Annotated in this window: 96 protein-coding genes, 2 tRNA genes and 1 pseudogene (1 of these 99 only partly in view); 38 read left to right on the top strand and 61 right to left on the bottom strand. The window is 74.5% G+C overall.

Annotated features, from left to right (window positions below; translation table 11 throughout):
• The 5 genes from ACYVGT_RS08710 to ACYVGT_RS08690 all read left to right on the top strand — a co-directional run.
• A protein-coding gene (locus ACYVGT_RS08710) for an O-acetyl-ADP-ribose deacetylase (RefSeq protein WP_460855944.1) crosses the window boundary here: on the top strand, positions 1-29 show its 3' end. It extends 571 nt beyond the left edge of the window; the window shows 29 of its 600 coding nt (coding positions 572-600); the start codon falls outside the window, past its left edge; it ends in the stop codon at positions 27-29.
• A 123-nt stretch (positions 30-152) separates the two neighbouring features.
• Positions 153-1139 carry an alpha/beta hydrolase gene (locus tag ACYVGT_RS08705; RefSeq protein ID WP_460856005.1) on the top strand — a complete coding sequence of 329 codons (987 nt, stop codon included), beginning with the start codon at positions 153-155 and terminating at the stop codon, positions 1137-1139.
• Positions 1140-1306: 167 nt separating this feature from the next.
• On the top strand, positions 1307-2599 hold the full coding sequence (mshA, locus tag ACYVGT_RS08700) for a D-inositol-3-phosphate glycosyltransferase (protein WP_460855943.1): 1293 nt from the start codon (positions 1307-1309) through the stop codon (positions 2597-2599).
• The gene (locus ACYVGT_RS08695) at positions 2596-3093 is read left to right on the top strand and encodes a YbjN domain-containing protein (RefSeq protein ID WP_460855942.1); all 498 of its coding nucleotides are present in this window, start codon (positions 2596-2598) and stop codon (positions 3091-3093) included. Before mshA ends, ACYVGT_RS08695 begins: the two co-directional genes overlap by 4 nt.
• Positions 3094-3153: 60 nt before the next feature.
• Positions 3154-3903 (top strand): phosphoglyceromutase, encoded by a 750-nt coding sequence (locus ACYVGT_RS08690; protein ID WP_460855941.1) that lies wholly within the window; start codon positions 3154-3156, stop codon positions 3901-3903.
• A gap of 82 nt (positions 3904-3985) precedes the next feature.
• Here the strand turns inward: ACYVGT_RS08690 and ACYVGT_RS08685 are convergent, their stop codons facing one another.
• Together ACYVGT_RS08685 and ACYVGT_RS08680 are read right to left on the bottom strand one after the other, a co-directional pair.
• Positions 3986-4348: a DsrE family protein gene (locus ACYVGT_RS08685; RefSeq protein WP_460855940.1), complete on the bottom strand. Its 363-nt coding sequence runs from the start codon at positions 4346-4348 to the stop codon at positions 3986-3988.
• A gap of 76 nt (positions 4349-4424) precedes the next feature.
• Positions 4425-5192, bottom strand: coding sequence for a GIDE domain-containing protein (locus tag ACYVGT_RS08680; RefSeq protein WP_460855939.1), 768 nt, complete (start codon positions 5190-5192; stop codon positions 4425-4427).
• A 277-nt stretch (positions 5193-5469) separates the two neighbouring features.
• Here ACYVGT_RS08680 and ACYVGT_RS08675 point away from each other — a divergent pair, with 277 nt between their 5' ends.
• The 3 genes from ACYVGT_RS08675 to ygfZ all read left to right on the top strand — a co-directional run bounded on the left by ACYVGT_RS08675 (position 5470) and on the right by ygfZ (position 8002).
• On the top strand, positions 5470-6024 hold the full coding sequence (locus ACYVGT_RS08675; protein WP_460855938.1) for a nitrobindin family protein: 555 nt from the start codon (positions 5470-5472) through the stop codon (positions 6022-6024).
• A gap of 370 nt (positions 6025-6394) precedes the next feature.
• Complete coding sequence (locus tag ACYVGT_RS08670) at positions 6395-6823, top strand: Fur family transcriptional regulator (protein WP_460855937.1); 429 nt, start codon at positions 6395-6397, stop codon at positions 6821-6823.
• Between the two features lie 87 nt (positions 6824-6910).
• Positions 6911-8002 (top strand): CAF17-like 4Fe-4S cluster assembly/insertion protein YgfZ, encoded by a 1092-nt coding sequence (gene ygfZ, locus ACYVGT_RS08665; protein WP_460855936.1) that lies wholly within the window; start codon positions 6911-6913, stop codon positions 8000-8002.
• Positions 8003-8161: 159 nt separating this feature from the next.
• Here ygfZ and ACYVGT_RS08660 read toward each other — a convergent pair whose 3' ends face one another.
• The 9 genes from ACYVGT_RS08660 to ACYVGT_RS08620 all read right to left on the bottom strand — a co-directional run bounded on the left by ACYVGT_RS08660 (position 8162) and on the right by ACYVGT_RS08620 (position 17597).
• The gene (locus ACYVGT_RS08660) at positions 8162-8878 is read right to left on the bottom strand and encodes a type 1 glutamine amidotransferase (RefSeq protein WP_460855935.1); all 717 of its coding nucleotides are present in this window, start codon (positions 8876-8878) and stop codon (positions 8162-8164) included.
• Positions 8879-9011: 133 nt separating this feature from the next.
• Positions 9012-10268, bottom strand: a complete 1257-nt coding sequence (locus tag ACYVGT_RS08655; RefSeq protein ID WP_460855934.1) for a MurT ligase domain-containing protein — start codon at positions 10266-10268, stop codon at positions 9012-9014.
• Between the two features lie 130 nt (positions 10269-10398).
• Entirely contained in the window at positions 10399-12345 is a 1947-nt protein-coding gene (locus ACYVGT_RS08650) for a hypothetical protein (RefSeq protein ID WP_460855933.1), read from the bottom strand.
• Positions 12346-12457: 112 nt separating this feature from the next.
• Entirely contained in the window at positions 12458-13297 is an 840-nt protein-coding gene (locus ACYVGT_RS08645) for a DMT family transporter (protein ID WP_460855932.1), read from the bottom strand.
• Positions 13298-13735: 438 nt separating this feature from the next.
• Positions 13736-14041, bottom strand: a complete 306-nt coding sequence (locus ACYVGT_RS08640; protein WP_460855931.1) for a DUF1416 domain-containing protein — start codon at positions 14039-14041, stop codon at positions 13736-13738.
• Positions 14038-14877: a sulfurtransferase gene (locus tag ACYVGT_RS08635; protein ID WP_460855930.1), complete on the bottom strand. Its 840-nt coding sequence runs from the start codon at positions 14875-14877 to the stop codon at positions 14038-14040. Before ACYVGT_RS08635 ends, ACYVGT_RS08640 begins: the two co-directional genes overlap by 4 nt.
• Positions 14878-15240: 363 nt before the next feature.
• On the bottom strand, positions 15241-15546 hold the full coding sequence (locus ACYVGT_RS08630) for a thioredoxin family protein (RefSeq protein WP_460856004.1): 306 nt from the start codon (positions 15544-15546) through the stop codon (positions 15241-15243).
• Positions 15547-15644: 98 nt separating this feature from the next.
• A complete protein-coding gene (locus ACYVGT_RS08625; RefSeq protein WP_460855929.1) occupies positions 15645-16343 on the bottom strand; it encodes an LmeA family phospholipid-binding protein in 699 nt (232 codons plus the stop codon).
• A 51-nt stretch (positions 16344-16394) separates the two neighbouring features.
• Positions 16395-17597, bottom strand: a complete 1203-nt coding sequence (locus ACYVGT_RS08620) for a putative quinol monooxygenase (protein ID WP_460855928.1) — start codon at positions 17595-17597, stop codon at positions 16395-16397.
• A gap of 196 nt (positions 17598-17793) precedes the next feature.
• Between ACYVGT_RS08620 and ACYVGT_RS08615 the strand changes: the two genes are divergently transcribed.
• Positions 17794-18576 carry an HAD family hydrolase gene (locus ACYVGT_RS08615; RefSeq protein WP_460855927.1) on the top strand — a complete coding sequence of 261 codons (783 nt, stop codon included), beginning with the start codon at positions 17794-17796 and terminating at the stop codon, positions 18574-18576.
• A 44-nt stretch (positions 18577-18620) separates the two neighbouring features.
• Here the strand turns inward: ACYVGT_RS08615 and ACYVGT_RS08610 are convergent, their stop codons facing one another.
• From ACYVGT_RS08610 to hemL, 5 genes are all read right to left on the bottom strand, one after another.
• Positions 18621-19595 (bottom strand): NAD-dependent epimerase/dehydratase family protein, encoded by a 975-nt coding sequence (locus ACYVGT_RS08610; RefSeq protein WP_460855926.1) that lies wholly within the window; start codon positions 19593-19595, stop codon positions 18621-18623.
• A 136-nt stretch (positions 19596-19731) separates the two neighbouring features.
• On the bottom strand, positions 19732-19830 hold the full coding sequence (locus ACYVGT_RS08605; RefSeq protein ID WP_013155353.1) for a 30S ribosomal protein bS22: 99 nt from the start codon (positions 19828-19830) through the stop codon (positions 19732-19734).
• Between the two features lie 256 nt (positions 19831-20086).
• Positions 20087-20821: a DNA alkylation repair protein gene (locus ACYVGT_RS08600; RefSeq protein ID WP_460855925.1), complete on the bottom strand. Its 735-nt coding sequence runs from the start codon at positions 20819-20821 to the stop codon at positions 20087-20089.
• Positions 20822-20918: 97 nt separating this feature from the next.
• Entirely contained in the window at positions 20919-21557 is a 639-nt protein-coding gene (locus ACYVGT_RS08595) for a histidine phosphatase family protein (protein WP_460855924.1), read from the bottom strand.
• Between the two features lie 326 nt (positions 21558-21883).
• Positions 21884-23176 (bottom strand): glutamate-1-semialdehyde 2,1-aminomutase, encoded by a 1293-nt coding sequence (gene hemL / locus ACYVGT_RS08590; protein WP_460855923.1) that lies wholly within the window; start codon positions 23174-23176, stop codon positions 21884-21886.
• Between the two features lie 105 nt (positions 23177-23281).
• Between hemL and rraA the strand changes: the two genes are divergently transcribed.
• Positions 23282-23779 (top strand): ribonuclease E activity regulator RraA, encoded by a 498-nt coding sequence (gene rraA / locus ACYVGT_RS08585; RefSeq protein ID WP_460855922.1) that lies wholly within the window; start codon positions 23282-23284, stop codon positions 23777-23779.
• Positions 23780-24284: 505 nt separating this feature from the next.
• Here rraA and ACYVGT_RS08580 read toward each other — a convergent pair.
• From ACYVGT_RS08580 to ACYVGT_RS08545, 8 genes are all read right to left on the bottom strand, one after another.
• The gene (locus ACYVGT_RS08580) at positions 24285-24956 is read right to left on the bottom strand and encodes a bifunctional DNA primase/polymerase (RefSeq protein ID WP_460855921.1); all 672 of its coding nucleotides are present in this window, start codon (positions 24954-24956) and stop codon (positions 24285-24287) included.
• A gap of 93 nt (positions 24957-25049) precedes the next feature.
• Positions 25050-26051, bottom strand: a complete 1002-nt coding sequence (gene hemB, locus ACYVGT_RS08575) for a porphobilinogen synthase (protein ID WP_460855920.1) — start codon at positions 26049-26051, stop codon at positions 25050-25052.
• Positions 26052-26160: 109 nt separating this feature from the next.
• Positions 26161-27888 (bottom strand): bifunctional uroporphyrinogen-III C-methyltransferase/uroporphyrinogen-III synthase, encoded by a 1728-nt coding sequence (locus ACYVGT_RS08570; protein WP_460855919.1) that lies wholly within the window; start codon positions 27886-27888, stop codon positions 26161-26163.
• A 45-nt stretch (positions 27889-27933) separates the two neighbouring features.
• Complete coding sequence (hemC, locus tag ACYVGT_RS08565; protein ID WP_460856003.1) at positions 27934-28860, bottom strand: hydroxymethylbilane synthase; 927 nt, start codon at positions 28858-28860, stop codon at positions 27934-27936.
• Positions 28861-28913: 53 nt separating this feature from the next.
• Complete coding sequence (locus tag ACYVGT_RS08560) at positions 28914-30362, bottom strand: glutamyl-tRNA reductase (protein ID WP_460855918.1); 1449 nt, start codon at positions 30360-30362, stop codon at positions 28914-28916.
• Positions 30363-30468: 106 nt separating this feature from the next.
• A complete protein-coding gene (locus tag ACYVGT_RS08555) occupies positions 30469-31170 on the bottom strand; it encodes a redox-sensing transcriptional repressor Rex (protein ID WP_460855917.1) in 702 nt (233 codons plus the stop codon).
• A 175-nt stretch (positions 31171-31345) separates the two neighbouring features.
• Complete coding sequence (locus ACYVGT_RS08550; RefSeq protein WP_460855916.1) at positions 31346-31606, bottom strand: glutaredoxin family protein; 261 nt, start codon at positions 31604-31606, stop codon at positions 31346-31348.
• A gap of 103 nt (positions 31607-31709) precedes the next feature.
• Entirely contained in the window at positions 31710-31970 is a 261-nt protein-coding gene (locus tag ACYVGT_RS08545; RefSeq protein ID WP_460855915.1) for a MoaD/ThiS family protein, read from the bottom strand.
• A 110-nt stretch (positions 31971-32080) separates the two neighbouring features.
• Between ACYVGT_RS08545 and ACYVGT_RS08540 the strand changes: the two genes are divergently transcribed.
• Both ACYVGT_RS08540 and ACYVGT_RS08535 read left to right on the top strand, forming a co-directional pair.
• Positions 32081-32839 carry a winged helix-turn-helix transcriptional regulator gene (locus ACYVGT_RS08540; protein ID WP_460855914.1) on the top strand — a complete coding sequence of 253 codons (759 nt, stop codon included), beginning with the start codon at positions 32081-32083 and terminating at the stop codon, positions 32837-32839.
• A gap of 450 nt (positions 32840-33289) precedes the next feature.
• Positions 33290-34321 carry a hypothetical protein gene (locus tag ACYVGT_RS08535; RefSeq protein WP_460855913.1) on the top strand — a complete coding sequence of 344 codons (1032 nt, stop codon included), beginning with the start codon at positions 33290-33292 and terminating at the stop codon, positions 34319-34321.
• 109 nt (positions 34322-34430) lie between these two features.
• Here ACYVGT_RS08535 and ACYVGT_RS08530 read toward each other — a convergent pair whose 3' ends face one another.
• From ACYVGT_RS08530 to topA, 6 genes are all read right to left on the bottom strand, one after another.
• Positions 34431-34790: a hypothetical protein gene (locus tag ACYVGT_RS08530; RefSeq protein ID WP_460855912.1), complete on the bottom strand. Its 360-nt coding sequence runs from the start codon at positions 34788-34790 to the stop codon at positions 34431-34433.
• Positions 34791-35338: 548 nt separating this feature from the next.
• Positions 35339-35414 (bottom strand) — tRNA-Thr (locus ACYVGT_RS08525).
• A gap of 807 nt (positions 35415-36221) precedes the next feature.
• Complete coding sequence (locus ACYVGT_RS08520) at positions 36222-37742, bottom strand: alpha/beta hydrolase (RefSeq protein ID WP_460856002.1); 1521 nt, start codon at positions 37740-37742, stop codon at positions 36222-36224.
• 357 nt (positions 37743-38099) lie between these two features.
• Positions 38100-39272, bottom strand: coding sequence for a DNA polymerase III subunit delta' (locus ACYVGT_RS08515; protein ID WP_460855911.1), 1173 nt, complete (start codon positions 39270-39272; stop codon positions 38100-38102).
• 618 nt (positions 39273-39890) lie between these two features.
• A complete protein-coding gene (gene tmk, locus ACYVGT_RS08510; RefSeq protein ID WP_460855910.1) occupies positions 39891-42290 on the bottom strand; it encodes a dTMP kinase in 2400 nt (799 codons plus the stop codon).
• An 830-nt stretch (positions 42291-43120) separates the two neighbouring features.
• Complete coding sequence (gene topA, locus ACYVGT_RS08505; protein WP_460855909.1) at positions 43121-45973, bottom strand: type I DNA topoisomerase; 2853 nt, start codon at positions 45971-45973, stop codon at positions 43121-43123.
• A 259-nt stretch (positions 45974-46232) separates the two neighbouring features.
• On the opposite strand from topA, the gene ACYVGT_RS08500 reads away from it, so the two are divergent.
• Positions 46233-46418, top strand: coding sequence for a DUF5703 family protein (locus ACYVGT_RS08500; protein ID WP_460855908.1), 186 nt, complete (start codon positions 46233-46235; stop codon positions 46416-46418).
• Positions 46419-46917: 499 nt separating this feature from the next.
• Here the strand turns inward: ACYVGT_RS08500 and ACYVGT_RS08495 are convergent, their stop codons facing one another.
• The 4 genes from ACYVGT_RS08495 to ACYVGT_RS08480 form a co-directional block, all read right to left on the bottom strand.
• Positions 46918-48195, bottom strand: a complete 1278-nt coding sequence (locus ACYVGT_RS08495; protein ID WP_460855907.1) for a hypothetical protein — start codon at positions 48193-48195, stop codon at positions 46918-46920.
• A gap of 222 nt (positions 48196-48417) precedes the next feature.
• Positions 48418-49224 (bottom strand): LPXTG cell wall anchor domain-containing protein, encoded by an 807-nt coding sequence (locus ACYVGT_RS08490; RefSeq protein WP_460855906.1) that lies wholly within the window; start codon positions 49222-49224, stop codon positions 48418-48420.
• A gap of 145 nt (positions 49225-49369) precedes the next feature.
• On the bottom strand, positions 49370-50491 hold the full coding sequence (locus tag ACYVGT_RS08485) for a hypothetical protein (RefSeq protein ID WP_460855905.1): 1122 nt from the start codon (positions 50489-50491) through the stop codon (positions 49370-49372).
• A gap of 322 nt (positions 50492-50813) precedes the next feature.
• Positions 50814-52121 (bottom strand): M20/M25/M40 family metallo-hydrolase, encoded by a 1308-nt coding sequence (locus ACYVGT_RS08480; protein WP_460855904.1) that lies wholly within the window; start codon positions 52119-52121, stop codon positions 50814-50816.
• Positions 52122-52246: 125 nt separating this feature from the next.
• On the opposite strand from ACYVGT_RS08480, the gene ACYVGT_RS08475 reads away from it, so the two are divergent.
• Positions 52247-52332 (top strand) — tRNA-Leu (locus ACYVGT_RS08475).
• Positions 52333-52543: 211 nt separating this feature from the next.
• On the opposite strand, the gene ACYVGT_RS08470 is transcribed toward ACYVGT_RS08475, so the two are convergent.
• Positions 52544-53131 (bottom strand): TetR/AcrR family transcriptional regulator C-terminal domain-containing protein, encoded by a 588-nt coding sequence (locus ACYVGT_RS08470; RefSeq protein ID WP_460855903.1) that lies wholly within the window; start codon positions 53129-53131, stop codon positions 52544-52546.
• Positions 53132-53191: 60 nt separating this feature from the next.
• Here ACYVGT_RS08470 and ACYVGT_RS08465 point away from each other — a divergent pair, with 60 nt between their 5' ends.
• The 5 genes from ACYVGT_RS08465 (at position 53192) to ACYVGT_RS08445 (ending at position 58909) form a co-directional block, all read left to right on the top strand.
• Positions 53192-54520, top strand: coding sequence for an FAD-dependent monooxygenase (locus ACYVGT_RS08465; RefSeq protein ID WP_460855902.1), 1329 nt, complete (start codon positions 53192-53194; stop codon positions 54518-54520).
• A 471-nt stretch (positions 54521-54991) separates the two neighbouring features.
• Positions 54992-55603: a M15 family metallopeptidase gene (locus tag ACYVGT_RS08460; protein WP_460855901.1), complete on the top strand. Its 612-nt coding sequence runs from the start codon at positions 54992-54994 to the stop codon at positions 55601-55603.
• Positions 55604-55611: 8 nt separating this feature from the next.
• Positions 55612-56742, top strand: coding sequence for an alanine racemase (gene alr / locus ACYVGT_RS08455; protein WP_460855900.1), 1131 nt, complete (start codon positions 55612-55614; stop codon positions 56740-56742).
• Positions 56739-57770 (top strand): D-alanine--D-alanine ligase family protein, encoded by a 1032-nt coding sequence (locus ACYVGT_RS08450; RefSeq protein ID WP_460855899.1) that lies wholly within the window; start codon positions 56739-56741, stop codon positions 57768-57770. The genes alr and ACYVGT_RS08450 overlap by 4 nt, the downstream gene beginning before the upstream one ends.
• Positions 57771-58096: 326 nt before the next feature.
• Positions 58097-58909 (top strand): sulfite exporter TauE/SafE family protein, encoded by an 813-nt coding sequence (locus ACYVGT_RS08445; protein WP_460855898.1) that lies wholly within the window; start codon positions 58097-58099, stop codon positions 58907-58909.
• 13 nt (positions 58910-58922) lie between these two features.
• Here the strand turns inward: ACYVGT_RS08445 and ACYVGT_RS08440 are convergent, their stop codons facing one another.
• The 3 genes and pseudogenes from ACYVGT_RS08440 to ACYVGT_RS08430 all read right to left on the bottom strand — a co-directional run.
• Positions 58923-60080 (bottom strand): acyltransferase family protein, encoded by a 1158-nt coding sequence (locus ACYVGT_RS08440; RefSeq protein WP_460855897.1) that lies wholly within the window; start codon positions 60078-60080, stop codon positions 58923-58925.
• Between the two features lie 224 nt (positions 60081-60304).
• Positions 60305-60940 carry a TetR/AcrR family transcriptional regulator gene (locus ACYVGT_RS08435; RefSeq protein WP_460855896.1) on the bottom strand — a complete coding sequence of 212 codons (636 nt, stop codon included), beginning with the start codon at positions 60938-60940 and terminating at the stop codon, positions 60305-60307.
• Positions 60941-61038: 98 nt separating this feature from the next.
• Positions 61039-61146: pseudogene (locus ACYVGT_RS08430) on the bottom strand (LuxR C-terminal-related transcriptional regulator); the annotation flags it as partial.
• A gap of 58 nt (positions 61147-61204) precedes the next feature.
• Between ACYVGT_RS08430 and ACYVGT_RS08425 the strand changes: the two are divergent.
• Positions 61205-61777 carry a GNAT family N-acetyltransferase gene (locus tag ACYVGT_RS08425; RefSeq protein ID WP_460855895.1) on the top strand — a complete coding sequence of 191 codons (573 nt, stop codon included), beginning with the start codon at positions 61205-61207 and terminating at the stop codon, positions 61775-61777.
• A 318-nt stretch (positions 61778-62095) separates the two neighbouring features.
• Here ACYVGT_RS08425 and ACYVGT_RS08420 read toward each other — a convergent pair whose 3' ends face one another.
• Positions 62096-62737 (bottom strand): HNH endonuclease family protein, encoded by a 642-nt coding sequence (locus ACYVGT_RS08420; protein ID WP_460855894.1) that lies wholly within the window; start codon positions 62735-62737, stop codon positions 62096-62098.
• A 349-nt stretch (positions 62738-63086) separates the two neighbouring features.
• Here ACYVGT_RS08420 and ACYVGT_RS08415 point away from each other — a divergent pair, with 349 nt between their 5' ends.
• Positions 63087-63650 (top strand): TetR/AcrR family transcriptional regulator, encoded by a 564-nt coding sequence (locus ACYVGT_RS08415; protein WP_460855893.1) that lies wholly within the window; start codon positions 63087-63089, stop codon positions 63648-63650.
• Between the two features lie 88 nt (positions 63651-63738).
• Positions 63739-64599: an NmrA family NAD(P)-binding protein gene (locus ACYVGT_RS08410; protein WP_460855892.1), complete on the top strand. Its 861-nt coding sequence runs from the start codon at positions 63739-63741 to the stop codon at positions 64597-64599.
• A 16-nt stretch (positions 64600-64615) separates the two neighbouring features.
• Here the strand turns inward: ACYVGT_RS08410 and ACYVGT_RS08405 are convergent, their stop codons facing one another.
• On the bottom strand, positions 64616-66352 hold the full coding sequence (locus ACYVGT_RS08405) for a serine/threonine protein kinase (protein ID WP_460855891.1): 1737 nt from the start codon (positions 66350-66352) through the stop codon (positions 64616-64618).
• A gap of 408 nt (positions 66353-66760) precedes the next feature.
• Between ACYVGT_RS08405 and ACYVGT_RS08400 the strand changes: the two genes are divergently transcribed.
• Positions 66761-67147: an ankyrin repeat domain-containing protein gene (locus tag ACYVGT_RS08400; protein ID WP_460855890.1), complete on the top strand. Its 387-nt coding sequence runs from the start codon at positions 66761-66763 to the stop codon at positions 67145-67147.
• Between the two features lie 172 nt (positions 67148-67319).
• Here ACYVGT_RS08400 and ACYVGT_RS08395 read toward each other — a convergent pair whose 3' ends face one another.
• The 3 genes from ACYVGT_RS08395 to ACYVGT_RS08385 form a co-directional block, all read right to left on the bottom strand.
• The gene (locus tag ACYVGT_RS08395) at positions 67320-68789 is read right to left on the bottom strand and encodes a catalase (RefSeq protein WP_460855889.1); all 1470 of its coding nucleotides are present in this window, start codon (positions 68787-68789) and stop codon (positions 67320-67322) included.
• A gap of 53 nt (positions 68790-68842) precedes the next feature.
• Entirely contained in the window at positions 68843-69262 is a 420-nt protein-coding gene (locus ACYVGT_RS08390; RefSeq protein WP_460855888.1) for a Fur family transcriptional regulator, read from the bottom strand.
• A 176-nt stretch (positions 69263-69438) separates the two neighbouring features.
• On the bottom strand, positions 69439-71310 hold the full coding sequence (locus ACYVGT_RS08385) for a calcineurin-like phosphoesterase C-terminal domain-containing protein (protein WP_460855887.1): 1872 nt from the start codon (positions 71308-71310) through the stop codon (positions 69439-69441).
• Positions 71311-71945: 635 nt separating this feature from the next.
• Here ACYVGT_RS08385 and ACYVGT_RS08380 point away from each other — a divergent pair.
• The 4 genes from ACYVGT_RS08380 to ACYVGT_RS08365 all read left to right on the top strand — a co-directional run bounded on the left by ACYVGT_RS08380 (position 71946) and on the right by ACYVGT_RS08365 (position 77137).
• Positions 71946-73937 (top strand): serine hydrolase domain-containing protein, encoded by a 1992-nt coding sequence (locus ACYVGT_RS08380; RefSeq protein ID WP_460855886.1) that lies wholly within the window; start codon positions 71946-71948, stop codon positions 73935-73937.
• A 98-nt stretch (positions 73938-74035) separates the two neighbouring features.
• On the top strand, positions 74036-75466 hold the full coding sequence (locus tag ACYVGT_RS08375; protein ID WP_460855885.1) for a sensor histidine kinase: 1431 nt from the start codon (positions 74036-74038) through the stop codon (positions 75464-75466).
• Entirely contained in the window at positions 75441-76094 is a 654-nt protein-coding gene (locus ACYVGT_RS08370) for a response regulator (protein WP_460855884.1), read from the top strand. The genes ACYVGT_RS08375 and ACYVGT_RS08370 overlap by 26 nt, the downstream gene beginning before the upstream one ends.
• Positions 76095-76504: 410 nt before the next feature.
• Entirely contained in the window at positions 76505-77137 is a 633-nt protein-coding gene (locus tag ACYVGT_RS08365) for a YHS domain protein (RefSeq protein WP_460855883.1), read from the top strand.
• Positions 77138-77255: 118 nt separating this feature from the next.
• On the opposite strand, the gene ACYVGT_RS08360 is transcribed toward ACYVGT_RS08365, so the two are convergent.
• Complete coding sequence (locus tag ACYVGT_RS08360) at positions 77256-80234, bottom strand: BTAD domain-containing putative transcriptional regulator (RefSeq protein ID WP_460855882.1); 2979 nt, start codon at positions 80232-80234, stop codon at positions 77256-77258.
• Positions 80235-80354: 120 nt separating this feature from the next.
• A complete protein-coding gene (locus tag ACYVGT_RS08355) occupies positions 80355-80900 on the bottom strand; it encodes a hypothetical protein (protein WP_460855881.1) in 546 nt (181 codons plus the stop codon).
• A gap of 286 nt (positions 80901-81186) precedes the next feature.
• On the opposite strand from ACYVGT_RS08355, the gene ACYVGT_RS08350 reads away from it, so the two are divergent.
• Complete coding sequence (locus ACYVGT_RS08350; protein WP_460855880.1) at positions 81187-82740, top strand: toll/interleukin-1 receptor domain-containing protein; 1554 nt, start codon at positions 81187-81189, stop codon at positions 82738-82740.
• A 56-nt stretch (positions 82741-82796) separates the two neighbouring features.
• The gene (locus tag ACYVGT_RS08345) at positions 82797-83297 is read left to right on the top strand and encodes a hypothetical protein (RefSeq protein ID WP_460855879.1); all 501 of its coding nucleotides are present in this window, start codon (positions 82797-82799) and stop codon (positions 83295-83297) included.
• A 288-nt stretch (positions 83298-83585) separates the two neighbouring features.
• On the opposite strand, the gene ACYVGT_RS08340 is transcribed toward ACYVGT_RS08345, so the two are convergent.
• Complete coding sequence (locus ACYVGT_RS08340; RefSeq protein WP_460855878.1) at positions 83586-83930, bottom strand: hypothetical protein; 345 nt, start codon at positions 83928-83930, stop codon at positions 83586-83588.
• Positions 83931-84795: 865 nt separating this feature from the next.
• Here ACYVGT_RS08340 and ACYVGT_RS08335 point away from each other — a divergent pair.
• Together ACYVGT_RS08335 and ACYVGT_RS08330 are read left to right on the top strand one after the other, a co-directional pair.
• Positions 84796-84999, top strand: a complete 204-nt coding sequence (locus ACYVGT_RS08335; RefSeq protein WP_460855877.1) for a cold-shock protein — start codon at positions 84796-84798, stop codon at positions 84997-84999.
• A 283-nt stretch (positions 85000-85282) separates the two neighbouring features.
• Positions 85283-86809 (top strand): DEAD/DEAH box helicase, encoded by a 1527-nt coding sequence (locus ACYVGT_RS08330; RefSeq protein WP_460855876.1) that lies wholly within the window; start codon positions 85283-85285, stop codon positions 86807-86809.
• Between the two features lie 144 nt (positions 86810-86953).
• On the opposite strand, the gene ACYVGT_RS08325 is transcribed toward ACYVGT_RS08330, so the two are convergent.
• Both ACYVGT_RS08325 and ACYVGT_RS08320 read right to left on the bottom strand, forming a co-directional pair.
• Positions 86954-87277 (bottom strand): MerR family transcriptional regulator, encoded by a 324-nt coding sequence (locus ACYVGT_RS08325; RefSeq protein ID WP_460855875.1) that lies wholly within the window; start codon positions 87275-87277, stop codon positions 86954-86956.
• Positions 87278-87540: 263 nt separating this feature from the next.
• On the bottom strand, positions 87541-88158 hold the full coding sequence (locus ACYVGT_RS08320) for a cysteine hydrolase family protein (RefSeq protein WP_460855874.1): 618 nt from the start codon (positions 88156-88158) through the stop codon (positions 87541-87543).
• 183 nt (positions 88159-88341) lie between these two features.
• On the opposite strand from ACYVGT_RS08320, the gene ACYVGT_RS08315 reads away from it, so the two are divergent.
• Together ACYVGT_RS08315 and ACYVGT_RS08310 are read left to right on the top strand one after the other, a co-directional pair.
• Entirely contained in the window at positions 88342-88734 is a 393-nt protein-coding gene (locus ACYVGT_RS08315; protein ID WP_460855872.1) for a hypothetical protein, read from the top strand.
• A 77-nt stretch (positions 88735-88811) separates the two neighbouring features.
• On the top strand, positions 88812-92051 hold the full coding sequence (locus ACYVGT_RS08310; RefSeq protein ID WP_460855871.1) for a DUF4132 domain-containing protein: 3240 nt from the start codon (positions 88812-88814) through the stop codon (positions 92049-92051).
• Positions 92052-92101: 50 nt separating this feature from the next.
• Here the strand turns inward: ACYVGT_RS08310 and ACYVGT_RS08305 are convergent, their stop codons facing one another.
• From ACYVGT_RS08305 to ACYVGT_RS08270, 8 genes are all read right to left on the bottom strand, one after another.
• Positions 92102-92875, bottom strand: a complete 774-nt coding sequence (locus ACYVGT_RS08305) for a lysoplasmalogenase (protein ID WP_460855869.1) — start codon at positions 92873-92875, stop codon at positions 92102-92104.
• Between the two features lie 54 nt (positions 92876-92929).
• Positions 92930-93766 (bottom strand): ABC transporter ATP-binding protein, encoded by an 837-nt coding sequence (locus tag ACYVGT_RS08300; protein ID WP_460855868.1) that lies wholly within the window; start codon positions 93764-93766, stop codon positions 92930-92932.
• Positions 93763-94797, bottom strand: a complete 1035-nt coding sequence (locus ACYVGT_RS08295) for a FecCD family ABC transporter permease (RefSeq protein ID WP_460855867.1) — start codon at positions 94795-94797, stop codon at positions 93763-93765. The genes ACYVGT_RS08300 and ACYVGT_RS08295 overlap by 4 nt, the downstream gene beginning before the upstream one ends.
• Entirely contained in the window at positions 94794-95840 is a 1047-nt protein-coding gene (locus tag ACYVGT_RS08290) for a FecCD family ABC transporter permease (protein ID WP_460855866.1), read from the bottom strand. Before ACYVGT_RS08290 ends, ACYVGT_RS08295 begins: the two co-directional genes overlap by 4 nt.
• A 323-nt stretch (positions 95841-96163) precedes the next feature.
• The gene (locus ACYVGT_RS08285) at positions 96164-97186 is read right to left on the bottom strand and encodes an iron-siderophore ABC transporter substrate-binding protein (protein ID WP_460855865.1); all 1023 of its coding nucleotides are present in this window, start codon (positions 97184-97186) and stop codon (positions 96164-96166) included.
• 285 nt (positions 97187-97471) lie between these two features.
• Positions 97472-98275: an AraC family transcriptional regulator gene (locus ACYVGT_RS08280; protein WP_460856001.1), complete on the bottom strand. Its 804-nt coding sequence runs from the start codon at positions 98273-98275 to the stop codon at positions 97472-97474.
• A 157-nt stretch (positions 98276-98432) separates the two neighbouring features.
• Positions 98433-100007: a Na+/H+ antiporter NhaC family protein gene (locus ACYVGT_RS08275; RefSeq protein WP_460855864.1), complete on the bottom strand. Its 1575-nt coding sequence runs from the start codon at positions 100005-100007 to the stop codon at positions 98433-98435.
• 453 nt (positions 100008-100460) lie between these two features.
• The gene (locus ACYVGT_RS08270) at positions 100461-101474 is read right to left on the bottom strand and encodes an NBR1-Ig-like domain-containing protein (protein WP_460855863.1); all 1014 of its coding nucleotides are present in this window, start codon (positions 101472-101474) and stop codon (positions 100461-100463) included.
• Between the two features lie 251 nt (positions 101475-101725).
• Between ACYVGT_RS08270 and ACYVGT_RS08265 the strand changes: the two genes are divergently transcribed.
• The 3 genes from ACYVGT_RS08265 (at position 101726) to ACYVGT_RS08255 (ending at position 106191) form a co-directional block, all read left to right on the top strand.
• On the top strand, positions 101726-102634 hold the full coding sequence (locus ACYVGT_RS08265) for an alpha/beta hydrolase (protein ID WP_460855862.1): 909 nt from the start codon (positions 101726-101728) through the stop codon (positions 102632-102634).
• Between the two features lie 514 nt (positions 102635-103148).
• Positions 103149-103787 (top strand): hypothetical protein, encoded by a 639-nt coding sequence (locus tag ACYVGT_RS08260; protein WP_460855861.1) that lies wholly within the window; start codon positions 103149-103151, stop codon positions 103785-103787.
• Positions 103788-104520: 733 nt separating this feature from the next.
• Entirely contained in the window at positions 104521-106191 is a 1671-nt protein-coding gene (locus tag ACYVGT_RS08255; RefSeq protein WP_460855860.1) for an ABC-F family ATP-binding cassette domain-containing protein, read from the top strand.
• 96 nt (positions 106192-106287) lie between these two features.
• On the opposite strand, the gene ACYVGT_RS08250 is transcribed toward ACYVGT_RS08255, so the two are convergent.
• The 3 genes from ACYVGT_RS08250 to ACYVGT_RS08240 all read right to left on the bottom strand — a co-directional run bounded on the left by ACYVGT_RS08250 (position 106288) and on the right by ACYVGT_RS08240 (position 109620).
• The gene (locus tag ACYVGT_RS08250) at positions 106288-107094 is read right to left on the bottom strand and encodes an SAM-dependent methyltransferase (protein WP_460855859.1); all 807 of its coding nucleotides are present in this window, start codon (positions 107092-107094) and stop codon (positions 106288-106290) included.
• Positions 107095-107646: 552 nt separating this feature from the next.
• Complete coding sequence (locus ACYVGT_RS08245; RefSeq protein WP_460855858.1) at positions 107647-108666, bottom strand: YbgA family protein; 1020 nt, start codon at positions 108664-108666, stop codon at positions 107647-107649.
• Positions 108667-108732: 66 nt separating this feature from the next.
• The gene (locus tag ACYVGT_RS08240; RefSeq protein ID WP_460855857.1) at positions 108733-109620 is read right to left on the bottom strand and encodes a GTP-binding protein LepA; all 888 of its coding nucleotides are present in this window, start codon (positions 109618-109620) and stop codon (positions 108733-108735) included.
• Between the two features lie 378 nt (positions 109621-109998).
• Here ACYVGT_RS08240 and ACYVGT_RS08235 point away from each other — a divergent pair, with 378 nt between their 5' ends.
• Entirely contained in the window at positions 109999-110823 is an 825-nt protein-coding gene (locus tag ACYVGT_RS08235; protein ID WP_460855856.1) for a helix-turn-helix domain-containing protein, read from the top strand.
• Here ACYVGT_RS08235 and ACYVGT_RS08230 read toward each other — a convergent pair.
• Complete coding sequence (locus ACYVGT_RS08230; protein ID WP_460855855.1) at positions 110798-111247, bottom strand: DUF2000 family protein; 450 nt, start codon at positions 111245-111247, stop codon at positions 110798-110800. The two genes, ACYVGT_RS08235 and ACYVGT_RS08230, sit on opposite strands and share 26 nt — an antisense overlap.
• An 87-nt stretch (positions 111248-111334) precedes the next feature.
• Between ACYVGT_RS08230 and ACYVGT_RS08225 the strand changes: the two genes are divergently transcribed.
• Entirely contained in the window at positions 111335-111712 is a 378-nt protein-coding gene (locus ACYVGT_RS08225; RefSeq protein ID WP_460855854.1) for a hypothetical protein, read from the top strand.
• A gap of 351 nt (positions 111713-112063) precedes the next feature.
• Here the strand turns inward: ACYVGT_RS08225 and ACYVGT_RS08220 are convergent.
• A partial coding sequence (locus ACYVGT_RS08220; RefSeq protein ID WP_460855853.1) for a hypothetical protein occupies positions 112064-112308 on the bottom strand: 245 nt, incomplete at its 5' end.

The raw sequence follows: 112308 nt of genomic DNA, 5'->3' as shown, positions 1-112308 counted from the left end.
TCGCCGCCGCCCTCGGGCGCGACCGCTGAGCCCCTTCCGCCCGACCAACCATCAATTACACTGTGTGAGATTCCATTCGTCCGTTACGGGAGACACGCGCGCCGTGACCCACCCGTCGGACGTGCACCACCATCGGGACCTTGAGGGATGCGGTGTTCAGCTCTCTTTCGCGCAGGGCGACCGTGCTGGTCTCCTCTTCACTCGTCGTAGCGACCGCGGCCACACTGGCCGTGGTCCGCAGTGAGGGCGAGGGCGGCGGGCCCGCCACCCAGACGGCCGCGGCGGCACCCGCCGCACCGGCGGCGCCGGCCAACTCGGCCGCACCGGGCGTGCACCCGCGGCCGGGCGCCGTGGGCGTGTGCGACAAGCCCGGCGAGAGCGAGGTGCTGCGCGTCGACGACCCGGCGGCGCCCGAGGACGGCCGCCCCATCTGGGTGCACCGGCCGCCCGGCCCGGACAGCGCCGACCTGCCGGTCCTCTACCTGCTGCACGGCTCCACCGGCACGCACATGGACATCGTCGACTCCGGTGTCGCCAAGGCGATGGACGAGGAGATGTGCCGCACCGGCATCGAGTTCACCATCGCCGCCCCGTTCGGCCAGGAGGCCGGCGGCGCCGACACCGAATGGGGCGACGCCGTCGACGACGACTACCGCATCGAGACGTTCGTGACGGAGAAGGCGATCGACGCGGTCGAGGGCAACAACCGCCGCCCGCGCGAGCTGCGGGCCATGGGCGGGTTCTCCATGGGCGGCTACGGTGCCGCCGCACTGCCGCTCCGCCACCCGGACCTGTACGCGCAGGCGGTCAGCTGGGCCGGCTACTTCAAGGTGGACGACCCCAGCGGCACCTTCGGCGACGACACCGGCCCGCACGCTCCCGACCAGCTCATCGACGAGACCGGCAGCCCCGGGCCGAAGGACATCCGGTTCCTGCTCGTCGAAGGCGACGAGGACCACACCCCGCTGCAGGAGGGCTCGATCCACGGCGAGGCGAAGCGGTTCGCGAAGCTGCTGCGCGAGCGCGACATCGAGGTGGACACGCTGACGCCGTCCGGCGGCCACACCTTCGACACGTGGAAGAAGACCTACCCCGAGGCGGTGGACTTCCTCGCCGAGGGCTGGTCCACCGGACGCTAGCGCCGGCCGCGGAGCGGCCCTCCGCGGCCCCCGGCTGCCGGGGCGCGGCGCCGGACCGTCCATCATGGGAACACCGTGTGACCGCGCCCTGTTGTGCGGTGAGGGTTCCGCGCCGGGCGGAACGCCGGCGGACGGGAAGGGACGAGACGCAAGTGGAGCCGGACGGCATGCGCATCGCCATGCTGAGCATGCACACCTCCCCCCTCGACCAGCCGGGTACCGGCGACGCGGGCGGAATGAACGTCTACATCGTCGAAGTGGCGCGCCGCCTCGCCGAGCGGGGCGCGGCGGTCGACGTCTTCACCCGCGCCACCTCCGCCGACCATCCGCCGGCGGTGGACATCGCCGACGGCGCCACCGTGCGGCACATCCCCGCCGGGCCCTACGGGCCGCTCGACAAGCTGGCGCTCGCCCGCCACCTCTGCCCCTTCACCTTCGGCGTGCTGCGCAGCGAGGCCGACCACGATCCGGGGCACTACGCGCTCGTGCACGGCCACTACTGGCTGTCCGGCCGGGCCGGCATGGCGGTCGCCCAGCGGTGGGGGGTACCGCTCGTCCAGTCGATGCACACCCTCGCCAGGGTGAAGAACGCAGCGCTGGCGGCGGGCGACGCCCCAGAGCCGGACCTGCGCGTCCGCGGTGAGGACCACCTGGTGCGCTCCTCCGACCTGCTGGTCGCCAACACCGCCGACGAGGCGGCCGAGCTGGAGCGGCACTACGGCGCCGACCCGGCGCGGATGGCGGTCGTCCCGCCCGGGGTCGACCTGGAGGCGTTCACGCCCGACGGCGCACCCGGCAGCCGGGCCGCGGCACTGCACCGCATCGGCCTGGCCCCCGACACCGAGCTGCTGCTGTTCGTCGGCCGGGTGCAGCGGCTCAAGGCGCCCGACGTGCTGCTGCGCGCCGCCGCGCGGATGGTGGAGGACGATCCCGCGCTGCGCGAGCGGCTGGTGGTGGCGGTCGTCGGCGGGCGCTCCGGCAGCGGCGCCGGTGAACCGCGCCGACTGGCCGAGCTCGCCCGCAGCCTGGGCATCGCCGACCTGGTGCGGCTGGAGCCGCCGGTGCCGCGCGACCGGCTCGCCGACTACTACCGGGCGGCCGCCGCGACCGTGGTGCCGTCGCACTCGGAGTCCTTCGGCCTGGTCGCGGTGGAGTCCCAGGCCTGCGGCACACCCGTCGTCGCGGCCCGGGTGGGCGGGTTGCCCACCGCGGTCGCCGACGGCTCCTCGGGCACTCTCATCGCCGGGCACGACCCGGCCGACTACGCGGACGCCCTGCGCACCCTGATCGACCGGCCGCGGCTGCGCGCCGCCCAGGGCGCGGCCGGCGTCGCGCACGCCGCCGGGCTCAGCTGGTCGGCCACGGCCGACGGCCTCCTCACCGCCTACCGCGCCGCGGCGGAGCCCGCCTCCGCGGCGGCGCCGGGCGCGCGCGGCACCGAAACGGCAATGGGAGCGTGAGCGTGGACCTGCAGGAGAGGGCCGCGGCGGCGATCAGCGGCGCCGTCGCAGAGGCGGAGCTGGAGTGCGAGCGGCCGCGGCCGGGCGTGTTCCTGGTCACGCTGCCCGGCCAGCGCAAGCTGAAGACCCTGGTCTGGCTCGACGTGGGCGAGCACAGCCTGCTGGTGAAGTCGTTCTTCTGCCGGCGGCCGGACGAGAACGCCGACGGCTTCTACCGCTGGCTGCTGCAGAAGAACGCCGGAACCTACGGGATGGCGTTCTCCGCCGACGAGGCGGGCGACGTCTACCTCACCGGCCGGGTGCCGCTGTCCGCGATCACGCCCGAGGAGGTCGACCGGCTGCTGGGCTGCGTGCTCACCTACTCCGACGACAACTTCAACACCGCACTCGAACTGGGCTTCGCCTCGGCGATCCGCCGCGAGTGGGCCTGGCGCGAGCAGAACGCGATGAGCCTGCGCAACCTGAAGGCGTTCGAGCACCTGGTCCGCGAGTAACCGCCCGCTGGCGGTGCCGCGGTGGGCGCCCGGCCGCCCGGTCTCGCTAGGCTGAGCGGCATGGGCAAGCTTGTACTGCTACGACACGGCGAAAGTGTCTGGAACGCCGAGGGGCTCTTCACCGGCTGGGTGGACGTCGACCTCTCCACCGCCGGCGAGGGCGAGGCGCGCAAGGGCGGTGAGCTGCTGCGCGAGGCGGGCATCCGGCCGGACTCGGTGCACACCTCGCTGCTGAAGCGGGCGATCCGCACCGCCAACATCGCGCTGGACGCCGCCGACCTGCACTGGCTTCCGGTGCGGCGCACCTGGCGCCTGAACGAGCGGCACTACGGCGCGCTCCAGGGGAAGGACAAGGCGCAGACGCGCGAGGAGTACGGCGAGGACCAGTTCATGGTCTGGCGCCGCTCCTACGACACCCCGCCGCCGCCGATCGAGGACGGCGACCGCTATTCGCAGGCCGGCGACGCGCGCTACGCCGAACTCCCCCCGGAGCTGATGCCGCGCACGGAGTGCCTCTCCGACGTGGTCGACCGGATGCTGCCCTACTACTACGACGCGATCGTGCCCGAGCTGGCCGACGGCGGCACGGTGCTGGTGGCGGCGCACGGCAACTCGCTGCGGGCGCTGGTCAAGCACCTCGACGGGATCTCCGACGAGGCGATCTCCGGGCTGAACATCCCGACCGGCATCCCGCTCGTCTACGACCTGGACAGCGCGTTCCGCCCGTTCACCGCCGGCGGGACCTACCTCGACCCGGCCGCGGCCTCCGCCGCCATCGAGGCCGTCAAAAACCAGGGCGCCAAGAAGTAGCCGCAGCACCGACCCCGCGCCCCGGCGGCCGCCCCCGCGGCCGCCGGGGCGCACTGCTGTCCGGGCGCCGCGCGGCGCGGACTCAGTAGACGAGCGCCTGGGCGCCCTCGGCGAGCGCCTCCTCGACGAAGGTGGGGGCGCCCGCGATGCGCACGCCCTGCAGGAGGTCGGCCTGCTCCAGGTCGCGGCGGGCCGCGCACTGCGTGCAGACGGTGACGCGGCCGGCCGTCAGCACCGCGGTCAGCAGATCGGCCAGCGGCGCGGCATGCGGCAGCGCGAACTCCTCGGCCCGCCCGGGCACCGCGAACCAGGCGGACTCCCCGGTCAGCCAGAGCGAGACGTCCGCCCCGGCGGCGACGGCCGCCGCCGCGACGGTGAACGCCTGGTTGCACCGCTCCGGAGCGTCGTCTCCGGCCGTGACCTTGACCACCAGCGTGCGCGTCATGCCGGCCAGCGTAGCGGCGTCCGCACGCGCCCGGAAACCGTCCCGCAGAACCCCGGCGGCGCGGCTGGCGGACCGCTCAGACCGCGCTGAGGAAGAGGGCCAGGCCGGCCGTTGCCGAGGCGAGTGTCGTGCCGCCGAGGAGGAGGGCGCGGCGGCCGCTGCGGGCGGCGGCGGGTTCGGGGGCGGTCTCGGTGGCGGTGATGCGGAGGCGGCCGCCGGGCGCGGCGGCGATGACCGGGCGGCCGGAGCGGAGTTCGACGCGGCCCTCGACGGTCACCGGGGTGCCCGGGCGGATCAGCCACTCGCGGTACTCGAACTCGATGGTCTCGCCCCGGAAGAGGCCGGAGATGCGGCCCTTGACCCGCGGCAGGAGATCGTCGGCGGGGGCACGGACGCCCTTCTGCGGACGGCCCACCACGCGCTGCAGCGCCAGGTCGACGCCGTCGACAGCGGCGTCGGACGGATCCACGAGCACCGGGTGGCCGCCGGCCCTCGCGGAGGCTCCGACCAGCGAGAACACCTCTGCGGAGGCGTAGTCGGCGATCGAGTCGGCGCGGCGCTCGCGCACGGCCTCCGCTCCGGACGGTTCGGGCGACCAGTAGTGCCGGAGCACCTCGTGGCCATGCCAGACGCAGTCGGCGCGGGCCAGTCGCGACTCGGAGCCGCCCTGCGGGCCGGGCACCGCGGTGCCGCGCACCCGGACGTCCTCGCCGACCCGGGCGGCCAGGGCCCGCGGCCGGACGCCCTCGATCCCGCGGTGCGCCGAATAGCGGCGCACCGCGCGCAGTGCCGCGACGGCGAGCACCGCCGCGAGTACGATGAGAGCCGCACCGACCACCAGCATTGAGGCCCCCCGCCTATCTGCACTGCGTTGCACCACCGGTGGCGCTGTCCCCGCTGCGCGCGCTCCGGGCGCCGTGCCGGCCGCGGCCAGGGGCCGCCGCCGTGCACTGCGCTCCGCCGCTGCACTGTGCCCGCCGCGCGTGGTGCGCGGGCAACGGCCGGACCACCGGTGTATGGCGTCTTCTCTACCAGTTCCGCGCCGCGGCCGCCCGCCGGACCGGGGGCCCGAGGGCGCGGACGGACGCGCCACCGGCCGGTGGCCGCTAGTCTCGGACACCATGCAGGCTGAAATCCACCCCGATCTCGAGAAGCTGTCGTTCCTGGTAGGCCGCTGGGAAGGCGTCGGCGTCGCCGGATACGAGGGCACCGAGGAGTTCCAGTTCGGCCAGGTGGTCGAGTTCACCGCCGAGGGAGGGCCGTTCCTGTCCTACCGGGCGCGCGCCTGGCGCATGCAGCCGGACGGCTCACTGGGCGAATACGTCACCTCGGAGAGCGGCTACTGGCGGGCCCGCCCGGCGGGCACCGAGCGCCCGGAGGGGACGCCCGAGGACGCACCGTCCATCCACGTCGAGGCGCTCTTCGCGCACCCGGAGGGCTTCACCGAGGTCTACCTCGGCTCCGTCTTCGCCCACCGCGTGGAGCTGTCCACCGACGCCGTGCTGCACACCGAGACGGGCCTCGAGGTGACCGCCGGCCACCGCCTCTACGGGCTCTTCGGCGACGACCGCGAAACCCTCGGCTACGCCTGGGACATGGCCGCCCAGGGCAGCGGGCTCCGCTCCTACATGTCCGCCCAGCTCAAGCGCGCCGACAAGCAGGGCTCACGGGCCTGACGGGCCTGACAGGACTGACGGGCCCGGGCTGCGGCGCCCCGAAGCGGTGCCGGGCGCCGCGGCGCCGAAGGGGTCCCGGACAGGACGAACCCCCGGGGATGCTCCGCCGTGCGGCGGGGCCGGGTGGACTGGGTCCGGCCTCCCGGGGGTTCGGGTGTCCGCTGGGGATTCGCCGAGGCGAACCGTGGTGCGCCCTAGCGGGCGGACACCTCGCTAGTCCTAAAAGCCTTCACTTCTCGGACCACCTCCTTTCCTGCGTGGTCACGACGCTATGCGCTCCCTCCGGGCCCGGGCAAGCGGTTTTTCCGTGCGCGAACTCCGGCCTCCCCCGGGGCCCGGCGGGCACCGGGGCGGCGCATAGACTCGGGCCATGGCCGGACCGAGCGGGCACCGCTGGCAGCAGGAGCTGCGCGACCGCGGGTACCGCGTGACCCCGCAGCGGCGCGCGGTGCTGGACGCCGTGGGCGCCCTGGAGCACGCCACTCCGGAGGCGATCCACGCGCGCGTGGGCGAGGGCCTCAACTTGTCGACCGTGTACCGCACGCTCGACCTGCTGGAGCGCCTCGGCCTGGTCACGCACACGCACCTGGGCGCCGGCGCGCCCTCCTACCACCTGGCCGAGGAGGCCGACCACCTGCACGTGGTCTGCCGCTCCTGCGGCGGGGTGGCCGACGCACCGCTGGACCTGGCCGCCGACATGGTGCGCCGGCTCGCCGCCGAGTCCGGGTTCAGCGCCGATGCCCGGCACCTCACAGTGTTCGGCGAGTGCGGAGACTGCGCGGCGGCCGCGGCCTCCTGACGCCCCGGCGGGAGCACGGCTCCGACCCGCCGCCGCCCCGGCGGCCGCGCCTGTCGCCACCCGCCGGGGCCGCATAGGCTGAGGGGTATGACTTCGCCGCTGCTGAGCCGTCCCGGGGCGGTCACCGCCGAATCCCCGGATGCCGATGTCGCCGCGCACTACGGCGACCCCGCTCAGGAGGGCCGTGCGCTCGAACGCTCCGCCGCCTGGATCGACCGCTCCAACCGGGGCGTCGTGCGGATGTCGGGCGCGGACCGGCTCACCCTGCTGCACAGCCTCACCAGCCAGGCGCTGGAGGGCGCGGCCCCGCAGACCTCCACCGAGTCGCTGCTGATGGACGCCAACGGGCGGGTGCAGCACCACCTGTCGATCGTCGACGACGGCGCGGCCACCTGGATCCACACCGAGCCGGAGCACGGCGCCGACCTCGCGGGCTTCCTGGACCGGATGCGGTTCATGATGCGCGTGGAGGTCGCCGACCTGACCGCCGAGCGCGCGGTGCTCACCCTGGCCGGGTCGGAGCGCGGCGCCGTGCTGGCGGCGGCCCGCGCGGCGGCCCCGGAGGTGTTCGACGGGGTTCCGGTGCGCCGGGACGACGCCGGCGAGGCGGCCGCCGCGGACGCGGACGCGCTCGCCGACACCACCGGTGCGCTCGACCTGTTCGTCCCGCGCACCGCGCTCGCCGCCGCGGCGGACGCGCTGGCCGCGGCGGGTGCCCGCGCGGCCGGGCTGTGGGCCTGGGAGGCGGACCGGATCGCCGCGCACCAGCCCCGCCAGGGCCTGGACACCGACGAGCGCACCATCCCGCACGAAGCGGGCTGGATCGGCACGGCGGTCCACCTGGACAAGGGCTGCTACCCGGGCCAGGAGACGGTGGCGCGGGTGGAGAACCTGGGCCGGCCGCCGCGCCGGCTGGTCATGCTGCACCTGGACGGCACCGAGGAGCGCCTGCCGGAGCGCGGTGCCGCGGTCGAGCTCGACGGCCGTCCAGTGGGCGCAGTGGGCACCTCAGCCCGCCACCACGAGCTCGGACCGATCGCGCTGGCCCTGGTGAAGCGGAACGTCCCGGTCGACGCCGAGCTCACTGTGGACGGCGTCGCCGCCGCCCAGGAGGTCGTCGTCGCCCCCGACACCGGCGCCAAGGCCAAGGACCGCCTGCGCGCGGCCCGCGGCCGCTGACACGGCCCGGCCGCCCCCTCGCCCCGCGCGGGCTCAGGCCCGGCCCGGGGAAGCCCGGGCGGCGCTGCCCAGCGGGCCCGGGAGGGCCTGCGCACGCCGCAGAGCCCCGCCCGGAGACGTGGGCGGGGCTCTGCGGCGTGCGGTGCGGGTGCGCCTTCCTCAGGGCGACAGGACCGCGGCGAGGCGCTCCTCGTGCAGGCGCTCGCCCCAGGACGGCTCCAGCGCGCCGATCTCCCCGACGCGCCAGCGCAGCAGCATGTCGGCCAGCGCGGGGTTGCGGGGCAGCGCCGGACCGTGCAGGTAGGTGCCGACCACCTGGCCCTGGTAGGCGCCCTCGGTCTGGCCGTCGTTGCCGATGCCGGCGATGGTCTGCGACAGCGGCCGCGCCATCGGGCCCAGCGCCGTGCGCCCCTGGTGGTTCTCGAAGCCGGTGATGCGCCCCGCGCCGAGCGCCGGGTCGACGTCGGCGACGATCTCGCCGACGGCCCGCGACTCGCCCCGGCCGCTGCGCACGTCGAGGATGCCGACTCCGGGCAGCGGCTGGTCCTCGTCGTCGCCGAAGCTCTCGCCGACGATCTGGTAGCCCGCGCAGACCGCGAGCACGGCCGCGCCCTGCTCCGCGGCGCGCTTCAGGCCGCCGTCGGCGCGCAGCCGCCGCGCCGCGAGGATCTGCGGCCGGTCCTCGCCGCCGCCGAGCAGGTAGATGTCGCCCTCGACGGGCACCGGGTCGCTGGAGAGCACCTGGACGATCTCGGTGCGGATCCCGCGCAGCTCGGCGCGGCGCTGGAGCACCAGCGCGTTCCCCTGGTCCCCGTAGGTGCTCAGCAGGTCGGGGTAGATCCAGACGATGCGCAGGACGCTGCTGGTGTCGGTCATGGCAACCGCCTCTTCTCCTGGGCCGGACGGGCTACTGCGGCCGGTGCGCCGGTACCGGGGGCTCCCCGCACGGCCGCGGCCGGCGCCCCCGCTGCCCGTGCTGTTGGTGCTGGCGCCGCTTCCACTGCGGCGCCTACTGGATGCGCCCGTAGGCGGTGCGGATCTGCTGGAACGCGGTGTAGTTGGCGATCACGTCGACCTTGGCGAGGTCGGGCCGCTCCGCGCGCAGGTGCGCCACCACGTCGTCGACCCGGTCGGCGACCTCGAACGCGACGCCGTCGGTCTCCAGCCGCAGCGCCAGGTCCGTGCGGCGCTCGCCGAGCACGAACACGCGGCGGCCGCGCAGCACCGTGTAGTCGACATCCCACAGCCAGGAGGTGTCCTTGCCGTCCGGGATCTGGGCGTTGACCGAGAGCAGCACCGGCACGTCCGGCGGGCCCAGGACGGCGAACGACTCCAGCCAGCCGGCCGGGTTCTTCGCGAGCAGCAGCCGCACCTCGGCGCCGTGCGTGTGCACCGACGTGTACCGCCCGGCGACCGAGCGGATCTCCTGCAGCCGCGGCAGCGACTGCTTGGGGTGGATGCCGTAGGCGGCGGCGGTGGCCATGGCCATCGCGGCGTTGGAGCGGTTGGCGTCACCGGGCAGGTGCAGGCCGAGCTTGAGCGCGGTGCCGTTGGGGTCGATCACCGTGTCGGCCTCGCTGTCGACCGCCCAGCTGGCCTCCGGCCGGCGCAGGCCGCACTCGGGGCACTCCCAGTGCGGGTCGGGATCGCGCTTGAGGTGGCCGCCGCACTCCGGGCAGCACCAGGAGTCCTCCTTCCAGCGCTGCCCGCCGGCCACCCAGGTGGCGTGCCGGGCGCCGAGCCCGGCCCAGGCGACGAGCGGGTCGTCGGCGTTGGCGACGACGTGGGTCTCGCTGGTACCCAGCACGTCCCGCCACTTCTTGGCGAGCAGGTTGATCTCGGAGGCGCGGTCCATCTGGTCGCGGCTGAGGTTCATCAGCACGGTGACCGCGGGGCGCGTCTCCCGGATGACCTGGGGCAGGTACTTCTCGTCGACCTCGAGCACGCCCACCCGGGCGTCCGGCTTGCTCGCCAGCGCGGTGATGTGGCCGGTGGGCATGTTCGCGCCGTGCTCGTTGGTGGCGATCTCGCCCAGCTCGCGCAGCGCGGCGGAGATGAGCCGCGTCGTCGTGGTCTTGCCGTTGGTCGCGCTGACCAGGGCCAGCTGCCGACCGCGGGCGAGCTGCGCCAGCAGGTTGGGCTGGACCTTCAGCGCCACGCGGCCGCCGATGACGGAGCCGTCGCCGCGCCCGGTCGCGCGGGACAGCGACGCCGCGCCCTTGCCCAGCGCAGAGGCCAGCTGGGCGCGCAAGGGAAGTTCGCTCATGATCCCCACTCGTGTCTGCATCAGTTGTCGCCGCGGTGCCCCGGTGCGGCGGGACCGCGGTGCGGAAGCGGTGCTCCGCCGCGGCTGCCGGGAGGTCCGCGCGGGACCCCCTCAGCCTATGCGGCGGGCGCTATGAGGTGGCCCACCGCCAGTCCAGCCGCTCCGGCGGCGGCCCCAGGTTGGGCGGCGGTGCGCCGTCGCCGCCGGCCGGCTCGGCCGGCGCGGCGGGCGGGCCGTCCTCGACGCTGGACAGGGTCGCCGTCGGGAGCGTGAGGATACCGGGATTCGCGTCGGCCAGCACTGCGCCGTGCGCGCCGGGGACGACGGCCGCCGTCGGCGGCAGGTGGCGCAGGCCGTGCGCGTCCGGGTGCAGGGTCCGGGCCCCGTCGGCGCCCTCGGCCTGGCTGGTGGCGCGGCCCCAGGTGGTGGCGGCGCGCAGGTCCCGGGCGAGGTCGAGCGGGGCGATGGCGGAGGCCGCGCCGCGGACCGAGACCGGAGCCGTCGCCGCCTGGCCGGGCTCGGCGTCTTCGGCGTAGCTGTCGGCCACGGTGCCGCTGAGCGCTTCGCCGATGACCTCGGTGAGCCGGTGCAGGCGCAGTTCCGGCTGGTCGCCGAGCCAGTCGGCGAGCCGGGCGGCCGACGCGCCGTCGGGCTGGCGCATCAGCACCGGGTGGACGCGGCCGGAGTCGAAGCGCGCGACGGTGTCCGCGTCCGCCTCGGGCACCAGCAGCACCAGTCCGGTCGCGGCGGCCTCGGCGGCGTCGATCAGCCGGTCGACGGCCTCCGCGGGCAGCGCGTCGGCGCCGCAGACGAGGATGGCGCGCCCCCACCGGTCGGTCCGCTCGCCCGACCCGGCGGCCTGCGCGCGCATCTCCAGCAGCCGGCACAGCGCCGCCGCGGTGTAGGCACCGTAGGCGCGGGCCGCGACCTCGCCGCCGGCCCGGTCGGTGGCGATCACTTTGACCTGGGCGTAGGGCTCGGTCTGGGCGCGGGTGCCGACCCCCTCGAACGGGGCGAGGTGGCCGGCCAGCTCCCAGGCCCGCTCGACGACGGCGCGGTCGGTGCCGCACCTCTTGCGGACATCGGCGCGCTGCTCGTCGGTGAGCGCGGCGACGGCCGGGTCGCCGCCGGCATCCGGGGCGTCCTCGGGCACCGCGAGCGTGCGGAGGCCGCCGACGACGGCGTCCACTCCGGCTTCGGCTCCGACCGCCTCCAGGATGCCTTCCAGCAGCGCGGTGTCGGCGCCGCTGTCGGCCTCGGGCTGGGCGGCCGACGCCACCGCGGCGAGCACCGCGGCACGGCCGCCGGCGCCGAGTCCGGCGCCGAGGTTCATCCGCGGCAGGTCGGCGGGGAGCACCCAGATCCGCGGCACGACGCCGCTCCGCCGCACCAGCGCCACCAGGTCGCCGGCGACCGCGCGGCCGGACAGGTCGACCACGGTGAGGTCGGCCCCCGCACCCAGCCGGGACGCGCCGACGCAGGTGAGCACCGCCGACCAGCCGGCGTCGGTGCCGCCGGCGACGAGGACGGCGCCGGCGTCCTCGGGCACGTGCACCGTGTACCACTGCGGCTGCGCCTCGAACGCGTGCCGCCACGCCTGCCAGGCGGCGTGCCGGGCGGCGTGCTCCTCCTGGAGCCGGCGGAGCTCGCCTTCCGCTGCGCGGCGCTCGGCCTCCAGGCGGGCGCGCTCCTCGGCGACCCGGTCGGCGATCACGCGCCGGCTCTGCAGCAGCGCGACGCCGACGGGCACCGCGACCACGGCGCAGGCGCACACCGCGCCGAAGGCGAGGACGCCCGGCAGGATGCGCAGCGGCCACAGCGCCAGGGCGAGCAGTGCGAGGCCGGCGAGCACGCGCAGCGCGGTGGTGAGCGGCCGGTTGGTGGTCTGCTCGTCCCCGCGCTGGGCCTCGACCCATTCCGGGCTGACCTCGACGCGCTCGGGCGGCGCGGGGCGCCGCGGCGGCGGCCCGGGGTCGTCGACGAGCACCTCGTGCCGCCAGCCGATCTGCGTGGCCGCGTGGGCGATGGTGCGCTCGTTCCGGGGGTTGCGGGGGGAGCCAGTCCTTGGTTCGGGCACGTCCGAGCACCTCCTGGTGCACCGCATGCTGTCAGGACACGGGTGAGTTGTCACCACTTCGCCGGGAACCGGGCGCTGCACGGGGGCGGCGCACCCGCTGCCGGGCCGGGCGTCAGAGGTTGAGCAGGGCGATCCCGGCGGCCACCACCGCGGCGGAGGCGATCTTCACCCGGCCGAAGCCCTCCTTGAAGACCACGGCGGCGATGATCGCCCCGAAGATGATGCTGGTTTCGCGGAGTGCGGCGACGGCGGCCAGGTCGCCGATGGTCTGCGCCCAGAGCACGAGGCCGTAGGCGAGCATGGACAGCAGTCCGCCGAGCGCCCCCACCCGCCACACCGGGCGGAGGTCGGCGGCCAGCCGGCCGCGGCGCAGGACCAGTGCGGCGATCCCGAACCAGGGGCCCTGCAGGATCATGAGGAAGGCGAGGTAGGCGACGGGTTCGCCGGAGGCGCGCACCCCGATGCCGTCGACGACCGTGTACCCGGCGATCATGATGCCGGTGACGAAGGCGGCGCCCAGCGCGGGCAGCGCGTCCCGCCGGGGCGGGCCGGCGGAGAACACGAGCAGGGTGAGCCCCGCGGAGACGACGAGCACACCGGCCAGGTGCGGCGGGGTGAGCGTCTCGCCGAGCAGCACCGCCGCGCCGATCGCGACCAGCCACGGGGCCGTGCCGCGGGCCAGCGGGTAGACCTGGCCGAAGTCCCCGATCCGGTAGGACAGCATGAGGAAGCCCATGTAGCCGATGTGCAGCAGCACCGACAGCAGCAGCGCCGGCCACGCCTCGGCCGCGGGCGGACCGGTGAAGCAGGCGACGGCGATACCGCCGGCGGTCCCGGCGGCGCCGATGAGGGCGAACCCGATCAGCCGGTCGGTGATGGCGTGCGCGATAGCGTTCCAGACCGCGTGCAGCACCGCGGCGGCGAGCACCGCGCCGACGGCGGCCGGCGTCACGTCCGCCTCCCGGCGGCGCGGCCGCGCGGGCGGGGGCGCCCGCTGCTGCGGGCGCGGTGCGGTGCCGGGGCGGTCAGCCCGCCTGGGGCGGGTCGGTCAGGGCGGGGTGCGGCCGCAGGCAGGGGGACCTCCGAAGCGAAGCGCGGGGGATTGCGGAGAGGGCGGGCGCAGCCGCCGCAGTCTGCGCGCCCGGCGGCGCCCGGCCGGCACCACCCTACGCCGGCCCTCCCGCAGCAGCCGGGGCGGGAGGGCCGCTGGGCGGGCGCACGGCAGCGGGGCCCGGGGGATGGATCCCCCGGGCCCCGCGCGCATCACTACCGCTGCGCCCCCGCTGGGCTGCGCGACTGCCGCAGGCCAGCGGCCGGCGGGTCCGGTCCTGCGTCCCAGGGTCCGGGCCCGCTGCCGCGCTCTTCCGTTCTTTACCGCTCTGCCGGGCGGTTACGCCTCGACGGAGATGTCGGCGATCCTGCCGGTCTCCGCGCGGACGTCGTAGGCGGCCGAGAAGCCCTGCGAGGCGAGCACCTTGACGGTCCAGTCGCCGTCGGCGGCGAAGAACCGGAAGGTGCCCTCCGGACCGGTCGCGACCTCGCCGACGAAGTCGCCGGAGCCGTTCAGCAGGCGCGCGTAGGCGCCGGCCAGCGGAGTGCCGCCGCGCCGCACCGTGCCCTGGATGACCGCCTGGTCGCCGGCCGCGCCGTCGGCGAGGGCGACGCCCCCGACGGGCGCTCCGCAGCCGTCGCTCACTTGGCCTCCCCCAGCTCGACCGGAACGCCCACCAGGGAGCCGTACTCGGTCCAGGAGCCGTCGTAGTTCTTGACGTTGTCCAGACCGAGCAGCTCGTGCAGGGCGAACCAGGTGTGCGAGGACCGCTCGCCGATGCGGCAGTAGGCGATCACGTCGGAGTCGAGGTCGACGCCGGCCGCGGAGTAGATCTCCCGCAGCTCCTCGTCGGACTTGAAGGTGCCGTCCTCGTTGGCCGCCTTCGCCCACGGGATGTTGCGCGCGGTCGGGATGTGGCCGGCCCGCTGGGACGCCTCCTGCGGCAGGTGCGCCGGGGCCAGCAGCTTGCCGGTGAACTCGTCCGGCGAGCGCACGTCGACCAGCGCCTTGGTGCCGATGGCGTTGACGACCTCGTCCCGGAAGGCGCGGATCGAGGCGTCCTGCTCCTGCGCGGTGTAGCTGGTGGCGTCGCGCTCGGGCACCTCCTCGACGAGGGCGCGCGAGTCGAGCTCCCACTTCTTGCGGCCGCCGTCGAGCAGCTTCACCGCGTCGTGGCCGTAGAGCTTGAAGTACCAGTAGGCGTAGGCCGCGAACCAGTTGTTGTTGCCGCCGTAGAGGACGACCGTGTCGTCGTTGGCGATGCCCCGCTCGGACAGGAGGCTCTCGAAGCCCGCGCGGTCGACGAAGTCGCGGCGGACCGGGTCCTGGAGGTCGGTCTTCCAGTCGAGCTTGATGGCGCCCGGGATGTGCCCCTTGTCGTAGGCCGAGGTGTCCTCGTCCACCTCGACGAGGACCACCTTCGGGTCGTCCAGGTGAGCCTCCACCCAGTCGGCGTCCACGAGGACGTCGGAGCGGCTCATAGGGAACCTCCTTGATTCGATGTGTGTGCGGCGTTCGGTGCCGGGCGGCAGGGCCGTACGGCGGGAGAGAAGGGGGTGCGCACACGGACCCGGCCGGACGGAGGTTCGCGTCGGCGGGAGCGTGGATTCCGGTGTCCCTGCTGCGTGAGCGGTGGCCGGCGGGGGTGCGCGCGGCATGGGCGGCGCATCACTGGTGCGCCCGGAAAAGGCGCGGTGGCGGCCGCTCTACGGGCGGGGCAGACAGAGCGCGGTAGCGACGTGGCAGTAGTCCACTGCCCGCCGCTTCGTCAGAAACGCGCCCGTCACGGTGTTCACGTCCACGATCGTACGGGCTGGGCCCATCGCTGTCACCCGTGGGACAGCTCACATCTGCTGTTCCGGGCCGCCGATCGCGGTCGCCAGGGCCGCGAGGACCGCGTGCCGCGCGGGGACCCCGCGCGCCCGGACCCGCTCGGTGCCGCCGGAGTCGAGCACCAGCACGGTCGGGGTCTCCTCGATGCCGAGCCGGCGCACCAGCTCCAGGTGCGACTCGGCGTCGACGTCGGCGGCCGCCACACCGGGCACCAGGTCCGCGGCCTCGGCCAGCCGCCGCCGGGTGGCGACGCAGGGCCGGCAGAAGGCGGACGAGAACTGCACGAGCGTGGCCCGCTCGCCGAGCGGCGCCCCCAGGTCGGCGGCGGTGAGGCGGACGGCCTCGGGGAGTGCGCCGTCCGGAGCCGCCCCGTCCCGCCCCTGCTCGCCGGACGCGCCGGTTTCGCCCTGCACGCTCAGCCCTGCTGCTCCGCGCCGATCAGCGGGACGTCCTCCGCCTCGGCCGAGACCTGAACGCCGTTGGGGCGGGCGTCGATCCCGGTCACCTGCAGGTTGAACGGCAGGCTGGGGATCGGGAAGGAGACCGCGAGGCGGTCGTTGACCTGCGCGGTGAGGTCCACGCCGGTACCGGTGCCGCCGATGGCGACGTCGGTGGGCGTGACGACGATCGCGTCGCCCTCCACCGCCACCTCCAGCCCCGCCGAGACCGGCTGGCTGAAGCCGTGCAGCGCCAGGTCGCCGGCCATCCGGGGCTGGCCGTCCTCGTTCTCGATGACGATGCCCTCGGGGAGCCGCTTCTGCAGCTCGCTGTAGGGCAGCATCACCGTGGCCTCGGCCGTGCGGGCCGTCGCCGTCGGCTCGGTGAGCAGCGCCTGCAGCGGGGCGTCGACGTCGTAGGCGGTGACGTCGACCCGCTCCAGCTGGACGTCGTTGACGTTCATGGCGCCGGTGACGATGTTGATCTCGCTGTAGGTGCCCTGGAACGCCTGGGTCAGGAACGGGAATCCGCCGACGGTGACCTCGGGCTCGGACGCCATCTCGTACTGCTGGCCCACCCTCTTGGCGATCTCGGTCTGCGCGGCGTAGTGCAGGCCGCGGTCGGCGACCACCACAAGGATCACCAGCAGCACAAGGAAGACGACGAGTTTGCGCATCGGGGTTCCAGCACGCTCCGTTAGATTCCGGCGGGTCACGCTGCCGCCGCGTCAGCGGGGCATCAGCATATCCGGCAGCGAATCGGCAACCGACGCCCCCGCCAGCGACAGCTCGATCACGTTGGTGGCGACCACGGCGGGCGCGCTGCGGCGGGCGAACTCGCGCACGTGCGGCTGCTGCTCGTGCTCCTCCTGGGCCAGCTCGTCGCGGTAGATCGCGTAGACGATCCGCTGCTGCGGAGCGCTCGGCACCGTGTGGCAGGCGAACAGGAGCGTGTCCGGCTCGCGGCGGTCCACCTCGTCGACGACGGCGTCGGCGCAGTCGTCGAAGGTGTCCGCGCCGCCGTTGGCGAGCGTGTAGATCGTGATGATGCCGCGCATCCGGGGCCGCCGCGGCGCACCGCGGCCGGACCGGCCGCCCCGGCCGGCGGGGGCGGAGCGGACCTCGTCGCGCTCGTCGGCGAAGCCGTCGTCGTCATAGTCGTCGTAGTCGTCGTCCCGGGCCCTGCGGCGCCTGCCCCACACTTCGTCGTCTCCCTCGCCGTCGTCGGGATCGCCGCCCCCGGACGGGGACCGGCGCCCCCGGCGCCGCCGCTGCGGCTCCTCCGGGGGGTTCAGGGCGCGGACGAACGCGCCCCACAGCGCCGCGAGCGCGCCGACCATGACCACCTGGCCCAGCGCGCCCAGCCCCATGCGGGCCACCAGGATCTCCAGCAGCACCGCGAGGCCGATCAGTCCGACCACGCTGGCGCGGTGGGTGCCGGCCCGGCCCCCGGCGCGCAGCGCGGCTGCAGCGCACACGGCGATCGCGGCGGCAGCGAAGATGTGGACCGCGCTGACGGCGATGCCGGGGATGAAATCGTAGTGGTCGTTCAGCGGAGGGTAGTCGTTGGAGAAGTTTCCGCTGACGGGGTCCAGCGCGAGGACGGCTGTGGGCACGATGCCCAGCACCGCCACCAGCAGCCGGACGCCGAAGCGCGCCCGCTCGGAGCGGATCGCGTACTCCACGGCCCCCCACGCCGCCAGCAGCGGCCCGAGCAGCCCCACGCCGACCTGCAGCAGGCGGAAGGTGATCCCGGAGAAGCCGAGCAGTGCGCCCGGGAACGCCGCGCTCAGGCCGATGGCGACGGCCGCAGCCGACGCAGCCAGGATGCGCGGGTAGGTTCCGGGGACCCGCTGCCCGCGTGCGATCAGCGCCGCGGTGGCACTCCAAGCCACCAGGGCGCAGGCGAATGCCAGTGCTACCTCGACCATCCCGATCATCATGCTGCATACCGGGGAGTGGACGGGAACGCGCCCGGCCCGCGGCCACCGGGCCGCGGGAACCGAACGCGCAGCACGTCCCCAGCGCGCGCACGCCTCCTACCTGCACATGTGAGTTGCGTCACGGACACTCGGGCACCGGCCCCACTGCGCCGGGCCCCTGCTCCAGGGCCCTAGGCTCGGTGGCATGCCGGGCCCAGTCTCCCGACGCCACCGCGCTGCCTTCTTCGATGTCGACAACACGCTGATGCGCGGCGCGTCCATCTACCATTTCGCCCGCGGGCTCGCTGCCCGCGACCTGTTCACCACCCGCGACCTCGTCCGCTTCGGCTGGGGCCAGCTGGTGTTCCGGGCGGGCGGCCGCGAGCGCAGCGAGCACATCGATGCCGCGCGCGAGGCGGCGCTGGCCTTCGTCGCCGGCTACCGGGTCGACGACCTCGTCGAGCTCTGCGAAGAGATCTACGACGAGACCATGTCGGACCGGATCTGGGAGGGTTCGGCGGAGCTGGCGCGGCAGCACGCCGCGGCCGGCGACCGGGTCTGGCTGGTCACCGCGACCCCGGTGGAACTGGCCGACATCATCCAGCGCAAGCTCGGGCTGGACGGCGCGATCGGCACCGTCGCGGAGAAGTCCGACGGGGTCTACACCGGTCGGCTGATCGGCGACATGATGCACGGCCCGGCCAAGGCCGAGGCGGTGCGCGAGCTGGCTGATCGGGAGGGCTTCGACCTGGCGGAGAGCACCGCCTACAGCGACTCCTCCAACGACCTTCCGCTGCTGGGCGCGGTGGGCCGGCCCAACGCCGTCAACCCCGACGATGCGCTGCGCCGGCACGCGCTGGAGCACGGCTGGCCGGTGCACGAGTTCCGCCGCTACCGGGCCGCGCTGCGCGTCGGGGTGCCGGCCGCAGCGGCCGGCGCCCTGGTCGGCGGGCTGGCCGTGGGGGCGCTGCGCCGCGGCCGCGTCTGAGCGGCCGCTCCGGATGGCGGGCGGCCCGGGCGGAACCGCGCCCGTCACGATGCCGTCAGGTAGCTCTCGAGGGCTTCGGCGGAGGTGTAGGCGGGCCGCCAGCCGACGCTGCGCTCCAGCTTGCCGGCGTCCAGCACCCGGCCGCTGCACAGCAGCCGCAGCTGGTCCGGGGAGTAGTCGACGCGGCTGCGGCGGGTGATTCCGCCGAGCACCCGCAGCCCGCGCTCGGGCACGGCGAAGCGGCGCCCGGCGACGCGTTGCAGTACCCGGGAGAGCGGCACCGACCCGGGGGCGGCGACGTTGAAGATCCCGTCTGCGGAGCCGCCGTCGGGCGCGGCCAGCGCGGTGCGGCAGGTGGCGTCGGCCGCATCGTCGGGGTGCAGGAACTGCATCCGCGGGTCTTCGCCGCGCACGGTGGGCACCAGCCGCAGGCCGAGATAGCGGGTGAGCGGGGTCTCGACGGACGGGCCGATCACGCTGGCGAACCGCAGCACCGCCACGGACAGGTCGGGGCGGCGGCGGGCCAGGGTGAGGGTGTGCCGCTCGATGTCGGCGGCGTCCCGGGCGTGCGGCGCGGCGGTGTCGCCGGCGACCGCGGCCGCGCCGGTGGCGAGGGCGGTGCCGGGCTCGGTGAATGGCTCTGCTGCGGGCCCGCGGTAGACGGCCGCGCTGGAGCGCACCACGAGGCGGGCCGCGTCGTCGGAGCGCTGGCAGGCGTCGAGGAGCTGCAGGGTGCCGAGTACCGCCGCGGGCGACCGGCGCCGGCCGCGCCCCTTCAGCGGGGCGGAGTCGGCGAAGCCGAGGTGCACCACCGTGTCGGCGCCGGTGTCCTGCACCAGGGCGCCGATGCCGCCGTCATGCAGCCGGACCGGGGCGAACTCGGCCCCGCCCAGTGCGCGCCGGGGTGCGGCGGTGTCGGTGGCGACCACCCGGCTGACGTCCGGGTCGCGGCTGAGCAGTTCGGCGACGCGGGCACCGAGGTACCGCGAGGCGCCGGTGACGAGAACGGCGCGTCCCATGCGCTACGCCTCCACACATCGAGGGGGGTCTGTGTTCGAGGGGGATGGCGAGAGGGGGAGTAAGGGGGATGGTGTCTCCGCAGCGGCCCGGTGCGGGGCGTCTGCGGAGAAGCCGATCCTGCGTACTCCGGTTCCGCTACTTCTTGTTGCGGCGGGCGACGCGGGTGCGCTTGAGGAGCTTGCGGTGCTTCTTCTTGGCCATGCGCTTGCGGCGCTTCTTGATCACGGAACCCATGCGATCACCTTCTCGCAGAAGACATCGAGGACATAACGGCCCCGTCGCGGTCGCCTGCGGCGCCGGGGGCAGTCGGGAGAGTGCGGTCTGCGCGGACGGGATCCGCCGGCGCCGGTACCGCACCCGAGGGCCTAGCCTACCCTCTCGTCCACCGCGACACGCACGCCGACCTCGGCGGCGGCAGCCCGGGCCAGGCGCGCGCAGCGCACCGGATCCGCCGCCCCGGCCCGCTGCGCCCGTGCAGTACACAGTCCTTTCAGCTGGCAGTACGGCCGCTGTCGGAGGCGGTGCGCCGGCGCACCGCCTCCGCGATCCAGACCGGCGCATAGGGCGAGGTGCACCCGCTCGGCACCGGGTAGTCCGCCAGCACGCCCAGCCGCTCCCCGATGGCGGTGGCGCGCTCCCGGTGGGCGGGGTGCTCGATGCCGATCTGGGCGAGGCAGGTGTTCATGGCCCACTGCAGGCGCTCGGGCGCCTCCGCCATCTGCGCCTCGATCACGTCCAGCAGCGCGGGCAGGTCCAGCCCGTCGGGCTTCTTCGCGACGCGCCGCGCGGTCAGCGCCCACCCCGCAGCGGCGACACCGGGGGCGGGGTCAGCGAGCCAGGCGGTGCGCAGCGCCTCGGTGTGCGGGCTCTTCTGCACCGCGTAGCTGACGAGCCAGTCGCCCACCTTGGGCGTGCGGACCGCACGCAGCATGGCGTCCAGCTCGTTCTGCTCGAACGCTCTGGGGCGGCAGACCAGCAGCGCGAGCAGCCGCGCGGCGGAGTCGTCCGTCGCCCAGAGCGCGCGGGCGAGGTCCTGCCGCGTCCCGATGCGCTTGGCGAAGGCGCGCAGTGCGGTGAGGTTCACCGCGTGCCCGTCCCCGTGCCGCTGGTTCACCCTGAGGACGGCCGGGTCCGCCATGGCGGCGAGCTCGGCCATGACCGCATCCAGGTCCGGACCCGGCTCCCGGGCGCCCTCGGCGGCTCCGCCCGCCGTCCGCTCCGCCATCCCGCTCCCCCGCTCTGGTCTGCGCCTTCTCTCCGCTGCCAGGAGACGGCCGGGCCGGGTCCGCCCGACAGCGGCGGGCCGGCCGGGGCCGCAGCGATCAGGCGCCGGGGATGGCGGGGCCGCTGCCGTACAGGGCGGCGGCGGGCTCCGTGTAGCCGACGCTGACCAGCTCCTGGTCTTCGAACGTCAGCGAGGTGACGCTGGCCAGGTTGCACTGGCGGCGGTCCGGGCGGTGCCAGAGCCGCTTGCGCTCGGCGGCCATCCGGGTCATCCAGATCGGCAGCTGGTGGCTGACGCAGACCGCTTCGCGGCCCCACGCCTCCTTGCGGACGTGCTTCACCGCGGCGACCATCCGGTCCACGATGAGCTGGTACGGCTCGCCCCAGGAGGGCCGGAACGGGTTGTACAGGTGGCGCAGCATCGACGGGTCGGTGCGCAGCGAGCGCCCCGACACCTGCCGGCCCTGCAGGCGGTTGCCGGCCTCGATCAGCCGGTCGTCGGTACGCACCGAAAGCCCGGTTGCGGCGGCCAGCGGCTCCGCCGTCTCCAGGGCGCGCTCCAGCGGCGAGGAGTAGAGGACGGACACGTCGCGCCCCTCGAACCAGGCCGCGGCGAGATCGGCCATCCCGCGGCCGTTGCCGCTGAGATGGAAGTCCGGGAGCCGCCCGTAGAGGATCCTCCCGGGGTTGTGCACCTCGCCGTGGCGCAGCAGGTGGACGACGGTCGTCGTGGTCATGGGCCGCTGGTGTCCCTTCGCTCGGACCGGCGGGCGGCGCCGGACGGTGGTGGTGCGGGCACGGCCGCGGCCGCCGGTCCGGGCGGCGGCCGACCGGTCGGCCTGCGGTGCAGGGCAGCCCGCCGGTCCGCTGGACCGCCGGGATCGCACGCCGGCGCGGGACGGACGGGCCGGTCACCGCGGTTGGCGCACCCTCCCACGCTACCGGGCCGCCGGCCGGCGGAGCCGGACGCCCCCACGGCAGCGGGCCCGTCCGGAATCCGCCGACGGCAGCTCCGGTGCAGGTCGGGGATTGCCCGCGCCGCTCCGCGGGCGGCGGAGCGCGGTCAGGCGGTGCGCGCGGCCGCCTCGGCGGCCTTCGGCAGGGCGGCGAGCACCCGGCCGATCGCCTCCTCGTCGTGGGCCGCGGAGAAGAACCACGCCTCGAACGCCGCCGGCGGCAGGTACACGCCCTGCTCCAGCATCGCGTGGAAGAACGCGGCGAACCGGCCGGTGTGCTGGGCGCGCGCGGCGTCGAAGCCGGTCACGTCGGCGTCGGTGAAGAACACCGTGAACAGGCTGCCGCCGCGCTGCACCCGGTGCGGCACGCCGGCCTCGGTGAGCGCCGCGCCGGCGGCGTCGGCGACCTGGGCGGAGACCCGGTCGATGTGGGCGTAGACCTCGTCGGTGGCGTTCCGCAGGGTGGCCAGGCCGGCCGCGGTGGCCAGCGGGTTCCCGGACAGGGTGCCCGCCTGGTAGACCGGGCCGGCCGGCGCGAGCCTCGCCATCAGGTCGGCGCGGCCGCCGAACGCGGCGGCGGGCAGGCCGCCGCCCATCACCTTGCCGAAGGTGGTGAGGTCGGCGCGGACGCCCTCCAGGCCGTACCAGCCGGACGCGGAGACGCGGAAGCCGGTGAGCACCTCGTCGAGGATGAGCAGCGCGCCGTACCGCTCGGTGATCGCGCGCAGGCGCGCGTTGAATCCGTCGCGCGGCGGGACGACGCCCATGTTGGCCGGGCACGCCTCCGCGATGACGCAGGCGATCTCGTCGCCGGACTCGGCGAAGACCCGCTCGACGGCCTCGGGGTCGTTGTAGGGCAGCACGATGGTGTCGGCGGCGCTCGCGCCGGTCACGCCGGGGCTGTCCGGCAGACCGAAGGTGGCGAGGCCGGAGCCGGCGGAGGCGAGCAGCGCGTCGACGTGGCCGTGGTAGTTGCCGGCGAACTTGACGACCTTGCTGCGGCCGGTGGCCCCGCGGGCCAGCCGGATCGCCGACATGGTCGCCTCGGTACCGGAGTTGACCAGCCGCACCTGCTCGACGGGGGCGCGGGCGGCGATCTCCTCGGCGAGCTCCACCTCGCCCGGGCTGGGCGCGCCGAAGGAGGTGCCGTGCGCGGCGGCCTCCTGCAGGGCGTCGACCACGGCCGGGTGGGTGTGCCCGAGCAGCAGCGGGCCCCACGAGCAGACCAGGTCGACGTAGGTGTTGCCCTCGACGTCGGTGAGGTAGGGGCCGTGCCCGGACGCCATGAACGGCGGGGTGCCGCCCACCGCGCCGAAGGCGCGGACCGGCGAGTTCACCGCCCCCGGCACGACGGCGCTGGCGCGTTCGAACAGCTCGGCGGAAGTCTGATGAGTAGCCACCCGTCCAGTCTGGCACCCGTGCGCAGCCTCCCTGACGCGGCACCGCGCCTCGCCGGATAGCGTTCCTGACGCCCGGACGCACCAGACGACCCTCAAGGAGCAAGCATGAGCGAGGTCTTCGCCACGGCCGACCTGATCGACGCCTACGGCGACGCGCTGCAGAGCTGCGAGCTGCAGTTCCGGTCCTACGGCGGCCGGACGTCGTTCCACGGGCCGATCGCGACGATCAAGTGCCACGAGGACAACGCCCTGGTCAAGGAGCAGCTGAACCAGCCGGGCGAGGGCTGGGTGCTGGTGGTGGACGGCGGCGGTTCGCTGCGCAGCGCACTGGTGGGCGACCAGATCGCCGCGGCCGCGGCCGCCAACGGCTGGGCCGGCGTGGTCGTCAACGGCGCGGTCCGCGACACCGAGGCCCTGGCCGGCATCGGTGTGGGCGTGAAGGCCCTGGGTTCGAACCCGCGCAAGTCCGCCAAGGAGGGCGCCGGCGTCCTGGACGGCCCGGTCGCCTTCGGCGCCGTGGTCTTCAACCCCGAGGCGTGGCTCTATAGCGACGCCGACGGCATCGTCGTCGCCGACGAGCGCCTCGACCCGGGGCTGCTCTGACCGCGGGGCGTGAGCGCGGCACGGGCGCGGCACGGGCGCGGCGCGCTTCCCGAGGCGCCGGGCGGGGCGTCCCGCAAGCAGGGCCTCCGCGGGACGTGCGGGCTCCGCGGGAACGGCCGGCAGGAGCGCAGGCGGGGCGTTCCCGGCGGAGCAGCAGGCCGCGGAGCGGCGGTACGGGGCAGATCCCGTCCGGCGGACACCGGCGCGGCCCGGGCGCCGGACCCGGCTGCACGGCGCTGGCGCGCAGCGCGCTGCGCAGGACCGGCGGTCCCGGCGGCCCGCACGGACCGGTCGGGCAGCGGGGCCGCCCCGCGGCGCCCCGGCCCGGCGCGGAAGCCGGGCGCAGCGCCGATGCGGTGCCGCATGCGGTGCGGTTCCCCAGCGGCACCCCCGCCGGTGCCGGCGCCGGCGGTGCCGCCCGCACCGCCGGCTGACGGGCGCGGGGCGGGTGCGCGGCGGCGGTCCTCCGCCCTGCCGGCCGCGGCTGCCCGGGGCTCCGCGGCGGTCAGCCCGCGAACTCCTCGCAGGAGTCGGCGAGGATGTCGAGCACGGCGATTGGGTCGGGGAGTTCAGCGGCCTCGGGGTGCGGCGGGCGGATCCAGCCGGCGCGGCCGCCCGAGGGGAGCAGGGACGGCGCGGCGAGGACGTAGCTGTTGCGGCAGTGCCAGCGCAGGCCCGGGGTCTCCTCGACGGTCTCGGGGACGCAGTCGAGGTGGCAGGACCACCACTCGTCCTCGTCGGACGGGGAGCGGGTGGCGACGTAGAAGAGGTAGCGGTCGGTGTCGACCGCGGCGACCGGGCCGGTGCGCACACCCGAGCGCCCCATCCGCGCGAGGGCCATGACGCCCGCCTCCGCGGGGACGTCGAACACGTCGAAGACGCGGCCGGTCGGCAGGATCACGTTGGCGCCCGGGGCCGCGCCCCACCAGCGGCGGATGACGTCGGCGTCGATGGTGGCCTCCACGCCCCACGCCGCTGTCACGGGATGCTGCGCCGGCGCCGGACAGCCCATCCGGTCGCAGTTGCAGGCCCGGGCGCCCTCGGCGGCCGGCGCTGCGCCGCGGCACACCGGCCAGCCGAGCGCCGCATACGACAGCGCCGCCTCCAGCATGTCCTCCGGACGCTCCGCCGTGCTCCGCGCGTGCCTGCGCCGCCGCCGGTTGAGTACCTCGGCCATGGACCGCCTCCCCGCTTCGTCGTGTCCCGCGGGGTGCCGGTCCGCCGCCCCGCCCTATCGCCCCGTCCCGGCTCTGCCGGGTCCCCGGATGCTTCAGCGCAGCATGCGTGCCGCTTCACTCGCCCAGTATGTGAGGATCTGGGCCGCTCCCGCCCTGCGATGGCTGAGCAGGGTCTCCATGATGACGCGCTCGCGGTCCAGCCAGCCGCGCTCGGCGGCCGCCTCGACCATCGCGTACTCGCCGCTCACCTGGTAGGCCGAGACCGGAACCGGGGAGGCGTCGGCCACCCGGGCGACGATGTCGAGGTAGGCGAGGCCGGGTTTGACCATCACCATGTCGGCGCCCTCGGCCACGTCCAGCGCCACCTCGCGCAGGGCCTCGGACGCGTTCGCCGGGTCCTGCTGGTAGCCGGTGCGGTCGCCGAACTGCGGCGCCCCCTCGGCGGCCTCGCGGAACGGGCCGTAGAAGGCGGACGCGTATTTGGCCGCGTAGGCGAGGATCGCCACGTCGGGGTGGCCGGCGCCGTCGAGCGCGGCGCGGATCGCGGCGACCTGGCCGTCCATCATTCCGCTCGGGCCCACCACTTGGACGCCCGCCTCGGCCTGGGCGAGGGCGATGGAGGCGTACCGCTCCAGGGTGGCGTCGTTGTCGACGCTGCCGTCTTCGGTGAGCAGGCCGCAGTGGCCGTGCGAGGTGTACTCGTCCAGGCACAGGTCGGCCATCACCACGATGGAGTCGCCGACCTCGGCGGACAGGTCGCGCAGCGCACGCTGCACCACGCCGTCCGGGTCGTCGGCGGCCGAGCCGCGGGCGTCCTTCGCCGCGGGGATGCCGAAGAGCATCAGCGCGCCCACGCCGAGCTCCGCGGCCTCCGCGGCGGCGGCGCGCAGGCTGTCCGGGGTGTGCTGGACGACGCCCGGCATCGACGACACCGGGTTGGGTGCGCTGATGCCCTCCTTGACGAACATCGGCAGGATCAGGTCGGACGGCGCCAGGCGGGTCTCGGCGACCAGCCGCCGCAGCGCCGGGGTGCGGCGGAGCCGCCGCGGCCGGGCGGCGGGGAACTGCGCTCCGGACGGCAACCGGTGGTCCATCGGGGGCTCCTCCCTCATGCGCGCCGCGCCGGGCGGCGGGTCAATCTGTCCGGGGCGTCCAGTGCCCGGTCGGGCTGCGGGGCCGGTGCGGCCGCGCGGAACGCGCCGGTCACAGCGCCTTCCGCCGGCGGCCGCGCCGCTTCTGGCTGGGCTTGAGGACCGGGCGGCCCGCCTCCTGCGCCTCCGCCCGCTGCCGAGCACCGTACTGCGAGAGGGCCTCCGCGAGGGCCGAAACCGACGCGGTCGGCGCAACCACGTCGACGCGCAGCCCGAACTCCAGGGCGGTCTTCTCGGTCTCCGGGCCGATCACCGCGATGACGGTGGTGTTGTGCGGCTTGCCGGCGATGCCGACGAGGTTGCGCACCGTGGAGGAGGACGTGAAGAGCACCGCGTCGAACGCGCCGCCCTTGATCGCCTCGCGCACCGGGGCGGGCGGCGGTGCCGCGCGCACGGTCCGGTAGGCGGTGACGTCGTCGACCTCCCAGCCGAGCTTGGCGACGCCGGCCGACAGGGTCTCGGTGGCGATGTCGGCGCGCGGCAGCAGGACCCGCTCGATCGGGTCGAGTTCGGCGTCGTAGGGCGGCCAGACTCCGACCAGGCCGGCGCCGGACTGCTGCTCGGCCGGCGGCACCAGGTCGGGCTCGATGCCGAAGGAGCGCAGCCGGGCGGCGGTCTGCTCGCCGACGGCGGCGACCTTCACACCGGCGAAGGCGCGCGCGTCCAGCCCGTAGGCCTCCAGCTTCTCGCGGACGGCGCGGACGGCGTTGACCGAGGTGAACGCCACCCACTGGTACCGGCCGGTGACGATGCCGCGGACGGCGCGCTCCATCTGCTGCGGCGTGCGGGGCGGCTCCACCGAGATGGTGGGCACCTCTTCGGGCACGGCGCCGTAGGAGCGCAGCTGCTCGGAGAGGTCGGCGGCCTGCTCGCGGGTGCGCGGCACGAGCACGCGCCAGCCGAACAGGGACCGCGTCTCGTACCAGGAGCGCTCGCGCTGCTGGGCGGCGCCGGGGCCGAGCAGCGCCAGCGCGGGCTCGGTGAGGTGGTGGCCCTTGGCGTCCATCGCCTTGAGGTCGGCCGCGATCCGGGAGAGCGTGGAGGACACGGTGGTCTGCTCGGTGGTGCCGCCGGCGCGGGTGACGGTGACCGGGGTGGCGGCCGGGTTGCCACCAGAGGTGAGCGCCTTCACCAGCCAGTCGACGCCGGTGCCGCTGCGGCCGCCGTCATCGGTCCGGCGCGGGCGGATCACGGCGAGCGTGAGGTCGTCGCGGGCCGCGAAGTCGGCGGCGATGCGCGCCCAGTCGACGGAGCGGTCCCCGCCGTCGACGACGCGGAGCTCGGTAGCCCCCTCCGGCATCAGCGGCACCCCCGCGTAGGCGGCGACACCGGTCACCGCGGAGACGCCGGGCACCACCTCGTAGCCGATGCCGGCGGCGCGGCAGGCGTCGGCGAGCTGGTCGCCGCGGCAGAAGAGCAGCGGGTCGCCGGCGTAGAGCCGGACCACGGCCGCGCCCTCCGAGGCGCGCAGGACGGCGGTGGCGTCGGCGTCGGCCAGGTCGGCCGGGTCGAGCACCTCGGCACCGTCGCGGCAGTGCGCCAGGGCGGCCGCGCGGTGCGCGGCGAGCTCGGGGGCCGGCTCGTGCAGGCCGATCACCACGTCGGCCTCGGCGAGCACCTCCGTGGCGCGCACGGTGAGCGCTCCGGCGTCGCCCGGCCCGGCGCCCACCAGGGCGACCGTGCCGGGGCCGGCGGTGCGGGCGCGGCCGGCCCCCGCGCGCTCGTCAGTGCTGGCGCTGGCGGTGCCGGCGGTGGCCGCGTCGTCGCTCTGGGGGTTCATGCTGCCCTTCCTCGATGCTGCTTCGGACGTTCGGGAACGCGTCCCTCAGCCGTCCGCCTCTCCCGCCGCGGCCTGCGCCGCGTCGGCAACGATCCGGTCGGCGCCGTCGGCGATCATCGACCGGGCCAGTTCTCGGCCCAGGTCGGCGGCGGCCTTCAGCGACGCCGGCTCGGCGTCCAGGTCGGCGGTGCGCTCGCCGCGCACCGCCGTGCGGCCGTCGGTCGACACCACCGCCGCGCTCAGTCGCAGGACGCCGCCGTCCAGTTCGGCGAAGGCGCCCACCGGCGCCGCGCAGCCGGCTTCGAGCTCGGCGAGCACGGTGCGCTCCGCGGTCACCGCGAGGCGGGTCGGCGTGTGGTCGACGGCGGAGAGGTAGGCCAGGTCACCGGCGGCCCGTGCCCCGGTGCACTCGACGGCCAGCGCCCCCTGGCCGGGGGCCGGCAGCATGCGGTCGGCGCCGAAGACGTCGGTGACGTCGGCGGTGCGGCCGATCCGGACCAGGCCGGCGTAGGCGAGCACGACCGCGTCGACCTCGCCGGAGGCGATCTTGCCCAGCCGCGTCTCGGCGTTGCCGCGGATCGGCACGTACTCCAGCTCCGGGCGGAGCGCGGCGAGCTGGGCGACGCGGCGCGGGGATCCGGTGCCGATCCGCGCGCCGGCCGGCAGGTCGGCGAAGCCGAGGCCGTCGCGGGCGCAGAGCGCGTCGCGCGGGTCGTCCCGCTCGGTGACCGCGGCCAGCACCAGGCCGTCGGCGGGCGCGGTCGGCAGGTCCTTGAGCGAGTGCACGGCGAAGTCGATGCCGCCGTCCAGCAGGTGGTCCCGGAGCGCGTTGACGAAAACGCCGGTGCCGCCGAGCTGGGTCAGGTGGGCCTTGGTGACGTCGCCGAAGCTGGTGATCTGCACGAGCTCGACCGGCATCCCGGTGCGCTCGGTGACGGCGTCGGCCACGAGGCCGGACTGCGTGGTCGCCATGTTCGAGCGCCGGGTGCCCAGCCGGGCGGCGGCGCTCGTCGGCGCGTCGGTACTCACACGTCCTCCCCGGGAACGGAACGGGGCCGGGCGACCGCATCGGGGGCCGCCGGATCGAGGTCGAACAGTTCGCGCAGCGCGTCGCCGTAGGAGTCGCCCCCGGGGCGGGCGGCGAGCTCCTTCACCCGCACCGTCGGGCGGTGCAGGATCTTGTCGACGGTGCGCTGCAGGGCGCGGGCCACCTCCTCGCGCTCCCGGTCGTCGAGTCCGGGCACGCGGTTCTCCAGGCGGGCCAGCTCGGCGGCGACGACCTCGCGGGCGTGCGCGCGGAGCGCCACCACGGTCGGCGCGACCAGGTCGGCGCGGCGGACCGCGGTGAAGGAGGCGACCTCCTCGTCGACGATGCCGCGCACGGTGGAGAGCACGCCGGTGCGCGACTCGCCGCCGCCGGCGCCCTCGGCCGCTGCGGCACGGAGGTCCTCGATGTCGACCAGGTCCACACCGGGCAGGTCGCGGACGCGCTCGTCGATGTCGCGCGGCAGGGCCAGGTCGAGGAAGACGAGCGGGCGGGCGGCGCCGGCGCCCTCGCCAGCGCGCGGCGCACCGGCGAGCGCGCCGGCCACCTCGTCGGCGCCGAGCACGAGGCCCTGCGCGCCGGTGCAGGAGATCACCAGGTCGGCGCCTGGCAGCGCAGCGGCGGCACGGTCGAAGTCCACCGCCGACGCCGAGATCGGGTCGTAGGCCTCGGTGAGGCAGGTGGCCAGGCGCACGGCGCGCTCGGCGGTGCGGTTGGCCACCGCCACCGAGGAGGCGCCGAGCCGGGCGACGGTGTTGGCGGCCAGCGCGCTCATCGAGCCGGCGCCCAGGACCAGCACCCGCAGGCCGGTGAGCGGGCTCGGCTCGGGCAGCGCGGCCTCGACGTCGACCGAGGTGAGCGGGGCGCCCGCGACCGCGCCCGGTGCGCGCTGCGGGCCGAACCGGCCGAGGGCGACCTCCAGGCCGAGGGTGACCATGTCGGCGCCGGCCTGGTCGAGGTGGGTCTCGGTGTGCGCCCGCTTGCCGACCCGGAGGGCGCGCTGGCCGAGGTCGTTGAGGACCCGGCCGAGGGTGCCGCTGGCCTGCGCGTCCTTGAGGGCGCTGCGGACCTGGCCGAGGATCTGGCCTTCGCCGACCACCATCGAGTCCAGGCCGCAGGCCACCGAGAACAGGTGCTGCACGGCGCGGTCCTCGTAGTGCACGTAGGCGTGCTCGGTGAGCTCGGCCTGGGAGACGCCGGTGCGCTCGGAGAGCAGCTCGGTGATCGCGGTGAGCGCGGGGTGGAACTTCTCGACTTCGGCGTAGACCTCGGTACGGTTGCAGGTGGAGACCATCATCACCTCGCCGACGGCCTCCGAGGCGGCCATCTCCGCCATCGCCTTGAGGCGCTCGGCGCCGTCCATCGCGGCGCGCTCCAGCAGCGCAACGGGCGAGCTGCGGTGGCTCAGCCCCACGGCGAGGACACTCATCTGCACTCCAATGCGTTCGCCTGGTCCCATCGGCTGCGCCGATCCGTCCGGCCGCGCGGTGGCCGGGCAGACAGGGGCCGCACCCGCGGGCGCGGAGCAGTGCGGTTCACGCCTTCTCCTCCGCGTCGATCAGCCCGTGGCCCGCGGGCGGCCCGCCCTCGGCCTTCCGCTGGGCGTGGAAAGCCAGGATCTGCAGTTCGATGGATAGATCGACCTTACGCACATCCACCGCCGACGGCACATCAAGGACCATCGGAGCGAAATTGAGCACGCTCGTGACGCCGGCTTCGACGAAGCGGTCGCAGACGCTCTGCGCCGCCACCGCGGGGACCGCGATGACGCCGATGGAGACGTTCTCCGCCGTCACCACGTCTTCGAGCAGGTCGATAGAGCCGACCCGCAGCCCGGCCACTTCGCCGCCGACCAGGCGCTCGTCGGCGTCGAGGAGGGCGGCGATGCGGAAGCCGCGGGTCCCGAACCCACCGTAGTTGGCGAGTGCGCGGCCCAGGTTGCCGGCTCCCACGATCGCTACCGCCCAGTCCTGAGTGAGACCGAGCTCACGGGCGATCTGGTAGACGAGGTACTCGACCTCGTAGCCGACGCCGCGGGTGCCGTAGGAACCGAGGTGCGAGAGGTCCTTGCGGAGCTTGGCCGAGTTGACTCCGGCGATCCGGGCGAGGTCCTCGGAGGAGACGGTGAGCAGGCCGCGCTCTGACAGGCCCTGGAGTGCGCGCAGGTAGATCGGCAGCCGGGCGACGGTCGCCTCGGGGATGCCCCGCTCCCGGGGCCGGTCTGATCGGGGGGTCACGGGAGGGCACTCCTGGGCGGCGTCGGTCGGGTGGCTCAGCGGCGCGCTCGGGGTCCGCCCGGTCGCGCCGCGGGCGCTGCCCTGCGTGCGCTCCGCGAACCCCCCGGCGGCTTCGCGCCGGCGGCCGCCTCCCGTCAGGCTACGCCCTTGTGAAAGCATGCACAAAGTAGCCCTGCTACTGCGGAGAGGCGCCCAGTGCAGCGCGCAGGCGCGCCTCGCTGACCCGCCAGAAGTCGTGCGGGGCGCCGTCGACGAAGGTCACCGGGATGCGCTCCCAGTACTCGTCGCGGACCTCCTGCGGCTCGTCCTCCAAGTGGCGGACCTCATAGCCGGCGCCGGTGTCGTCTGCCACGGCGCGGATGACCTCGAGTGCGTCGTCGCACAGATGGCATCCGCGCTTGCCGAGCATCGAGATCCTGGGCACAGTCGCCTCCATCACACCGCCTTTCGTCCTGCGGACCTTCGCTGCGCGCGCCGCCCGCGCGGCCGCTGCGTTCCCGCCCCTCCTGCACTGCAGGGGGAGAACGGGCCCTGCGCCATCATCCCCCGGCGAACGGAGGCAGGACCTCCACCACGCCGCCCTCTGTGAGCAACACCTCGCTGTGGGCGCGCCGGCCGACCGGCTGCTCGTCCACGATGAACGAGGAGCGCTGCACGACCGCGGCGAGCCGCCCGTCGCCGGAGCGCCGCTGCAGCGCGGCTTCCAGCGCTTCCGCGAGCGTCCGCGCGGCGTAGGGCTCCTCCGCGGTTCCCGCGGCTTCCTTCGCCGCCGCCCAGTACCTGATGGTTCCGCTCACCATGGATTGATTATCCTTGTGCTTCTCGGAGGCATGAACTCGATTAATTCTCCACCGGGGGCAACGGCGCCTTCGACGACCGCTGACATCGGCGGGGTGACGGGAAGAGACGCATGAGCCACCTGCTCCTATTGACGAACTCCAACGAACCGTCCGACCACGTACTGCCGGCCCTCGGACTCCTCCTGCACACCGTGCGGGTAGCGCCCGCGGAACCGGGGGCCCTGCTGGCCGCCGGAGGCGACCGGGCCGCATCAGCCGCCGACGCCGTCCTGGTGGATGCCCGCAGCGACCTGGCCTCCGCCCGCAACTTCTGCCGCCTGCTGGATACCACCGGCCTGGACTGCCCGCTGATCGCGGTGCTCACCGAGGGCGGTGTGGCCGCCCTCACCTCGGACTGGCAGGTGGACGACTTCGTGCTGGTCGGCGCGGGCCCCGCCGAGGTGGAGGCGCGCCTGCGGCTGGCGGTCGGCGCCGCGGACGCCGCCACCGCCGATCCGGACGAGATCCGCCGCGGCGACCTCGTCATCGATGAAGCGACCTACATCGCGCGGCTGCGCGGCCGCATCCTGGACCTGACCTTCAAGGAGTTCGAGCTCCTGAAGTTCCTCGCCCAGCACCCGGGGCGGGTGTTCACCCGCGCGCAGCTGCTGCAGGAGGTGTGGGGCTACGACTACTTCGGCGGTACCCGCACCATCGACGTGCACGTCCGCCGGCTCCGGGCCAAGCTCGGCAGCGAGCACGAGTCGCTGATCGGCACCGTCCGCAACGTCGGCTACCGCTTCGTGCCGGACTTCTCCGACAAGAAGCCCGCCGCGGCCGAGGCGCCTGAGGCGGCCGACCGGGCTCCGGCCGCGCCGGCCCAGCGCTGACCCTTCCGGGGCCGGCGGACGCCGCCGGCCCCGGCGGTGTCCCCCCTGCTCCTCCGCGCGGAGAATTCCTCGCCCGCTCCTCCCTGCGCCGCCGGTCTCCGCGGCGGCTGCTCCCCCGCTCCGCACCCCCGTGCGTCCCCGGACCCGCCTGGAGCGCGGACCGCTTGTGCCGGACGCGGCGCGCCTCTCCCCGCCCGCTCTCCCGCCCGCGCGGTGCCGTGTGCCCCGCTGATCCCCGGGCAACACGGGTGCTGCACCCCGTTTACACAGGTGCATCCCAGTGCGCGCGGACAGCCGGTGGGTCTCGTGCGGTGCGAGCGGATTGCCTAGGATGCGTTCGACGCCGCGTTCAGTGACCCCGAGCGGCGCCCCGAGGAGGCCACCCCGATGCCGACCGGCCCACGTCCGCCGGACACCCCGAACGGGCCGGGCCGACGCCTGCATCTCCCGATGCGCTCGTGCGTCCGGATCCCGCTGACCACCGCCTTCATCGGCTGCACTCTGGTGGCGATGGCCCCGCCCGCGCTCGCCGCCCCCGCGGCGCCGCTGCTCTTCCTGCTGGCGAAGGACACCGTCATCGACGCCGGCGACACCGCCACGCTGACCGTCCGCGCCGAGAACGCCTCCCCGGACTCCCCCGCCTGCGTGGTCGGCATCTCCGCCGACCACGGGTTCACCGTGGGCGAGGTCGGCGAGGAGCTCCCGGTCGAGGCCGAGGTGACCGGCGCACCCGAGGAGAACGTGTCCGTCTCCGCAACCCTGAGCTATGTGCCGGTCCGCGAGGACGGCACCTGCGCACCCGCCGAAGAGGCCCAGACGGTCTCCACGGTGCCGGTCCCCGTCATCGTCTCCGACGGCGGGGACGACGAGGACGACGGCGAAGATGACGGCGGGGACGGCGGGGACGGCGGGGAAGACGGCGGTGGCGAGGAGGAGCCGAGCGAGCCGCCGACCGGGGAGCCCACCGAACCGCCCTCCGAGGAGCCCGAGGATCCCGGGGAGTCGTCGCCCCCGCCGAGCCGCACGCCCGGCTCTCCGCCCGCTTCGGAGTCTCCCGAGGGCGGCGACCGCGAGGACGGCGGCGGCAAGGACGAGGAGAAGGACCGGGAAGAGGACGCCGGAACCGGCAGCGGAGGCGGCAGCCCCGGCGGGGGCGGTCCGGAACCCCGCGAGGCGCCCGCTCCGCCGACGGCGCCGGGCGCGCCCGGCGAGCGGCCGGACCTGCCGACCGGCCTTCCCGAGCTTCCGGAACTCTCCCCCGGCGAGGACGAGCTGGCCGAGCTGCCGACGATCGGCCCGAAGGACGGCGCAGACGAGGACACCACGGAGAACGCCTCGGCGGAGCAGGACGCCGCCGCAGCCGTCTCCCCGGCGGTCCTGCTGCTGGTCCTGATGCTGGCCCTGCTCTTCGCCTCGCCGATGGCTCCCGGCCGCCGCGTGCGCGTCGGCGGCGGCTACCGCGGCCGGCGCCGCAAGGTCTGACCGGCCGCCGCGCGGCCGGCACCGCGAAGGCCCTCCGCCCACCGGATCCCCCCGGACCGGCGGAGGGCCTCTGCTGCAGCGGGCGCTGGGCGCCCGGCAGCGCACGGGGTCAGCCGACGCGGCCGGCCCGCACGTCGTCCACGGCCTCCTGGGCCTGGCGCAGGTCCATGCCGGTGCCGTCGCGCATGATCCGGACGGCCTCCACCCCGCGGCCGAGTGCGAGCAGCTCGCGCACGCGGGCGAGCACGGGGCCGGGGATGGGCGGCCGCGGCCGGTCGCGCCGCTCGCCGCCGAGCACGGTGTACCCGCCCGCGCCCCGTCCCGGGCCGTCCGCAACCGCGGGCGCATCCGGCGGCGGCTCCGCGGCGGGCGCCGCGCCCCGCCGCACCACCCGGTCGAGCACATAGCCCCCGCCGGCGAGCACAGCAACTGCCCCCAGCAGCGCCATCAGCATCATCAGCAGGCTCATGCCGGACTTCTACCCCCGCCGCCCGCACCGGAAAAGCAGCAGGAAAAGTGGAGGAAACACCCAAGTCCGCCAGAGAGAACACCGGCACCACTCGGGGAGACCGACATCCGGTGGGGTTCGCGGACGGCCGGCCCGCCTCACCGAAGCTGCGCCCACTGCCCGGGAACAGGGCCGGCACCGGAGCGGCTCTTCCCGGGCGGGGCGTGTCCGACGGCGCTGGGGTGCGCCCCTGGCGCGCCCGCCGGAGCAGTCAGGAGCGGGCCCTTCCACTGAGGAGAACGGGCGAAGGCCCCGCCGGCGACGCGCAGCAGGATGGTGATCCGCCGAACGCGCCCGAGGGCCGTCGTCCGCCGACGCGGCCGTCCGGGAAGAGCGCCGGGACGCCCCCGGCCGGACCGCGGCACCCGCAGGGCGGCGCCGGACCGCGGCACCGCCGAGGCGCCGGCATCGCGGGCGCGCTCTTCGCCGGGAGCGGGGCTTCGGCCCCCGAAAGGCCCCCAAGCACGAACGCCACCTCCGGATGGAGGTGGCGTTCGTCCTGCTCGCAGTGGAGCCGCCTATCGGAATCGAACCGATGACCTATTCATTACGAGTGAATCGCTCTGCCGACTGAGCTAAGGCGGCACGCTCCGCGGCGCAGCGCGGAACGCCCTCATTCTAGCGTGCCCGCGGTACTGCCCGAACCCGGTTTCCTGCCGGGGCCGCTCCGCCGGCGGGCCCCAGCGCACGCGCCGCGGCGGAGCGGCGCCCGCCGCCCGGAGGCCGCTGCCCAGCGGCGCTGAACCGGACCTCTCTGCCCACCCGGCATCCGGCTTCCGGATCGAGGGCGCGGTCGCGCACGTGGCCGGCGCAGTCGAGGACTGGGCCGCCGCTGCGGGCAACGCGGCGCTCCTGGGGGGACCACGCGGGGAGCACCCGATTCGCCGGCCTCGGCAGCGGTGGCCCGGCAGCCGTACGCGCGGAGACGGAGACCGGCGTCCGGGCGCGCCGGCCGCCGTGCGGGCGTTCGCTCCGGTGCGCGCGGCCGGCGGGGGGCGGGGTGATCCGCAACGCAGGGTCCGCGCAGTCCCGGCGCCCCGCCCCGGGCGACAGCGGCCACCAGGCCGGCAAGGCTGCCCGATGGGCGTTGGCCGGCGGCGTGCGGACGGAGCCCGCCGAGCAGCGCACGCTCATGACCGGGCTGCACTGGGGAGCTGTCGGCACCGGTTTCAGCGCCTCCTGCGACGGGCCCCCGGCCGTCACCGCCCGCGCCGCCGTAGACGGGATCGGGGCGGGAGCGGCCGAGGCACTCGCCGGCGAGTGGAGCGCGCACGCCCGGAGAGCCCTGGCCGAGGCCCCCGTCCGACTGTCAGCACGAGATCCGCGCCGGGGCCGGCTGAGCCGCGCGGAGAACGCCGCACGGCGGCTGCAGCTGCAGCCGGGGCCGACCGGTCAGGTGCAGGCGTCGCTCTCGGGGGCGGTGCCGTCGAGAAGGTAGGACTCGACGGCATCGTCGATGCAGGTGTCGCCCATGCGGTAGCCCGTGTGGCCGTCGCCGTCCCGGGTGAGCAGGACGCCCGAGTCGAGGCGGTCGGCGAGCCGCTCGGACCATTCATAGGGGGTGGCGGAGTCGCGGGTGGTGCCCACGACCAGGATCGGGGCGGCTCCCTCGGCCGTGAGGTCGGGCTGGTCGGCCACCGCCTCCTCCGGCCAGTAGGCGCAGGTCATCGCCGACCAGGCGAAGGAGGCGCCGAACAGCGGCAGGTCGCGCTCAGCCTCGGCCGCGGCGTCCCGGTAGGCGCCGGCGTCGCGCGGTGAGGGGGCGTCGGAGCAGTTGACCGCCACCAGGGCCGACGTGGAGTTGAGGTAGGCGTCTTCGTCGCCGCGCTCGTAGAGGCGGTCGCCGAGCTGCAGCAGCGGCGTGCCGTCGCCGTCCTGCGCGGCCGCCAGCGCCGACCTCAGCTCCGGCCAGGACGACTCGCTGTACAGGGCCGAGAGCACGCCGAGCTCGGCGCGGGCGCGGCCGAGCTCGCGGCCGTCCGCGTCGTCGGTGGCCAGCGGGGCGCGGCCGGCGTCGGCGAACAGCTCCTCCAGCTGCTCGGCCCCTGCGGCCTCGTCCGACGCGCCCGCCGAACCGCCGCTGGACAGCGGGCAGTCGGACTGGCCGGCGCAGTCGGCGAGGAACGCGTCGAGCGCGGTCTCGAACCCGCGCGCCTGCTCGACCGAGGCCTCCAGCTGGGTGAGGTCGGGCGCCAGGGCGCCGTCGAGCACCATCGGCCCGACGCGCTCGGGGAACAGGTCGGCGTAGGTGGCGCCGATGAGGGTGCCGTAGGACGCGCCGAGATAGCTGAGCTGCTCGTCGCCGACGGCGGCGCGCAGCACGTCGAGATCGCGGGCGACGGACTCGGTGCCCATGTTCATCGCGAGGTCCCCGCCGCGCTCCTCGCAGCCCTCGGCGAAGGAGCGGTGCGACTCCTCGATGTCGGCCAGGCCGGCGTCGGTGACCTCGGCGGGGTCGGCGTCACCGCCCTCGCTCTGGAGGTCCTCGCCGAGGTAGTCGTCCATCGCTGCGGTGTCGAGGCATTCGATCGGGTCGCTGCGGCCCACTCCGCGCGGGTCGAAGCCGACCACGGAGTAGTGCTCGCGCACGGCGTCGCCGACGGCGGAGTGCGCCGCCTCCGCATAGTCGTAGCCGGATCCGCCCGGCCCGCCCGGGTTGACGAACAGCGCACCGCGCTCCTCCCCCTCAGCGGGGAGCCGCTTCAGCGCGATCGCGACCGTCTCGCCCTCGGGATCGGCGTAGTCGAGCGGCACCTCCGCGGTACCGCACTCGAAGCCCTGGGTGCCGCCCTCGTCGCAGGCACCCCAGTCGATCTGCTGGGCGTAGAAGGGCTCCAGGGCGGGTTCGGGGGCCTGCGTGGCGGGCGCACCGCTCCCGCTGCCGCCGCCCGGGGCGCATCCCGCCGCCGCCATCGCCAGCAGCGCCGCCACCAGTCCACCACCGCGGATCACGCCGTTCACCTGTGCTGCTTCTCCGTCCTTGCCTCGCCGTGCCTGCGCCCGGCCCCCGGGAAAGCCGGAACTCCGCATCCCGGGCCGGCCGCTGCCACTGCCGCTTCTGCCGCGGAACCACACTAGGGCGTGTCGGGCGGGTGGCGTCGGTCGCGAGCGGTGTCCTGGTGCACCCGTCGCACGGCCGACGAGGGTGTCAGGGTGGGTTCTCCTGCCGAGTCAGCGTCCGGTTCCGGCCCGGTGGCAGCGGGCGGGCCCCGGCGCCGGGGCGGGACTGCACCGGGCGCGCCCGAACCGGCCGCACCCTGCGCGGCCCGGTCAGCCCTGGTAGAGCGAGGCGGTCATGGCCTCGAGGGCGATCTGGGGGTGGACGTTGGCGTCGATCCGCGACCTGCACTGCATGATGGCGCCGATGCGGCGCAGAGTGGACTCCGGAGTGCCGCTGCGGGCGACCCGGTCGAGGTCGGCGCGGTTCGCCCCGGTGGGCAGCTCCACGTCGGCGCCGAACTGCAGGGCCAGGACGTCGCGGTAGAACAGCAGCAGGTCGGTGAGCGCGTCGTCGTAGCTGTCCCGCTTGAGCCGGGTGGCCCGGCGCTTCTGCCGCTCCTCCAGGTCCTTGAGCGCACCCGCCGCGCCGCGCACGGCCTTGGCCACGCCCTTGCCGGTGGCCCCCTCGCCGAACGCGGCCTTGAGGTCGGACTTCTCCGTCTCGTCCAGCGCGCCGGTGACGGCTTTGGCGTCGTTCTCGGCGATCTCGTACAGGCGCGCCGCCGCCGACACGCAGGCGCCGAGACCGTCCAGCCGGGCCGGCACCGCGAGGACCTCAGCGCGCCGCTCGCGGGCTTCGGGGTCGGAGGCGAGGCGGCGGGCCCGGTCCAGCCTCCCCGCGGCGGAGCGCGCCGCCTCAGCCGCGGTGGAGGGGTCCACGCCGTCCTGCTGCACGAGCGCCTCGGCGACCGCGGCGGTGCCCGGCGTGCGCAGCACCACCTGGCGGCAGCGGGAGCGGATGGTGACGAGCATGTCCTCGGCGGTGGGCGTGCACAGCAGCCACACGGTGCGCGGCGCCGGCTCCTCGACCGCCTTCAGCAGCGCATTGGAGGCCGCTTCGGTGGCGCGGTCGGCGTCGGCGAACAGCACGATCCGGTACCGGCCGGCCGCCGGGCGGGACGCGGAGCGCAGCACCAGGTCGCGGGTGCGGTCGACGCCGAAGCTGAGCCCGCTGGGGCGGACGTAGAGGACGTCGGTGTGGGTGCCGGCGAGGACCTGGTGGCAGGCGTCGCAGTGGCCGCAGCCGCCGTCCCGGCACTGGAGTGCGGCGGCGAACGCGCGCGCCGCCTCCTCCCGGCCGGAGCCGGGCGGTCCGGTGAACAGCCAGGCGTGCGTCATGCCGGCGGCGCCGTCCGCGGGCCCGCCGCCGGCGGCCGCTCGCGCGGCCGACTCCAGCGTGCGGACCACCGCATCCTGGCCCACCAGGTCATCGAAGACGCTCATCGCAGCCCAGCATAGGCGCTCCCGGCGACGCCGCCGCGCGAACTCCGAGTCCGCTCCGCCCGACCGCCGGCAGCCGGCAGCAGCGCTGCCCAGCCGGCCGGCCCCCGCTGCCGGGCACACCTGCCGCCGCCCCGCCGAGCACACCGCGCACCGGCAGGCGGAGCGCCGCCGTCGGACAGCGCCTCGCGGCAGCCGACAGCGCGCCGCCGTGCTGCAGCCCCGAACACAGCCCCCGCGGGCGGCCGCCGATACCGCCGGCCCCGCGGCGGCAGCCACCGCCGCGGTGGCCGTGCAAGCACACCCGCCCCCAGCACGCCGCGGACCGGCAGCGGCCGGCCACCCGCGCCGCCACCGCGCTGCGGCCTCCGTACCGGCAACCGGCACGCGGCCGTCCGCCAGATCGGCGCGGCAGCCGGCCGTGCGCCGTCGCGGCCCCTGCCCGCCTCACCGCGCCGGCTCCGGACTGCGGCACGTGCCACCGCTGCACCGCCCTGGCGGCCTCCCGGAGCCGACCGCCGGACAGCGCGAAGCCGCCCGGGAGCGTGCTCCCGGGCGGCTTCGGTGGGTTGGCGCGATGGGGCGGGACCACTCTCCTGCTGCGCACCGCCCCGGCCCGCCCTAGTGGCTGCCGTCGTCCTTGATGATCGGCATCATGCCGGTGATGGCCTCGGAGTCGTCCGGGACCGGGTCCGGCAGCAGCGGGCGGATGCGGCGCTGGATCTCGCGGGTGATCTGCTCCTGGGAGCCGTTGGCGTCCACGACGAGGTAGCGGGCCGGGTCCCGGTCGGCGAGGTCGCGGAAGCCGCGGCGGACCCGGTCGTGGAAGTCGCGCGACTCCGACTCGATCCGGTCGGTCGTGCCGCCGAGCCGGCCCAGGCCGTCCTCGGCGGACAGGTCGAGCAGCACGGTCAGCGCCGGCACCAGGCCGTCGGTGGCCCACTCGTTGATCCGCGCGATCTCGCCGACCGGCAGGTCGCGGCCGGCGCCCTGGTAGGCCAGCGTCGAGTCGACGTAGCGGTCGCTGAGGACGATGGCGCCGCGGCGCAGCGCCGGCAGGATGACCTCGTTGACGTGGTCGGCCCGGTCGGCCGCGTAGAGCAGCGTCTCGGCGCGGTGCGACATGCCGGTGTGCTCGCGGTCGAGCAGCAGCGCGCGCAGCCGCATGCCGAGCCGGGTCGAGCCCGGCTCGCGGGTGGTGACGACCTCGAAGCCCTCGTCGCGCAGCCACACCGACAACTGGCCGACCTGCGTCGACTTGCCGGCGCCCTCGCCGCCCTCCAAGACGATGAAGGTGCCGGGCATGGCGGCGGTGCCGCCGTCGGTGTCGGAGGTGACCGGCACACCGCGCAGCGCCGCGGACAGCTCGGTGAGCAGCGGCACGTCGCCGGAGGCGCCGTTCATCTGCCGGTAGCAGACCGCGGAGACGGCCAGCACGATGACGGCGGCGGCCATCAGGACCGCGCCGGTGCCGAGGAAGTCGTAGGTGAGGGTGCCCGCGGTGAGCCGGTGGTCGCCGATGGCGGCGGCGAGCAGCGGGGCGACGGCTGCCGAGCCCATCAGGGCGGCCCAGCCGGACGCGTTCAGGAACGCGAAGGTGCGGCCGCGCTGCTCGTCGCCGACCTCCTGGCCGAGCAGCGTGATGCCGATGGCCCAGGCGAGGCCCGCGCCGGTGCCGGCGATCAGCGTGAGCACGGCGGCCAGCACCATGTTCGGGATGAGGCCGGCGAACAGCAGTGCCGCCCCGGAGACGCCGAGCGCCAGGCCGAACAGGCGGCGCCGGCTGAAGTCGCGGAGCGTGCGCGGGCCGAACAGCATGCCCAGTGCCAGGCCGGCGAAGAGCGCGCCGAACAGCACACCGAAGCCGGCGTTGCCGGCGCCGAGGCGCTCGACGAAGATGCGGCCGGCGCCGATCACGGCACCGCCGGCGGCGAACGCGCCGAGCATGCCGAGCAGCAGCCCGCGGACAAGCGGTGTGCTGGCGCCACCGCCGGTGACGCCGCCGATGATGGTGCGCAGCGGGTTGGTCTCGGTGTCCGGACTGCGCTGGGCGCGGCGCTGCTGCGTCTCGTCGTGCCGCTCGGCCTTCCGGCGCTGCCGCGCCTCGGCCTTCTTGCGGGCCTCTTCGGCCTTCCGCTCGGCCTTCTCCCGCTCGGCGCGGGCCTGCTCCTCGGCCGGGTCCGGCAGGGCCGGCACCTCGAGGGTGGCGGCGGGCGCGAACGGCGAGGTGAGCTCGTTGGGGTCGACCTCGGGCACCGCCGGCACCTCAGTGGTGGCCTCCTGGTCCGCCGCAGCCGGCGCGGGCGGGGCCGGCGGGGCCGGCGGGGCCGCGGGCGGCACGGGGGCCGGCGGCGGGGCGGTGCGCGGAGCGCGGGAGACCGGCAGGGTCCACGCGACACCGGCGGCGACGAAGAACGACAGCGCGTTGGCGTAGAGCGCGATGTCGGTCCCGGGGGAGGACATCGCCGGGATCAGGGCGCCGAGCAGGCTGCTGACCGACGCCAGCGCGGCGAAGAGCAGCGCCGCGGCCGGCGCGGTGCCGTAGGCGGTGAGCAGGGTCAGCTGGGTGGCCTGCTCCAGCTTCTTCTTCGGCACCAGGACGGGGACGGACGCCTCCTTCGCCGGCGTCCACAGGATGGCGATGCACGCGGCCAGGAAGTTCGCGATGAGCAGCCAGTCGAGCCGCCCCACCAGGGGGACGGAGATGTACAGCAGGCCGCGCAGCACATCGGCGCCGACCATCGTCAGCCGGCGGTCGAAGCGGTCGGCGAGCATGCCCGCCAGCGGGCTGAGGAGGAGCCAGGGCGCCAGCCGCAGGATGACGACGCCGCTCACCGCGGAGTACTGGACCAGCGCGGAGCTGTCCTGGGTGAGGAGGGCCGCCAGCGACATGAGGGCGAGCAGGCTCAGCCAGTCGCCGAGGCTGGACAGCGACAGGGCGATCCAGAGCCGCCGGAACGGCTTGACCGCCAGAACGCTGCGCGCCTCACCGGGCGCTCCAAGGGATGCAGATCTGCTCATAGTTGTGAAGGGTAGCGACGCTTCCGGAAGGGGCGGGCGCGCTCCCGGGCAGGGAACGGGGAACCGCGGCCGCTGATCGGTGTCGTGCCCTTCACCGGCGCCGCGGGATGCCTTGGTGATCCCTGACACTGCCGGTGGGGGTCGGCGCGGTGCAGGGCATTCCGTGCGCGGAACACTACTGCCGCCTCCGTTCCCGCGCCACCCGCCCCGGTGGGACGGCCGCACCGGCCCAGCGGCCGGCAGCAGCGCGCCGGCCGCGGCGGCCTCCGCGCGGACGCGGGCGCCCCGGAGCGCCGCGCACCGGCGCCGCCGCGCAGGTCAGTTCCAGGGCGTGTCGGGTCGACGACTGTCCTGCTGCGCGACAAACGCCACCCGCCCCACACGCCCTGGCGGCAGAGCCTCCCCCGGCACGAGTGGCGCGGAACCCGGATCCGCCCGCCCCCCGGCTGTGGACGGTGCACGCCGGGCCGCACCCGGGGTTCTGCGGGCCGGCATCGCCGGCATCGGCCGGAGGCCCGGACCCTCCGGCGGTGCACGCGCAACGCCTTCGGCGGGGTGGGGCCCCGCGGCGTTCCGCGCGGCCGACGGCAGCGCGGCCGCTGCCGGGACCGGCCCGCTCACCCAGGGCACGGCCTTCCGGCCGCCGGCGCGGCCGCCTGTCCGCAGACGGCTTCGGGCGCCCTCACGCTGGACGGCCCGTGAGCGGTGCAGTACCCGCGGCGGCCGCCGGGCCGGAGCGGAGGCGGCCGGTCCGCCACCTCACCCGGTCCGGCGCCGCACCCGGGCCGAACACCCCGGTGCCGCGCGGCACCGGCCCCGGGAAACCGGCATCAGGAACCGGACGCGGTGCCCTTCTTCGGGGTGCCCGTCTTGGCGGACGACGCCGCCTTCTTCGTGCCCGACGCCTTCTTGGTGGTCGTGGCGGAGGCGGCCGTCTTCTTTGCGGCCGGCTTCTTCGCGGTCGACGCGCTCTTCTTGGCCGTCTTCTTCGCCGGCGCCTTGGCACGGCGCTCGGCGAGCAGCTCGGCGGCGCGCTCGTCGGTGACCGACTCGACCTCGTCGCCCTTGCGCAGGGAGGCGTTGGTCTCCCCGTCGGTGACGTAGGGCCCGAACCGGCCGTCCTTGACGACCATCTTCGCGCCGGACGCCGGGTCCTCGCCGAGCTCGCGCAGCGGTGCCGCCGCGGCGCGCCGACCGCGCTGCTTCGGCTTGGCGAAGAGCTCCTGCGCCTCCTCGACGGTGACCGTGAACATCTGCTCCTCGGTCTCCAGCGACCGGCTGTCCGTGCCCTTCTTCAGGTACGGGCCGAACCGGCCGTTCTGCGCGGTGACCTGCTCGCCGTCGAGCTCGCCGACCACCCGCGGCAGGGACAGCAGCCGGAGGCCGTCCTCCAGCGTGACCGTCTCCGGCGACATCGACTTCAGCAGCGACGCGGTGCGCGGCTTCACCGCGGCCTTCTTGCCGCGCGCAGCAGGCTTCTTCTTCCCGTCCGCCGCCTTCTCGCCCTTCTCCGCAGCGGCGTCCTCGGCCGGCTCCGGGAGCACCTCGGTGACGTAGGGCCCGAACCGGCCGCTCTTGACCACCACGGTGTGCCCGGTCTCCGGGTCGGTGCCCAGCTCCCGGTCGCCGGACGGCGCCGCGAACAGCTCCTCGGCCTTCTCCGGGGTGAGCTCGTCCGGCGCGAGGTCCTCGGGCACGTTGACCCGCTGGCCCTCGCGCTCCATGTAGGGGCCGTAGCGGCCGACGCGCATCATGATGTCGGTGCCGCGGATCGGGAACGAGCTGACCTCGCGCGGGTCGATCTCGGAGAGGTGGTCGCCGACCAGCTCCTTGAGCCCGGCCGCGTCGTCGTCGCCGAAGTAGAACCGGCGCAGCCACGGCACCCGCTCGGCGTCGCCGCGGGCGATGCCGTCGAGCATGTCCTCCATCCGGGCGGTGAAGTCGTAGTCGACGAGCTCGCCGAAGTGCCGCTCGAGCAGCTGCACCACCGCGAACGCCAGGAACGACGGGACGAGCGCCGAGCCCTTCTTGAAGACGTAGCCCCGGTCCAGGATGGTGCCGATGATCGACGCGTAGGTCGACGGGCGGCCGATCTCCCGGTCTTCCATCTCCTTGACCAGCGTGGCCTCGGTGTAGCGGGCCGGCGGGCGGGTGCTGTGCCCCTCCGGCTCGACCGCCTCGGCCTTGAGCGGCTGGCCCTCGTCGACCTGCGGCAGCCGCCGCTCGCGGTCGTCCAGCTCGGCCTCGGGGTCGTCGGAGCCCTCGACGTAGGCCTTGAGGAAGCCGTGGAAGGTGATGATCTTTCCGGTGGCGGTGAACTCGACCGCCTCCCCGGACGACGAGGTGCCGGTGACCTTCACCGTCACCGACTCGCCGACGGCGTCCTTCATCTGCGAGGCGACGGTGCGCTTCCAGATCAGTTCGTACAGCCGGAACTCGGCGCCGCTCAGCCCGGTCTCGGCCGGTGTGCGGAAGGTGTCGCCGGCCGGGCGGACCGCCTCGTGCGCCTCCTGGGCGTTCTTCACCTTGCTGGAGTAGATGCGCGGCTTCGGCGGGATGTAGTCGGCGCCGTACAGGCGGGACGCCTGGCCGCGCGCCGCGCCGAGCGCGCTGTCCGACAGCGTGGTGCTGTCGGTACGCATGTAGGTGATGAACCCGTTCTCGTACAGCCGCTGCGCGACCTGCATGGTCTGCTTCGCCGACAGGCCGAGCTTGCGGGACGCCTCCTGCTGGAGGGTCGTCGTGCGGAACGGGGCGTAGGGCGAGCGGCGGTAGGGCTTGCGCTCGACCGAGCGGACCGCGAAGTCGCAGCCGGAGAGCCGCTCGGCCAGCCCGCGGGCGGACTCCTCGTCGAGGTGGACGACGCCGTCGGGCGTCTTGAGCTCGCCCTGGGCGGTGAAGTCGCGGCCCACCGCGACCCGCGCGCCGTCGACGGTGGCGAGCGCCGCGGTGAACGTGCCGGGGCCGTCGGCGGCGGCGCCGAGCGTGTCGAACACGCCCTTGAGGCCCCAGTAGTCGGCCGAGGTGAACGCGATCCGCTCCCGCTCGCGCTCCACGACGAGCCGGGTCGCCACCGACTGCACGCGGCCCGCCGACAGCTTCGGCATGACCTTCTTCCACAGCACCGGGGAGACCTCGTAGCCGTAGAGCCGGTCGAGGATGCGGCGGGTCTCCTGGGCGTCGACCAGGCGCAGGTTCAGGTCGCGCGTGTTGGCGGCGGCGTGCTGGATGGCGTCCCGGGTGATCTCGTTGAAGACCATGCGGCGCACCGGGATCTTCGGGTTGAGCTCCTCGCGCAGGTGCCAGGCGATGGCCTCGCCCTCGCGGTCCTCATCCGTGGCGAGGTAGAGCTCGTCGGCCTGGGCGAGCAGGTCCTTCAACTTCTTGACGTGGGACTTCTTGTCGGTGTTGACGACATAGACCGGCTCGAACCCGTGGTCGACGTCCACGCCGAGCCGGGCCCAGGGCTCACCCTTGATGCGCGCCGGGATCTCGGCGGCCTTGGTGGGCAGGTCGCGGATATGGCCGATCGAGGACTCCACGGTGAACCCGGGGCCGAGGTAGCCGGCGATGGTCTTGGCCTTGGCCGGCGACTCGACGATGACGAGCGCATTGCGCCCGGAGCCGTCCGAGTCCTGTGCGCCGCTCGCTCCGGCGCTCCCCTTGCCCTTCGTGGGTGGCACGCTGATCCCCTACGTCTCGCATTGCGCTGTCTGTACTGCGCTGTCTCCGCCGGCGCCCCGGCTCCTGGTAGCGATCGGACCGGTTCCCCGGCAACCGACCGTAACCGACGGCCTGGCGGATCGCTTCCCGATCCCGGTGCCCGGCGGCTGGTCTCCCGCGTGCTTCCCCCTCGCACAGCGGACCGCCCCCGCCTTCCGGGGGCGCCACGGCTGAGAACGCTATGGCACGACAGCCCCGGCCAGTCGCAGAATAGGCGTAATGCTCGATTACGAATACCGCGAACTGCGATTCCCCCGCGGCACCGCGCGCAGCGCTGCCCGCCAGGCGCTGGCCGACCACGCCGAGTACGGCCGCTGGGAGCTTGCGCGGGTCCGCGTCTATACGGACGGGAGCCGGACGGTGGTGATCCGGCGCCGGATCATCCGACAAGTGAGTACCATGTGAGATCAGTCACCTAGGGCGCGCTGGCCGCATCCGGTCGCCCCCGTACCGCAGCGGCGCACGGCAGCCGGCGGACGAATCGAGCACCGCGGCGGCCGCGGTGCCCTTCCGCGCGCAACGGGTCCCGGACGCGGTATGCGCCGGGCACAGGGGCCGGCGGCGGCCCTGGGCAGGGCAGGCCGCGCCGTGAGGGATCGGCCACCCCGGGCCGCGTCCGCAATCACTGCGAGATCTTCGGCACTGCCGCATGCCGCACGGCCCTCTGCCACACGGCCCGGGACAGCCCGGTCGCTCCGGCCGCAGGCCCCGGCCGGGCGGCGCCAGGCGGCTGCCGGCCGGGGCCCGCGGCATGCGCGAGTCCCCGGAGTGCGCGCGCACTCCGGGGACTCACCGCAGGGAACCGCTCAGCTCCGGCGTGGCGGCCCCGCCCGCCGACCCGCGCTAGTCCACCGCGAGTTGTCGTCGGTACGCGGGCCGGGAGGGGGCCGTCACGCCGCGGGCGTCACAGTCCCAGGTCGACGCCCTCGGCGGCCCCGTCCAGGGCCCCGGCGGGCTCGCCGGGCAGGCCGGACAGCTCGGCGGGCGCCTGGTCGGCGGGCTGCTCGTCGGCCAGCGGCAGGGCCTCGGTTCCGGGCAGCTCGCTGGTCAGGGGCAGGGTGGAGTCGACGGGCTCGGGCAGCTCCGCGCTCTGGTGCTCGATGGAGGCCGCACCGGTCTCCTCGCTGGCCGCGCCGGCCTCGCCCAGCACCGCGCCGACGGCGTTGCCCGTCGCGTTCACCGGAACGTCAGCCTCGACGTCGGCCTGGTTGCCGCCGAGCACGGAGCCGTTGCCCGAGGTCTCGGTCTCGTCGGCGCCGCTGTCGTGGGTGAGCGCGCCCGCCTCGTCGGCGCTCGCGCCCGCCTCTCCGGCCACCGCGCCGACGGCGTTGCCGGCCGCGTTGACGGGAACGTCCGCGTCGACGACGGCCTGGTTGCCGCCGAGCACGGAGCCGTTGCCGGACGACTCGACCTCGTCGCCCTCCCACTCGCCGTCCGGGGCGGCCTGGTGCAGGACCGGGCCGGCCTCGACGCCGTTGGAGTTGAGGTGCAGCGGGCGCGCGGCCTTGCTCAGGCCGTCGACCAGCGAGCCGGTCGCGGGGTCGACGGGCGCCGACTGGTGCGAGCGGTCCGCGTCCGCCCAGTCCCCGGCGCCGTGCTCGATGGACGCCGCGCCGGTGTCCTCGGCCGCCGCCCCGGCGAGCCCGGCGACCGCGCCGACCGCGTTGCCGGACACGTTGACCGGCACGTCGCCGTCGAGGACCGCCTGGTTGCCGCCGACCAGCGAGCCGTTCCCGGAGGACTCGACCTCGTCGGACTGGTGCTCGCGGTCGTGCTCGACCGACGCGGCGCCGGTCTCCTCGGCGGCCGCGCCCGCGGTGCCCAGGACCGCGCCGACCGCGTTGCCGGAGAGGTTCACCGGCACGTCGCCGTCGAGGACCGCCTGGTTGCCGCCGAGCACGGAGCCGTTGCCGGAGGACTCGACCTCGTCGGCGCCGCTCTCGTGGACCAGCGCGCCGCTCTCCTCGGAGGCTGCGCCGGCCTGGCCGCCGGCCGCCGCGATCGCGTTGCCGGTCGCGTTCACCGGAACGCTCAGGTCGCCGACGATCTGGTTGCCGCCGACCAGCGAGCCGTTGCCGGAGGTCTCCGCATCGGTACCCGCGAAGGAGACGCCTGCGCCGAGCGCAACAAAGCCGGCGGTGAGCAGGGCGGCCTTCGCCGAAGTACGGACCCACTTGCGCATGGGTGGTCCTTTCCGTGGAGCTGTTTCAGGTGAGATGGATGCGATGTACGTGTGTCGGCCCGGGGGGCCGGCGCCCGTGGAGGGGGCGCCCGGCCTCGAAGGGGCGCTCGTTCTCAGCCCCGCTCTGGAGGAGCGGCGGCTGACGTGAACCCCGCGGACGTGGCCGCGGCCGCGAGGCTCGCGTCAGCCCCCGGTCGGTGCGGACCGGGAGGCCGTTCGGTGTCAGCCGTTCGCGGCCGCGCGGCGGCGGCCCAGCAGCCGCGCGCCCACGCCGGCCAGGACGGCTGCGGCGCCTGCGGCGGCGAGCGCGAGCACGCCGGAGCCGGTCAGCGGGAGCTCGGACGCCGCGGGGTCGGCACCGGCTGCGGTGCGGGCGGATTCGGCGGGCGGGGCCTCCGCGGCCGCGGCAGCGGTGGATTCACGCTGGTCCTCCTGGGGAGCGTCGGAGCTCGGGGTCGGCTCGGGGGCGGGGCTGCGGCCGATCCCGGAGGCGTCGTCCGCCGGCGCGGAGGGCTCGGCGGCGGGAGCCTCGGGCGCCGCCGGCCGGTCCCCGCCGGGCTGCTCGGCGGAGGCGGATCCGGAGTCCTCGCAGTCGGCGCCGGCCTGGCCGGCCACGCCGACCGCGTTGCCGCAGGCGTTCACCGGCACGTCGGCGTCCGCGTCGACCTGGTTGCCGCCGAGCACGGAGCCGTCGCCGGAGGTGCTGGACTCGTCGCCGCCGGTGCTGCTGGAGCCGGCCGAGCTGCCGCCGCCGGAGGTGCTGCTGGAGGCGGAGCTGCCGGAGCAGTGCGCGCCGGCGTTGCCGAGGATCGCGATGGCGTTGCCGCAGGCGTTCACCGGGACGTCGAGGTCGCCGACCACCTGGTTGCCGCCGCCGATCGAACCGTTGCCCGAGGTGGTGGTGTCGGCGAAGGCCGTTCCGGTCAGCGGCGCGGTGGCCAGGATGCCGGCGGCGAACAGGATGGCGGCCGCGGAACGTCCCGGGAGCTTCCGGGAGATACCGGTCGTGGCGTGCATGGGCTGAGGCATGGCTGGTTCCCTTACGTGAGGATTCGCGGTTGTGCGGGGAGGCGCGCGCAGAGCCGGACCCGGCGGGCGCGCAGAGAAGGCGGGGGCGCACGGTGTGCACGGCGCAGGGCCGGTGCAGGGCGGCGCCCGCCGCCGGAGAGTGGTCCTAGTCGGGCGAGTAGGAGGGGTCGTCCGCGGCGTCGCGGACCACCGGGGCCGGCTCGCCGGACGGGACGACGCGCAGCGGCAGGAAGCGCAGGGCGTCGGCACGCTGCACCAGGAAGCCCGCTGCGGGCGCGGGGACCGGCGACGTGGGCGCGCCGGTCGAGTCGGAGTGGCCGACGGGCGCCGGCGCCGGGGCGGCCGGGGCGTCGTCGCCACTCGCGCCGCCGCTGTAGAGCTCTCCGGCGTGCGCTCCGGCGCCGCTGCTGAGCGCGGCGGCGGCTTCGGCCGCGGCGGTGCGCTCGCCGGCGTCGCGGTCCTGGCCCGCACGCTCGCGGGTGCGGTCGGCGCTGTCGGCCTGCTCGGAGGTGCGCTCCGCGGGCTCGTCCCGGTCGTCTCCGGACTGGCCGGGCAGCCCCGCCGCGTCGGCGGTGCGCTCCAGGTCGGAGCGGAGGCGCTGGCCGGTCTGGTCCAGCGCGGCTGCCGCGCCGGTGCCGTCGACGGCGCGGGCCAGGCCGCCCTCGGCACCGTCGGTCAGCGCGCGGCCGACCTCGGCGGTGCCGGCGACGACCTCGTCCGTGCCGGTCTTCGTGACGGCGCCGCCCACGACCCCGTGCACGGCCGCACCGGTGCGCTCGACGGCGCTTCCGGTGCCGCGGGCGCTGTCGCCCACGGTGCTGCCGACGGCGCCGACGGCCTCTTCGACCGTGGGTGCTCCGCCGCTCTGCAGCGCGCCGGCCGTGCGGTCGGCGGTGCTTTCGCCGGTGCCGGCCGCGTCCTCGGGCCGGCCCGCGGAGTCGCCCCCGCCGTACAGGCCGTGCCCGGAGGCCGCTTCTGCGGCGCGTCCGGCTGCGGCGCCGTCCGGGGTTCCGGTCGGCTCGCCGGCTTCGCTATCGCCGCCGGCCTCGGCGGGCCCGGCTCCACTCGCCGCGGAGCCGACGACCTCGTCCAGCGCCCCGGTGTCGGCACCGGCCGCGGACACGCCGAGCAGCCACCCGCCGGCCACCAGGCCGGCGAGCAGGACGACACGGCCGAGGACGCCGCCGCGGGCGCGGACCGGCCGCAGCGCAGACCGGCGCGCAGCACGGGCGGGGAACCCCCGCCTGCTGCGGTCGACCTGCGCCATGGACAGCCACCTCGCGGATTCGCGTGATTCGCGCGCTCGGCGTGCGAGCGCGGCCCGAAGGCTGGAAAGTGCAGGCCCGGCCGGTCCCGAATCGGACCCCGGGGCTGCCAACTGAGAGTCACGTTAACACCACGCTCGGCGAACGGCGAAGGAAAGACCCGGAATCAGGGCCGGTTTTTTTCGGATCCGAATCCACGGCCGAAACTCTGCCCCCGTTCCGCCCGATTCGCGCCGCACCGACCGCCGTTCCGGCACCCGGACGCACTGCAGGGCCGCACCCCGTATCGGATGCGGCCCCGCAGGCAGGCGGTCGGCGGGCCGATCAGCTCAGGTCGATGAACCGGTCGAGGACGCGGGTGCCGAAGGCGAGGGAGTCGGTCGGCACACGCTCGTCGACGCCGTGGAACATGCCGGAGAAGTCGAGCTCGGGCGGCAGCTTCAGCGGAGCGAAGCCGAAGTTGCGGATGCCGAGCCGCTGGAAGCTCTTCGCGTCGGTGCCGCCGGACATGCAGTAGGGCACCGTCTTGGCGCCCGGGTCCTCCTCCAGCAGCGCCTGCGACATGGCGGAGACGAGCCCGCCCTCGAAGCCGGTCTCCACCGACGGCAGGTACTGGATGAACTCGCGGGTGACGTTGGGGCCGAGCAGCCGGTCGATCTCGGCGAAGTACTCGTCCTCCGCGCCGGGCAGGAACCTGCCGTCGACCTCGGCGGTCGCCGAGCCGGGGATCACGTTGGCCTTGTAGCCGCCCTTGAGGACGGTGGGGTTGACCGAGTGCCGCAGCGTGGCACCGACCATGCTGGCCACGGAGCCCACGCGCTCCACTGCCGCCTCGGGGTTCTTCTCGTCGAAGGGGATGCCGAACGCCTCGCACACCTCTTCGAGGAACGCGCGCACGGCCGGGGTGAGCCGCACCGGGAAGCGGTGCCGGCCCAGCCGCGCGACGGCTTCGGCGAGTTCGGTGACGGCGTTGTCCTCGTTGACCATGGATCCGTGGCCGGCGGTGCCGCGCGCGGTGAGCCGCATCCACGCGATGCCCTTCTCTGCGGTCTCGATGAGGTAGAGCCGCCGGTCCCCGGGGACGGTGACACTGAAGCCGCCGACCTCGCTGACAGCATCGGAGCAGTCCGCGAAAAGCTCGGGGTGGTGGTCGACCAGCCACTGGGCGCCGTAGGAGCCGCCCGCCTCCTCGTCGGCGAGGAAGGTGAGCACGATGTCGCGCGGCGGCTTGCGTCCGGTGCGGAGCCGCTCGCGGACGACCGCGAGCATCATCGCGTCCATGTCCTTCATGTCGACGGCGCCCCGGCCCCACACGCAGCCGTCGGCGATCTCCCCGGCGAAGGGGTCGCGCGTCCAGTCGGCGGCGTCGGCGGGGACGACGTCCAGGTGCCCGTGGAGCAGGAGCGGCGCCCGGTCCCGGTCCTCGCCCTCGATCCGCGCCACCAGGCTGGTCCGGCGCGGCGCGGACTCGAACATCTGCACGCCGAGGCCGACCTCGTCGAGCTTGCCGGCCACGTACTCGGCCGCTTCCCGCTCGCCCGGACCGGACCCGTCACCGTAGTTGGACGAGTCGATCCGGATGAGCTCCCTGCAGAGCTCCACGACCTCGTCTTCAGCGGCCGGATCTCCCATAGCGCTCCGCTCCTCTCCTCGTCGTCGCCCCATCCTCTCCCCAACCGCCCGCCCGGGAAAATCCGTGTCCGGACACTCCCTGACCTTTGCTATGGTTGTCCTGTCAGGCGCGAGAGCGCCCACCGGTCCGGGTGGCGGAATAGGTAGACGCGCTAGCTTGAGGTGCTAGTGCCTGGTAACGGGCATGGGGGTTCAAGTCCCCCCTCGGACACTCTCGATTCACACATGTTGCGCGGGTCGATCTCCTGATCGGCCCGCTTTCGTGTTTCCGGGGCCTGTCAACGGCCCACCGTCGGAACGCCACCGTGTGGACACCCCGCTGACGGTGTGCGGATGCGCTTCCGGACCGTAGTGCGGGACCGGACCCTTCGGCGGACGGGGGCCGTTCCCCGCGCGGTCCCCCAGGGCTCGCTGCCGCAGTACTACGGGTCCGCCCGATGGTCGGCCAACAGCTTGGCGACGCCGAACTCGAACCGTTCTTCGAAGGACTCCTCCGCCAGCGCGGAGAACACCCTCCGCAGCGCGGGACGGGACCCGACCTCGTGCGCGTGGATGGGCCGGTCGGGCAGCGACTGCTCCTCCTGGGTCAGGCCGAGAATGAAGTAGACGAGGCTCCAACACGTCCAAGCGGCCTCGCGGTCGGACACTCCTCCGTCGAGGAGGGCCGCGACGAGCGCCTCGGCGACGTCGAGAGTGGCCGGCTCGGCCGCATAGGTGCCGGCTACGACGGCCGCGCCGTCTCGGTGGGCCAGCAGGGCGCGGCGGTACCGGCGCGCGATCTCGGCCGCCCGGTCGCACCAGTGCTCCGGCAGGCCCTCGAGCGGGACACCCGCGACGATCGCGTCGGCCATCAGCTCTTCCAGCCGGGCCTTGCTCTTCGCGTGCCACAGGACGGTGTTCATCCGCACGCCGAGCCGCTGCGCGATGGCGCGCAGGGAGACGGCGGCAGCGCCGCGCTCGTCCAGGACCTCCAGGGCGGTCCGCACCACATCCGCTTGACTCTTGGTCACTGACCTAGTGTACTCGCCCCTACATGTTGGTCAGTGACCAAGGAAGGTCGAGTGGAAGACATGGGCGATGTGAAGGCGGCACGGGACGGAAACGAAGGGGCGGCGGACGACGTCGTCGTCGTGGGGGCCGGGCCGACCGGGCTGTGGCTCGCCGGGGAGCTGCGGCTGGGCGGCGCCTCCGTGACGGTCGTGGAGGACCGGCAGGAGCCGGACCCGAACTCCAAAGCGCTGACCATCCACCCGCGCACCATCGAGATCTTCGACAGCCGCGGCACCGTGGAGCCGTTCCTCACGGAGGGGGCGCGCATTCCCGACGGACACTTCGGCGGGCTGCCGGACCGGATGGACTTCTCGGTGCTGGACACCCCGTACCCGTTCACCCTCGCGCTGGCGCAAGCGCGAACGGAGGAGATCCTCGAAGCACGCGCACGCCGGATGGGGGCGACCGTCCGCCGGGGGTGCCGGGTCGCGGGCCTCGCGAGCGGGGGCGCCGACCCGGCGGGAGGAACCGGCCCGACGGGGGTCGTGCTCGCGGACGGGGAGATCGTCCGGGCCCGCTACGTCGTGGGCTGCGACGGGACCCGCAGCACGGTCCGGGCGGCCGCGGGCATCGACTTCCCCGGCACCGACGCCACAACGTGGGGCTGGCTCGGCGACGTAGTGCTCGACGCCCCGCCGGAGCGCGGCGCCGCCGCCTACTCCGGGGCCGAGGGCGGGCTGATGCTCGTGCCGCTGCCGGGCGGGATCCACCGGCTCGCCGGCAGTGACGCGCTCACGGACCACCCCGAATGGCCCGGCGACCTCACGCTCGACGAGTTGCGGGCGACGGTACGGCGCATCGCCGGGACCGACTTCGGCATGCGCGACCCGGTGTGGCTGTCGCGCTTCGGCAACGCGACCCGGCAGGCCGCGGCCTACCGCGCGGGCAACGTGCTGCTGGCCGGGGACGCGGCCCACATGCACTTCCCCACCGGCGGCGTCGGCATGAACGTCGGCATCCAGGACGCGCACAACCTCGGCTGGAAGCTCGCGGCGGTCGCCGCCGGCCGCGCCGACGGGGCGCTGCTCGACACCTACCACGAGGAACGCCACCCGGTCGGCGCCGAACTGCTGGAGCACACCCGCGCCCAGACAGCGCTGATGACGGCGTACTCCGTTGAAGGGCAAGCGCTGCGCGCGGTGGTGAGCAGGTTGATCGCGACCTCCCCGGACATGTCCCGGGAACTGGCCGAACGCCTCTCAGGCCTGAACGTCGCCTACGCGACCGGTGAACGCGTCCCCGACCAGCGGCTGGAGGACGGCGGCACCCTGTTCGAACGGCTGCGCAGCGGGGGCCACGTCCCCACCGAAGCCGGCCTCGTCCGCCCGGACGGCCACCTCACAGAATAGGCGTCACCCGTTCATTCACATCGGCGCTGATACCTCCTGTACAAACCGAACTCGGTGGCAATCGCGAGGAGAAACCGAGCCGCCAATCCGCCGCATACAGCGACGTTGGTGGTCGTCCCCACCCGTTGCAAGACGTCGTCCAGTCCGGTTGCAGTACAACGCGCCATCACTGCTCACCGCCTACCCAGCTCGAGGGTCGTAGACAGGGTCAGCCCGCTCCGGGCCCGGTGGGGAAGGGTTCGAGCCCCCCGGACACCCTTTGGGCCCCAGGTTCTCCCAGGTGGAGAGCTTGGGGCTTTCTTGTCGCCTCTGGGAGCCGCTCGCCCGCCGCGGGGTGCCGTGCGGGTGGCGGGGCGGCTGCTTCCGGTGGTGTGCACCGGTTATGGGACGGCCGGACGCGCACGTCAGAAACTTTCACATGGTGACACCCTGACGTCACTGGCTAACAAATCACCATTTAGAGTCGCACAGATGACGATTCTGCTCTCCGACCCCCGTGTTGCGGACGTTACGGTTCACGATGACGGGAGCGACCTCACCTTCCTCACCTTCGCCCCCCACGCAGCGGTCCGGTGGCCGCTGGCGGAGCGGCTGCTCAGAGCACGCCGGAGACTTCCTCCAGACGTCGACCTGAAAGTGGTCGAGGGCCACCGCTGCCCCGCCGACCAGCAGTCGATCATCGACGCCTACTCCGCGGAGCTGCGCACCGCCTACCCCGGCGCGGACGACCGGGAGCTCTACCGGCTGTCGAGCCGGTTCGTCTCCCCGCTCGCGGTCGCCCCGCATGTTGCCGGGGCCGCCGTCGACGTGACGCTGGTGGGCGAGGACGGCCGCGAGCTGCCGATGGGGTCGCCCGTCGACGCGACGCCCGAGGAGAGCGGGGGCGCCTGCTGGTTCGATGCCGAGGTGGGCGAGGAAGAGCGGGCGAACCGCTCGCTGCTCGCCGAGGCCCTGAGCGGCGAGGGCCTGGTCAACTACCCGACCGAGTGGTGGCACTGGTCCTACGGCGACCGCTACTGGGCCCTGATGACCGGTTCCCCTTACGCCCTCTTCGGACCGGTCGAGGCTCCGGAAGAGGGATGAGATCCCCGATGGCACTCCTCAACGCCGCGCAGCCGGGCACCGCGACCCGGCCGCTCCTGGAGGTTGACAACGCCGCTCTCGCCGCCAACACGCGGCTCTTCGCACAGCGTACGGATGCCGCACTCATGGCGGTCGTGAAGGCCGACGGCTTCGGCCACGGTGCGGCGCAGGTAGCGCGCACCGCGCTCGCCAACGGTGCCCGATGGCTGGGAGTGACCTCGCTGGAGGAAGCGCTGGCCCTCCGCCGGGAGGGGCTCAGCGCACCGATCCTGAGCTGGCTCAACCCGGTCGGGCTCGCGGTCGGTCCGGCTGTGGAGAACCGTATCGACCTGGGCGTCCCGAGCATCGAGCACCTGGAGAGCGTGGCGGACGGCGCCGACCGGCCGTCCGGGCCCGCCCGCATCCACCTGCACCTGGACACCGGCATGGCGCGCGACGGAGCCGCACCGGACGACTGGTGGGACCTGTTCCGCTGCGCGCGCAGCGCCGAGCATGCCGGCCTCGTCGAGGTCGTCGGCATCATGGGCCACCTGCCGCGCGCTGACGAGCCCGGCCACCCGACCACCAGCTCAGGACGGCGCGCGCTGCTCCGCGGTGTCGAACTGGCGCGGTCCGCAGGACTGCGGCCGGCCCTGCGGCACCTCGCCACGACCGCCGCCGTGCTCACCGACAGCTCCACCCACCTGGACCTCGTGCGCGTCGGGGCAGGCCTGTTCGGTATCGACCCCTCGGGCAGCACGGGCTTGGAGCCGGCGCTGCGGCTGACCGCCCCGGTCGTCCAGGTCCGCTCGGTACCGGCCGGCACCGGAGTCGGCTACGGGCACACCTACGTGACCGACCGGCCGACCCACCTCGGCCTGCTCCCCGTCGGCTACGCGGACGGCCTCCCCCACGTCGCCTCCGGGCGGGCCGAAGTCTGGCTCGGGGGACGCCGCCGGAAGCTGCGGGGGCGCATCTCCATGGACCAGGCGGTCGTGGACCTCGGCGACGACCCGGTGCGCCCGGGGACGGCCGCCGTCATCTTCGGATCCGGCTCTGCCGGCGAGCCCACCATCGCCGACTGGGCCCGCTGGAGCGGGACCCTTCCGCACGAAATCGTCACCGGCCTCGGGCCGCGCACGAAGAGGACAACACTGTGAACCCATCCGAGAACCTCCCACCCGCGGGCGCCGCCGAGGGCGCCCCGCTCCGCGTCGCCGTCGTGGGCGGCGGCCAGAACAGCGAGCACGAGATCTCCCTCGCCTCCGCCTCCTCGGTGGCCTCCGCGCTGGAGGGCGGCCGGAGCGACGTGGTCCGGCTGACCATCGGAAAGGACGGGGTCTGGGCGGGACCGGACGGCGCTCCGCTCGGCGCCTCGGCCGCGCAGAGCCTCGCTGCGGCAGTGGCGGAGCTGGACGGCTGCGACGTCGTCCTGCCGATCGTCCACGGTCCGGGCGGCGAGGACGGGGCCCTCGCCGCGCTCTGCAGCCTGGCCGGCATCCCCTGTGCGGGGTCCCCCCTGCGCGCAGGCGCCCTCGGCATGGACAAGTGGGCGACGAAGCTCGTCGCCGAAGCCGTCGGGGTCGCCACCGCGCCCGGCCGACTCGTCACCCGGGCCGACCTGGACGGGCTCTCCTTCGACGGCCCGGCCGTGGTCAAGCCGGTGGAAGCCGGTTCGAGCCACGGCGTCTCCCTGGTCCGCGACGCCGCCGGGCTCCGCCCCGCGCTGGAAGCGGCGCTGGAGCTGGACGACCGCGCCCTGGTCGAGGACGTCATCACCGGCCGCGAGATCGACCTGGCCGTCGCGGAGGTCCCCGGCGGCGCGCTGCAGATCAGCACTCCGCTGGAGATCCTCGTGGACGACGGGCTCTTCGACACGGACACCAAGTACGACGGCTCCGCCCGGTTCGTCCTCTCGCCAGCCCTGACCGACGATGAGCAGGCGCAGCTGCGCACGGCCACCGAACTGCTCTACCGGGCGCTGGGATGCCGCGGACTCGCGCGGGTGGACTTCTTCCTCACCGCCGGCGGCCCCGTGCTCAACGAGGTCAACACCATGCCCGGGATGACCGGCGAATCCCAGGTGCCGAAGATGTTCGCGGCCCAGGGGTGGACCTACCGGGAGCTTCTCGAGGCCTGGGTCGCCGCGACGTTGGAGAGAGAGGCCGAACCGGCGGTCCCCGCGTGATCCGGCCGGACGGCGGCCCCGCCGCGGGCCCCCGGGACCATCCGCGTTCCCCGTCCGAACCGGCGCGGGACCGCGCACCGCGGAGCCGGGGCGGCTGCCGGCCGGGGTGACCCCGGCCTGCCGGGCTCCTCCGGCCCACCCCGCTCTGTCCCGCGCGAGGGCGCGGGAGGTGTCCCCGCCTGGAGGCGATCGGGTCCTTGCCGGTTTGCAAAGCATGCTTCGGAAACCGGCAAGGACCTGCGGACCGCGGTGTGGAACGCTGGCCAGCCGGACCGGCAGCGGGCCGGCCGGCAACTCCGCGCGAGACGAGGGGGTGCACCGGCGCCATGGCCGATCCGGCACAGTTCATCGAGTGGTCCGCCGTGTTCGCAGCGGGCTTCCTCGCCGGCGCGATGAACGTGATGGTCGGAGCGGGGACCCTGGTCTCCTTCCCGATCCTCGTCTTCCTCGGCATCCCCCCGCTGACCGCGACGATCGCCAATACGATCGGGATCGTTCCGGGCAGCGCGGCCGGCGTCCTCGTCTACCGCAGCGAACTGCGGGCGCGCCGCGCCGCCGTGCGCACGCTGCTTCCCGCATCCGCCGCGGGCGGGATCCTCGGTGCACTTCTGCTGCTCCACCTGTCGGCCGCCGTGTTCTCCGCGGTCATTCCGTGGCTGATCGCTGCCGGCACGCTCCTGGTCCTCCTCGGCCCCGCGATCAGGGGACGCGTCGCCCGGGTCCGGGGGGCGGGCGGCGGGAGGGCGGACGGCCCGCTCCCGGCGTTCCCTTCCCGCCCGTCGCTCCTGGCGTCGGTGTTCGGCGCGTTCGCCCTGGGCGTCTACGGCGGCTACTTCAGCGCGGCGCAGGGCATCCTCCTGATCGGCCTGCTGGGCATCACCACGACGCTGCACATGCAGGAGCTGAACGCGATCAAGAACCTCACCGTGGCGGCCGTCAACGTGATCGCCGCGGTGGTCTTCCTCGTCGTCTCCCCGGATGCCATCGCGTGGCAGCTGGTCGGACTCATCGCGGCAGGATCGGCGCTCGGCGGCGCGGCGGGCGGCCGGATCGCCCGGCGGCTGCCCCCGGCGGCCTTCCGCGTGTTCGTCGCGGCGGTCGGCGCGGTGGCGGTCGCCGCACTGCTCGTGGACGGCTGACGAGGGGGCGGAGTCAGAACACCCGGTCGGCGCGGGGGAGTGAGCGCAGGAGGTAGGCCGCGCCCCAGCAGAGCGGTAGCGCGAGCACGGCCACCACGGCGAACTTGGCCGCGGCCGGGGCATCCCACCCGGAGAAGGCCCAACCCAAGCCGACCAGCGCAAGCGGATGCAGGAAGAAGACGGCGAAGGCGTGGTCGGAGAGGAAGGTCCCGAACGCCGAGCGGCGGTTGAACCGCCGCCGGAACAGGGCGAGCAGCGCCAGCACTGCGCCGACGGCCAGCACGCTCTCCACCACCGCGAGCACCAGCGTCGGCCAGCTCCCCGGAGCGGCGGTCTCTCCGGCCGCACCCAGCAGGAGCACGTAGGCGGGCGCCATGAGGAGCGCGGCAGCCGCTCCGCCCCAGCCCGCCCAGCGCGGCACGGTGTCCAGCCAGCCCTTCCGGTAGGCCACCGCTCCCGCGGCGAACATCAGCACGTACTGCGGCAGGAAGGCGGGGGTGGGCAGCCCGGTGGCCTCCCAGGTGGTGCCGCTGGGCACCGCGATGCGCCACAGATACGCGGCCGCCGCCAGGAGGGCGGTGAAGCCGGCCGCGGCCAGCGGACCGGGCAGAGGGGCGGAGGGCCCGGCGGCTGCGCGTACCGGGCGGACCCGCCTGAGGAGCGCGTACACCAGCACGAACACCAGCAGCGTCTCGACGAACCACATCGGGCCCGGCTCCAGCGTCTCCAGGTAGAAGCGCCAGTAGGGCGTTCCCGCGGACGCGGTCAGGTAGATCCACAGGTAGACCACCGGGCGCACCAGCAGCAGGTAGAGCAGCAGCGGCACCCCGAGCCGGATCAGCCTTCCGGCCAGGAAGCCCCGGCCGCCCCTGCGGTCGTGCGAACCGGGCGTGAAGAAGCCGGAGACCAGGAAGAAGAGCCCCATGAAGAACGCCTGGTTGATGACGACGAAGACGTCCATCAGGGTGCTGCTGGCGTCGTCGGCGGGGTCGATGTAGTACCAGGCAGGGATGTTGCTGTACGCGATCGCCACGTGGTGCAGCACCACCAGCGCGGTCAGCGCGGCGCGGAGGTGGTCCAGGTAGTGCAGGCGCGGCGGAGCAGCGAAAGCAGCGGGATCCGCCGGCGGGGCGGCGCCCGCCGCCGGGACGGTGAGCCGGTCCGGTGCCATGGTTCTCCGATCCGCGGAGGGGAGGGGCTGCCCGCGCGAGCCAATGACCGACCAGAGATCAGTTTTTCTTACCTCGAACGGTTTTTTATCCGCTCGGTCAGTTTCCTCGACGTGCGGAGGGAAGGCAAGACCCGTGGTGCAGTCGCGGCCGGGCCGCAGCCGGCCGTGCAGGGGACGCCGGCAGCGGTCCGCCGGGGTGCCCCGCGGCCCCGGGGCGGGGCGGTTCAGGCCGGGGGGTCGGCGCGCACTGAGCGGTCGATCGCCTCGGCGAGCTCACCGGCGTAGGCGTCCAGGTCGTGGTCCGGATGGGCAGCCCAGTACGCGAACATTCCGTCGATCGACGCCTGGAGGGTGACCGCGATGACCCGCACGTCGAATCCGCGGAAGACGCCCCGCTCCTGGCCGGTGCGGAGGTTCTCCTCGATCGCCCGGTGGACCTGCTCGGTCGCCCGCGCGCGCCCGCGCGGTGCGGCCCCCTCGGAGGCGCCCATCCCGCGGGAGATGCCCCCCAGCACCGTCAGCTGCTCGCGGTGCGTGCGCATGTACCCGGCCACCGCCAGAATGTGGGCCCGCAGCGCGGTACGCTCGTCCGGCGCCTCCCCCATGCGCGGCAGCACGAAGTCCGCGACCTCCGTGTAGATCTCCTCGACGACCTGCTCCATCAGCTCGTCCTTGCCGGCGAAGTGGTAGGAGATGATGCCTTTGCCGATCCCGGCCCGCTGCGCGATGCGCGCCAGCGTCGCGTCCGCGAAACCCGCTTCGGCCACGGTTTCGATGGCCGCCGCGACGATCTGCGCCCGCCGGGCCTCCTCGATGAACGTGCGCTTCCGCTGACCGCGCGGACCGGATTCAGACGCCATGGACAGCGAAGATACCAACCGCCCCGCCCGTGCCTCCCCAGCACGGACACCGCAGGCACGGTGATGCTGGCGGTGTGCTTGCCGGCGGCGGAGTCGCTGATGACGAGGGCGCGGGCGATGCGGGCGTTGGAGTGGCCTTCGGCCATGAGGATGAGGACGTCGCGCTCGCGCTCCGTGAGGTGCTCGCGGATCGCGGGCGGGGACACCCGGAGCCGCGGCCGGGGCTGCGGCGGCTTGTCGGTCGCCCGTGGCAGGGTGGGCGGTATGGCTATCGATGTGCGGCCGGCCTCGGCCTTCGACGACGTCCGGTCCCTGATCGGGCCGAAGTCGCCGGACGCCAACGTGTGCTGGTGCCTGAGCCACCGCCTGCCGTCGAAGCTCAACAACGAGCTCCGCGGAACGGCCCGGGGCGCCTACGTCGCGGAGCTGTGCCGCTCCGAGCCCGCGCCGGGCGTGCTCGCCTATGACGGCGGCAAACCGGTCGGCTGGGCGGGCATCGCCCCGCGGTCGGCCACGGCCTTCGCCCGCAGCCGGACGATCCCGCACATCGACGACTTGCCCGTGTGGTCGCTCTGGTGCATCCGGATCCGCCCCGGCCACCGGAAGCAGGGCATCTCGCACCCGCTGATCGAGGGGGCCGTCGACTTCGCCCGCGCGAACGGGGCCCCGGCCGTCGAGGCGTACCCGGTCGACAACGGCGGCGCCAAGGTCGACCTCACCATGGCGTTCGTCGGCCTCCGGCAGAACTTCGAACGCGCCGGCTTCACCTTCGCCGCCGCCACCAGCTCCACCGCCTCCGGCTTCCCCCGCGTCCTGATGCGCCACAACCTGCGCTGAGCCCGGTGGGCTGCGCTGCGCGGCGGGCCAGGACCGGGACAGGGGTGAACGGGGCTCCTGGCCGGGCGCCAGGGCGGTGGGGGTGTAGCCAGCCGGGCTCCGGCGCCGCGCTGGCCGGGGTCTCCGTCTCGCTGCCCAGCATGCGCTACGACCCGGAGCGGCTTCCGGCGCTGGTCGCGACGTTGCAGGCGGCCGCGGAGTCGCTGGGCCGGGACATGGCCGGCGGGCCCCGAACCTGAACGTCCGCGGGCCGAGCCGCGGCGGCGCCTGACGGTGGGGGCTGGGCGCGCTCCGGCTGCGGACCGCGCCCAGCAGCGGCTATGCGGCGGGCGAGGTCTCCACGACCGCATCCGGGCAGCCATCGGCGAGGGTGACCAGGGCGGAGTGCTCGGCCGGATCGACGGTCAGGCCCCACCGCGTCTTGACCGCCGTCCACTCGGTCGCGTAGCGGCAGTGCGCGGCCGTGGCGGAGGGCAGCCACTCGGACGGGTCCTTGTCGGCCTTCTGCCGGTTCTCCCGAGCGGTCACCGCGGCCAGCGCGACCGGCTCGTCGAGGTCGTTGGCGTAGTCGCGGCGGCGGGCGGTGGGCCACTCCGAGGCGCCGGAATCCCACGCCTCGGCGAGGGGCACGACGTGGTCGATGTCGAGGCCGCGCGCCTCGGTGTGCACGCGATCGTCGTAGTAGGAGGTCCATTCGCCGCCGGTGAGACGGCACCTCTCGCCGACCTCGGGCGGCGCGGTCGCCTCCTCGATCAGGACTTCGGCCCGGGTGTTGCAGCCGTCCCGGTCGGAATCGACCCAGTGCGGGAAGAGCGACCGGTCGTAGCCGGCCCTGCTCTCCTCCGCCACCTGCAGGCGGTCGACGGCGTCGGAGAGCGGTACCGCCTCGGCCGCGGACGCGGGGGCCGCGGCGAGGGAGGCGAGGAACACGGCGGCGGCGATAACCGGGAGAGCGCGCATGCGGGCCTTTCAGTGTGGATGCGGCGGTGCGCATCTCATTAGTGGCCTGCGCGCGCACCGTGGCAACGGCCACCGCGGCGTTTCGCTGCAGGTCGCGCTGCATATCCCGCGAACCGCGCAAACCCCGGCACCCGAAATGGGAATTCGGTTGGAGACCCCGGACCTCACGGCCAGCCCGAATAGGCGGGCGACAAATAATGGGGGAAGGGGCGCATCTGGAGCGCCCCCGGGCGGACACCGGCACGGGCCGCTCTCCGCTGGTGCGGCGGGCAGGTGGGCCGGCGGCTCCCGCTGATCCGAGCGCAGGAGCGGCTTGTCGACCAGAAAGAGTGAGTGTACAGTCACTCACATGAAGAGCACTCGGAGCCTGTCGACCGCCGAGCAGCGGCGCGGCGAGATCGTCGAGGCCGCGGTGGAGGTGTTCGCCGAGCACGGGTACACCGGGTCGACCGTGGCGCAGGTCGGGCGCGCGGCGGGGATCTCGTCGGCGTATGTGTTCAAGCTGTTCCCGACGAAGCGGGAGCTCTTCACGGCGGCACTCGACCGCGGGTTCGAGCGGATCGACGCGACCCTGCGCGACGCCGCGTCGGCCGCCGCGGGGCAGGAGCCGCAGGCCGTGCTCGACACCATGGGGGGCGCCTACGCCGAGCTGATCCGCGACCGCTCGCTGCTCCTCCTTCAGGTGCACGCCATGTCGGCGGCACACCTCGACGAGGAGATCGCGGTGGCGCTGCGCGCCGGGCTCGCCCGGGTGATCACCACGGCCTCCGCACTGTCCGGAGCCGACGCCGGCGCCGTGCAGAACTTCATGGCGTTCGGCCAGCTCTGCCACCTCATCGTCACTGCCGGCGTCACCGAAGACGACGACCCTTGGGCCCAGACCCTCGCCCGCGGCATCCGCCACCCCGACTGAGCCAGTCCTGCACCCGCGGACCATCGCCCAGCGCACCAGCTCCCACTAGTGAGTGACCAGTCACTCTCATCTAGGAAAGGACACCGCAATGACCACGAACCCTGAAATCCTCGTCGCCGGCGCCACCGGCACGACCGGGCGCGCCACCACCACCGCCCTGGCCGCGAACGGAGTCCGCTACCGGGCACTCAGCCGGCGTCCCGGCGCCATCCCGGAGGAGGCCGGCACCGCGGTCGCGGCCGACCTCGACGACGCCGCCGCGGTCCGGGACGCCCTCGCCGGGGTCCGCGCGGCGTTCCTCACCACCCCCTCCACGGAACGGGCCGAGGACCAGCAGAAGAGCTTCATCGACCGGGCCGCCGAGGCCGGCGTGGACCACGTCGTCCTCCTGTCGCAGTACGCCGCCCGCACCGACTCCCCCGTGCGGTTCCTGCGCTACCACGCTGCCGTCGAGGACCACCTGGCTGCCAGCGGCATCGGCGCGACGGTACTGCGCCCGAACCTGTTCATGCAGGGCATGCTGGTCATGGCCGACCTCATCCGCAGCCGCGGCATCATCACGGCGCCGATCGGTTCGGCCGAGGTGAGCCTGATCGACGCGCGCGACATCGGCGCGGTGGCCGCTGCAGCCCTGACCGCCGACGCGCCTCTGGGCATCCGCACCCTGACCGGCCCGGAGCCGCTCACCCACGCCCAGATCGCCGACGCGCTGGCGACCGCGCTCGGCCGCGACGTCGCCTTCGCCGACTCCGACCCCGCCACGTTCGCCGCCGCTCTCGCCGACGCTCTTCCCCGCTGGCAGGTCGACGGCCTCTTGGAGGACTACGCGCACTACGCCGCGGGCGAGGCCGCCGCGGTCACCGGCGACGTCCCCGGAATCCTCGGCCGCCCGGCACGCGGGATCCACACCTTCGCCCGCGACTACGCCGCCGCCTTCCAGGGGGCCTGAGCCGCGCCGCCGGCTGCTAGCTGAAGTTCCACTTCTGGCCGGGGGCGCCGGCGCACGTGGCCTGGACGACGGGGGTGGCATTGCCGCCCTCGCCGCGATAGGAGACGCACTTGTCGGAATGGAGGTTGACGAGGGTGCCGTCGGGGCGGTGCTGGAACTGCTGGGCCTGGGAGCCGTTGCAGGTGGCGATCTGGACCTGGGCGCCGTCTTCTTGGGCGCCGTTGGGGATGTCGAGGCAGAAGCCCATGGACCGGAAGGTCCCGTCGCCCGGGGCGTCCCACTGCTGCCATTCGGCGTCGTCGATGCAGTCGTGGACGATGATCGGCGTCTGCGGATCGGCCTTGGCGTCTTTGACGTCCATGCAGCGGCCGGTCTGCGCGCTCTCCACCGTGGACGCCGACGCCGGCGCCTCCTCACTGGGAGACGGCGTCTCCGACGGGCTCGGCGAGGGCTCCGGGCTCTCCTCTTCCTCCTCGACACTGGCCGACGCGCTCGGCGGCGGCTGCTCCGATCCGGAGTCGGCGCCGGCCTCGGGGCGCGCCGACGCGCTCGGCGTTTCCGCGGCACCCGCGGCGCTCTGCGGCTCGGGCTCAGCTGACCACGGCGCGCGCCACACCAGGACCGCCACCGCCACCAGGCACAGGACCAGCGACGCGGCCGCGAGCAGCCACGCCCGCTTCGCCTGCGGGTGGGTCTTCCGGTCGGCGGGGCCGGCGGGGCCTCCATCTGGTGCCGCAGGGGCCGCCGCGGGTTCGGCGGGGGTCGAGGCGCTGCGGTCGCGCGGCCCTGTGGTGTTCTGCTGCTCGGGCGCCTCCGCTGCGGAGTCCGGCGGGGCGCCGGCCTCCTCCGGACCGGCCGATGCCGCGGCGCCCGCGGCTGCGCCCCCCAGCGCGCTCGCGAACCGCTCCGTGTAGCCCTCGGCCCCGTCCGCCCCGGCCTCGCCGGCCTCGGCGGGGAAGTCGGCCAGGCGGTTGAGGAGGTCGGCGGCGGAGGGCCGGTCGGCCGGGTCCTTTTCGAGGCAGGCCGTGAGCAGGGTGCGGAGCTCACCGGCGAGGGTACCGAGATTGGGCGGCGCCGCGGTGATCCGGTGGGCGATCCCGGGGATGGTGGGCGCCTCGAAGGGCGAGTCTCCGGTGGCCGCGAACGCCAGCACGGAGCCGAGCGAGAAGATGTCGCTCTCCGGGCCGACGTCGCCGGTCTCCAGCTGCTCGGGCGACATGAACGAGTAGGTGCCCACCACCATGCCGTCTTCGGTCAGCGCGGTTCCGCCGACCGGGCGGGCGATACCGAAGTCGATGATCCGCGCGCCGCTGTCGGCCATTACAACGTTGGCCGGCTTGAGGTCGCGGTGCACCACGCCGTGCGCGTGGATCGCGGCGAGCCCCTCGGAGAGCTGGGCCGCGAGCGCGGTCACCTTCTCCGGGGGGAACGGGCCCTCGGAGCGGATGAGCTCCTCCAGCGTGCGGCCCGGGATGTATTCGGCCGCCATCCACGGCGGGTCGTCGTCCGGCCCGGCGTCGACGATCTGGGCGGTGTGGAACCCGCCGATCTTACGCGCCGCCTCAATCTCGCGGGCGAACCGCTGCCGCGTCGTCGGCGTGCCGGCGAGGTCGGAATGCACGACCTTGACCACCACGTCGCGCCCGCCGGGAGAGCTGGCGAGATACACCGCGCCCATGCCTCCGGCCCCGAGCCGACCGCGAAGGCGGTAGACGCCGATTCGCCGAGGGTCGTGGGGCCGCAAGGGATCCATACCGTATCCATTCATCGCTCGAAAGGGAGGTGTGGGGTCTGATCACGCTACATGACCCCTTTGTCGCGCGTTCACTGCAGCGTCGCGCTTTCACTCTGCGTCAGCAGGCCCGACACACTCCGCTCCCCTGCGGGAAACGGACGGCACTCCGGGCGCGCCGCTCCGCTGTGCACACCCCGCACCGGCGCGGACGGCCCGGACCACTCGGCCCGCCACCCGGAGCGCCGGGCACTCAGGTGCACTGCACACACATAGGACGCGCGGATGAGCGGGTTGGTTCGCACCCATCCGTACCGGGAGAAAGCGGACGCCGGGCCGGCGCTCCTCCAGCGGGGTGAGCAGCGGACTCCTCGGCCGCGCCGCCCGCGGCGGCCCCGGATTCCGCCCAACAAGACCTAGCCTGGAGGAATGAGCGGCCTTACCCCTGAACAGACCGAACGCGTCGTCACCATCGCGATGGACCTCGCCCGGAACGGGCAGACCGGGGAACTGGCGGAGTTCCTGGACCACGGGTTGCCCGCGGACTCCCGCGACGGCGACGGCAACAGCCTGCTGATGCTCGCGGCCTACCACGGCCGGGCCGAGACGGTCGCGGCGCTGATCGCCCGCGGCGCGGATGTCGACCTCCGCAACGACCGCGACCAGTCGCCGGTTGCCGGTGCGCTGTTCAAGGGCGAGGACGAGGTCGTCGCCGCCCTCGTCGCGGCAGGCGCCGACCTGGATGCCGGCACGCCCAGCGCACGGGCCGCCGCCGAGATGTTCGGCCGCACCGGGCTGCTACCCGAAGAGGGCTAGGCCGCAGGGCAGGGCGGACAACTGCAGCGGGCCGGCGCGGTCGGTTCGACCGCGCCGGCCCGCTGCGTGTGCAGGCCGCCGGCTCAGGCTGCCCGCGGGACGCGCACGGTGCCGCGGGGTGCCGGCCTTCCGCCGAGGCGCGGCCTCCGGAGGCGCCTGCAGGGATGCGCCGCTACAGGGTGCCGGCCTTGTTGGCCTCGACCGCCTTGCGGACGCCCTCGCCGTAGGCCGGGTCGGCCTTGGTGCAGTTGGCGATGTGGCGCTCGATCGTGGCGTCGGAGGCGCCGTCGATCGCCCGCGCGGTGTTGGCGAACAGGCGCTGCTGCTCCTCGGCGTTCATCTGGCGGAAGAGGTCGCCGGGCTGCTGGAAGTAGTTGTCGTCGTCCTCGCGGTAGTCGAACCGGTCGGCGGTGCCGCCGATGCCCAGAGCGGGCTCCGCGTAGGCCGGCTGCTCCTTCCAGCGGCCGTAGGAGTTCGGCTCGATGCCGGGGACGCCGCCCTGGTTGCCGTCCACCCGCATGGTGCCGTCGCGGTGGTAGGTGTTCACCATCGCGGCGCCGCGCGGGTAGTTCACCGGGATCTGGTGGTGGTTGACGCCCAGGCGGTAGCGGGCGGCGTCACCGTAGGAGAACAGGCGGCCCTGGAGCATGCGGTCCGGGGAGACGCCCACGCCGGGCACCAGGTTCGCCGGGGTGAAGGCGGCCTGCTCGACGTCGGCGAAGTAGTTCTCCGGGTTCCGGTTGAGCTCGAACTCGCCGACCTCGATGAGCGGGTAGTCCTTCTTGGACCAGACCTTGGTCAGGTCGAAGGGGTGGAAGCGGTAGTTCTCCGCGTCCGCCTCCGGCATGACCTGGATGTAGAAGGTCCACTTCGGGTTCTCGCCGCGCTCGATGGCGTCGAAGAGGTCGCGCTGGGCCGACTCGCGGTCGTCCGCGATGACCTTGGCGGACTCGTCGTCGGTGAGGTTCTCGATGCCCTGCTGGGTGCGGAAGTGGAACTTGACCCAGAAGCGCTCGTTCTCGGCGTTGACGAACGAGAAGGTGTGCGAGCCGAAGCCGTGCATGTGCCGGTAGCTGGCCGGGATGCCGCGGTCCGACATGACGATGGTGACCTGGTGCAGCGCCTCGGGGAGGTTGGTCCAGAAGTCCCAGTTGTTCTCGGCCGAGCGCATGTTGGTGCGCGGGTCCCGCTTTACGGCGCGGTTCAGGTCGGGGAACTTCAGCGGGTCCCGGAAGAAGAAGACCGGGGTGTTGTTGCCGACGATGTCCCAGTTGCCCTCTTCGGTGAAGAAGCGGAGGGCGAAGCCGCGGATGTCGCGCTCGGCGTCGGCCGCGCCGCGCTCGCCGGCGACGGTGGAGAACCGGGCGAACATCTCGGTTTCCTTGCCGACCTCGGAGAACAGCGCCGCCTTGGAGTAGCGGGTGATGTCCTGGGTGACCCGGAAGGTGCCCCAGGCGCCGGAGCCCTTGGCGTGCATGCGGCGCTCGGGGATGACCTCGCGGTCGAAGTGCGCCAGCTTCTCAAGGAACCACAGGTCCTGCAGAAGCATCGGGCCGCGCGGACCGGCGGTGAGGCTGTTCTGGTTGTCGGCGACGGGGGCGCCGTTCGCTGTGGTGAGCGGATTGGTGTTGTCGTGCGACATGTGTTCCTGTTCCTTGGGAGAAGGCGTTCAGCACCGTCAACGGCGCCGCCGTGTCAGGGCGTGCGGCACTGGGGGCACACGCCCCAGTAGACGACCTCGACCTCATCGATGGCGTAGCCGTGGTTGTTCGATGCCTCAAGGCACGGCGCCGAGCCGGTCGCGCAGTCCACGTCCGCGATCGCGCCGCAGCTGCGGCAGATCACGTGGTGGTGGTTGTCGCCGACACGGCGCTCGTAGCGCGCGGATGAGCCTTCAGGTTCGATCCGTCGCAGCAGCCCCACGTCCGTGAGGGCTCTGAGCACGTCGTACACCGCTTGGGTGGAGACGGCGCCGAGCCGGGAGCGGGCCAGGCGGAGAACGGTGGCGGCATCGGAGTGCGGATGGTCCCCGAGGGCCTCCAGCACCGCAACCCTTGGCCCGGTCACACGGAGCGAAGCGCCCCGGAGGGCGGCTTCGGCGTCGGTCGGGTGCATGGGCCCAGTTAAGCATGTTTTCTTGAGTGGTTCAATTCTTGGAGCCATGCCGATGATGCCGCCCCGGTGTCCGCAGCTCCGGATCTCCCGCCAGGTCAGGGCTGTGCGCCGGCGGAGACCGGAGTCGCGAGGGGCCGCCGCCCTGGCTGGGCGGCGGCCCTTCGGCGGTCCGCGCCCTAGCGCTCCGCGACCACCTCGAAGTCGAGGCTGTCGGTGAACTCGCGCCCGTGGGCGTCGGTCACCGTCACGTCGGCCGTGTGCGCGCCCGGCTCCAGGCCGGACGGCAGTTCGGTGCGCCAGAGGTGCATCGCCCGGTCGGCGAGGCTGCCGCCGTGCACGAGCTGCTCCTGCACCGCGGCGGGGTCGGACCACTCGGCGCCCACGTTGGCGGCTTCGCCCTGCATCTGCTGCGTGCGCTCGGTCGTGGCGGAGGCGCCGTCGACGGCCACCTCGACCTGGGCTCCGGTGGAGCCGAAGAAGGCGTTGGTGGTCAGCCAGGTGCCGCCCGCGAGGTCGTCTTCGCTGACGACCAGCGGGTCCGCGAACTCGGGTGCCTCACCGGGCTTCCCGCTCCACTCCGCGTACCAGTCGCGGTAGGCGGGGCTGTTGATGCCCAGCTGCGTCTGCACCTCGTCCGGCTCGCCGGTGACGGTGTAGCGCTCTCGGAACTCGCTGCCGCTCACGTCCAGCGTGACGACACCGGGGCGGCCGCCGTCGCGCCCGACGGCGGTCGGATAGCCGCCGTCGCCGACCTGGCCGGAGTACCAGTCGCCGGAGATCGCGCCGGCGGTGATGTGCGGGAACGGCAGGCCTTCGACACCGAGCAGGTCGCGCCAGCCCTGCGCGTCGTCGCCCGCCGCCATGTTCTCGATGCTGTGGCTGTGCCCGGACACCGCGACGGCCTCGCGGCCCTCGAGCATCGCGTGGATCTCCTTCACCTGGTCCACCTGGTGCACCGGCTCACTCTGGTCGGCGTAGTTGACCAGGCCGATGTGCCCGGCGAGGACGACGAGCTTGTCCTCCCCGACGGCAGCCAGGTCCTGCTCCAGCCACTTCAGCTGGTCCTCGTCGAGGCGCCCGTTGTAGGCGGGCGAGCCCTCGGCGTCGGAGCAGTGCTCGGCGATGCCGTCCGGACTGTCCTCGTGCGGAGCGCACGGGTACTCCACCGTGTTCAGCGCGACGTAGTGCATGTTGCCGACGTCGTAGGAGTAGTACTCCGGCGCCAGCTGGGCGCGGAACGTGTCCGTGCTGTGCTCGGGATCGGTGGAGTCGAGGTCCAGGTCGTGGTTGCCCGGAAGGAAGCGGACCGGGCCGTTGGTCTCCCCGACCAGCTCCTTGATCTCCGGGTAGAGCGAGAGGTCGTCGTTGGCGACGTCGCCGACGAAGAGCGTGCCGCAGCCGGCGTAGTCGTCGCGCTGGGCGAGGTCGCCGATAGCGCCGGCGCGCGCGTACTCGATCTCTTCGGAGTCGGTGGTCTGCAGGTCGCCGGCGATGATGCAGCTCTGCTCCTCGGCTGCAGTCAGGTCGCTCTCCGCCACCGGGAAGTTGACCTCCGCCGGCAGCGGGCCGGTGGGCTCGATCCCGCCGTGCTCCAGCTCCGGGGAGCCCTCGGGCAGGTGGTTGTAGTGGAACTGCGCGATGTTGTTCTCGTCCAGCGGCACCTGGTAGCCCGCCGGCTGGGTCATCGACACGGTCATGTTGTCGAATGCGGGCAGCTCGTAGCGGCCCTCGCCGTCGGTGCGCACCACATCGCGGCCGTTGGTGACGGCGACGTCGGCGAGCCCTTTCTCGCCGTCGCTGGAGCTGTCCCGGTCGGCGTCGACGAACACCCGGCCGGACACGGTCTCGCCGGCGGCGGAACCGTCTCCGGCGGGGACGACCTCCACCTCGCCGCGGTAGGCGCCGTCCGCCTGCCGGCCGGGGTCGGCGGACGCGGGCGGTGCAGCGGCCAGCAGCGGAAGGGCGGTGACGACGGCCAGCGGAACGGCTGCCGCGGCACGGATGGGCGGGCGCGCCCTGCGGGCGGGCCGCGGAAGTCTCGGGAACATGCAGCGCTCTCCGTTGTCTCGGGGGACCGGAATCCATCGGACGATGGCGCCGACCGGACGGGCCGGCGGAGAGCCACCTTTGTGGAACGGACTGAACACGACCCAAGGCATCGGCCAACGAAAAGCCACCAGACGATGACGAGCGCCGCGACTCGCGTCGCTTTTCGCCCCGTTTTCGGACCGACGGTACACGTGATGTATCGCCACAGAGACAGAAATACCAGGCATCGCTCCGCAGGGCCGGAACGCCGCGCCGAACTGCGAAATCACCTCCGATTCCGACCTGCGGAATCCCCTTCGCGCCGCCAATCAGGATCAAACGGAGTCAATGGCTCTCTATGGGCCCAAATTAGGTCCGAATATCACCGAACTAAACATTAGCCAATTTCACCAGGAAAGTGGACACCCGGTGTTCACCCGCTGTGGCGGCCGTTTCGGCGCCGGTGGTACTGCAAGTGCACCGGGCGCGGTCCACTCCGCGGGGCTGCCCTCACGCGGCGGACCCGGGTTCCTCCTTAAGTCGCACGCCAAGTGCCGACTCGGGCGAGAAGATGCCGGAGCCCCTGCACGGACAGGCTGGAGTCTCCGACCGGGCGCCGTGGCCGAACCGGCGCCCCCGACCCCAGGAGCCCTCCGTGACCAGCAACGACCCCCTCCCCTCCCGGCAGCCGCCGCCCGTTCGGCGCCGCTGGGCGGCGTTCGCCGCCGCGGGTGCCCTCGCGGTCCTCGTCTCCGGATGCGGGGGCGGCGCCTCCGCTCCCATCGCCGCACCGACGGTCAGCGCCCCGGAGGACGCGACCGCGGAACTCACCGAGGCCGACGTCAGCGCCTGGCTCGACGGCATGCTCCCGAGCGCCCTCGAGAACTCCGGGATCGCGGGTGCGTCCGTCAGCGTCGTCAGCGAGGGCGAACTCCTCACCACCCGCGGATACGGCTACTCCGACCTCGCGGAGCGGGAGCCGGTCGATCCGGAGGAGACCCTCTTCCGGGTCGCCTCGATCAGCAAGGTGTTCACGGCGACCGCGGTGATGACGCTGGTCGAAGACGGCAAGCTGGACCTGGACACCGACGTCGACGAGTACCTCGACTTCGAGGTGGACCGCGCCTTCGACGAGGATCTGACCCTGCGCCACCTGCTCACCCACACGGGCGGGTTCGAAGAGCGGATCGCGAACGCGATGCCCCCCGAAGGGATGGAACTGCGCACGGCGGTGGCCGAGGACGCGCCCGCGCAGCTCTACCGGCCCGGGACGACGCCCGCCTACTCCAACTACGGCATCGCGCTGGCCGGGTACATCGCCGAGCAGGTGTCCGGCGTGCCGTTCGACGACCTGGTTGAGAAGGAGGTCCTCGCACCGGCCGGCATGGACTCCTCCACCATGCAGCAGCCGCTGCCGGAAGGCCTGCAGAACCGCCTCTCCCAGGCCTACCCCAGCGACGAGCAGCCGCCGGTCGAGCAGTTCGAGAACGTTTCGGACGCCCCCGCCGGCGCACTGACGTCCTCCGCCACCGACATGGCGCGGTTCATGCAGGTGCACATGGAATCGTCCAGGGGCGCCGGAATCCTGCAGCCGGAGACGATCGCGGAGATGCACCAGCCGGGGCTGGGCGAAGAGAGCCTGGGCGGCCTCGCGGCCGGCGGGCAGATGGGCCTCGGGTTCTTCCTCGAAGAACGCAACGGGCACCGGGTGGTCAGCCACGGCGGTGACACCAACCTCTTCCATTCCCAGATGAACATCTACCCGGAGCAGAACGCGGGGATCTTCGTCACCCTGAACAGCAGCGGAAACGCCGAAGCCATCAGCCATCACGTCCGCGTTGCGCTCACGGACGCCTTCGCCGACCGCTACTTCCCGGGCGGGCAGGGCGAAAGCGCCGCTCCTTCGCCCGAGCCGACGGCCGCCGAGCACGCGGCCGCGCTGCAGGGGACCTACGCGACCTCGCGGGCGATCCGCAGCAACTTCGTCGCCGTCGCCTACGCGCTGGAGGAGACCGAGATCTCCGCCACGGAGGACGGGACGATCACCCTGACCAGTCCGGAGACCGGGAAGCTGACCGAGTACGTGGAGGTGGAGCCGTGGCTGTGGCGCGAAATCGACGGCCACCGCACGCTGGCGGCCGACGTCGTCGACGGCGAGGTCCGGGCGATCGGGACCACCGCGTTCTCGCTGCTGCCGGTGGACCCGGAGACGCAGGGAGCGGTGGCGATCCCCATCGCCGGCGCGTCGGTGCTGGTCCTGCTGCTCGCCCTCGTCTCCTGGCCGGTCAGCGCCGTCACCCGCTGGCGGCTGAAGCTGCCCCGCCGCCCCAAGGACGGCCGGTGGGCGCGGGTGCTGACGCGGTCCGCCGTTGCTGCGACCCTGCTCGCCTTCGGCGGCTGGATCCTCGCCATGACCATGGCGATGAGCTTCGTGGAGGTCCCCTTCGGCCTGCTGCGGGTGTTCCAGGTGGTGCAGGGGCTGGGCGTGCTGGGGTTCATCCCGGCCGGCTTCGTCCTCTACCACGACATCCGGAACCGCGCAGGCTGGCTGCGCTACGCCGGCAGTGCGCTCGTCCTCACCGCCCTTCTCGGGGCCGGCTGGATCGCCCTCGTGTTCGGGATGGTCACCGGAAGCGTGTCATTCTGACCCCTCCGTGACGGCGGTGCCGTCCACCGGCCGCTCTCCTGGCCGGTGGACGGCACCGCCCGCTCCCACCCCCGTCCCCCAGGCAAAGCAGGCGCACTATGGCACGCGACGGATCGGCAGAACAGCGCGGATCGGGCAGCAGCGCAGCATCCGTCCGCGCCCGCGGCACCGCCCCGGACGGCCCGCCGGGCGAAGGGACGGTGCCGCTGCGCGGAGTGCGGGCCCTGCTGGCGCGCGACGGCCTCCTCTGCGTCCTCGTGGCGGCGGCCTCGTGCGCCCTGCTGGCCTCGGTCGACTACATGGCCGCAGCAGCGGGGACCCCGTTCGCGCCGGCCGGCGTGGGTGCGATCGCCCTTCTCCTGGTCCTGCAGTCGGCGGCGCTGTACGGGCGCAGGAAGGCGCCGCTGCTCTGCCTCGCGGCGGTCGCTGCGGGGCAGGGCGGAATCATCGTGCTGATCCCCGCCGACGCCACCCTGTTCGGGCTGGCCTGCTTCGTCGCCGGATACACCGCGGGCGGTTCCCTTCCGCTGCGGAAGCTGTGGCCCTACCTGGCGGCGGTCACGGCCGGCCTGGCCCTGTGCGGCGCCGTCTCCGCGCTGCCGCCGCTGGCCGGGCTCGCACCGGCCGCCGAATACCTGGGCGGCCCCTGGACCGGCGCCGCGACCGCCGCCGTCTCCGCCGCCCTCGCCTTCGGCCTTCCCGGACTCATCGGCAGCGACCTGGCGGCCCGGCGGCGCCTCGCGCTGCTGGAAGAGCGCAGGGCCGCCGACGCGCAGCGGGAGCGGGTCCGCGGCGCGATCCGGGGCGAGCGCACCCGGATGGCGCGGGAGCTGCACGACATCGCGGCGCACCACCTCTCCGGGATGGTGGTCCAGACCGGCGCCGCCGAGCAGCTGATCGGCCGGGACGACCAGGCCGCCCGGCAGATGGTCGCCTGGGTCCGCGCCCAGGGCCGGGAGACACTGGTCAACCTGCGGATGATGGTCGGCACCCTGCGGGAGCCGGGAAGCCCGCACGACACCGCCGGCGAGGACGGGGATACCGGTGCGGGGACGAGCGGCACACCGGTCCCCGGGGTCGACGCCCTGGACGCGCTGGTGGCGCGGGAGCGGGAGTCCGGCGCGGCGGTCGGATTCGACCGCGGCGGCCCTCCGCGGGCGCTGCCGCCGGTGGCGGATTCGGCCTTTTACCGCGTCGCGCAGGAAGCGCTGGCCAACGCGCGCGACCACGCGGCGGGGGCACCGGTCCGAATCGATCTCGATTACCAGCCGTCCGCAACAATGCTGCAGATCGAGAACGGGCCCGGGAGCGAACGCGCCGATTCCGGCCGCGAACTGCGCGGCCTCGGGCTCATCGGAATGCGGGAGCGGGCCGATTTGATCGGCGCCGCGCTGGAGTGCGGACCGACGGATTCGGGGGGATGGCGCGTTCGCATTACACTTCCCTGCGCGCGGAACCTCTCGGCCGACGGGGCCGATCGCGCGACAGCGGAGGACGCCCCCCATGATCAAGGTCGCCCTGGTGGATGACCAGTTCGTGGTCCGCGCGGGATTCCGGGTCATCCTCGAATCCGCCGGCGATATCACCGTGGTCGGGGAATGCAGCGACGGCCGGAGCGCGATCGACCTGGTGGAGCGCGTCCAGCCGGACGTGGTGTGCATGGATGTGCGCATGCCCGGCGGCGACGGGCTCACCGCCACCCGCGCGATCCTTGAGCGCTCCTCCGGCGCTCCTCCCGCCGTACTCGTCGTGACGACCTTCGACACGGACGAGTACGTCTTCGGTGCGCTGGAAGCCGGAGCGAGCGGGTTCATCCTCAAGGACTCCGCCCCCGAGGAGGTGGTCGCGGCGGTGCGGCAGCTCGCCTCCGGCTACGCCCTGGTCGACCAGGCCGTGACCCGCCGGGTCATCGCGGAGTTCGCCCGGCGCACGCCCGCCCGCTCGGACAGCGGCGCCCGCGCCCTGCTGACCGGCCGCGAGACCGACATCGTGCGCCTGCTCTCGCAGGGGATGTCCAACGTCGAGATCGCCGAGACCCTGGTCATCGAGGCCAGCACCGTCAAGTCGCACCTGGGGCGGGTCATGACCAAGGTCGGCGCCCGGGACCGGCTGCAGACCGTCGTCTGGGCCTACCGCAACGGCGTGGCGGCGCCGTAGACCGTTGCTGGAGCGGGCGCCCGGCTGAATCCAGCGCAGGGCCCTGACGGTCCTGGATCAGCCGCCGGTGCCGCCGCTGGGCGGGACGTCGCACCGATCGCCCCCTGCGGACGCAGCGCCATGGAATTCGGCGGCCCCGCCGGCAGGCGCCGCCGCAGCCTGACGGCCGGCCTGCGCTCCAGCGCGGGAGCCCCGGTCGACTCCGGCAGGAAACCGGCGCAGCGGCAGCCTCGGCCGCACGCGCTCTTCCCCGGCCGGGGAGGGCCGATGGGGCTGGTCCGGGCGGTACCGCCGCTCTCTCAGCCGTCGCGCAACCGCCCGCCCCGGGACACCGGCACGCGGCCGCCGCAGGCGTCTGACAGGGATTTGGCAGGCGCTCCGGGCAGCGTCGGGGGCGGAGGTGACCGCCGATGATATTCATCGAACTGTTCGCGCCCGCAGGGGCGCTCGCGCCGGAGCGGCTCCGGCGCACGGCCGTCCGCCTGGGTTCACTCCAGGAGCTCGACTCCGACCCGGGAGAGGCCGAGGAGATCGCGCCCGCCCTCGCGCAGGTGTTCGGCTCCCTGTTCCAGGTGGTGGTGCACGAGTGCCCGGTCTGGGTGGTCAGCGAGGACGCACTCGCCGCGGACGACCGGCCCCGCTTCGCCGTGCGTATCGCGCTGCCGGCGCCCTGGCGGAAGGATCTGAGCGCGACGCTGATCACGACCGCGACCCGGATCCTCGCTGAGGAGTCCGGGCTGGGGGAGGCCGCCTACCGGGAGCCGCTCGTGCAGGTGCACGTCGTGGGCATCACCGAAGGCAGCCTGGGCCTGCACGGCCAGCCCACCACCTCGCAGGGGGTCGTGGACCTGATGAACCAGCCCTTCGCGGAGGACGCCGAGCAGGGCAGGGCACTGAAAGACCCGATCTGCGGAATGCTGGTCCCGCTGGACGGCGACTCCCCCACGCTCACCCTGGACGGCACGCTGTACGCCTTCTGCTGCAAGGGGTGCCGGGCCGACTTCCAGCGGCGGCAGCAGAAGGAGGCAGCCCGCGCCCGGTAGCGGCCGGCGCCCTGGCGCAGGCCGCGGGGCCGGTCCAGGGCGTGCCGCGCATCGGCCCGAGGGCGTGAGGGTGGGGGGCGCTCGTCGCGCAGCAGGGCAGGTGTCCACCCAGCACGCCCTAGCGGGCGCGGATCATTTCGAGGGCCCGGTCGGGTGCCAGGGCGCGGCCCTGCTCGTAGGCGGCGCGGTGGGTCAGCAGCACGGCGGCGACCCGGGCAACGTCGGGATGGTGCGGGTTGGGCCCGCCGCGCACTGCGTCGGCCGCACCCAGCACCTCCGCGGCAGAGCGGGCAGCTCCCTGCTGGTTCAGCAGGTCGGCGATACCGACGGCGGCGCTGGCCAGCAGCGGCGTGTCGGCGATCGCGGAGGCGCGGGCGAGCGCGTCGGTGAAATGGCACCGGGCCGCCTCGGGGCTGCGGCTGGCCGCCGCGAGGCGGCCTTCCGCGGCCGCGCGCAGCGCACCCACCGACTGGTCGGCGCAGCGCGGAGCCAGCTCCAGGTGCTCCCGCGCCTCGGCGGTGCGGCCCGCCTGCCGCGCGAGGTCGGCCAGGCAGATCCTGGCTGCGGCTCCGTGGCGGGCCTCCTCGGCGGTGGCGGCGACCTCCTCGAGGACGGCCTGTGCCGCGGCGGTGTCGCCGATGTCGATGCGGACCATGGCCTGCCAGACGAGCGCGCCCTCGGCTGCGCCGAGCGCGCGCGCCGCGGGTTCGGCCTCGGCCAGCAGGGCGCCGGCCGCACCGGCCTGGCCCGCGGCGGCCCGGTCCGCGGCGGCGGCTGTCAGCGCGAGCGCGAGCCCCCAGCGCTCGCCGGCCGCGCGGAAGCCCTTCGCGGCCTGTTCCATGTCGGCGCGGCTGCGCTCCGGCCGGCCCGCCGCATCATGCAGCAGGGAGCGGGCCAGCAAGAGGACCGCGTCGGTCCACGGGTCGGGGGATCCGAGGTGCGGACCCAGCTCGGCGGCGCCGATGCCGGGCGCGCCCGCCGCCAGTGCCGCGACCGCGCGGACGAAGGCGCCTGCGGGGCCGCCCGCCTCGGGCAGCGGGGCGGCGTCGGCGGCGGCTCCGTCGAGGGTTCCCGCCAGCGCGGCGTTGAGGAGGTAGGCCGCCGCCGCGCGCACGCGCAGCCCCTCTGCTGCCGGCTGCGCGCCTCTGGCCGCCCGCAGGACCCCGCTCAGCAGGCGCACCGCTTCGGCGTGCTCTCCCCGGATCGCCCAGTAGAGGCCGAGGGCGGCGCCGAGCCGCAGCGCGGCCTCCGCCTCGCCCGCATCGGACGTGAACCGGAGCGCGGCGACCAGGTGGACACGCTCGGCGTCCAGTACCTCGAGCCAGCCCAGCTGCTCCGCGCCGCGCAGGTGGGGGGCGGCTCTTTCGGCGAGCTCCCGGTAGCAGGCGGCGTGCTCCGCGAGCGCGGCCTGCAGCTCGCCCCGCTCGGAGAGGCGCTCTCTGCCGTAGGCGCGGACGGTGTCGAGCATCCGGTAGCGGTCCCCGTCGCGGTCGATGAGCGACTTGGCGGTGAGGGCGAGGAGGTCGCGGCGGGTGATGCCCAGGCGCTCCGCGGCGTCCGCCGCGAAGCCGCCGGGGAAGACGGCGGCCCGCTCGGCCGCGCCGCGCTCGCTGTCGGAGAGGAGGTCCCAGCTCCACGCCACGGCGGCCTGCAGCGTCCGGTGCCGGCGCGGCGAACCGCGGGATGCATCGCCGAGAAGGGCGAAGCGGTCGTCCAGGCCCGCGGCGAGCATCTCTGCGGACATGGACCGCGTTCGGGCGGCGGCGAGTTCGAGCGCCAACGGCAGGCCGTCGAGGCGCCGGCAGATGTGCGCCACGGCGCCGGCCTCCGCGGCGAAGGCCGGGTCGGCTCCCTGGGCCCGCTCGGTGAACAGGCGCGCCGCGGAACCGGGGTCGAGCGGCGGCACCGGCAGGACGGCTTCGCCGCTCAGGCTCAGCGGCTCCCGCGACGAAGCGAGGATGCGCAGCTGCGGACAGCGCTCCAGCAGCACCTGAACCAGGTGCGCCGCGGCGTCGAGGACGTGTTCGCAGCAGTCCAGCACCAGCAGCGGCGGGCGCAGCGCGAGGGCTTCGGCGATCCGGTCAGCGGCGTCCGGGGAGCTGCGCAGTCCGAGCGCACCGGCCACGGCGTGCGGCACGTCGCCGGGGTCGGCGACCGGCCCGAGATCGGCGAAGCGGGCGCGTTCGGCGTCGGCGGCCGCACGCACGGCGATCCGGGTCTTGCCTGCGCCGCCCGCCCCGACCAGGGTCACCAGGCGGTGCGTGCGCAGCCGGTCGGACAGCTGCTGCAGTTCTCTGTCGCGCCCGATCAGCGCGGTGAGCGGCGCCGGCGGGGCGCCGCGCTGCGCGGCGGGGCCGGGCTCCGCTGCGCCGCGGAGCAGGCGCAGGTGGAGGGCCTGCAGGTCGGGCCCGGGGTCGGCGCCGAGCGTCTCGGCGAGGAGGGTGCGGTACTCCTCGTAGGCGGCGAGCGCCTCGCTCTGGCGGCCTTCGGCGGCGAGCGTGCGCACCAGCATCAGCCGCAGCCGCTCGCGCACGGGGTTCGCGGCGGCGAGCCGCTCCAGTTCGGCCGCTGCTCCCCACCTCGGGCCGCCGCCGGCGAGGTCCGCCTCCGCCCGGTCCTCCACGGCGTCCAGACGGCGGGACTCCAGGGCCGCCGCGGCCGCCGCGGCAAAGGGGTACCGGTCGGCGCCCGCCAGCGGGTCGCCCCGCCAGAGCGCGAGCGCCTGGGCGAGGGACTCGGCCGCGCCGCGGGTGTCGCCGGCGGCCAGCGCGCGGCGCCCGCCGATTGCCAGGCGGGTGAACCGCAGGGCGTCCACGGCGTCGGCCGGTACGTCCAGCAGGTAGCCGCCGGGGGAGGTCCGCACCGCTGCCGGGTCCGGCAGGAGCCTCCGCAGCCGGGATGCCAGGGAGTGCAGGGCGGCGTCCGGGTGGGCGGGCTCGGAGTCCGGCCACAGGTCGCCGGTGAGGGCCGCTGTGCCGACGGGGTGCCCCGCATCCAAGGCGAGCCGCACCAGCAGTGCGCGCACCCGCGCCCCGCCGATCCGCACTTCACCGCCCCTGCCGGCCACCCGCAGCGGCCCCAGCACGTCGACCCGCATGCCGCCATTCTGCCCCCGCTGCCGGCGTACTGCTTCCCGCACCCAGGGGCGACGCTTGTGCTACGCAGATCCCATTGCGGTAGCGGACCCGTCGGGCAGGGCGGCCGATACGCTGCCGAGTCAGGTGCGGCCGTCGGGGTCGTGAGGCGAGGCGATGCCGTGGAAGTCGGCGACCCCGGCGACCTCGGCGAGGAGGCGGGCGAGGTCGGTCAGCGCGGTGCGGACCTCGGCGAGCTCGCGGCGGAGCTCGTCAGCGTGCTCCCACGCCCGCTCGTGTGCAACCAGGTCGCCGCCCTCCGGCAGCGTGGCCTCATAGGAGGTGAGCGCGGGGTGCCAGCGGGCGAGGAAGGGGCGCAGCGCGCCGTTCAGCACCGCCACCGAGATCGCGCCGAAGGACAGTTTCCCGCGGGGGCGGCGCAGTGCCACATCCGGGCCGTAGCGGCGCAGGATCTCGCGAGTGCTGCCGAACAGGGTGTAGACCGAGCCGAGCGCTTCGCGCATCAGGCCCTCGTCCGGCCGCAGGTCGACGACGGTGACGCGGGTGATCAGCTCGACATAGAGCTCCCAGGCGGCCCGGCGCTCAGCGTCATCCGGCTCCCACACGCCGCTGATCTCGCCGAACATCGGAATCGAGAGCTTCACGGACACCTGGCTCGGCTTCGGCACTCGCCTTGTCTCCCTTCGCGCGCGGCCGAGCAGTCGCGGCCTTCTGCAGCCGCGCAGGCACCCGGTCGCGCCGTCGCGTCGCCCTCGCAGCGGCATCGGCGCGGGCCGGCGGAACACCGGGGGAATGCGGCGGCTGCCGCACCGGATTCTTCCACCGACAGTACGGTACACATCGCCGCACCCGGGGCAGAAGAGCACATCCGTTATGGGGAATCGCGTTGCCCCTGCGGCCGCTGTGACGCCGGAGGCTATCCTTTCACCGGCGTCCGCAGCGGAAGGAGCACGTTTGGCACACGCTGACTGGGACGTCTTCTTCAGTTATCCGCGCGCTGACTACCGGCTGGCGGAGCCGCTCATCAGTGCGCTCCGGGAGCGCGGCCTCCGCATTTTCGTGGACAGCAGCAATGTCCGCGATTTCTCCAGCATCAGCCGCAGCCTCGCAGAGAACCTCGCCCGCTCCACACTCTTGCTGGCCTTCTACTCGGAACGCTACCTTTACCGCCGGTCCTGCAATTTCGAGCTGACCGCCACCTATGTGGCCGGCCAGCGCGAGGGCGACCCCTGCCGACGTATCGCCGTCGTCAATCCCCACACCGGGTTCGACCACGTCCACCCCACTGAGCTGCGCGACCGGCGGTCGCTGTCGCTCTACGAGTACTCGGGCCGGCTCGACGCGCTTGCCGCGGCCATCGAGGAGCAGGTGCGCTCGGTCGGCGGCGCGATCGGCGCGCCCCCAGAGGCGGCTGCCACCCCCTGGTACCCGCCCCCGCCACCGGTGGGCAGCACTGCCGCGCAGCCGTTCCGCGCCGAGTTGTGGGCGGCGCACAGCGCTCTGCGGCCCGGCGCAGCGGCGTACCACACCGGAGCATGGGAGGGCGGGACCGCGCGGCTCTGCTCGCTCGACCGGGCGGCCGCGGCGGCCTTCGCCCAGGACTACGCCCTGCAGTTCAGCGCGTCCTATCCCGGCGGCATCTTCTGGTTCTCGATGGGTGAGCGGCCAGAGGAGCCGGCCGAGGACGCGTTCACCCGCGGACTCGCCACGGTGTGCGAACTGCTCGGTATCGGCGAAGCGGTCAGAGGGGATCCCGCGGTGCAGCTAGCCGAGGTGGCCGAGCGCATCGACCGGTCGGGCGCGCCGTCGCTGTGGGTACTCGACGGCCTGCCCGCGCCACACGGCCACGCGGCACTGCGCCGGTTCCGCAATCCGCAACCGCGGGGGTCGACGCTCATCACTGGAGCGGTCTCCCGCGCCGACGACCCCGGGACCCTCGTCGACATCGCCTTCCCCGACCTGGACGGCATGCGGCCGGTGCTGCTGCAGGGCGCGCCGCCCGTCGTCGGCAGCCGGCCCGGTCAGGACGAGTCGGCGGACCTGATCGTGCGCAAGGTCGGCGGCCACCCTGCGGCGCTGGCGGCGGCGCGCCGGCTGCTCACGACCGCCGACCCGCCCGACCTGGCCTATGCCCTCGTGGAGAGGCGCTTGGACGACCCCGACGAGGACGTGCTCTCCTTCGCTCCCCGCTACTCGGCCGTGCTGGACGGCCTCGCCGATTGCATCGGAGCGCTCAGCGCGCCGGCCCGCGCGGCGGTGGTGTGGGCGTCGCGGGTCGAGGGCGGGTGGGCGCCGGTCGACCGAGTGGTGCGTGCGCTGTCCCTGCTGGAGCCTGGTTCCCGCGGGGGCGCCGCAGGGACGGTGGCAGAACTGGGCGACCTTCCCTTTATCCGGCTTGCTGCGGGCAGGCTTGGCGTGCACCCGCTCGTCACCCGTACCGTGAGATACAGGTGCCGGGATTCGGACATGGTCGGCGGGCTGAACCGGGTCTGGGAGCGGGCGCAGTGACGGCGCCCCCCTGTGCGGCCGCGCGAAGGCCGCAACGAACGCGAGGGAGCAACGGCATGACCGAAGGCAGCCGGACCCACGGCGGTCCCGCCGAGGAGGCGCGCACCGCGGCGTTCGCCCTGCAGGTTGAGCTGAGCACCCGCATCGGGCTCAGCCTGCTCCGCGACGCCGAGGGCATCCTCAGCGAAGCGTTCGCCTCCCTGGAGAGTGTCCAGGCGACGGCAATGCAGACGCGCGCCGAACTCAGCGGCGCGCTGGAATCCGCCGCCCAGGGCACCGGAGACCTCGCGGAACGAGTCCGCGATCGCGCCCGCGCACTCTCCGACGACGTCCTCGGCCCGTTCCTCGACCGCTGGCGGCCGCGTTTCGCCGCACTTGAGGAGCAGCGCCCGACCGGACGCACCCTGGTCGACCACGAAACCGCGTGGCAGGACGCCGACGCCTTCCGCGCGGCACTGCGCGAGCTGGCCGAGCCGCTACACGCAATCAACACGGCCCTCGCCGACATCACCGGCGCCGACCTGGAGCCCCCGCGCGGGAACGCCGCCGCAGTCTGACGGCCGGCCCGCTGCAGCGCACGCCGAGCTGAGCGCGGCGCCGCGCGCGGACTACCGCCGCCTCCTCGACGGCTAGGCCGCGATGCCTGCCCAGCCGCCAGCCTGCCCGGCCATCCCGGCTTGGGGATGGCCGCCATCGCTTCCCTGCGAGAACAGCGCCGCAGCCGGCGAGCGCCGTGTCGCGTAGCGAGCGGAGCGGCGGTAGCCCGTACGGCCTACTGCAGCCCACCGGACCGCACCGCCCTGTCACCTGCCTGGCCGCGCAGACGGCGCCAATGCGCGCGCCGGTCAGTCGGGGATGCAGGTGTGCGCGCCGATTGCGTCGGCTACCTCGGCCGCGCCGTTGACGGCGGCGAGTTCGGCGGGCAGGCGGTCCGCGAGGGTGCCGGCGTCGGGTTCGGGCGCAGTGGCGATGCGCTGCTTCTCCAGGATCGGCAGCATGCCGCGCACGGGTAGGCGATGAGCGAGTCCTCCGGCCGGTTGGCCTCCCCCGGTACCGACGTCCGCGGTGCGGCAGTCGCCCTCGACGATTGCGACGTTGCCGGCCTCTGCGGCCTCGGCGCGGGCCCGCGCGGTCCGCAGCACGGCCGCGTCCGCGTCCACGCCGACCACGCGGCCGGTAGGCCCCGCCATCTGCGGCGAGGAGCGCCACGTCCCCGGCCCCGGAGCCGAGGTCGGGCACGGACATCCCCTCGGCGATGCCGGCGCCGGCGGGGAGCCGCCGCATCGGCGGCCGGCGGTAGGCGGCCCGGAAGATCAGCCGCTCCGTCTCGGCGTCTCCGCGCTCCATCAGAGAGGCCGGGCCGCCGCCCCGGCCCTCCCCTCCACCGGTTCCCCTGGCGCCCCCTCCTTCGCCTGCTTTCACGGTGCCGCCGGCATGCGCCGGCGGCCTTTCCCCGCCTTACCCGGATGGGCCGGATTGGAGCACGCGAATTCGCGGGTGAACGCAGCGGAAAGTCCGCGCAAATGCTTCGCTGCGCAATGCTCGGCCGCGGCCGCCGAAAGGGCGCCGGTGCACCGGGGCGGGCCCGCGGGCCCGTCCCGCCGGCCCCCGCTCCGGCCCGCCGGCGGACCGGAGCACCCCCGCGTTTCGCCGCACCGGCGCCCAGAGTGACCAAAATCGCGCACCCGGGCGCGGGGCCGCGGGCGCGGACGGGCGTCCAGCCCAAACACGCCCGCAGGACGGGGCCGGGGGCAGGTCGTCCACTCCAGGCGAGAGAAAACCTCTCTTGGCCGCGCGAGAATTCCCCGAGGGGCCCGGACAGCATTTGGTGTGGCGGCAGCCCAGCGCCGAGATGCCCTTTGACATGGGGTTTTTCCGTGCTAGCGTCGGTGCCGGTTGCAGTTGTGGTTCCCAAGACTTCACCGCCGCCGCGGGTCCTCATCCGCGGAGCGGTATTCGAGTATTTCGGTATTTCTTCCGGACGGGCAATCATTTCGGCAGCCCCGAGGGGGGCACAGTGCGTTCCTCGGGTAACGCCCCGAAGGAGATAGTATTTTGGCGACTGGCACCGTGAAGTGGTTCAACGCGGAAAAGGGCTTCGGCTTCATCGAGCAGGAGGACGGCGGCGCTGACGTGTTCGCCCACTACTCGAACATCAACGCCACCGGCTTCCGCGAGCTGCTCGAAGGCCAGAAGGTGCAGTTCGACGTCACGCAGGGCCAGAAGGGCCTCCAGGCGGAGAACATCACCGCCGTCTGACACTGACACGCCGGCGAGCTGTGGCCCGTGCCCCCGGGTGCGGACCACAGCTCGCCGTGTTGCGTGTGCGGCTGCTGCCGCACCGCTGATCCCCCCCGGCGCCGCTCTCGACCACGGCGCCCGCGGACGGATCCGGACCAGGCGCGCCCTGCGCGGCGCCCGCCGGCCGGACCTCCGCGCGCCTCCGGCGCGGCTGCCCCGCTTTCGAACGCGGCGCACTGCGGTCGGCTCCTGCCGCCGCGGCCCTCCGAGGCGCTCCCATTCCACGCCGAGAAAGGCCGCAATGAGCCGAACCGCCGACCGCTCGGGACGCGCGCCGAACCGCCCGTCCCGCCCCCGCCCCTCCGGGCGCGACGCCGGGCGCAACCGCAAGGGCGGAGGCAGCAAGCCGCGCCCGTCCGGCGAGTTCGCCCTCCCCGAAACCATTACCCCGCCACTGCCCGCTGCCGAGTCCTTCGCCGAGATGGACCTGCCGCAGGAGCTGCGCGCCACGCTCACCGAGCTGGGCATCACCGCCCCGTTCCCGATCCAGGCGGCCACGCTGCCGAACTCGCTGAACGGGCGGGACGTCCTCGGCCGCGGCCGCACCGGGTCCGGCAAGACCCTCGCCTTCGGCCTGCCGCTGCTGGCGCGGCTGAAGGGGCGCACTGCGGCGCCGCAGCAGCCGCTCGGCGTCGTTCTGGTGCCCACGCGCGAGCTCGCCCAGCAGGTCACCGAGACGCTGACGCCCTACGCCCGCGCCCTGCGGATGCGCATCACCACCGTCGTCGGCGGCATGTCGATCGGCCGCCAGGCCGGCGCGCTGCGCCGCGGCGCCGAGGTCGTCGTCGCCACTCCGGGCCGTCTCGCGGACCTGCTCGAGCGCGGCGACTGCCGGCTCGACCAGGTGGAGACCGCCGTCCTGGACGAGGCCGACCAGATGACCGACATGGGCTTCCTGCCGCAGGTCACCCGGCTGATCGACCGGATGCCGCCGCACGGCCAGCGGATGCTGTTCTCGGCGACGCTGGACCGCAACGTCGACCGCCTCGTCCGCCGCTACCTGCACGACCCGGTCGTGCACTCGGTGGACCCGACGGCCGGCACGGTCACGAAGATGGACCACTACGTCTTCCAGGTGGAGGCCGGCGACAAGCGCGCCGCCGCCACCCGCATCGCCGCCCGCTCCGGCCGCGTGATCATGTTCGTGGACACTAAGCGCGGCGCCGACCGCATCGTCAAGCACATGCTGTCCCAGGGCGTGCGCGCCGCGGCGCTGCACGGCGGCAAGTCGCAGCCGCAGCGCACCCGCACGCTGGACTGGTTCCGGGACGGGCACGTCACCGCGCTGATCGCCACCAACGTCGCTGCCCGCGGCATCGACATCGCCGACCTGGACCTGGTGGTCAACATCGACCCGCCCCAGGACCACAAGGACTACCTGCACCGCGGCGGCCGCACGGCCCGGGCCGGCGCGGCGGGCAGCGTGGTCACCCTGCTCCTGTCCGACCAGCGCCGCGACATGCTGCGGCTGCTCGACGCGGCCAAGCTCTCGGTGCGGGTGAAGGACGTGCGCGCCGACGGGGCCGAGTTCGACGCGGTCACCGGCGCGCAGGCCCCGCCCGGAACCCCGGTCGAGATCGCGCCGCCGGCCCAGCAGGAGCCCCGCTCCGGCTCGCAGCGGCGCCGCCGGGGCCAGGGCGGCCAGGGGCAGGGCCGCGGCGGCCAGGGCCAGCCGGGCCGCCGGCAGTCCGGGCGCGGCGGCTCCGGCCGCGGCTCTTCGGGCCGCGGTGGCTCCGGGCGCGGCAACCCCGGGCGCCGGGCCGCCTGACCGCCCAGCTGAGCAGAGAGGCGCGCCGTCCCCGTCCACCGGGGGCGGCGCGCTGTGCTTCCGGGGTGCCGAACCCGCATCCGGGCCCCGCGGCAAGGTCACTGCCGCCGGACTCCGCGCCGGGCCGGACGGCCGCGGCGGAACTCAGCGGTCGCGTTCGGCGCGCATCTCGGCGTTGATGCGCTGGGCCTCTTCAAGCTGGTCTTCCAGGATGATGATGCGGCATGCGGCATCGAGCGGTGTTCCGCCGTCGACGAGTTCGCGGACCCGGGCCGCGATGCGCAGCTGGTAGCGGGAGTAGCGGCGGTGGCCCCCGGAGGAGCGCAGCGGCGTGATCACCTTCGTCCGGTCCAGGCTGCGCAGGAACCCGGGCGTGGTGCCCAGGAGCTCGGCGGCGCGCCCCATGCTGTAGGCGGGGTAGTCCTCGTCGTCGAGCTTGCGGTCGATGTCGTGTGGGTCTGGACTCACTGCATCCTCTATGGTTCACGGCCCACGGCACGGTGCACCGGGCACTGTGAGCGGATGGCACTGCCGCCGCCGGGCTCTGCGCCCAGCACGGCCGGCCCGCGCAGCCCGCCCGAAGGGCGTCCCGCTCATCCGCCGCCCTGGCACCTCGAATCCTGCCGCGCCCCCAGCGTACTCAACCCTCCCCACCACTGAATATCTCCCGCCCCCACGCAAGCTTTCCTCGCGCGGAATACCAAGGAACATCCGGGCGCACCGGGCTCCGGTCAGGCGGCGCCGGCGGCCAGCCCCGCTCCGGCGTCCGCTGCGGTGACCGGGCCCGCGGTGGTGAGGGCGAGGTTGGCCAGGGATGCCCGGTGGACCGGTTCCTCCTGCGCGGTGGTGCAGTCGGCGACGGGGTGGACCGTGAAGCCGAGGTCGCTGGCGTGCCGCGCGGTCTGCTCGAATGTAAGGTTGGTGGCGACGCCGGTGATGAGGAGCGTGTCGATCCCGCCGGCGGTCAGCCGCTCGGCGAGGGCGCTGCCGGCGAGCCCGGACAGCTTCTGGTTGTCGATGACGCGGTCCGGGGCTGCAAGCGCCCGCGCCTCCTCGACCAGCTCCGAGCCCGGGGCATCCGGGCGGAACTGGGCGGCGCTGCCGGCCACGGCCTGCATCATCGGGGTGTTGGCCGCCATCAGGCCGCCGTCCTCGGGGAGGACGAACCGCGTGAAGTAGACCGGCACCCCCGCGTCCTGCGCCGCGCGGTGGAGCTGCGCGGCCCGCTCGCGCACACCGCTGCGCTGCACGGCCGGGCCCAGCATCGGGCCGAAGTAGCCCTCCTCGTCGACCACGTTGACCTGCCAGTGCAGGGCGAGGACGGCTGTGTGCCGCGCGTCGAAGCGCATGGCGGCTCCCTGGGGACGAAAGTGGGGCAGACACGGCCGACCCTACGCCCGCCGCCTCCGGGGGTTCGGAACGGCCGCCGTGCTTGCCCGGCAGACCCGGCCTGCGCTGCGCCCCCTGCACCGGGCGGCGGCTCGGCGCAGCGGGCGGGCGGAGGTGTCGGCGGGCGGCCTTAGAGTCGCGGCGTGACAGAACCGATCCAGCGCGGCATTGCGGTCATCCGGGACGCGGCGACCACGGGAGCGCCCGGCCCCGCCGTGGAGCTCAGCTTTCCCTCGGAGCGGACCACCGTCCGCGCAGTGATCCGGCAGCGGGTCCTGCACGCGGCCCCCCGGCACCCCGGTCCGGACTGCACCGCGCCTCCCGCCGCACCGGCTGCGCCCTCCCCCGGGCCGGGCGGCCCGGCCGCCGCCGGCGACGCGGAGCAGCGCGTCGCAGCCGCCTGCCGCGCCTTCGAGCGCAACGGCCTCCTGGTGCTCGTGGGCGAGCGGCAGGCCACCGAACTCGATGAGGAGATCGACCTCGCTGCCGGCGCGGAGATCACCTTCCTCGCCCTGGTGCCCCTCGCGGGCGGGTGACGCCTGCGCCGGCGGCGGCTCCGCTGCCGGCCCGGCCGCCCTGACAACACGGAATACAGAAGAGGGAACCCAACCCCATGCCCCCTGCCTCCACCCCCGGAGCCGCCTCCTCCGCCGCTCCCGGCTCCCCGGAGTTCTTCGCGTTCACGCCGGCGCTGCCGCCCGCCGTCGAGCACGCCGACGCCGCCGCGGCGTGCGCCGCCGTGCTCAGTGCGGCGGACTTCGCCGCAACCGCCCGGCGGCTGGTCCTGCTACCGGACGAGGTGCGCGGCCGGATGGCGGCCCACGCCCTCGTGCTCTACCGGGAATCCGCTCCGGGCCCGGAGCGGCGGCGCATTCTGCACCTGCACGCGTCGCTGCTGGCGCGCCAGGTCGACCTGCACGACGGCGACGGGTTCGAAACCGCAGCTCTGCTGGCAGCGAGGGACATCGGGCCGGACGGACCGCAGAAAATGCGCGCGGTCTGCCAGACCGCACTGGACTCCCCCGGCATCGCCCGGAACGCGGACCGGCTGCGCACCCTCGACCGCGAGTTCCGCCGCCGGCTCGCCGAGAACACCCTGCCGCGCATGCTCGAAGCGGCCGACGACCAAGAGCCCCGCGAAAGGATGGTCTGGCTGGCGACGGTGCTGGGGCCGGGGCAGGGGATCGTGGCCGCTTCGGCCTCGGCGCAGGCGGCGCGGGACCTGCTCGCCGCGCTCCCGGAGGACCGGGTCCTGGATGTCATCGGCGAGCGCCCGTCCACGGACGACATCAGCAACCGCCTCGCCGAACTGCCCGACGGGCTCCGGACCGAGCTCGATGCGCGCGCTGCGCAGCTGTACGCCGCAGCGGCGCCCGGAGAGCAGCGCGAAGCAGCCCTGTGGGCGCGGGCGGCGCTGTGGTCGCGCCCGCTGCAGCCGCTCGGCGAAGAGGCGGTCGTCGAGCTCCTGGAGGCCGCCGCTGCGATCGGCGACGCGGCTCCTGCGGTCGAGGCGGTCCTGGGCGACCGCCAGGCAGTGGAGTACCTGGCCGAGTTGATCACCGGGCTGCCGAAGAAGGTGCAGGCGGAGGTCGCCGACGTCTGCGCCGAAACCTACTCCCCGACCGGCTCCGCGCGGCGGCAGAAGCGCGCGGTCCACCTGCACGCGCGGCTGACGATGGCCCTGAACCGCGCCGACGACCGCCTCGCCGAGCAGCGCCAGGAGCGCCTCCGGTTCGACCCGGACAGTATCGGCCCGCGGGTCGGCTGCCTGGAGCTGGCGTGGGTGGAGCTCAAGGCCGGCCGGGACATCCCCCAGCCGCTGGCCGACGCGCTGCGCCGGGACGATCGCAGCGCAAACCCGTTCCGCGCGCGCGAACTGCGCGCGGTGGTCAAGCTCGGCACGGGCGGCTGGCCTCCGCTCAACGCCGGCCAGCCGTGGGCGGACCGGGCGCTCGCCGACCTGGCGGCGCACCCGGAGTGGGACGGCCTGCTCCGGCATGCCTCGACGGCCACCGCGTCCCGCCCGGCCGCGCGCTGGACCGCCGCGGGGCAGGAACTGCTCGACGGGCTCAGCGAGCACGGCGCGGAGGAGTTCCGCGCGGCGGCGCTGGAGTGGCTTGCCCTGGTCCGGGTGCCGACTTCCGACACGTACCACGACCCGTACAACACGCACGCGGCGCGCGGCGTGGTCTGGCTGCTGTCGCTCCTGCCCGAGGACGCGGCGACCGTGCGCGCCATCGCCGCGCTGCTGGAGCGGTCGCTGCGCAAGTCCCCCGGCGTGGGCCCCGGCCTGCCGCCGCTCGGCAACGCCTGCGCGAAGGCGCTGGCCGCGCTGCCCGGCGAGGCGGCGTTCGCCGAGGTCGTGCGGCTGGCCGGCCGGACCACCTACACCCCGACCCGCAAGCTGCTGGACGCTGCGCTGGACGCCCGCGCCGCCGAGCTGGGGATCACCCGCGAGCAGGCCGCAGAGCTGGCGCTGCCGGTCTACGGGCTCACCAGCGTGGGACACGCGGTGGAGCACTTCGGCGGCGCCCGCGCCGAGCTGTCGGTCGAGGCCGGAAAGACCGCGTTGCGCTGGTTCAACGACCAGGGCACACCGGTGAAGTCGGTGCCGGCCGCCGTCCGCCGCGAGCACGCCGAGAAGCTGGCCGAGCTCAAGGGCCGGGTGAAGGACATCACCGGCGCCGTCACCTCCATCGCCCGGTCCCTGGACCGCTCCTACCCCGAGCCGCGGGAGTGGGACGCCCCTGACTGGCGGGCCCACTACCTCGACCACCCGGTCGCCGGCGCGGTGGCCCGCCGGCTGATCTGGACGGTCGGCGGCACCGCGGCCCTGTACCGGGACGGCGCCCTGCGCGGTCTCTCCGGGGACCCGGTGGAAGTGCGGGGCACCGTGCAGCTCTGGCACCCGCTGGACGGCTCCGCCGAGGAGGCGCGCGCCTGGCGCAGGGCGGTGGAGGAGTCCGGGACCGTACAGCCCTTCAAGCAGGCGCACCGCGAGGTGTACCTGCTCACCGACGCGGAGCGGAGCAGCGGGACCTACTCCAACCGGTTCGCCGGGCACTTCCTGCGCCAGCGCATGTTCCGCTCGCTGGCGGCCGAGCGCGGTTGGAACGACGCCCAACTGCGCATCAACCACCACCACACGTTCTATCCCCCGGCGGTGCGGGAGCTGCCGGAGCACGGGCTCCGCGCGGAGTACTGGGTACGCGGAGACGACGGCGAGGAGTCGGAGTCGGGCGCGGAGCCCTACTGGCTGCTCGCCGCCGACCAGGTGCGCTTCTATCCGGCCGGTGCGCCGCAGAACCTCATCGGCGACGAGCCCGGCAGCCGCTTCGGCCCGCACGGGGGGCACCGGGTGGAGCCCGTACCGCTGGAGTCGGTGCCGGCCCGGGTGCTCAGCGAGATCCTGCGCGACGTCGACCTGTTCGTCGGCGTCGCGGGCGTCGGAGCGGACCCGCTGTGGGAGGACGGCGGGCCGGGCGGCCAGCTCCGCGCGTACTGGGAGGCGGCGGCGTTCGGGCCGCTGACGGAGACAGCGGAGACCCGGCGGGATGTCCTGGAGCGGCTGCTGCCGCTGCTCGCCGCCGGGGACCGCTGCCGGATCGACGGGCGGTTCGTGCACGTCCGCGGCGCGCTGCACGAGTACCGGATCCATCTGGGGTCGGGCAACGTGCTGATCGGTGCGGGCGCGCGGCACCTGTGCATCGTGCCGGACAGCGCCGCCGCCGCGCCGCACGGCCTTCCGCTGCCCTTCCAGGGCGACCCGGCGCTGTCCCTGATCCTCAGCAAGGCGCTGCTGCTGGCCGACGACGCGGCGATCACCGACCCGGTCATCGTGCAGCAGCTCTGACGGTTCCGCGCCGCTCCCCCGCCGCGGCCCTGGCTGCCGCCCCCGCTGCGCTACTTCTCCGGTGCAGCGGGCGCGGCGGGCGCGGGCGCCGATCCGCCGGGCAGCTGCAGTGCGCCGGCCCGCGCGAGCAGGCCGGCGGCGATCAGGGTTTGGGCCGCGATGTAGGTCGCCATCACCCAGAAGCCGCTGGAGGGCAGCGTGAAGCCGGGCACGAAGGCGCCCAGCGCGATCAGCGCGTCGGAGACGAGGAAGAGCGCTCCGCCGGCCGCCGTCCAGGGCCCCAGGCCGGTGGCGAGCACCGCCATGGCGCCCAGCAGCAGCCCGTAGAGCAGGACCGGCACCAGGAGGCCGCCGGCGTGCGGCGCGCACAGCCACACCAGCAGCGCCACGAAGCCCGCGTAGGGCGCCAGTGCCCAGCGGTGCCGGTGCAGCACGCTCGCCCCGCGGTGCGGCAGGAACACCGCCAGGTACACGGCCTGGGCCACCAGGAAGCCGCCCACCATCAGCAGGAACGCGGTGTCCTCGGCGGCGAGTCCGGGCAGCGTGTCGCCGAGCCAGGAGAATGCCAGCGCGGCGAGCAGGAGGCGCACGGTCCGCGGCCGCGGGGCCCGGGTGGCGGCCAGCACGCACAGCGCCAGCGCGGGCATGAGGAGGACCTGCGTCGGGCGGTCCCAGCCGGCCAGTCCGAGCAGGTGCCCGGCGAGATGGGCGGCCGCCACGGCCGCGAACACCGCCGCGGCGGCGCGCAGGGCGCGGCGCGGACGCGGGCGGACCGCGGAACCGCTCTGCTCATCTGCGCCGTTCGGGGGGATATCGGGGCTCACCGCCCCAGAATAGGACCGCCCTGCACCCCGGGAAGGCTGCGGCCGGTCCCGCGCTCAGCTGCCCGGCATGCCCGCCGCCCGGTCCGCCTCGGGAAGCGTGTGGTGGCGGCCGATCGGAAGCATCAGGGGCTTGCCGGAGACCGGGTCGGTGATGGTGGTGCTGCGGATGCCGAACACCGCCTCCACCGTCGCCGGGGTGAGGACCTCCTCCGGGGTGCCGGCGGCGTGCAGGCGGCCGTCGGCGAGTGCGACCAGGTGGTCGGCGTAGCGCGCGGCGAGGTTGAGGTCGTGCAGGACCAGCACGACGGTGGTGCCCCGCGACCGGTTGAGGTCGGTGAGCAGGTCGAGCACCTCGACCTGGTGGTTGACGTCGAGGAAGGTGGTGGGCTCGTCCAGCAGCAGCAGCTCGGTCTGCTGGGCCAGTGCCATCGCGATCCAGACGCGCTGCCGCTGCCCGCCGGAGAGCTCGTCGACCGGCCGGTCCTCCAGGCCGTTCAGCCGCGTCGCGTCCAGCGCCTCGGCGACGGCGGCGTCGTCCTCCCTGCTCCACCGGGACAGCACCCGCTGGTGCGGATGGCGGCCGCGGCCGACCAGGTCGGCCACTGCGATGCCCTCCGGCGCGGTCGGCGACTGGGGCAGCAGGCCGAGGGTCCGGGCCAGCTCCTTGGGCGCCATCCGGTGGACTTCGCGGCCGTCCAGCAGCACGCGGCCGCCGCGCGGCGCCAGCAGCCGGGCCATCGACCGCAGCAGGGTCGACTTGCCGCAGGCGTTGGCGCCGACGATGGCGGTGATCCGGCCCGGCGGTACGGCCAGGTCGAGCGATTGGATGACGTTGCGGTCCTGGTAGCCGACAGTCAGGCCGTCGGCCAGGAGCGAATGCGCCGCGGTCACAGCGAGCCTCCCGCGCGGGTGGAGCGGACGATGAGGTAGACGAGGTAGGGGGCGCCGAGCACACCGGTCACGATGCCCACCGGGTAGCGGGCGCCGAGCAGGAACTGCCCGGCGAGGTCGCCGGCGAGCACCAGCACCGCCCCGACCAGGGCGGCCGGGATCAGCAGCGAGCTGCCGCGGCCGACCAGCCGCGCCGCGATCGGCCCGGACAGGAACGCCACGAACGAGATCGGCCCGGCGGCCGACGTCGCGAACGCGATCAGCCCGACCGCGCCGAGGATCGCGGCCAGCCGGGTGCGCTCGACACGGACGCCGAGCGCGGCCGCCGCGTCGTCGCCCATGCCGAACTGGTCCAGGTCGCGCGAGCGCGCCAGCAGGAACGGCGCGATGAGCACCAGGGCCGCCGCGGCCGGCAGCACCTGCTCCCAGGAGGCGCCGTTGAGGCTGCCGTTGAGCCAGCGCATCGCCTCCTGCAGCCCCCACTGGCCGGCCCCGTTGAGGATGTGGTTGGTGACGCTGTCCAGCATCGCGGCGATGGCGATCCCGACGAGGATCAGCCGGGTGCCCGCCGCGCCGCCCTTGTAGGAGAGCAGGTACATCGCGATGGCCACGGTCAGCCCGCCGGCGATCGCGACCAGCGAGACGGCAGGGCCGCTGAGCGAGAGCACCACGATGGCGAAGGTCGCCGCGGTCCCCGCGCCGGCGCTGATGCCGATGATGTCCGGGCTGGCCAGCGGGTTGCGGAGCAGGGTCTGGAAGGTGATGCCGGCGATGCCGAAGCAGAGCCCGGCGACCACCGCGAGCACGGCCCGGGGCAGCCGGAGCCGGCCGACGGTGAACGAGGCGCCGGGCACGTCCTGGCCGAGGATGACGCCCAGCACGTCGCCGGGCGGGTAGAAGGTGTTGCCGGCCATGAGCGCGGTGGCGAACCCCGCCGCGATGAGGGCGGTGAGGGCGGCCATCACTGCGGTCCGCCGGCGCGTGCGTCGCCGCCGGCCGCGGACCACGGCCTCGATGGTGCTGGTGCTCACAGGGCGCGGACCTTCTGACGTCGGACGATGGCGATGAAGAACGGGGCGCCGAGGACCGCCGTGAGGATGCCCACGTCGATCTCGCCGGGCCGGGCCACGACGCGGCCGGCGATGTCGGCGGCGGTGAGCAGCGCGGCACCGCCCAGGGCCGAGAACGGCAGCAGCCACCGGTGGTCGGGGCCGCCGAGCAGGCGGCACACGTGCGGCACCACGAGGCCGACGAAGGCGATGGGGCCGGTGGCGGCGGTGGCACCGCCGCAGAGGACGACCGCGCCGAGGGCGGCGGTGGCCCGGGCGAGCGCGACGCGCTGGCCGAGCCCGGCGGCGAGCTCGTCGCCGAGGGCGAGCAGGTTGAGGCCGCGCGCCGACAGCAGGCAGACGGCGAAGCCGACCGCGAGGAACGGCAGCACCTCGCTGATCATGGCGAATGTGCCGCCGCCGACACCGCCGATCTGCCAGGACCGGGCCGAGTCGGTGATGTCGGCGCGCACCAGCACGACCGCGCCCACCAGGCAGGCGAGCGCCGCAGAGGTGGCCGCGCCGGCCAGGGCGAGGTTGAGCGGGGTGGAGCCGCGCGGGCCGAGCGTGCCGACCAGGTAGACGAAGACGGCGGTGACTCCGGCACCGGCGATCGCCGCCCACACGTAGCTGGTGGCGGTGGTCAGGCCGAAGAACGCGATGCCGGAGACGACGGCGAGGGCGGCGCCCGTGTTGACGCCGAGGATGCCGGGGTCGGCCAGCGGGTTGCGGGTGACCCCCTGCATCACCGCGCCGGCGATCCCGAGAGCGCCTCCGACCAGTACGGCGAGCAGCGTGCGCGGAATGCGCTGGGCCACCGCGGCGGCCCCGAAGCCCTCGGTGGACCCGCCGAACGCGGCCGCGATGTCGCCCAGTCCGACCGACCGCGACCCGACCGCCACCGACGCCGCCATCAGTCCGAGCAGGGCGGCCACCAGCACGATCAGCCAGAGGAACCGCCCGCGCTTGGGGCGCTGGGCCGGCGCGCTGGCAGCGGCGTCCGGCTCCGCACCGGGGGCCTGCACGGCTGCTCCCGCCCCGGCACCGCCGGCGGGCCCCTCTGCCGATACGTCCGTCCGGGCCGCATCGGCCCCTGGTGTACTCACTCAGAACTCCGGATCTCCACCCGCCGGCGCGGGATCAGCGGTCTCGCTGCTGCCGGGGCCCGCACTCCGCAGCGGCACCGCGGGGCGTCCGGCGGCCGCTCCGCGGAGGCCCGGGCGCGCGGCGGCGGGAGCGGCGGCATGCCCGCGCCCCGGGCGCCGGAAGGCGGCCGGGGGCGCGGGGCAGGGGGCCGGGGCACCGGACGGCGCGGGAGCGCCGCCCGGTCCGGCAGTGCACGTCGCGGTCACGCGGTGTCCGCAGCCTCGCCGAGGAGGTCCAGGTAGTCCGTGAGCACGTAGGGGATGCCGAGCGGCGTCGGGTTGGCGGCGGTGCCGATCTCGCTCTCGCCGGGGAGGTTGACGACGGCGCCGTTCTCCACGGCCGGCATCTGCGACAGGAGCGGGTCCTCCTCCAGGGCCTCGACGATCTCGTCGCCGCCGTAGGTGACGATGACGTCGACGTCGTCGAAGGTGTCGGCGCGCTCGGCGCTGTGCGTCAGCGAGAACTCGTCGGTCTCGGCGGACGCCTCGGCGACGCTCTTCGGCGTCTTCATCCCGATGTCGGAGAAGAACATCGTGCGGGTGTCATGCGTGGTGTAGTAGCTGACCTCGCTGAGGTCGGTGGTGTCGACGTGGGTGAGGAACATGGCCGACACCTCCTGCAGCTTGGGGTGCTCGGCGGCGCCCTCCTCGATCGACTTCTCCAGCTCGGCGATGAGCTCCGCGCCCTCGTCCGCCATGCCGATGGCGCTGCTGTTGAGCTCGATCATCTCCCGCCACGGGGTGCCCCAGGCGGTCTCCGGGTAGGCGACGACCGGCGCGATCTCGCTCAGCGTGTCGTAGTCCTCCTGGGTGAGGCCGGAGTAGGCGGCCAGGATGACGTCGGGCTGGGTGTCGGCCACGGCCTCGAAGTCGATGCCGTCGGTCTCGTCGAACAGCACCGGGGCCTCGGCGTCGAGCTCCTCGAGCCGCTCGGCGTCCCAGGGCAGCAGGCCGTCGCCGTCCTCGTCGCCGAAGTTGGCGGCGGCCATGCCCACCGGCACGACGCCGAGCGCCAGCGGCACCTCGTGGTTGGCCCAGTTGACCGTGGCGACCCGTTCCGGCTTGCTCTCGATGGTGGTGGAGCCGAGGGCGTGCTCGATCGTGACGGGGCTCCAGTCGCCGGAGGCGGCGCCGTCCTCCCCGCCGGAGGAGGGGGCGCAGGAGGCCAGTGCGGCGGCGGACAGCACGGCCGTGGAGGCGGCGGCGATCCGTGAGAGGCGGGGCATGGTTTCCTTCCAATTCGCGGCAGCGCCGCACCCGGGGCCCGGTTCCGCGAGGGACCGGGGACGGCTCTCGCGGGCTGCGCCGGTCGGCAGCGCGGTGGTGCGGGGGGCACTGCGCGCCGAGGGGAACCCGGCACTCGCGAGAGGATTAGGTTTGCCTAACCAAAGCTAGACCGGACCGGGAGGGTTCGCAATCGCGCGAAAACGACATTCGCGTACGCGAAACGGACACGGGCCGGGCGCGGGCACCGGGCGCCCGGCAGCCGCCTGGGGCGGTGCTGCGGCTGCCTACTGCGCGCGGAAGCGGGCCGGGCTCGTCCCGGTGACCCTGCGGAACGCAGCACCGAAGGCGCTCGCCGAGTGGTAGCCGACGTGCGCCGCGACCTGCTCGACCTCGTCGCCCCGCGCCAGCAGCGCGATGGCCTGCTGCACCCGCAGCGTGAGCAGCCACCGGCTGAAGCCGAGGCCGGTCTCGGCCCGGAAGGTGCGGGTGATGGTGCGGGCGCTGACGCCGAGCCGCGCCGACCAGCCCTCCAGCGTGGTGGAGTCGGCCGGATCGGCGGCCGCTGCGGCCACGATCGGCGCCAGCAGCGGCGCCTCGGGGCTCTGCACCAGCACCGGGTGCTCGGCGGGCGCGAGGACGTCGAGCACGAGCGCCTCGGTCTTGGCCCGCGATTCCGCGGACAGGCCGCCCTCGTCCAACCGGTCGAGGAGCAGCCGCAGCAGCGGTGTCATCTCGACGGCGGTGGGGCCGTCGGCGATCGACGGCGCGGCGTGGATGGACAGCTGCGCGGCACAGTGCCAGGTTCCGGCGGGCGTGCGGCCCGAGTGCGGCGTGCCGGCCGGGATCCACAGGCCGGCCGCCGGGGTGATGGCCCAGACGCGGTTGCCCACCCGGGCCGTGGAGGCTCCGCGCCGGTTCCACAGCAGCTCGTGCGTCGGGTGGGAGTGCTCGGCCCAGTAGGTGTCGCGGGCGATCAGCTCCTCGCGGCCGAGCAGCACATAGGCCACCTCGACCTCGCCGGCGGCGTAGGAGGGAAGCCGGCGCGTGTCGGCGTCCGCGGCGCCGGGCGCAACGGGCGCAGCGGGCACACCGGCTCCGTCGGCCGCACCGCCCGCACTGGCCGCAGTGGCCGCGCTCTCCGCCTCTCCTCTCAGCACGCGCCCAGGATAAGGCTCGCCTTACCTGACCCGGTGCGGCGGGTCCCTGGTCAGCGGGGGTGCGGCGGCCGGTGCCCGGCCGGCCCGGTCAGGGGGCCGGCGCAGCGGCCGGCTCGGTGGAGGGCTCCTCCGGATCGGGGGTGCGGCCCCAGAAGCGGTGCAGGAGCAGGGCGGCAGCACCCAGAACGGCGGCGCCGGTGAGGAGTCCGGCCACCGCGGAACCGGTGGGTCCGGCCACGGCGAAGGCGGACAGTCCGGCGACCGCGGCCGTCACCGCGTAGGGGATCTGGGTGTTGACGTGGTCCATGTGGTCGCAGGAGGCACCGGTCGAGGACAGGATCGAAGTGTCGGAGATGGGCGAGCAGTGGTCGCCGAAGATGCCGCCGGAGAAGACCGCCGCGATGACGATCGCCATCGGCAGGTCGAGGGCGGCGCCGAGCGGCATGGCGATCGGGACCATGATGGCGAAGGTGCCGTAGGAGGTGCCGGTGGTGAACGCCACGAGGCACCCGGCCGCGAACAGCAGCGCCGGGATCGCCGCGGGCCAGACCCCCGCCTGGGCGAGCTCGACGAGGTAGGCCGCGGTGCCGATCTCCTCCGACACCGACCCGATCGACCAGGCGAGCGCGAGGATCACGTAGACCGGCGCCATGCCCTTCACGCCGGTCACCACCAGGTCCATCGCCTCACCGAAGGAGAACTGGCGCCGCGCCAGCCCCATGGCCAGGGCCACCGCGCCGGCGCAGAACGACGCGATGAGGATGGACAGCGCGCCCTCCGACTCGCCGACCGCGGCGACCACGCCGACCTCCGGATAGCCGCCGGTCCACAGGAACAGGACCGGGATCAGCGCGAGCAGCACCGCGACCGGCACCAGCAGCGCGCTCACCCGGAGCCGGGTGCCCTCCGCGGGCTCCACACCGGTGATCTCCTGCCCGGTGGGCGGCTTCGCCCCTTCCCGCTGCAGCGCTCCGGTGGTGCGCGCACGGTGCATCGCGGCGGCCATCGGGCCGTACTCGATGCGGGTGAAGACGGTGACGGCGACCAGCGCCAGGGCGAGGATCGCGTAGAAGTTGAACGGGATGGTGCTCAGGTAGACGGCGTAGGGCGAGCCGCCGAGGTCGAGTGCCGTCAGCTGGGTGCCGATCAGGCCCATCACGAACACCACCCACGTCGACACCGGCGCCAGCAGGCAGATGGGGGCCGACGTCGAGTCGACGATGTAGGCGAGCTTCTCCCGGGCGACGAGCATCCGGTCCGAGACCGAGCGCATCACCGAGCCGACGGTGAGCGCGTTGAAGTAGTCCTCGAAAAAGATCGCCAGGCCGAGCAGCAGCGTGGAGCCCTGCGCGCCGGTCGGGGTGCGCACCCGCTTCGAGATCGACGCGGCCAGCGCCTGAGCGCCGCCGGTGCGCTGCAGGAATGCGATGAGCACGCCGAACATCCCGCAGTAGATGAGGACGGTCGCGCTCCACGGGTCGCCGACGCTGGGGATCACGAAGTCACCGAACGCGGCGTAGAGGCCGAGTGCCGGGTTCCATCCGTTCAGCATCGTGGCGCCGAGCCACACGCCGGCGAACAGCGCGGGGATGACCGTCCGGGTCGCGATGGCCAGCACGATGGCGATCACCGGGGGAGCAAGCGAGAGCACGCCGAATTCCATGGGGCGACTGTACGCATACCGGCCCCGGGCGTCCCGGGCCCCGTATCGGTCCGCTCGCGCGCGGACGCTGAACGGCGGGAAGTGCCCGCCCTCGGCTGCCCCGGCGGAGACCTCCGAGGGCGGGCGGCAGAGGCGGTCGGCGCCGACGGTCCGTCCTCCGTCGGCACCGACTCGTGCCTGCTCGGTCGCCGACGTTAACGCGGGCGTCCGACAGGGGGCTTGGTCGCGCCGGGCCGGCCGGTGCGCCCGGTGCGGCGGGGGACCCGCACCGGAACCGACTTTAGGCTCTGACCGGCAGAGAGAACCGTGCAGAATGTGCAGATCTTGTGCAGCATCCCCGGCAGGCGGCCCACGCTGGCACGGTGCGGCGGCAGCGCAGCGGCCCGAGCGCGCCGGCGCAGGGGATGCACGGCGCTGCCGCGGCGCGGCGGCTCCCGGGGCACGCGCGCCGGATCAGTCCTTCTTCACGACGGACACGTCGAAGAAGATGCCGGTGTTCTTCGGGAAGAAGAGGCGGCCCTGGTGGTCGACCATGCGCCAGTAGACCTTGCACCGGGTCGGTTCGGAGGGCGCGCGCACCTCGACGCTGATGTCGACGGCGGTGCCGGGCTCGGTGTCCGGGATCGGGACGCGCTCCTCGGTGGCGCAGGTGTCCACCCCGCCCAGCGGGGGCAGGCGCTGGAGGGCGCGGTCGCGCCAGGGCACCGACCCGGTGTTGGCCAGCCGCCACGTCTTGGTGAAGTGGCTGTCCGCGGCGACCTCGGTGCCGTCCGGGTAGGTGACGTCGGCGTCGAGGCGGGACTCGTCCCCGGGCAGGGGCGGGGTGTCTTCCGGGGCTGTGAACGCCCCGGCCCGCTGTTCGCCGAACGGAGCGCCGCCGAAGGTCTGCACCGCGTACAGCGTCAGGGCGCAGCCGAGCAGCACCGCGCCCACCAGGGCGGCCGCGCCGCGCACCCCGTGCAGGAGTGGCCTGGCGGCTGCCGGGCCGCCGCTGGCGCCGGCGGCGGAACGGGGGGCCGCGTCGGTCGGCGGGCCCGGCGGCGGCGCCTGCCCGCCGGCGGTTCCGGCCGGGACAGCGGCGGCTGCGTCCGCGGCGGGTTCCGGAGGTGCGCCTGCGCGGGCCGCGGCGGTTTCGCGCCGCTCGGCGTCGCGGGCGCGCTCCCACCGCTGGCGCCAGTAGGAGCGGGCCTCGCCCTCGTCGCGGTCGAGCACCTCCACCGCCAGTGAGCGCGCGTACTCCCAGGCCACCTCCCAGCTGGGAACGTGGATGCCGCGGGCGGCCGCGGACAGCGCCGAGGGCGATGCCGCAGCGCCGTGCACCTCGCGCATGCTGCGGTAGGAGGGGTCGCCCGCCGCTTCCTTCAGTTCGAGGAGGGCGCACGCGAAGGCGGCGGCCGCCCCGCTTCCGGGGTCCGGCCGCTGAGCTCGCCGCCCCCTCTTGGGCCCGGCCCCTTCGCTCGCTTCCACAGGGACGAATAGTGGCGTGCTTCCGGGGGCGATGTCCAGATACGCGCACTTGAGACGTCTGTCCCTTCCTGCGGGATCGGGGGCATCACCCCTGCCGGAGCGGTCACTTGTGTCGCACTTTGTTGTTAGCGTCCAAGGGGGGACGTGGGATGTGTCGATGATCTGCAATGCGACGTGTGTCCGTTTTGCGGGAATGACGGGAGGTGACCCGGGTGGCCGGGCGCGGAGGTCGTAGCGAGGAGGTGCGGACGGTGGACGTCCATCCCGAGCTGCGGAACGCGGTGCACCGGGTACCGGAGCCGCCCGTGCAGTTCGCACCGCTCCGGCGGGCGCTGCGGTGGGCCCAGCGCCGGTTCGACCGCCCGGTGCCGGAGCCCGGTGTCCGGGTCGAGGACACCGAGGCCGCGGGGGTCGGTGTCCGGATCCACCGGCCGGAGCAGGGCGTGTCGGGCGCCGGGCTCCTCTGGATCCACGGCGGCGGGTATGTGATCGGGCAGGCGTCGCAGGACGACGCCCGGTGCGCGGGGATCGCCCGCGAGCTCGGCGCGGTGGTCGTCGCTCCGTCGTACCGGCTTGCGCCGGAGTACCCGTTCCCCGCGCCGCTGGAAGACTGCCTGGGCGTCTGGGAGTGGTTCCGGGCGGGCGCCGAGGAGTGGGGCGTCGACCCCGATCGGGTCGGGCTCGCGGGGCAGAGCGCCGGCGGCGGGCTGGCCGCGTCGCTCGCGCTGCGGCTGCGCGACGCGGGGGCGGCTCCGCGGGCACTCCAGCTGCACAGCCCGATGCTCGACGACCGGACCGCCGTCGACCCGGCCGTCCCCGAGCGCGGGCACCGGGTGTGGAACAACCGGCTGAACCGGGTGGGCTGGCGGTCCTACCTGGGACGCGAGCCGGGCGGCGCCGGCATGCCGCCCTACGCCGTCCCGGCCCGGACCGAGGACCTCTCGGGGCTGCCGCCGACGTGGATCGGCGTGGGCGATGTCGACCTGTTCCTCGCCGAGGGCGAGCGCTTCGCGGAGCGCTTGGCCCAGGCCGAGGTCGACTGCACCCTCGACATCGTCCCCGGCGCACCGCACGGCTTCGACGCCTGGGCGGCCGAAACCGAGGTCGCCCGCTCCTACCTCACCCGCAGCCGCGACTGGCTGCGGGACCGACTGGCCTGACTCCACCGCGAACAGCGCCCCTCCCCCACCTGCGCCGGCCGGCCCGCGCGACGCCGGCCCCGACGGTGGCGGCCCGCCGGACCGGCCGGACACCGCCCCCGAAGCACGTGGGCGCCGGGCACCGGCGCGGCTGTGCCGGCGCCCTGACTCGCTGACGGGGAACGCGTGCCGCGGCCGGTGGGCCGCCGGCGGTCGGTGAGCGTCCGGCGAGCCCCGGGTGGCCAGGGGAGCGTTCCGCTCCCTGGGGGGCGCCCCGGGGTCGCCCCGGGGTCGCCCCTGGTTCCGGGGCGGCCGGGCAGCGGCTTGGCGCGGGGAGCGCGCTGCCGGGCGGTCCGCGGACGTAGCGGGCAGCCTGCGGCAACACCGGGCGCTGAAACGGGTGCGCAGGGCGAGAGGCCGGTCGGGGGCGCCCCCGAGGCCCCGGGGAGTAGCCGCGGAGCCGCCCGCGGGAGGACGTGCGCGACCGGCACGGCGAGCGAATCTGACGGCGTCGCACCGACCCGAAGGAGCAGCCATGATCACCCGCACCCGGTTCGCCCAGTCCCCGACTCTCCCCGACATCCGCCCCGCAGGCCCGGCTCCCCTGGCCCCCGAGCGGATTCCCGGCCCGCGCACCGGCCGCGGGCACCGTTCCGGCCCGCTCGGAGCGGCCGTCGACCGCGGTATCGCGGCCGGCGGGCGCGCCGCGGCGCCGGCGGTCCGCTGGGCCGCACGGCATTCGGCGGCGCTGCTGCGGATCAGCCTCGGCGCGGTGTTCCTGCTGTTCGGCGCGTTGAAGGCGGTACCCGGGCTCAGCCCGGCCGAGGGGCTCGTCGTGCCGACCCTGGAGACTCTGACGCTCGGACTCATCGCCGGGCAGGCGGCCATGCTCGTCACGGCGGCCGTCGAGTGCTTCATCGGGGTCACGCTGCTGACCGGGCGGTTCCTGCGCACCGGGCTGCTGGTGCTCGCCGGCTCGCTGGTCGGCATCATGTCGCCGCTGGTGCTGATGGCCGGCGATCTGTTCCCCGGCGGCGCACCCACGCTCGCCGCGCAGTACGTCATCAAGGACATCGTGCTCGCGGCGGCGGCCCTGGTCGTCGCGGTGCACGCGGTCGGCGCCCGCACCCTCGCCCCGGCCTGGGCCGCAGCGGCCCGCAACCGCGCGGCGTGACGGCGCCGGCCCGGCGCACGCGCGGCCCCGGCCCCACCGGCCGGGGCCGTTCGCGGTGCCCCGGCCAACGCGCAGGAGGCGCATGCCCTGGTCGTCGCTGTCCAGGGCGAGCACCGGCCCCTCTCCCCAGCGCCGGCAGTCCCGCGAGGGGGTGAACCGGCGCCGCCGAACCATCTGCCGTGGCGCCGGAGGAGGCCGGAGAACCGGTGGACTTGGCCGACCGCCCATCGCTCGGGAGCGGCGGACCGGGAGGTTCGCCCGACTGCCCCGAAGGCCGGCTGTCGAGGCGGTGGGGACTGCGCCCCGGCCTCGGTACTGCCCGGGCCCATGATGCGCGCCACCCTGGGCCGCGCGCGGGGGCACGGAAAAAGCATTTCCGCTGAGACGCACCGGCTCCTTACACTGGAGGCATGCAGTCACTCCTGTACCTGTGAGCAGGGTCTAGCGCCCCGGCCCGCGTCGCCGCTGTCGAGTCCGTTCGCGACTCCGCCGCGACCTCCGCTGCCGTCTCGGTTGAGACGCCGCGGTGCGGGCGTCCGGGCGCCCGGCGTGTTCAAGCCCGAGTCCGGGCCCCTGCTTCGAGTTACCGCGGAGCCGCGCCGCACCGCCGAGCCGCATCCTGCAGCTTTTCCTGCGCCCCTTCCCTGCCCCGCTCTGCCGGGGTCCAGCGGCATGGGTGCGCTGCGTCTGCACGGCCGGCGGTGTCCGGGCGCCTCCGCGCGGAGGAACTGCCATGACCATCACCCCCACCCTCGTACTGCCTGCCGGCGGCCGCGCGCAGCTGACCGCGTCCGGAGTCCGGGTGAACCGCGGCGGGCGCGCCGTCCTCGACGGCGTGGACATCACCGTGAGCCCGCAGTCCCGCTGGGGCGTCGTCGGCGAGAACGGCCGCGGCAAGTCGACCCTGCTGCACGTGCTCGCCGGACGCCTGGCACCGGACGCCGGCGACGTGCGCCGCAACGGCACCATCGGCGTCGCCGAACAGGAGATGGATGCCGCGGCCGGGCGCACGGTCGGCGACGCGGTGGACGCCGAACTCTCCGCCGCGCGCGCCGCGCTGGCCGCGCTCGACGCGGCGTCCGCGGCGCTGGCTGAGGAGCGTCCCGGGGCCGCGACCGCCTACGCGGCGGCGCTGGAGGCGGCCACCACCCTCGACGCGTGGGACGCCGACCGCCGGGTGGACGTGGCGCTGGCGGCGCTGGGCGCGGAGACCGACCGGAGCCGCCGCCTGGACACGCTGTCCGTGGGGCAGCGGTACCGGGTGCGGCTCGCCTGCCTGCTCGGGGTTGCGCACGATTTCCTGCTGCTCGACGAGCCGACCAACCACCTCGACGCGTCCGGGCTGGACTTCCTGACCCAGCGGATCCGCGCCCACGCGGGCGGCACCGTGCTGGTCAGCCACGACCGGGCGCTGCTGTCCGACGCGGCCACCGCCATCCTCGACCTCGACCAGAGCCGGGACGGGCTGCCGCAGGTCTACGGCGGCGGCTATGCCGGCTACGTCGAGGGGCGCCGGGCCGAGCTAGCGCGGTGGGAGGCCGAGCACGACCGCCAGCAGGCGGAGCGCCGGCGGCTCGCCGACAACCTGTCCCAGGCGCAGAACCGGCTGGTCAGCGGATGGAAGCCGCCGAAGGGCACGGGGAAGCACGAGCGGGCGACGCGCGCCCCGGCGCTGGTCCGCCAGGTACACCGCCGCCGAGAGGAGCTGGAGCAGCACGCGGTGGACGCGCCGGCGCCACCGCTGCGGTTCGCGCTGCCCGACCTGCCGAGGCTGCGCGGCACGACGCTGCTGTCCGCGGAGGGCGTGGCGGTGGACGGCCGGCTCTCCAGCGCAGTGACGCTCGACCTGCGGTCGGGCGGCCGGCTCGTAGTGGCCGGCCGCAACGGCGCCGGAAAGTCGACGCTGCTCGACGTGCTGGCGGGGCAGCTGGAGCCGTCGTCGGGCCGGGTGCGGACGCCGTCCGGCGTGCGGGTTCGCCTGCTGCGGCAGGAGGCGCCGACCGCGGACGGGCGGCGCGCGCACACCGTGTTCGAGGAGGCCGTGCAGCGCGCGGTCACGGCCGGGACGCTGAAGGAGGCCGACGCGGTGGGGCTCGGCTCGCTCGGGCTGCTGCCGGCGGCGGACGCCCGGCGGCCGCTGCGCGATCTGTCGATGGGCCAGCAGCGCCGGCTCAGCCTCGCCATTGCGCTGGCGGCCCGCCCGCACGTGCTGCTCCTGGACGAGCCGACCAACCACCTGTCGATCGCCCTGGTCGACGAGGTCACCGAGGCGCTGCAGGCGACTCCGGCGGCCGTGGTGCTCGCCACGCACGACCGGCAGTTGCTCGCCGACACGGCGTACTGGCCGAGGCTGCTGCTCCCGGCCGGAAGCCCGGTCGCGGTGGACACGGAGCCGGAGCGGTGACCGCAGCGGGGCGGGGGCGGCCTTCGGGAGGGATGCCTTCGCCCTCGCCCGCGCACCGGCCCGCGGATCCGGCGGGCCCGCGCTGCGCCGGGCCGGTCAGGGTTTCCGGGCCACACCGCAGTACTGGTCGGCCTCGGCAACCTCGCCGGTCTCAGCGGGATCCGGCCGCCAGAACGGCGCGGAGACGACTCCGGGGTCCATCAGGTCGAGCCCGTCGAAGAAGCCCTCGATCTCGGTGGGCGTGCGCAGGTGGTAGGGGATGGCGGCGGTGTCGTTCCAGCGGCGGGCGGCCTCGACCATCGGCTCGCTGGTGTTCGTCCCGTCGCACAGGGCGAGGAAGCTCCCCGAGGGCAGCGCGTCCACGTAGGTGCGCACCGCGGCGTAGGCCTCCTCGTTGTCGGCGGTGTGCCCCATCGTGCCGAGCACGGTCAGCGCGATCGGCTCGGAGAAGTCCAGGTGCTCCCGGGCGGCGGACAGCACGTCCGCGGGCCGGTGGAGGTCGGCGTCCACGTAGTGCACTGCGCTCAGGCCTTCGCCGGTCAGCAGGGCGCGGGCGTGCGTGAGGACCATGGGGTCGTTGTCCACGTACACCACCCGGGCCTCCGGAGCCGCGGCGTGCGCCACCTCGTGGGTGTTGTTGTGCGTGGGGAGGCCGGTCCCGACGTCCAGGAACTGGCGGACGCCGCGCTCACCCGCGAGATAGGTGACGGCTCTGATCAGGAACTGCCGGTCGGCGCGGGCGGCGCTGACCATCTCGGGGTAGGCCTGGAGCACGTAGTCGCCGACCTCGCGGTCGACGGGATAGTTGTCCTTCCCGCCCAGCCAGTAGTTCCAGACCCGGGCCGAATGGGCGACGGTGGTGTCCACTCCGCTCGGGGTCTGTGTGCGGGGGGTCTCGGTCACGGTCGGTCTCCTCTGGGGAAGGCGGCGCCAGTGCGGCGCCGGACGAGGGGTAAACGCCGATTCTCCTTGCCAGCCGCCTCTCTCGCCACACGGACCCCGGCGGCACCGCACCCCAGCGGCCGCCGGCTACTCGGCCGGGCCCTCCCCGGCGGCACGGTGCTCTTGGATGGCGCTCCGGAGGTCGGAGGACTGGTCGAGCATGCCCATCAGGCGGTCGACGGTCATCAGGGCCAGGCCCTGCTGCGGGTCGCCGAGGACGAGCAGCCCCGCACAGGCTCGCCGTCGCTGCCGCTTTTGGGCTTGTTCGACGCACTGGTCACCGGTGTGCCGGGTGCCGAGGAGCGGGAGCCTTTGGTCTCAGCCGCCCGAGCCCCGCGAACAGCCCCGTCACTGGTTGCACAGCGCTCCTGCAGCGGCGGGACAGTGCGGAAAAACGCCGCCCTCGTCGTCGTGCGCCCACCCGGCCCCTGATCAGCCGGCACCCGGCCGACCACCTGCGAGCCCGGCCGCCTTCGCTGCCGCTCCGAGGAGTGGCCCTTGATCGGCGCCTCCTCAGCGGCGGACCAGGGAATTGCGGAGGCCGAGGGAAGCGGGGAACGGCGCGAGGTAGGTCTGCTCGGCGGCCCAGGTGACGCCTTCGGCCGCGCAGTGGTGCCGGATCAGCTCGACCGGCACGGTCAGCGGCACGGTCCCGGCCCGGTAGGCGTCGATCGCGGCGAGGATGCTGTGCCGGCGGGAGTCGTCGAGGTGATCGCTGACCATGCCGAAGGCGTGCTGGAGTGCGTTCTCGTGCCGCCCCGGCGTGATCCGCGCGGCCAGTGCGTCGTGCAGGCCGGTGCGGTACTCGGCGGCGATCCGGTCCCGCTCCGCCGGATCCTTCGCGCCGCCGGCGTCGGCGACGATCCGGCCCAGCGCCCGGTATGCCTCCGGGCTGTGCGCCATGACCTGGAGCTTGTGCCGGGAGTGGAAGGCGACCAGGTCGCGCGGCCGCCATGCGCCGTCGAACAGCTCCCGCACCCGGGCGTGAGCGAAGACGCGCTCCACGAAGTGGTCGCGCAGGCCCTCATCGGAGAGGCGCCCCTCCTCCTCCATCGGCAGGTCGGGGAAGAGCTCGGCCAGCCGGCGCGCGAAAGCGCCGCGCCCCTTGCCGTCGACCCGGCGGCCGGAGGCACCGGGGTCGGAGGAGAAGACGGGCAGTCCGTACAGCCCGCAGCTGGGCGACTTGTTCTTGAGGACGTAGCCGTCCAGGCCGGCGATCTCCGCGCGGTGGGCGTCGGCGACACCGGACAGCTCGGCGGTGTGCTCGTCGCCGCTCTTCGTGCCCACCACGCGGGCGGGGCCATCGGGATCACCGTCGTCCCGCTCCAGGTGGAGGGTTTCCCGCGGTACGCCCAGGCCGATCTCGTCCTCCGGGCAGATCCGCACCCAGTCCACCAGCGGATCGAGGGAATCGGACAGGAAGCGGTGGCGGCAGTGCCCGCCGTTGTAGCGGACCGGCTCGCCGAGCAGGCAGCTGGAGACGCCGATCCGGGGCCGGGGCTCCGCTTCGGGTGCAAAGGAGCGGGCGGTCATCACCCCACGGTACGCGCGCCCTCGCCGTCCGCGCAGGTCATCGCGGCCAGTAGCGCCTGGCTGCGATCACCGGCCGCCGGCGCCGGCCCCGCCGCTGCGCCCGCGGGCCCGGTAGAGGGCGACGCTCTCGCGCAGGGCGTCGAGAACGTAGGGCGGGACGTCCATCCCGCGGTGGTGCGCCCAGAGCAGCTGCGCCTCCACCCGGCCCACTTCGGCGGCGTAGGCACGCTCTTCCGCGTCCATCCCGAGCGCGGTGACCACGCCGCCGTAGTCGGCCCACTGCTCCCGACTGCGCGCGCCGACCGGGGCGAAGGTGCGCTTGCGCAGCACCCGGGCCAGGAAGAGCTGCCAGGGGCGGAGCACGCCGTGCTGGATCATGAGCGTGGCCGACATCCGGTAGAACGCGAAATGACCGGGCTCCTGCCGCTTGATGGGTGTGATGAGCGTGTCGGCGATGGCGCGCTCGCCCATGTCGAGAAGACCGGCGTTGAGGGTGTTGTAGGCGAGCACCGCCTGGCGCTCGGTGCTGGCGCCGGTCAGGTAGTAGAGCAGCCGCACGATGTCCTGCACGGGGCGCAGGTGCGCCAGCGCGCCGAGGATCCGCATGCCGGCCGACACCTCCAGATCCGGCGCCGCCGCGGTCAGGCCCAGGTCCTGCTGGAGCCGGTCGAGTGCGAGTCCGTGGTGGAGTTCCTGCGGATGCCAGACGTCGGCGTAGAAGGTGCGGTCAGTGGGGCCGGCGTCGGGCAGCAGCACCAGGAGTTCGAGGACGTTGCGCTCGACCTCCAGCTCGACGCGGGAGAGGTACTCCAGCACCCCGCCGTAGCGGTCGCGCAGCGCGGCGGGGTCGCGGACCGTGTAGTCGATCGCGGCAAGGTCGATCGGCGGATAGAGCTCACCGATGCGGTGGACGTGGTCGGCGATGCGGGCCTCGGTGACGGTCGCACGTGGCACTCTTCCAGGCTAGGGCGCGTGGCCGCGGTGTCGAGGGTCCCTGAGGTGCACCGCAGCATCGGACGCGAGGTGGGTCTCGGAGGTCGGGGCGTCAGGCGTCGAAGTCAGAGCGGTTTCGCCGGCGGGATTTCTGCTCTGCCGCGCAGCAGTTCCGAGGGGTGGAACAGAGCGAGAAGTCTGCCGGCGAAGCCGCCCTCGTCTGTATGTCGTGAGCCCTGGCCCGTGACCACCGGACACCCGCCGGCGCTCCCCCGCGCCGGGGTTCCGCGGCCGCCGTCTCACGGCGCGGCTCGCCGTCCGGACCAGGGCGTGTTGGGTGAATGGCGTTCGTCGCGCAGCAGGACAGGTGCCCACCCAACACGCCCTAAGCTCACCGGCATGGACGGCCACGTGGACCCGGTCGTCTTCCGGCCGGAGGTGCCGGGGGTCACCGAGGTCTTCCACACCCGTATGCGGCGGCACGCCTACCCGATGCACGCCCATGCGGACTGGACGCTGCTCATCCTGGACGCCGGGAACGTGCGCTACGAGCTCGGGCGGCACGAGCACCGCCCGGCCCGGGGCGCGGTGACCCTGCTGCCGCCGGGCATCCCGCACAACGGCACTCCGGCGACCGAGGACGGGCTGCGCAAGCGGGTGGTCTACCTTGCTCCGGACGTCTTCGACTCCACGCTGGTCGGCCGGGCCGAGGCGGGCCCGGTGTTCGACGACCCGGTGCTGCGCAACCGGATCCACCGGCTGCACCGCACGTTCGCGCTGACCGGCGAAGAGTTCCACGCGGAGAGCCGGCTCGCGCTGATCACCGATCAGCTCAGGCTGCGGCTGTCCGGGGCAGGCGGCCGGCCCGCACGGCCGGAGGCACCGGACACCGCCGGCCGGCTCCGCGACCTCCTCGACGCCCGCGTCGCCGACGGCATCAGCCTGGAGGAGGCTGCCGCGCTGCTCGACCGGCATCCGGCGCACCTGGTGCGCGTGTTCGGGCGGCGCTTCGGCGTACCGCCGCACCGGTATCTGATCGGCCGCCGGGTCGACCTGGCCCGGCGCCTCATCTCCGAAGGCGCGCCACCGGGCGAGGCCGCTGCGGAGTCGGGCTTCACCGACCAGGCACACCTGCACCGACATTTCGCCCGCATCCTCGGTATCGCCCCCGGCGCCTACGCGCGGGCGCGCACCCCGGTCACGGGTGCATCCGGGCCCCCTTGACGGTCTTGTCCACGCCGTTCTTGGGGCCGTAGACCGCGAGGCCTACCAGGTCCAGGCCATCCCTTGGCACGGCGGCGACGGCGGCGCGGTTGGTCCGGTCGTCGCCGGTGGCGAAGAGGTCCGCGGTGAAGACGGCGGTCGGCAGCGACCGGGAGACGGCACGGGAGTGCGCCGTGGTGAGGGTGTCCGCACCGCCTTCGAACACCAGCACCGGCTGGCGGAACATCGGCAGGTAGTCCGTGCCGTCGGCGTCGCGGTAGGTCTCGCCGACGACCTCGGGGACACGGGCGCCCAGGCCGCTCACCAGGAATGCGGTCACGTTGAGGCGCTGCCACACCGCCAGGTCGTCCCGGAGGAGCACGGCGATCTTGGTGGTGAAGCGGACGGGTTCCGCGGCGGCAGCCGCTTCCATCGTTGTTTCCATGCCGCGATCGTCCTGCGCGGGCCGCGCTCCGGTCTTGTACGTTCTTCGCGCTGCGGCCCGGCCGCTCACCCGACTGCGGAGGTACCCGTGGACGACTCTGCCGGTGACGCCACCCGCCCTCCGGGGGCCACCGACCTGGACGCGCTGCTGTCCGGTCCGGACGGCCGCGCCGCACTGGCGGACCTGGTGTGGGAACTGACGATCGACGCCCGGGCCATCCGGTCAGGCGGTCTGCCGGACGGTGACTGCGCCTCGCGGCTGGCCGGGCTGCTGGAACTCCAGCATCTTCTTGCCGGCGCACTGCGCTTGCCCGCGGACGCACCGCGCTCCAGCTTCAGCACCGCCATTCGCGACACCGCCCGCGCCTACGCGGTGGAGGCCGAGGCCGTCCGCGCCGCCCGCGCCACGCTCCGCCGCTTCGGAGCCGGAGGCGCGGCAGCTGCCGAGGGAGCGGGTACGGAGTAGGCCCGCCCCGGCCGGCTGTGCGGGCCGATCCGGGGCGGGCGCTCCGGTCCCGGGCATGGGGAAGGCGGGACCGGGGGCGTGGGGGCGTTTCGCGATGGTGTGTCTGCAGTGGTGCTGCAGCGCCGGGGGCGCGGCGGGTGGTGCTGGTCGTGGTGCGGTTCCGGGTGCGCTGCCGCGGTGTGTGATAGCGCGGTTGGTGGGTGGGGCGGTGGCCTGCCTGGCACGCGGCCCGGCAGTGGGGGCTGCGGGGTGGCTATGGGCGTGCGGGTGCTCTTCCGCCGGGTGTGTGTGGGTGGGCGCTTCCGGAGTGCGGTCTGTGGCGCGGGTGTGGTTCGGGCGGTGGTTGGGGGGTTAGCGGTGGTCGTGGCCGCTGTTGGCGGTGTCGTCGTCGTCCATGGCGTCCTCCTCGTCCTCGTCGAACTGGTCTTCGTCGGTCTCGTTGAACGGGTCGTCGTCTTCGTCGCTGTCGAGGCCGTTCATGTCGTGGGTGAGGTGGGCGTCGGGGCGGGGGTCGGGGAGGTTGAGGATGTCGCGGCAGATCTGGATGGCGGTGGTGAGGCGGTGCAGGTAGGCCGCGGCGGTGGGGCCTTTGATGA

This window comes from Nocardiopsis coralliicola (assembly GCF_054779695.1).
This window is presented reverse-complemented; position numbering and strand designations above follow the sequence as displayed.

What these genes read in the sequence shown, in the direction of transcription:
- mshA (WP_460855943.1), top strand. Translation starts at nt 1,307, where the DNA reads ATGCGCATCGCCATGCTGAGCATGCACACCTCCCCCCTCGACCAGCCG.
- ACYVGT_RS08690 (WP_460855941.1), top strand. Translation starts at nt 3,154, where the DNA reads ATGGGCAAGCTTGTACTGCTACGACACGGCGAAAGTGTCTGGAACGCC.
- ACYVGT_RS08685 (WP_460855940.1), bottom strand. Translation starts at nt 4,348, where the DNA reads ATGACGCGCACGCTGGTGGTCAAGGTCACGGCCGGAGACGACGCTCCG.
- ACYVGT_RS08680 (WP_460855939.1), bottom strand. Translation starts at nt 5,192, where the DNA reads ATGCTGGTGGTCGGTGCGGCTCTCATCGTACTCGCGGCGGTGCTCGCC.
- ACYVGT_RS08675 (WP_460855938.1), top strand. Translation starts at nt 5,470, where the DNA reads ATGCAGGCTGAAATCCACCCCGATCTCGAGAAGCTGTCGTTCCTGGTA.
- ACYVGT_RS08670 (WP_460855937.1), top strand. Translation starts at nt 6,395, where the DNA reads ATGGCCGGACCGAGCGGGCACCGCTGGCAGCAGGAGCTGCGCGACCGC.
- ygfZ (WP_460855936.1), top strand. Translation starts at nt 6,911, where the DNA reads ATGACTTCGCCGCTGCTGAGCCGTCCCGGGGCGGTCACCGCCGAATCC.
- ACYVGT_RS08660 (WP_460855935.1), bottom strand. Translation starts at nt 8,878, where the DNA reads ATGACCGACACCAGCAGCGTCCTGCGCATCGTCTGGATCTACCCCGAC.
- ACYVGT_RS08655 (WP_460855934.1), bottom strand. Translation starts at nt 10,268, where the DNA reads ATGAGCGAACTTCCCTTGCGCGCCCAGCTGGCCTCTGCGCTGGGCAAG.
- ACYVGT_RS08635 (WP_460855930.1), bottom strand. Translation starts at nt 14,877, where the DNA reads ATGAGCCGCTCCGACGTCCTCGTGGACGCCGACTGGGTGGAGGCTCAC.
- ACYVGT_RS08625 (WP_460855929.1), bottom strand. Translation starts at nt 16,343, where the DNA reads ATGCGCAAACTCGTCGTCTTCCTTGTGCTGCTGGTGATCCTTGTGGTG.
- ACYVGT_RS08620 (WP_460855928.1), bottom strand. Translation starts at nt 17,597, where the DNA reads ATGGTCGAGGTAGCACTGGCATTCGCCTGCGCCCTGGTGGCTTGGAGT.
- ACYVGT_RS08615 (WP_460855927.1), top strand. Translation starts at nt 17,794, where the DNA reads ATGCCGGGCCCAGTCTCCCGACGCCACCGCGCTGCCTTCTTCGATGTC.
- ACYVGT_RS08610 (WP_460855926.1), bottom strand. Translation starts at nt 19,595, where the DNA reads ATGGGACGCGCCGTTCTCGTCACCGGCGCCTCGCGGTACCTCGGTGCC.
- ACYVGT_RS08605 (WP_013155353.1), bottom strand. Translation starts at nt 19,830, where the DNA reads ATGGGTTCCGTGATCAAGAAGCGCCGCAAGCGCATGGCCAAGAAGAAG.
- ACYVGT_RS08600 (WP_460855925.1), bottom strand. Translation starts at nt 20,821, where the DNA reads ATGGCGGAGCGGACGGCGGGCGGAGCCGCCGAGGGCGCCCGGGAGCCG.
- ACYVGT_RS08595 (WP_460855924.1), bottom strand. Translation starts at nt 21,557, where the DNA reads ATGACCACGACGACCGTCGTCCACCTGCTGCGCCACGGCGAGGTGCAC.
- rraA (WP_460855922.1), top strand. Translation starts at nt 23,282, where the DNA reads ATGAGCGAGGTCTTCGCCACGGCCGACCTGATCGACGCCTACGGCGAC.
- ACYVGT_RS08580 (WP_460855921.1), bottom strand. Translation starts at nt 24,956, where the DNA reads ATGGCCGAGGTACTCAACCGGCGGCGGCGCAGGCACGCGCGGAGCACG.
- hemB (WP_460855920.1), bottom strand. Translation starts at nt 26,051, where the DNA reads ATGGACCACCGGTTGCCGTCCGGAGCGCAGTTCCCCGCCGCCCGGCCG.
- ACYVGT_RS08570 (WP_460855919.1), bottom strand. Translation starts at nt 27,888, where the DNA reads ATGAACCCCCAGAGCGACGACGCGGCCACCGCCGGCACCGCCAGCGCC.
- hemC (WP_460856003.1), bottom strand. Translation starts at nt 28,860, where the DNA reads ATGGCGACCACGCAGTCCGGCCTCGTGGCCGACGCCGTCACCGAGCGC.
- ACYVGT_RS08560 (WP_460855918.1), bottom strand. Translation starts at nt 30,362, where the DNA reads ATGAGTGTCCTCGCCGTGGGGCTGAGCCACCGCAGCTCGCCCGTTGCG.
- ACYVGT_RS08550 (WP_460855916.1), bottom strand. Translation starts at nt 31,606, where the DNA reads ATGGAGGCGACTGTGCCCAGGATCTCGATGCTCGGCAAGCGCGGATGC.
- ACYVGT_RS08545 (WP_460855915.1), bottom strand. Translation starts at nt 31,970, where the DNA reads ATGGTGAGCGGAACCATCAGGTACTGGGCGGCGGCGAAGGAAGCCGCG.
- ACYVGT_RS08540 (WP_460855914.1), top strand. Translation starts at nt 32,081, where the DNA reads ATGAGCCACCTGCTCCTATTGACGAACTCCAACGAACCGTCCGACCAC.
- ACYVGT_RS08535 (WP_460855913.1), top strand. Translation starts at nt 33,290, where the DNA reads ATGCGCTCGTGCGTCCGGATCCCGCTGACCACCGCCTTCATCGGCTGC.
- ACYVGT_RS08530 (WP_460855912.1), bottom strand. Translation starts at nt 34,790, where the DNA reads ATGAGCCTGCTGATGATGCTGATGGCGCTGCTGGGGGCAGTTGCTGTG.
- ACYVGT_RS08520 (WP_460856002.1), bottom strand. Translation starts at nt 37,742, where the DNA reads ATGGCGGCGGCGGGATGCGCCCCGGGCGGCGGCAGCGGGAGCGGTGCG.
- ACYVGT_RS08515 (WP_460855911.1), bottom strand. Translation starts at nt 39,272, where the DNA reads ATGAGCGTCTTCGATGACCTGGTGGGCCAGGATGCGGTGGTCCGCACG.
- tmk (WP_460855910.1), bottom strand. Translation starts at nt 42,290, where the DNA reads ATGAGCAGATCTGCATCCCTTGGAGCGCCCGGTGAGGCGCGCAGCGTT.
- ACYVGT_RS08500 (WP_460855908.1), top strand. Translation starts at nt 46,233, where the DNA reads ATGCTCGATTACGAATACCGCGAACTGCGATTCCCCCGCGGCACCGCG.
- ACYVGT_RS08495 (WP_460855907.1), bottom strand. Translation starts at nt 48,195, where the DNA reads ATGCGCAAGTGGGTCCGTACTTCGGCGAAGGCCGCCCTGCTCACCGCC.
- ACYVGT_RS08490 (WP_460855906.1), bottom strand. Translation starts at nt 49,224, where the DNA reads ATGCCTCAGCCCATGCACGCCACGACCGGTATCTCCCGGAAGCTCCCG.
- ACYVGT_RS08485 (WP_460855905.1), bottom strand. Translation starts at nt 50,491, where the DNA reads ATGGCGCAGGTCGACCGCAGCAGGCGGGGGTTCCCCGCCCGTGCTGCG.
- ACYVGT_RS08480 (WP_460855904.1), bottom strand. Translation starts at nt 52,121, where the DNA reads ATGGGAGATCCGGCCGCTGAAGACGAGGTCGTGGAGCTCTGCAGGGAG.
- ACYVGT_RS08465 (WP_460855902.1), top strand. Translation starts at nt 53,192, where the DNA reads ATGGGCGATGTGAAGGCGGCACGGGACGGAAACGAAGGGGCGGCGGAC.
- ACYVGT_RS08460 (WP_460855901.1), top strand. Translation starts at nt 54,992, where the DNA reads ATGACGATTCTGCTCTCCGACCCCCGTGTTGCGGACGTTACGGTTCAC.
- alr (WP_460855900.1), top strand. Translation starts at nt 55,612, where the DNA reads ATGGCACTCCTCAACGCCGCGCAGCCGGGCACCGCGACCCGGCCGCTC.
- ACYVGT_RS08445 (WP_460855898.1), top strand. Translation starts at nt 58,097, where the DNA reads ATGGCCGATCCGGCACAGTTCATCGAGTGGTCCGCCGTGTTCGCAGCG.
- ACYVGT_RS08440 (WP_460855897.1), bottom strand. Translation starts at nt 60,080, where the DNA reads ATGGCACCGGACCGGCTCACCGTCCCGGCGGCGGGCGCCGCCCCGCCG.
- ACYVGT_RS08435 (WP_460855896.1), bottom strand. Translation starts at nt 60,940, where the DNA reads ATGGCGTCTGAATCCGGTCCGCGCGGTCAGCGGAAGCGCACGTTCATC.
- ACYVGT_RS08425 (WP_460855895.1), top strand. Translation starts at nt 61,205, where the DNA reads ATGGCTATCGATGTGCGGCCGGCCTCGGCCTTCGACGACGTCCGGTCC.
- ACYVGT_RS08420 (WP_460855894.1), bottom strand. Translation starts at nt 62,737, where the DNA reads ATGCGCGCTCTCCCGGTTATCGCCGCCGCCGTGTTCCTCGCCTCCCTC.
- ACYVGT_RS08415 (WP_460855893.1), top strand. Translation starts at nt 63,087, where the DNA reads ATGAAGAGCACTCGGAGCCTGTCGACCGCCGAGCAGCGGCGCGGCGAG.
- ACYVGT_RS08410 (WP_460855892.1), top strand. Translation starts at nt 63,739, where the DNA reads ATGACCACGAACCCTGAAATCCTCGTCGCCGGCGCCACCGGCACGACC.
- ACYVGT_RS08405 (WP_460855891.1), bottom strand. Translation starts at nt 66,352, where the DNA reads ATGGATCCCTTGCGGCCCCACGACCCTCGGCGAATCGGCGTCTACCGC.
- ACYVGT_RS08400 (WP_460855890.1), top strand. Translation starts at nt 66,761, where the DNA reads ATGAGCGGCCTTACCCCTGAACAGACCGAACGCGTCGTCACCATCGCG.
- ACYVGT_RS08395 (WP_460855889.1), bottom strand. Translation starts at nt 68,789, where the DNA reads ATGTCGCACGACAACACCAATCCGCTCACCACAGCGAACGGCGCCCCC.
- ACYVGT_RS08390 (WP_460855888.1), bottom strand. Translation starts at nt 69,262, where the DNA reads ATGCACCCGACCGACGCCGAAGCCGCCCTCCGGGGCGCTTCGCTCCGT.
- ACYVGT_RS08385 (WP_460855887.1), bottom strand. Translation starts at nt 71,310, where the DNA reads ATGTTCCCGAGACTTCCGCGGCCCGCCCGCAGGGCGCGCCCGCCCATC.
- ACYVGT_RS08375 (WP_460855885.1), top strand. Translation starts at nt 74,036, where the DNA reads ATGGCACGCGACGGATCGGCAGAACAGCGCGGATCGGGCAGCAGCGCA.
- ACYVGT_RS08370 (WP_460855884.1), top strand. Translation starts at nt 75,441, where the DNA reads ATGATCAAGGTCGCCCTGGTGGATGACCAGTTCGTGGTCCGCGCGGGA.
- ACYVGT_RS08365 (WP_460855883.1), top strand. Translation starts at nt 76,505, where the DNA reads ATGATATTCATCGAACTGTTCGCGCCCGCAGGGGCGCTCGCGCCGGAG.
- ACYVGT_RS08360 (WP_460855882.1), bottom strand. Translation starts at nt 80,234, where the DNA reads ATGCGGGTCGACGTGCTGGGGCCGCTGCGGGTGGCCGGCAGGGGCGGT.
- ACYVGT_RS08345 (WP_460855879.1), top strand. Translation starts at nt 82,797, where the DNA reads ATGACCGAAGGCAGCCGGACCCACGGCGGTCCCGCCGAGGAGGCGCGC.
- ACYVGT_RS08340 (WP_460855878.1), bottom strand. Translation starts at nt 83,930, where the DNA reads ATGGCGGGGCCTACCGGCCGCGTGGTCGGCGTGGACGCGGACGCGGCC.
- ACYVGT_RS08330 (WP_460855876.1), top strand. Translation starts at nt 85,283, where the DNA reads ATGAGCCGAACCGCCGACCGCTCGGGACGCGCGCCGAACCGCCCGTCC.
- ACYVGT_RS08320 (WP_460855874.1), bottom strand. Translation starts at nt 88,158, where the DNA reads ATGCGCTTCGACGCGCGGCACACAGCCGTCCTCGCCCTGCACTGGCAG.
- ACYVGT_RS08310 (WP_460855871.1), top strand. Translation starts at nt 88,812, where the DNA reads ATGCCCCCTGCCTCCACCCCCGGAGCCGCCTCCTCCGCCGCTCCCGGC.
- ACYVGT_RS08285 (WP_460855865.1), bottom strand. Translation starts at nt 97,186, where the DNA reads ATGCCCCGCCTCTCACGGATCGCCGCCGCCTCCACGGCCGTGCTGTCC.
- ACYVGT_RS08275 (WP_460855864.1), bottom strand. Translation starts at nt 100,007, where the DNA reads ATGGAATTCGGCGTGCTCTCGCTTGCTCCCCCGGTGATCGCCATCGTG.
- ACYVGT_RS08260 (WP_460855861.1), top strand. Translation starts at nt 103,149, where the DNA reads ATGATCACCCGCACCCGGTTCGCCCAGTCCCCGACTCTCCCCGACATC.
- ACYVGT_RS08255 (WP_460855860.1), top strand. Translation starts at nt 104,521, where the DNA reads ATGACCATCACCCCCACCCTCGTACTGCCTGCCGGCGGCCGCGCGCAG.
- ACYVGT_RS08245 (WP_460855858.1), bottom strand. Translation starts at nt 108,666, where the DNA reads ATGACCGCCCGCTCCTTTGCACCCGAAGCGGAGCCCCGGCCCCGGATC.
- ACYVGT_RS08235 (WP_460855856.1), top strand. Translation starts at nt 109,999, where the DNA reads ATGGACGGCCACGTGGACCCGGTCGTCTTCCGGCCGGAGGTGCCGGGG.
- ACYVGT_RS08230 (WP_460855855.1), bottom strand. Translation starts at nt 111,247, where the DNA reads ATGGAAACAACGATGGAAGCGGCTGCCGCCGCGGAACCCGTCCGCTTC.